The following is a 115343-nucleotide window of genomic DNA, read 5'->3' as shown; positions in this document are numbered from 1 at the left end:
GCATTGTCAGTGCGACGGCAGAATTCGGCCTGTTTGTCACGCTAAAAGACCTTTATGTCGATGGTATGGTACATGTCAGCCAGTTGGGTGATGACTTCTTTGTCTATGACCAAAGCAGTCAGAATCTGGTCGGCCAGAACCGCGGTCAGATCTTTGGATTAGGGGATGAAGTCAAGATCAAGGTTGCCGGTGTAAATCTAGAAGAGCGCAAGATTGATTTCGAACTGATCCAACAGCTCAGTCATGCCGGCCGTGCAGTCCGTGCCCGTGCACCGCGAGTAAGCGAGAAAAAACCTCTACCACGTCCTACTGCGACAGAAGAAGTGTTTGGCAGCAATGAGCGTGAGTCTAAATCCAACCTGAACGCTGATGGAGAACAACCCAGACGACGCAAAAAAGGCAAAGGAAAACCCAGCTCTTACAGCAACAAGCCTGCTAAATCATCTGCAGGAAAGTCTGAAGCAAAGGATAAAGGTAAAGTAAAGAAAAAGGCCAAGGTTAAAAAGAAAAAGTCCAATGCAAAAGCCAAGACTGAATAATCTGTGACAGTTTAAAAAGAGCGCTACGGCGCTCTTTTTTATTTATAATCAAAATATTACGAAATGAAAATTATAAAAATGGATACCATCACTACTTTTACTCTGAACATTTCTTTAATGGCTTTGCTTATGACTGAGGCCTTAAAGAGGCTTTAAATAATAATCCTATCACCATGAGAGTCACCTACTGGTATCAACACCCTTTAAACCTATGGAAAACTAAAATCACCAATATTTCCATCATCGATATAAATGAACTAGAAGGCTTACCCTCATCTGATAGTGAATTTATTGAATAACTTCAAAATATTAAATACAAAGCTAGAGAAAAAACTTTAACTGCCTTGATTTCTCTCACTAGAAGCCCTACATCTAAATTTAATACTGAAAATTAATTTGGCAGAAACGACATGATTTTAGAAAAGGCAACTTTGCCTGTTCCGCAATTTGATCAGATTACCCTAGAAGAACTTAAACAAAAGATTGAAAGCTGTATTGCTGAAGGTCAAAAATTCCTGAATGAACTTACCGAAACACCTGAATCAGCTCAGGAACAGCTTGCCATTTTGGAACATGTCGACACACTCGAAAATAATATGAGTGAGGCTTGGGGCATTCTTTCACATCTCAACGCCGTGAAAAACAATGCGGAAACACGTGATGTCTATCAGGCCTTATTACCCGGTCTAAGCGAATACTATACGCAACTCGGTCAACATACAGCGCTGTATCAGACTTATCAGCATATTCATGATGCACCCATCTTTAATGAACTCCCGGCCGCACAGCAAAGTGCCATCAAACTGGCCTTACGTGATTTCAAACTGTCTGGTGTGGCATTGGAAGGAGAAGCGAAAAAGCGCTTTGCGGAAATTTCTGCGCGCCTGTCCCAATTGTCTTCAGATTTTTCGAATCATGTATTGGATGCCACTCAAGCCTACTTCAGACCATTAAATGAAGATGAACTAGCGGGCTTATCGGCAAACAATATTGAACTGCTCAAACAGTATGGCAAGCAGCATGAACTGGATCAACCGGTGGCTACCCTGGATTTTCCATCCTATCTGGCAATCATGACCCATGCAGAAAATCGTCCTCTGCGTGAAGAGCTCTATAAGGCGTATGTGACGCGAGCATCAGATCAGTCTGGGCAGACCGAGTTTGACAATACTGCCTTGATCGAAGAAATTCTCAGTTTACGTCTGGAAATGGCGAAGCTGCTTGGTTTTAATAATTATGCGAAATTGTCCTTAGCCAGCAAAATGGCACCGAGTGTAGAGGCGGTAGATGAATTCCTGCGTGATCTGGCAGAACATGCCCGTGTACCGGCAGAGAAAGAAGTTAGTGAACTGAAAGCAATTGCTGCTGAAGATGGCATTAGTGACCTGCAACCCTGGGACAGCAGCTATTATTCTGAAAAGCTGAAAATGCAGCAATTTAACCTGTCACAGGAAGCACTTAAACCTTATTTCCCTGCGCCAAAAATCCTGCAAGGCCTGTTCAGTATTGTCAATCGCCTGTATGGGATACAGGTAATTGAACGTGATGCACCGGTTTGGCATCCGGATGCACATTATTTTGAACTGGAAGATCAAGGTCAGGTGATTGGCGGCTTCTATCTCGATCTGTATGCACGCCAGGGCAAACGTGGCGGTGCCTGGATGAGTGGCTTCCGTTCCCGTATGCAGACCAGTGACGGCCTGCAAAAGCCGATTTGCTATATGGTCGGTAACTTCACTCCTCCTGTCGGTAGTCGTCCTGCACTACTGAGCCATGATGAAGTGATTACCCTGTTCCATGAATTTGGTCATGGCCTGCATCATATGCTGACAGAGGTAGACAATATTGCGGTAGCTGGTACCCATGGCGTAGCCTGGGATGCGGTTGAGCTGCCAAGCCAGTTTATGGAGTTCTGGGCCTGGGATCAGGAAAGTCTGGATGTGCTCAGTGAACACATCGACACCCAAGAATCCCTACCGGCTGAATTGCTCAAAGCCCTACTCGATGCACGTTTTTTCCAGTCTGGCATGCAAACCCTGCGTCAGCTTGAATTTGCCCTGTTTGACCTGAGTATCCACCGTGCCAATCCAGCCTTAAATGCAGCGCAGGTTCAGGATACTTTGAATGAAATCCGCGAAAAGTATGCAGTTTTGCCGACCACTGACTATAACCGTTTCCAAAACAGCTTCAGTCATATTTTCGCCGGCGGTTATGCAGCGGGATATTATTCCTATAAATGGGCTGAAGTTTTGGCCAGTGATGCCTTCGACCGCTTTGAAGAAGAAGGGATTTTTAATACTGAAACTGGAAAGCAGTTTAGACAAAAAATTCTAGCAGTTGGCGGAAAAGATACAGCACTTGACGCATTTATCAATTTCCGTGGACGCGAGCCAAAAATAGATGCATTACTGCGTCATCAAGGTTGGACGAACGGCTCTAAAAACGCTTAAACTACGTTTTTAAGTTAATCACAGGGTAAGCATGATGACTCTCAAACGCCGTTTCATTGCAGGCGCAAAATGTCCTAAATGTCAGGCATTGGATCGGATCGTCATGCTGACCAATGGTGAAGCTGAATGGATTGAATGTATCGAATGTGGGTATGAAGAAAATCGTCCTACTCATATCGATGAACCTGAGTCACCTGAAGTTCCAGATGAAATTGGTGTGATTCAGTTTAAACCCCGTCAGCCAAAAAAATAATTTCGGGAACCTAAATGACTCCAGATCATCGACAAAATCCTAAACTTTTATGGGGAATAGTGAGCGGATTAATTGTTGTGATTATTGCTGTTTGGATAATTATACAATTCTTTCTCACACAAAATGAAACGTTGCCAACACATCAGGGTGACCTGATCAATGCACCGGCACCGCAGACCATTTCTGAAAATTCTGAAAAGGCTACCAAGCCAGAAGTAACAGATGCGCTTAGTTCTGACAATGTGCTAGTAGATGCTTCTATTATGACAGAAGAAGTTACCAGCAATGCCACCTTGGCCAAAGAGGAAATTGCCCGACTGGAAGATATTCAGCTGCAGCTTGATGAACAGGAAAAAAGCCTGAAGCAACAGCACAGTACTGCTGATGATCTGATTAAACTTAAAGAAGAACAAATCAAGTTACTCGAAGCACAACTGGCACAATAATCAGAATAGGTTGGGGTTTTTCAGCTAGAATATCGTCAGATCTTCTAGCTCAGTTGTTTGCATGTCCGCCCCAGCCACTCCGCATCTGCTCAAAGCCGTTCTGTTACTGACCTGCTCTGCCTTCCTGTTTTCAGTCATGGGCGTGTGCATCCGTTATGCCTCGGCAACGGTTGATAATGCCACCGTGGTTTTCTTTCGAAACTTTGTCGGGCTGTTTATTTTCTTGCCTTTCATTTTTAACAAGGGAATTGATTTTTTTAAGACTGAAAAACTGTGGATGCACACCTGGCGTGCAGTGGTCGGTCTGACTGCCATGTACGGCTTTTTTTATGCCATCGCGCACTTAAAACTCTCCAATGCCATGGTCTTCACCTACTCTTCCCCGATTTTTATTCCACTGATTGCCTGGCTATTTCTCAAGGAAAAAATTACCTTAAGCATGTTAGCCGCAGCTCTGATTGGTTTTATCGGGGTACTCTGTGTCGCCAAACCGGATTCTGGTTTATTCAACCTGATGTCAGCCATTGGTTTGGGTGCCAGCTTTCTGGCCGCGATGGCGTTTGTCACGGTTCGGGCACTGACCAAAACCGAGTCACCAGAAAAAATCGTGTTTTATTTCTGTTTTATTGGCACATTGATTTCCGTGATTCCGATGTTCTGGCTGTGGCGACCTTATACCCTGAAAGAACTCAGCTTTCTTGTCGCTGCCGGCCTTTTGGCCAATTTCAGTCAGCTCTTCATGTCCAATGCTTATAAACTGGCTCCGGCAGGACAGATTGGACCAGTCAACTATGTGGCAATTTTCTTTGCTGGCATGTGGGGCTTTCTGTTCTGGCATGAAGTTCCGGACCTATATAGTCTGATCGGGCTAGGTCTGATTTTCTGTGCCATTTTGCTGTGTAGTTCGATCCTGCAAAAGCGCCTGAATTCATCCAAAGTTTGATTAAAGAATTTAAATCAAATAAATAAAAAAGCACCCGTAGGTGCTTTTTTATTGCTTTTCTTTTATTGATACCAGCCGAACAACTTAAAGATATAAGGTACATAAGCAATGATCAGCATCGCAGGCAGCAACACAATCACCGGCAAAATCCAGCGTTCATAACGGTAATAGAAAGACAAGTGTCGTACTTCTGCATCGGCTTCAGCCACTTCGGCATCGCCAATCGACTGCCTGGCCAGTAAATGATTCAGTGCCACTGGCGGCGTCACATAACCCAGCTCGAAACCAATCAGGGTAATCATCCAGAAATGAACCGGATGAATGCCGTATTGATAAGCCACTGGAGCAACCGTTGCAGAGATCAGAATGACCGCTCCGAATGGATCCATGATCATCCCGACAAAAATCATCAAGCCGACAATCAGTGATATCACCAGAATGGTACTGCTGATATCAGTCGGAAAGGCTTCCATAATTTCCATACGTTCCAGCAAGCCACCAACACTCACTGAAAGTGCCATCAGGATCACCAGCGCACCAATATGTCCTACAGTTTCACTGGTAGAAATATGCATAGATTTCCAGAAACCGACATGACGCAAAATTTCAGTCGCTTTTGAACGCCGCACACCATGATCAACCACCAGTTCTTTGCCTGCTTGTTGGCTATGTTCAGCTTCACGATATTCTGCATTGGTCACGGCACCGGCTGTTGCCAGCTCAGGAGCCGATCTGGAGTTTAAAGTCGCGGTCAAGGTGTCATCCCAATGCCCCACTGCCGGTAGTGGCGCAGGTTCGTGGCGCAGCTTGTCGAACAGGACAATCATCAGCAGAATTACAGGCATCATCACAGGTGCAGTAAATTCATTCAGATCAGTCGACAAGGCATATTTATAGAATAGCCAGATCAGAATGAAAATCACGATATAAGGAATAACTGCAACGAAGGCACGCCCGGATTGAGGCGCAGCTACAGTAGGTGCAGCAATCCGGAATTTATTTTCTGCAACAAACAGGGAAATGACCAGAAACAAAGTAGAGCTGAGCAGGAAGACATAAATCCCGTAGTGATACAGCAAATCGGTGGTGACTTCTTTATTCAGTGAAGCCACGACGACGATCAGCAAACACGGGCGTAAGACTACGCCCAGTGAACCGGACATGGCTGTGGCCGCCAGTGCAAACTGACGGCGTCCACCCGCATTCCAGACTTCCTTATATATAATCGCAGCTGCGGCAATGACGAAAATCCCCGATGCTCCGGTATAGGCGGTCGGTAATGCAGCGGCCAGCAGAATTAACCAGGTCAGGGTTTCAGGTGCCAGATTCCATGGACGCAGAATATTCAGGAACATGTCTACAACACGGGTCTGTTTCAGCAACATACCAGCCCAGATAAACAAGGCCAGATTCAGGAAGATACTAGAAAATTCTACCAATTGACCGAGGTAAATCCCCTGTCCCATTGGATAGTCCATAAAGAACGTAAAGTTTATCCCGGTAGTAATGGCCATATAGGCATACAGCGGCACACTCAGAAAGGCCAGACCAAAATTACCACCCTCACGTGTCGGTTTCGGTGGTTTGATGACCTGATAAAGGCTAATTAGAGTGAGTGTGCTAAACAGAATCATCCACAGCCAGTAGATGTATTTCATTTCGCCCATCGGCACACCCGAATTCAACACAGACTGGTATTGGCTATAAGATGAGAATGCCAGAAAAGCATTAGCAACCAGCATGGCCACCGAATAGACTTTAAAGTCCATTCGGGTACTTGGACTGCGTAGGCCAATATGATGGGTTTTTAGGGTGGCACTGATTGCAGCGAAAACCACCATGATGACCAGAAGCAAAGCCCGGTTTTCAGTACCAAACTTGAATATGCCAAAGAAAGAGGTTTCAAATGTCCGATAAGCCCGAATACTTGGATGAGCTTCTACATACTGAATGGCTTTGTCATAAAACAGGTAAGATTCTTCACAGACCTGCTGTGCCTGTAATACCGCAGCACGGACATCCGCTTCCGAGCGCACGCCAAAGAAATCGGCATATTCATCGGCCGCATCGGCTTTCATCTGTTGCTGAACACGCTGATCGACATTGATATTACGTTCACATTGTGGGCGTGTCGGTTCAGCACGTAAAAATGAATATTGCATTCCGGTTGCCGGATCGCCGTAAATACGCTCGCCCATACGCAGCAACTGGCCGTGAATCATTTCCCCGGTGCCGATAATCAAAGTGAGCAAAAGTAAAACCAGCACGACAAAGGTCGAGATCCACTCTGTCCATATATAACGCAACAGACCTAATCCTGATCTGTTTTGATCATCATTTTGCATATGTTTTCCTATTATTGTTTTAGCGGCCTGTCGCTTGATCCAGATCGCTGATCTTGCCTTCTGCTCCCGAAAATTCCTTTTCAAAAGTCAGGATATTTATTCTATGTTTTGAATCTGCATGAAAACCGGCATAATAAAAATGACAATTTATATTTTCTTTTAGTTTTTTCTGCCAAGTAGCTGTCTATTCCTACACTTTAGCTATCCCTAAAATAATTGGTCACAATATAAATGACTGCCAGAATCACCCCCCAGATCACCCCCAGTAAATGTGCTTCTACCAGCACTGGACTACCAATGAGTTGGGCTGTTCCGGAATTACCAATGGTATTTTCCCAGACCAGTTTGGCCAAGATGAGAAACAGCACCAGCGCCGCAAATCCACGTTCCCGCTTATACTGCAAATGCATACAGGCTACGGCGACATACGCGCCATGCAATACGCCTGACAACCCTGCATATGCTTCAATATTCGGCAAGAAAAAATAAAAACTCAGACTGATCAAAGGTGACAAGATCAGTAAAATGGCGGAAAAATGCCAGATATTAACGCGTGGAAAAATAAAAGGAAGACAGATAAACGCAAGAATATTAAGGAAATAATGGGTCCAACCTACATGAACCCAGTGTGCCGTCCAGAGTCGCCAGAATTCACCAAGCAGACTCTCTCGCCAATAAATGAAATCGTCCTTGAAAATTTGCAGACAAGCACAAAGAGAGACAAAAGCCGCTAGAAAAATAATTTTTTGTCGAAAATGTTGCTCTAGCATCGGCCTATTGCCCTCCTTGCTTCTCTAGTTTTGACTTCACTCCTGAAGCTTATATGGTGCTGCTTACAAATCCGCGCTGAACAGCTCATCGAGTTCGGAAGAGCTGTCTGACTCATCCCAGAAACGTTGCATGCCATCATCGCCACTGCGTACACCGGTATTTTCTGTCCAATAGCGATCAGATATACCGCTGACCATAATTGCAGCCATACTGTCAATCAGCTTGAATTGTGGATTGACTGGCTTGTCTTCAGTACGGGCCTGAGCAAAAGTTTTAAGGGCATCGCGGACTTTGGCATCATCACCACTAGCCTGTGCGGCTACGGCATACAAGGCATGAGATAAACGTACACCTTTTTGCTCACCAATTTGTGTAGATTGTTTTAAGGTTTGGTAAGGGTCAGGTTTACCGTCCCCGGCGCCTGGCAACAAGGTCCAGATCACCGCACGAGTGGCATTCGGTGCACCCCAGAATTTCGCGTTATCCAGACAAACCATGCCTCGCTCGACCACGGCAGCAATATCTTTCGGTACATGCACTGCACCACCCGAGTTAATATCATTGGTCATGGCCTGCAAGCCACTGAGCATGCCCAGCAGATAAACGGTTTGCTCGATGTCACTGTTCATGCGCGGGCATTCTTCACCCAAGGCTTTTTGATATTTCTTTTCATAACGGCTTTGAAACAGCTGATAACCGGTATACTGACGCTGTGCTGCCAGTGCCGCCCAGCGCTTCTGCTCGATCCGGGCATCCTGGGCTTCTGCTACCTGATTGGTTTTTGAAGCACGTAAATAGCGCAACTCGGCTTCAAGTGCTTTTTGTTCAGCACAAATACCGGCAGCTGAATACATCAGTACAGCCACCCGGGTTGGATCTGCTCCCATTTCTTTGGTTGCCATAATGGCCGGCGTTAAAGAATTTCCTGAATTGCACACCATTTCAGCATCATCCATCGCTAAAATCGGTGGGACGATATGATTTTCGGTGAAACCCAGTGCCACATTGGCACCAGTTTTAATAACCTGAGAACATCCCGTCAAAACTGTAGTTGTTATTGCAATAGTCGCCATACCTTGGCATATTTTACGGACGCCTGACATTTTCCTGTCCTCTATAATTGTGATTATGTCCATCTTTCTGCTAAAGATATCAGAAGCATTTTGTGAATAAAAGAGTATTTACTCTAATTTAGACCAGACACTTTGCCATTAAATGACCACGCTGCAATTGACTGTATTTAGGAGAATCCCAAATTTTGGGCGAAAAAAAGTAGCATTGCGACGGTTCAGCACATGCTACTTATTAACTGTACAAACAGAGAAGTGGTTTAAACCCTGCTTGATTAAGATGAAAATTTATCCTTCAGCACCGTCCCGATTCGTCCAATTACCAGGGCCAAAACAATCGCTACAATCAGAAAAATCCACACTGGAAATTCCATCAGGGTCTCCCGTATTTGCTGTTGGTAGGCTCAATGTACAGGCTAAAAATAAAACACAGGGGATAAATTGTCAGACAATTCATCTAAGTCATGAATTAACCTTGATTTTTGTCTGACAACAAAAAGCCCGCAATAATCTAAGTATTTGTTTATTTTAAATTTTAATAAAATAATTAAAAAACATTTGTCTTACAATTAAATTAATTTAGTCAATACTTTTAAAGCTTTCCATTGCTTGAGTGGCAATTGATCACACCAGATCAGTAAAGGCCGAGCCTTGGCATGCTGGAAATACACCACAATATATGCCTGGTGATCAATGACATGACTAATAGACACCCGATGGGTTGGCATTGCTTTGGCAGTCAATGACCATTCACGGCCATCCAGATATTCAAACTGTTCAATTTGTGGCGTCTTGCGGTAAAACAGATGGTACACCAGCAGTCCTATGAGTGCGCACAGCAACCAGAGTGCAAACGGTAGTAACTGATAGAGCAAATACATTAACAGTGCAAAAATAAAAAGCTGAAACGCCAATGCACACAGACTGCGTTTCAGCTTGAAGCAGCGATTATCCATGAACGTAAAATTTAAGCTTCTTGATAAAATCTTTCAGTTCAGGACGCGGCGGCTCGGATACTTCCATAAACCAGTCCAGCAAATCCGGGTCTTCCTGCTCCACCAGCTCTGCAAACATCTGCTTTTCAAAAGGTTCAGCATTCAGATAGTAATTTTTGACGTAGAGATCAAAATAGACATCCAGTTCTTTTAAACCACGACGCGCACGGTAAATCACTTTGCGCTCTTCCAAGCTAATGTCATCAGTCATCGAATTTCCCCAATTCGTTATAAACCCGAATAGTTTACCTGAAGCATCAACTGAATTTCGAGGGATTTCATAGAAATGACCAAAAGCATCAGCAGATTTAGCTGATTTGAACATTCCGCTCATTGCCGCTGTTCCCAGCTTGACCTAAGTTAAAGTAAACCGATCAAAATAAGGAATAACAAGATGCAATCTGCAGCCATTCGCCCGCTTACTCCCATGCTGCCCCGCCAACTTTTTACTGCCGAGCATGAAGTTTTTCGCGAAACGGTACGCAAGTTTTATGAAAAGGAAGTTATTCCATATACCGAGCGTTTTGAAGATCAGCAACATGTAGATCGAGAGCTATGGAATAAAGCTGGTGAGCTTGGTTTACTCTGTGCGACCATGCCTGAAGAATATGGCGGCTCTGGTGTAGATCGGCTGTATAGCATGATCTTGATTGAAGAACAGGCCTATGCCGGAGACTCAGCCACCGGGTTTTCCCTGCATTCGGATATCGTCGCCAATTATCTGCTGAACTTTGGCAATGAAGCTCAAAAACAGCAATGGCTACCCCAAATGGCTTCCGGGGAAGTCGTCACCGCTATTGCGATGACCGAACCAGGCACGGGCTCTGACCTGCAAGCAGTGCGCACCTCGGCAGTACTGGATGGCGAAGACTATGTCATTAATGGTTCCAAGATCTTTATTACCAATGGCTATCTTTGCGATATGGCCATTGTGGTCTGTAAAACAGGTAATAGTGACAAAGGCTCGGCCAATCTCTCCTTGATGATGGTCGAAGCCGACCGGCCGGGATTTAGTAAAGGCAAGCCCTTAAATAAAATCGGTATGAAAGGCCAGGATACCTGCGAACTGTTTTTTGACAATGTTCGGGTTCCTAAAGAAAACCTGCTTGGTCTGGAAGGCATGGGCTTTATGATGCTGATGAAGGAACTGGCTTGGGAACGCCTGATTGTGGCGATTATCTGTCAGGCAGGTGCTGAAGCGGCTTTTGCCCACACAGTAAAATATACCAAGGAACGTCAGGCATTCGGCAAGAGCATCAGCCATTTCCAAAATACCCGTTTTAAACTGGCAGAACTGCGTACCGAGATCGATGTCTGCCGCGCTTATCTGGATCGCTGTATGCAGCTGCAACTCAAGCAGGAACTGGGTGTGGATGCCGCTGCTGCGGCCAAATACAAGATTTCAGAAATGTACAGCAAAGTCGTAGATGAATGTCTGCAACTGCATGGCGGCTATGGTTATATGCTGGAATATCCAATTGCCCGGGCTTATATCGATAACCGTGCCAACCGGATTTATGCGGGTACCAATGAAATCATGAAAGAACTCATCGCGCGCTCACTGTAAAACCGACGAATTAAAAAGGAGTCACTCAGGACTCCTTTTTCTGTACGCTAAAAATTCAAATTCAAGAAACTAGACGCGGCTTATGATTAAGTGCATTGCTCTTTTTCCTGAATTTCAGCACGCCATCTTCAAACGAAGCCTGTTTCAGTTCCTTACGGTCGGCGAGATAATTATTGCTGACTTTCCACGGAGCATGTTTACCCTGCTTTGGCATCACATTTGCTGCACGGGCAATATATCCCGATGTCAGACTGCCCATCACAGTATCATCCATCAGTTCTGTGGCATCGCCTGTTGCAATGACTTCATCAAAATGTTGTTGGTCCATATGGTTAAGCAAACGGCAAATATATTCTGCTGCAATGTCCACTTTAAGCGTCCAGGAAGCATTAATATAGCCAATAATCAGCGCCATATTCGGAAGGTCACTCACCATAACGCCTCTATACAGCATATGCTGCGAGGTATCGACAGGCTGACCATCCATCGTCGCCTGAATCCCGCCAAGAATTTGTATGTTCAGGCCAGTGGCAGAGACAATAATATCAGCATCCAGATGTTGACCCGATTTCAGCTGAATCCCGGTTTCGGTAAAAGTTTCTATCTGATCGGTTGTAACTGATGCCTGCCCTTCACGTAAGATTTTAAACAGGTCACCATCTGGCACTACACACAGACGCTGATCCCAAGGCTCATAATTCGGGGTAAAGTGTTTCATGTCCACTTTACCTTTCAGTTGAAATTTTACTGATTTAAGCAACAGCGTTTTTAACAATTTGGGTTGCTTTTGTGCCAGGGCATAAATTCCACGCTGCATACCAATGTTACGCGCCCGCGTCAGCTTATAAGCCAGATCTTCAGGCAGATATTTACGCATTTTTGAATATATAAAATCGACAGAAGGCACAGAGGCAATATAAGTCGGTGAACGCTGCAACATGGTCACATGACCTGCTCCACCTTTAGCCATGGCAGGCACCAAAGTAATCGCAGTGGCACCACTGCCAATGATGACCACTTTTTTGCCCTTATAGTTTAAATTTTCCGGCCAGTGCTGCGGATGAATGAATTCCCCCTTGAATGCCTGCTGATTTGGAAACTCCGGCTGGAAACCTTGGTCATAATTATAATAACCGGTACAACCTAGTACGAAGTTAGCGATCCAGATCTGCTTCTTGCCCTGCGCATCCAAAATCTCTACTGACCATTTGCAGGTGGCAGAATCATAATTGGCACTCAGCACCCGATGCTGGAAATGGATTTTTGGCTGAAGTTTAAACTCTTCTACCACTTCAGAGAGATAGCCTTTGATGGACGCTCCATCGGCAAGCACACTTTCCTTCTGCCAAGGCTTGAAATTAAAACCAAAAGTTGACATGTCAGAATCGGAACGGATACCCGGATATTTAAACAGATCCCAAGTTCCGCCAATACTCTCACGACGTTCAATAATATCAAAAGAGCGTTGTGGACAATGTTTAGAAAGATGCACTGCCAGACCAATCCCCGAGATCCCCGCACCCACAATTAAAATATCTACCTGCTTTTCCATATTGTTCTTTTACCTAAGCGATGCTATCGGTTTTAATTAAATCACAAAACTGACAATACACAATGTCAAGTTGATTAAAAAGCCACTATTTTTTTATCTTTTGAGGCCAAATCAATTATGCAGGATGTATAGGTAAACCAAATTCAGATTTATTCAAATAAAGTTTTCAGGCATTAAAAAAGGCCGGTTTATTCAACCGACCTTTTTGAACAACTTACGTTATTCTTCACGAAATTAGTTAACTTCGCGATCTACTAGCTCAACGTAAGCCATCGGTGCAGCATCACCTGCACGGAAGCCCGCTTTAAGAACACGTAGATAACCGCCGTTACGCTCTTTGTAACGAGGGCCAAGAACGGTAAATAATTTACCAACAGTTGCTGCTGAACGAGTACGAGCAAACGCCAAACGACGGTTTGCTACTGTATCGTTTTTAGCTAAAGTGATTAAAGGCTCAGCTACACGACGTAACTCTTTTGCTTTAGGCACAGTTGTTTTGATCAACTCGTGCTCGAACAAAGAGTTAGCCATATTTTGGAACATCGCTTTACGATGACTGCTTGTACGGCCTAATTTCACACCACTATTACGATGACGCATGGTGATAGTCCTACTTAATTAACGGCTACGATAGGCGAAACGATCGTCCATACGGAGACTAGCCGGTGGCCAGTTCTCTAAACGCATGCCGAGTTGTAAGCCTTTAGAAGCCAGAACATCTTTGATCTCAGTAAGCGATTTTTTACCCAAGTTAGGAGTTTTAAGCAACTCAACTTCGGTACGCTGTACAAGATCACCAATGTAGTAAATGTTTTCTGCTTTCAAACAGTTAGCAGAACGAACAGTTAGCTCTAGATCATCTACTGGGCGAAGCAAGATTGGGTCAACTTCTTCACGAGGTTCTTGAGCCACAGGTGCTTGATCTTTCTGAAGGTCAACAAAGATTGCAATTTGTTGTTGCAAGATTGTTGCCGCTTTGCGGATTGCTTCTTCAGGATCAACAGTACCATTGGTTTCAAGATCAATGATCAGTTTATCAAGGTCAGTACGTTGTTCCACACGCGCGTTTTCCACGGTATATGAAACACGTTTGATTGGGCTGTAAGAAGCATCTAACTGCAAGCGACCCACTGGGCGAGTTTCGCCTTCTGGGAAGCGTGAATCAGAAGTTTCGTAGCCACGGCCTTGAGCCACTTTCAGGCGCATTTTTAATGAGCCTGAGGCACTTAAAGTACCGATCAAATGTTCAGGGTTAACCACTTCAACATTATGAGGTAAACGAAGGTCAGCCGCAGTTACGTCGCCTGCACCTTGTTTCTCTAATGTTAAATAAGCTTCATTTTGATCGAACAGCTTAATCGACAATCCTTTTAGGTTCAGCAAGAGCTCGACGATGTCCTGCTGCAAGCCTTCCAAAGTACTGTACTCGTGCTCGACCCCTTCAATCTCAACTTCTACCACAGCTGCGCCAGGTAGAGAAGAAAGAAGAATGCGACGTAAAGCATTACCAAGAGTATGACCAAAGCCACGCTCTAATGGTTCTAGAATAACTTTTGCCGAGGTCCCGCTTGCCGCTTCGACCTTGATCGCTTGCGGAGTTAGAAACTCATTTGCAGTACGCGTCATATTGCTTCCTCAAGGATTATTTAGAATACAATTCTACAATCAAGCTTTCGTTGATTTCAGCAGGTAAATCAGAACGATCCGGTGCAGATTTGAACGTACCTTCTAATTTAGAATGGTCAATTTCCATCCAAGAAGGCAAGCCACGTTGAGTCGCCAATTCAATTGCGTTTTTAATACGTAATTGTTGTTTAGCGCCTTCGTGAACTGCGATCACATCACCCGCTTTAACTTGGATAGACGCAATGTTAACACGACGGCCATTCAAAGTGATGCTACGGTGAGATACTAACTGACGAGCTTCTGCACGAGTAGAACCGAAACCCATACGATAAACGACGTTATCAAGACGGCTTTCAAGTAGCTTCAACAGGTTTTCACCAGTTGCGCCTTTAACACGAGCAGCTTCTTTATAGTAGTTACTAAATTGACGCTCTAAAACACCGTACATGCGACGTACTTTTTGTTTTTCGCGTAATTGTAGTGAGTACTCAGATTGTTTACCACCACGAGCCCCGCCGTGCTGGCCAGGAGCTTTCGCATGTTTTTTAGTCTTAACATCAAACGGTTTAACGCCTGATTTAAGTTGCAGGTCTGTCCCTTCGCGACGAGAGAGTTTGCATTTTGGACCAATATAACGAGCCATGAATGTTTCTCCTTACACGCGACGTTTTTTAGGTGGACGGCAACCGTTGTGAGGAATTGGAGTCACATCGGTAATGCTATTAATTTTATAACCCACTGCACCTAAAGCACGAACCGCAGATTCACGACCAGGACCAGGACCTTTTACAAGGACGTCCAAGTTTTTCAAACCGTAGTCTAAAGCAGCTTTACCAGCAACTTCAGCAGCTACCTGAGCAGCAAACGGAGTTGATTTACGTGATCCACGGAAGCCTTGTCCACCTGAAGTGGCCCAAGCCAGTGCATTACCTTGACGATCGGTAATAGTCACAATGGTGTTATTAAAAGAAGCGTGAATGTGTGCGACACCTTCAGAGACGGTACGAGTGACCTTCTTGCGTGCGCGAGTATCTTTAGCCATCTTTTAGCTTCCAGAAATCTTATTTCTTAATAGGTTTGCGCGGACCTTTACGGGTACGTGCGTTAGTTTTGGTGCGTTGACCGCGGACAGGCAAGCTGCGACGATGACGAAGACCGCGGTAGCAGCCTAAATCCATTAAACGTTTAATGTTCATGGAAATTTCGCGACGTAAATCACCTTCGGTCGGAACCTTAGCAACTTCTGCACGAATCGCATCAAGCTGAGCGTCATCTAATTCACGGATCTTAGTAGTTGGAGCAATACCAGCAGCAGCTAAGATAGCTTTTGAAGTATGGCGGCCAATACCAAAGATATACGTTAGAGAGATAACAGCATGCTTGTTATCCGGAATGTTTACACCGGCAATACGAGCCATTCAATTTTCTCCAAAAAGGCAGTAGATAATCAACCGCCCCACAAAAATCTTGAGGGGCGGATAATAACCTAATTCGCCTACAGAAATCAACAGGTCTTAATCAGATTAACCTTGACGCTGCTTATGACGAGGTTCTGCGCTACAAATTACGCGGATAACCCCATTACGACGGATAACTTTACAGCTACCACAAATTTTTTTAACAGAAGCTTGTACTTTCATGATGAAACCTCAAGTGCGCTTATCCCTTAGGATGAGCAGTCGTTTTTCTCATTAACGTTTGATTATCGTACTGGTGCAAAGTGAGATGTGATTGCAGCTGAGCCATAAAGTCCATCACCACTACCACAACAATCAGCAAAGAAGTACCACCCAAATAGAATGGAATACCAAATGAACTTTGCAATATCATCGGCATCAAACAAATGACGGTGATATAAATCGCGCCAATAAACGTCAAACGATTGAGAATATGATCTAAGTAACGAGCAGTTTGCTCACCTGGACGTATACCAGGCACGTAAGCTCCGCTGCGTTTCAAGTTCTCTGACACTTCTTTAGGACTAAATACCAGTGCTGTATAGAAGTAACAGAAAAAGATAATTAACGCACCAAAGAGCACCAAATACAACGGCTGACCAGGCGACAACACCAATGCCAAATCTTGCAGGCTACGTTTAATAAATCCAGCATTTGGATCTGCACTGCCCACCCATTGACCTAAGCTCGCAGGGAACAAAAGCAATGAACTGGCAAAAATTGCCGGAATCACACCCGCCATATTAATTTTTAATGGCAAATGTGTCTGCTGTGCAGTAAATACACGACGACCCTGTTGTTTTTGAGCATAGTTCACCGGAATGCGACGTTGCGCTTTCTCGATAAATACGATCGCTGCCAAGACACCTAAAGACAGTAAACCAAAAATTACCAAGCCGATTAGGCTGGTCTGGCCATTATCTACAGATGACAATGATTGCATAATCAGATTAGGCAATCCTGCAACAATACCCGCAAAGATGATCATGGAAATACCATTTCCCACCCCACGTTCGGTAATCTGCTCACCTAACCACATCAAGAACATGGTCCCGGCAACCAGTGAGGTTACTGCAGGAACATAAAAAGCCAAACCAGTATTCAGGGTAATTCCCTGACTGATGAGGCCCGCACACATACCTATTGCCTGTACCAGCGCCAAGAATAAGGTGCCTTGTCGTGTGTATTGATTAATTTTACGTTTGCCTTGCTCGCCTTCTTTCTTTAAAGCTTCCAGCGAAGGAACCACCGTTGACATCAGCTGCACAATAATCGATGCAGAAATGTAAGGCATGATCCCCAAAGCAAGAATCGACATTCGTTCTAATGCCCCTCCAGAAAACATGTTAAACAAACCCAGGATCGTACCTGAGTTTGCATTAAACAAGTTTTCCAACGCAGCATTATTGATGCCTGGTACTGGAATATGCGCTCCTAGTCGAAACACCAACAACGCACCAATGAGAAACATCATTCGACGAATAATTTCACGGTATTTCACATGAAATGGTTGGCCTTTCATCATGTTGACATGACCTGAAGAACTAGGAGTCATAGACACTGGGGATTACTCCTCGACTTTGCCGCCAGCAGCTTCAACAGCAGCTTTAGCGCCTTTAGTCAATGCAACACCTTGAATAGTGAATGCACGAGTAATTTCACCAGAAAGTACGATACGAGCACGAGTCATGTCTTTACGTACAACGTTCGCAGCTTTTAAAGTTTCTAGAGACACGATGTCGCCTTCAACTTTAGCAAGCTCAGATAAACGTACTTCAGCAGTTTTCAAAGCCAATTGGCTAGTGAAGCCGAATTTAGGCAAACGACGATAAAGTGCTGTTTGACCGCCTTCGAAACCTGGACGAGTACCACCGCTCTTACGTGAGTTTTGACCCTTGACACCACGGCCACCGGTCTTACCAACGCCAGAACCAATACCACGGCCTAGACGAAGGTTGTCACGTTTAGCACCTTCTGCAGGTGCAATTGTATTTAAACGCAGAGTCATGGCTTATTCCTCTACACTAACCATATAGTAGACTTGGTTGATCATACCACGGTTAGAAGGTGTGTCTAACACTTCTACAGTATGACCAATACGACGCAGACCTAAACCTTGCAGGCTAAGCTTGTGATTTTTCAAGCGGTGCGATGCAGATTTAGTCTGGGTAACTTTAATCGTTTTCATGATTGATTACCCTTGAATTTGTTCTACTGAAAGACCACGTTTCGCAGCAACCTTTTCAGGAGTAGTCATATCACGCAAACCATTGAAAGTTGCGTTTACTACGTTAGCAGCGTTAGTAGAACCACGGCATTTAGTCAACACGTTACGTACGCCTACAGCTTCTAGAACTGCACGCATAGCGCCACCAGCAATTACACCTGTACCTTCAGAGGCAGGCTGCATGAATACGCGACTAGCGCCGTGACGTGCATGAATTGGATGCTGTAACGTACCATCAACAAGGTCAACAGTAATCATATTGCGACGAGCAGCTTCAAGTGCTTTAGAGATAGCAGCTGGAACTTCACGTGCTTTACCACGACCAAAACCTACGCGACCATTACCATCACCCACAACAGTTAATGCTGTGAAAGAGAAGATACGACCACCCTTAACAACTTTGGCTACACGATCAACGGCAACCAGCTTTTCAACAAGACCTTCGTTTTGTTCAACTTTAGCCATGATTAGAACTCCAAGCCGTTTTCACGAGCAGCATCAGCCAAGGCTTTGATACGACCATGATATTTAAAACCAGAACGGTCAAATGCAACTTTAGTAACACCAGCTGCTTTAGCGCGTTCTGCGATTAAAGCACCTACTTTTTGAGCTGCTTCAACGTTACCAGTTGTACCCGCACGTAGAGTAGCGTCTAAAGTAGAAGCTTGCGCTAATACTTTGCCACCATCTGCAGAGATAACTTGAGCATAGATGTGACGCGGAGTGCGGTTTACACACAAACGAGTCGCACCCAATGCACGGATGTGCAAGCGTGTGCTTTTCGCACGACGCAAACGGGATTGTTTCTTTTCGTTCATAAGAACCTCGCGCCTTATTTCTTCTTAGCTTCTTTACGAAGTACAACTTCGTCAGAATAACGAACACCTTTGCCTTTATATGGCTCTGGTGGACGGTAACCACGGATATCTGCAGCAACCTGTCCTAAAGCTGCTTTATCAGCAGATTTAAGAATGATTTCAGTTGCAGTTGGAGTTTCAGCAGTTACACCTGCAGGAAGTGCATAATCGATCGGGTGAGAGAAACCAAGGTTAAGATGAACAACGTCACCTTTAACCGCAGCTTTATAACCAACACCGATAAGCTGTAACTTACGTTCGAAACCTTCGCTCACACCTTTTACAAGGTTGTTAAGCACAGCGCGAGCAGTACCAGCTTGCATCCAAGCGTCTTTCGACTCTTCTACTGGAGCAATAGCTAATGTACCGTCTTCCTGTTTAAGCTCGACCAGCGCATGCAGGTTGAAAGACAATGTACCTTTAGTGCCTTTCACTTCGACCTGCCGGCCGTTCTGAGTAACTGTTACACCGTTAGGTACAGTTACTGGGGCTTTAGCCACACGAGACATGAGGAATCACCTATTAAGAAACAAAAGCAATAACTTCACCACCAACGCCTGCAGCACGTGCAGCGCGATCAGTCATGATGCCTTTGCTTGTAGAAACAATTGCAATACCTAAACCTTGCTTAACGCTTGGAAGTGCATCTTTACCGCGATACTGACGTAGACCTGGACGGCTTACGCGTTTCACAGTTTCAATAACTGGTTTGCCTTCGAAATACTTTAAAGTCAAAGTAAGAGTTGGTTTGCCTTCAGCATCCGCAACTTCTACGTTTGAAATATAACCTTCTTGTTGAAGTAAGTTAGCAATTGCTACTTTCAACTTAGAATTAGGCATAGAAACAGATTGTTTCTTCGCCATTTGTGCGTTACGAACACGTGTTAGCATGTCGGCAACGGTATCTTGCATACTCATCTATAGTGCTCCTTACCAGCTTGCCTTAACAACGCCAGGTACATCACCTTGCATTACTGTTTCACGTAATTTGTTACGGCTTAAACCGAACTTACGGAAGTAACCATGAGGACGACCAGTTAAACCACAACGGTTACGTAGACGTACTGGAGATGCATTACGTGGTAATGCTTGTAATTTCATCATCGCTTCGAAACGTTCTTCGTCTGATGCATTTACGTTTGCAATAACAGCTTTTAATTCAGCACGTTTTGCAGCGTATTTAGCAACAGTAGCTTCGCGTTTCAATTCGCGATTAATCATACCTTTCTTAGCCATATCGACCTCTTATTTGAACGGGAAGCCGAATGCACGCATAAGCGCACGGCCTTCGTCATCGGTGCGAGCAGTCGTAGTAATGGTAATATCCATACCACGAATACGATCAATCTTGTCAAAATCGATTTCAGGGAACATGATTTGTTCCTTAAGACCCATTGAGTAGTTACCACGACCGTCGAATGATTTCGCAGAGAAACCACGGAAGTCACGAATACGAGGGATCGCAATCGAGATCAAACGGTCCAAGAATTCGTACATGCGTTCGCCGCGTAAAGTAACTTTACAACCGATCGGCCAACCATCACGGATTTTAAAACCAGCGATTGATTTACGAGCTAACGTAAGTACTGGTTTTTGACCAGCGATAGCTTGCATATCTGAAAGAGCACCATCAAGGAGTTTTTTGTCAGCAGCAGCCGCGCCAACACCCATGTTGATCGTGATTTTAGTGATGCGAGGAATCTCCATCACATTCTTAACGCCCAATACCTCTTGTAACTGAGCTTTAAGTTCGTCATTGTAACGTGTTTTAAGTCTGGCCATGGCCTATATCAACCTATTACTTCGCTACCGCCACTGATTCACCATTTGATTTGAATACGCGAGTTTTCACGCCATCAATCACTTGGTAACCAACACGGTCAGCCTTTTGGGTTGTAGCATTAAAAACTGCCACGTTTGAAATATGAAGCGAAGCTTCCTGAGTTACAACGCTACCTTCAGCGCCTGTAGCACGGTTCGGCTTCTGATGCTTCTTCACCAAGTTAAGGCCTTCAACCTTAACACGGTCATTAGAAACAGACAGAACAGTACCCTGTTTGCCTTTTTCTTTACCTGCGATCACAATTACTTGATCGCCTTTTTTAATCTTAGCCATGATCGCCTCTTATAGAACTTCAGGAGCCAATGAAATAATTTTCATGAACTGTTCAGTACGAAGTTCACGAGTCACTGGTCCGAAAATACGAGTTGCAATCGGCGCTTTGTTGTTGTTCAAAATAACAGCAGCGTTATCGTCGAAACGAATCACTGAACCGTCTGCACGACGGATACCGAATTTTGTACGAACCACAACCGCATTCATCACGTCACCTTTTTTAACACGTGCGCGTGGAATTGCTTCTTTTACAGTAACTTTAATAATGTCGCCAACAGAAGCATAACGACGATGCGAGCCACCAAGTACTTTAATACATTGTACGCGGCGTGCACCACTGTTGTCTGCTACGTCGAGCATAGTTTCGGTCTGAATCATTGCCCTACTCCAAAACCGAGCAACACCGGTCGAAATTTCGAAAGGCTCAAAGAGTACTCGAAATTGACCGATGATGCAACAAGAACGTTAATTACTCAGCAGCTGCTTCAACAACTTCAACTAGAGTCCAAGACTTAGTTTTAGAAATTGGGCGGCTTTCTTTAATGGTTACAACATCACCAGCTTTCGCTGTGTTGTTCTCATCATGAGCATGTAATTTTGTTGAACGGCGGATTAATTTGCCATACAACGGGTGTTGAACTTGGCGTTCAATAAGCACAACGATAGATTTATCCATCTTGTCGCTTACAACTTTGCCAGTTAACGTGCGGACTGTTTTATCACTCATTGTCCGTTCCCCTGTTTTTCGGTAAGGAGGGTCTTAATACGAGCAATAGTCTGACGAGTAAGTGCAACTTCATGCGATTTACCCAATTGACCAGTTGCTTTCGCCATACGAAGACGGAATTGGTTAAGCTGTTGCTCATCAAGCAAAGCTGTCAACTCTTCTACCGACTTTTCACGTAGATCTTTAGTTTTCATTACATTACCGTCCGAGTCACGATAGCGGTTTTAAACGGAAGCTTAGCTGCTGCAAGCGTAAACGCTTCGCGAGCCAGTTCTTCGTTAACACCATCAATTTCGTACAAGACTTTACCTGGTTTGATTTGGCAAACCCAATATTCCACAGAACCTTTACCTTTACCCATACGCACTTCAAGAGGCTTAGAAGTAATCGGCTTGTCCGGGAATACACGGATAAAGATCTTACCACCACGCTTAATACGACGGCTAATTGTACGACGCGCTGCTTCAATTTGACGCGCAGTCATTTGACCACGTTCAACTGATTTAAGTGCAATAGTACCGAAAGATACTGTGCTACCGCGGTGTGCTAGACCAGTGTTACGGCCTTTCTGCACTTTACGGAATTTAGTACGCTTAGGTTGCAACATGGATTATTCTCCTTTTTCAGCAGAACGATCATTGCGACGACCACGACGCTCTTGACCTTCACCACGACCACGACCGCGTTTAGCTGGACGTTCTTCTGCTGGAGCTGGGTTCATGACTTGTTTCATGCCGCCCAAGATCTCACCACGGAAGATCCAAACTTTAACACCGATCGTACCGTAAGTAGTCTCAGCACGCATAGTCGCATAGTCGATATCTGCACGAAGCGTATGTAGAGGTACACGACCTTCACGATACCACTCAGTACGAGCAATCTCAGCACCACCTAAACGGCCTGAAACTTCTACTTTGATACCTTTAGCACCAGCACGCATGGTGTTTTGTACCGCACGCTTCATAGCACGACGGAACATTACACGTTTTTCCAATTGAGAAGCGATAGCTTCAGCAACTAGACGCGCGTCTAAGTCTGGACGATCAATTTCATTGATACTTACTTGCGCAGGAACACCCATGATAGATGTCAATTCGCGTTGTAGTTTCTCAATATCTTCGCCTTTTTTACCGATCACGATACCAGGACGCGCAGTGCTAATAGTTACTTTAGCAGCGCCTGTAGGGCGTTCGATAAGAATATTGCTGATCATCGCGTTTTTAAGTTTTTTAGTTAAAAACTCACGAACTTGAAGATCTTTAAGCAAGTATTCAGCGTATTGTTTCGGATTCGCATACCAGTTAGCGTTATGACGTTTCACAACACCTAGGCGGATACCGATTGGATGAACCTTCTGACCCATATCAAACCCCTACCTTAACGGTGATGTGACAAGTACGCTTAGTAATACGATCTGCACGGCCTTTAGCACGTGGCATAATACGTTTCAGGCTCATGCCTTCATCAACGTAGATCGTAGAAACTTTAAGATCGTCTACATCTAAACTGTTATTGTGTTCAGCGTTTGCAATTGCAGATTCCAACGCTTTCTTAACTAGAACTGCAGCTTTTTTGTTGCTGAAGTTAAGAATGTTAAGAGCGTGCGCAACAGATTTGCCGCGGATAAGATCTGCAACCAAACGAGCTTTTTGTGCCGAGATAGCGGCACCGCGTAATTTAGCAGTTACTTCCATCATAGCACCCATTAACGTTTAGATTTCTTGTCAACACCGTGACCGCGATAGGTACGAGTTGGTGCAAATTCACCAAGCTTGTGACCAACCATGTGTTCAGAAATGATCACAGGAACGTGGTTACGGCCATTGTGTACAGAAATTGTTAAACCAACAAAATCCGGTAGGATCATCGAACGACGCGACCAAGTTTTGATCGGCTTACGGTTATTAGCCGCGATAGCCGCTTCAACCTTAGCGAACAAGTGCGCATCGACGAATGGGCCTTTTTTCAGAGAACGAGGCATTGTCAGATTCCTTTACTTGTTACTTAACGCGACGGTCGCGAATAATCATCTTAGTCGTACGCTTATTGGTACGTGTTTTGTACCCTTTAGCTTTTTGACCCCATGGGCTTACAGGTTGAATACCTTTATTACGCCCTTCACCACCACCATGTGGATGGTCAACTGGGTTCATCGCCATACCACGAACGGTAGGACGAACACCACGCCAGCGTGATGCACCAGCTTTACCTAGTGAACGAAGGTTGCTTTCTGAGTTAGATACTTCACCTAACACAGCACGGCATTCAACGTGAATTTTACGCATCTCGCCTGAACGTAGACGAACGATAGCGTAAGAACCGTCACGACCCAACAGCTGAACTGAAGTACCAGCTGAACGAGCTAACTGCGCGCCTTTACCGATTTTAAGTTCGATGTTGTGAAGAGTAGAACCGATTGGCATGTTGCGAAGCGGCAAGCAGTTACCTGGACGAATTGGAGCATCGTTACCAGACTGTACTTTATCGCCAGCGCGAAGGCCTTTAGGAGCGATGATATAGCGACGCTCACCGTCAGCATACAATACAAGTGCAATGTGTGCAGTACGGTTAGGATCGTATTCGATACGCTCTACAGTTGCAGGAATACCATCTTTGTTACGTTTAAAGTCAACTAGACGGTAGTGCTGCTTGTGACCGCCACCAACGTGACGAGTCGTGATGTGACCGTTGTTGTTACGGCCGCCAGTACGTTTTTTAGCTTCTACCAACGGAGCGTATGGTGCGCCTTTGTGAAGGTGATTATGAACCACTTTCTCTACAAAGCGACGTCCTGGAGACGTTGGCTTACATTTTTGAATAGGCATAATTCTCGTCCTTATTCCGCTGTGCTTTCAGCGGTATCGCCCAAGTCAGCCATTTCTACATCTTGGCCAGCTTTCAGGGTGACGTATGCTTTTTTAACATCAGAACGACGTCCTAATGTTTTACCAAAGCGTTTAGACTTACCTTTAGTGATAGTCGTGTTAACTTTAACAACTTCCACACCAAAGAGTTGTTCCACTGCTTTTTTGATTTCAAGCTTGTTTGCATTTAATGCAACTTTAAACACTTGAACACCAGCAGTTTCACCTAAAACTTGTGCTTTTTCTGAGAATACAGGTCCTTGCAGGACTTGATAGATACGTTCGTTGTTCATCCGAGTTCTACCTCAATTTTCTTAGCAGCAGCTACAGACATAACAACTTTGTCGAACGCAATCAAGCTAACCGGATCGATTGCAGCAGCATCAACCACATCAACGTGTGGAAGGTTACGTGCAGCAAGATACAGGTTCTCATCAACAGCATCAGTAACGATCAATGCGCGAGTCGCATTCAAGTCGTTAAGTTTTGCAAGCAATTCTTTAGTTTTTGGAGCTGCAACAGCAAACTCTTCAACTAAAACTAGGCGATCTTGACGAACAAGCTCAGCCAGGATGCATTGCATAGCACCGCGGTACATTTTACGGTTTACTTTTTGAGACCAGTCTTGTGGACGAGCAGCAAAAGTTTTACCACCGCCAACCCAGATTGGGCTACGAATAGAACCAGCACGAGCGCGGCCAGTACCTTTTTGACGGAATGGTTTTTTACCACCGCCAGAAACGTCTGCACGTGATTTTTGAGCTTTAGAACCTTGACGACCACCAGCTAAGTAAGCTGTAACAACTTGGTGTACAAGAGCTTCATTAAATTCACGACCGAACGCAACTTCTGATAATTCAACAGCAGAGCCGGAAACAGTATTTAAATTCACGTTATTTCCCCTCAGGCCTTGATAGTAGGACGAACAGTTACGTCGCCACCAGTAGCACCAGGAACCGCGCCTTTAACAACAAGAACTGAACGCTCAGTGTCGATAGCAACGATTTCAAGACCCTGTGTAGTTACGCGTTCAGCACCTAAATGGCCAGCCATTTTTTTGCCTTTGAACACGCGACCAGGAGTCTGGTTTTGACCAGTAGAACCTAGAACACGGTGAGAAAGTGAGTTACCGTGAGTAGCGTCTTGAGTACGGAAGTTCCAACGCTTAACACCACCTTGGAAACCCTTACCTTTAGAAGTACCAGTTACGTCAACAACTTGACCAACCTGGAACATTTCAACGGTAAGCGTACCACCAACTTCACGACCTTCAAGCTCAGCTTCTGAAACACGGAATTCTTGAACCAGACGACCAGCAGCAACACCCGCTTTCGCGAAGTGACCTTTCTGAGCGTTAGTTACGCGAGATTCGCGACGTTCACCAGTAGTGATTTGAATCGCTTGATAACCATCAGTTTCAAGCGTTTTGATTTGAGTGATGCGGTTAGGATCAACCTCAATCACTGTAACAGGCACAGAAACACCAGCATCTGTAAAGATACGTGTCATACCGCACTTGCGACCGACTAAACCAATAGCCATGTGCATAAACCTCTAAAAAAGCGGCCTAATTAACTTAGAGTGTTAATTAACCCGAAAGCCTTAACCCAATGCGATCTGAACATCAACACCAGCTGCAAGATCTAACTTCATCAATGCATCTACAGTTTTGTCTGTAGGTTGAACGATGTCGATCAAACGCTTGTAAGTACGGATTTCGTACTGGTCACGCGCGTCTTTGTTTACGTGTGGTGATGTTAAAACGTTAAAACGTTCAATACGTGTAGGCATTGGAATTGGACCACACACTTGTGCGCCAGTACGTTTTGCGGTTTCTACGATTTCTTGAGCTGATTGATCGATCAGACGATGATCAAAAGACTTAAGACGGATACGAATTCTCTGGTTAGACATACCAGTAAACTCCAAGCCAAATATATAAAGAATCACTCTTGACGCATCTCACCCCACTTTAATGTGGGCAAGTGTCAAGAGCAGTGAATTATCACTAAGGTCATGATCGATGCCACGACTGTAACGATAGTTAACTACTTTATTCGCAGTTAACCCCCTTCCTATTGAAGGGTCGCTTATTATAGCCATTGTTTATTGCATAAGCAAATCTCTTTTATGGTTTTATCCAAGTTTTAAATTCATGACTTAAATAATGGCTTATTGATTGAATATCAGGCAGTTTTTGCTAGAACATATTCTATCGCACGGTTTAATATATGATTTCCTTCGATAAATTTCTGTTTTTGGGTTTTTTTTAGCTCAACCAAGTTTTGTACATATTTTCCTGAGAATTGCCCCAGTTCTTCCTCATTTTCCAAAAACAACTCGAGTGTTTCGGGTGTAATTTCTGGATGAAACTGGAAACCCAATACATTTCTGCCCAGTTGATACATCTGATTACGACAGGCTTCATTTTCTGCCAGATGGATTGCACCTTTAGGCAGTTCAAAAGTTTCATTATGCCATTGTAGAATATTGAACTGCTCCGGCAAGCTAAAACATGATTCCGGCAGATTGACTACCCTCTGCACCGTGGTCCATCCCAATTCCTGCTCTGGATTGCGGCTAACGCCTGCACCCAGGGCATTTGCAATCAACTGCCCGCCCAGGCACAGGCCAATTGCCGGTTTACCGTGTGAAAGATAGCGACGCAACCAGCGTTTTTCTATTTTTAACCAAGGGAAATTTGCTTCATCATTCACACTCATGGTTCCACCCATAATGATCAGCAAATCCACCTCTTCTACTGCAGGCAATGCCTCGATCTCCAGAGGTGGGTCTATAGGTAAAGCAAAAAATTCAGTCGCGGTAATTTGCGCCTGATGCTGCTTCAAAAACTCATAACAACTACCGAAACCTTCACCAGCAATATGCTGAAAATAATGCACTTTTAAATGCGACTTCATGCTCCTCAACCTATTTTTTTAGCTATATGGCTTTAGCTTTTGCAAAAATGAAGCCAAGTTTTTTCTACCCCTGCTGTTTTTAAACAATTCATAACGTAACTGGCAGTGAGTCACAGATTCTCTTAAGCTAGAGTAATATTTGATTACATTTGAGCGCATTCACGTGAAACAAGACTCTCAAACTCGCCTGATTCATGCACCACGAAAGGCCCCTCAATTAATTTCGAGCATTCAGCCTCCCCTCTATCGTGCATCGACCATAATTTTTAACAATACCGATGCCCTGTTTAATCGCCATTGGAGCGATGAGTATGATTATAGTTATGGCACGCATGGCACACCCACTACGTTTACTCTTGGCGACAATATCGCCCAACTCGAAGGTGGCTTGTATCATCTGCTCGCACCGAGCGGTTTATCTGCGATTAATCTGGTGAATTCCTGTTTTTTAAGCCAGGGGGATGAGGTTTGGGTAGCTGACAACATCTATGGCCCAAACATGGAACATTTACGCAATCTGGAGAAGCGTTATGGAATTACGGTTAAAGTCTATAATCCGATAGAGATTGAAACTTTTCAGCCTACAGATAACGCCAAACTGATCTGGCTCGAGGCTGCCGGCTCAGTGACCCTGGAATTCCCAGATTTGACCGGTTTGGTGAAAAAGGCGCAGGCGCATAATATGGTGACTGTACTGGATAATACCTGGGGTGCAGGTCTGGCTTTTAATGCCTTTGATTTTGGTCATGAACATTTAAGTGTAGATATTACGGTACATGCACTGACCAAATATCCAAGCGGTGGTGGCGACATCCTGATGGGCTCAGTGGTCACACGAGATAAAGTCTTGCATAACCAACTGTTCCGTGCGCATGCCCTTCAAGGCATTAGTGTTTCTGGGGATGATGTGGCTCAGGTACAACGCAGTCTGGCGTCTATGCAACTGCGCTATGAACATCAGTCACAAAGTTGTCTCACTATTTTGGACTGGCTTAAACAGCAAACTGAGCTTATACAGGTATTGCATCCTGCTGATTCTGACAGCGCAGGCCATCCATACTGGAAAGAAATTTGCAGGCAAGCGCATAGTGCCGGTCTGGTCAGTGTAATCTTTGACAGCAAATACACAATACAGGATATCCGGAATTTCTGTGACAGTTTAAGCCTGTTCAAGCTTGGCTTTAGCTGGGGTGGTCCTGTCAGTCTGGTCATGTTATATAACTTAAATGACATGCGCGTGCTGCAACATTCCCACCTAAAAGACGGCTTACTGGTGCGATTCTGTATTGGTCTGGAACACCCGAAAGACTTGATTCAGGATATCCAGCACGCCTTGGAACAAATGAAAAAACTTAAACATGAATAATAGAAAGATCTATGGATAGATCAGCTGTTATTGCTAAAACTATTCCAGATAGGATACCGACGATGTTCTGTAATCATCATTTGCCCAGCGACCTGGCTTGATTGCAGGCACCACCGGTATCGTAAAGCTCCCGTGTTTAAAAGTATTGGCAGAGAGTTTTTTGAATTGGTGTACCCATGCCAGTGCCGATCTGGGATAGATCTGATGCAAAAAAACCACTCCATTCGCCTTCCGATTTCTGCAATGAGCTTGCTAATGCTGGCATCTAAACAACCCAACAAGCTGAAGAACATACAGCCAAGCAAGGTAGAGAAATAACTTTAGATATTATCGGCACGTTGACCACAAGTGCTGCCTATAGTCTGGACAGAAGAAGAACGAAACAGAAAATTATCCAAGGTTTACTTAACCCCCTTTTCAGGCGCACATAACCCTCTATTTTCCGATCATTATCACACTTCTTATGGAATATTTTTATATTCCATAATTTTTATAGGGTTTTATGGAGTGACACTATTGTAAAGCTTTTTTAAAAGATGTAATTTAAATACATCTTTTAAAAACAACTGCAGACAGCTCCCATGAATCCACAACATATTGAACTTGTACAAGCGACTGTTCCTGTTTTACGTGAAAACGGCGTAGCACTTACTACATATTTCTATAACCGCATGCTGAACAACCATCCTGAGTTGAAAAACACCTTCAACATGGATCATCAAAGTACCGGTCGTCAACCACGTGCCCTGGCTGCGGCAGTCTTGGCCTATGCCGAGAACATCACCAACCCGGGTGTTTTGGCCAAAGCCATCGAACGTATTACCACCAAACATGTCAGTCTGGATATTCAGCCAGATCAATATGCGATTGTCGGTGAAAATCTGTTACATTCGATCAGCGAAGTTTTAGATGTACCCATGGACTCCGAGCTGATTGCAGCCTGGAAAGAAGCATATATGCAACTGGCTGACATCCTGATTGGTGTAGAAAAATCCAAATATGCCACTCTAGCTTCTGAAAATGGTGGCTGGGCCGGCTGGCGCGAATTTGAAGTGGCAGCAGTCAATGATACGGATGCAGGTAAAATCTTTACACTCAAAGCTAAAGATGGTGCAGCGATTGCAAGTGCGGACGCAGGTGAACATATTTCAGTACGAGTACAGGTGCCTGAACAGAACATTCGCCAGCCACAGCAGTTCAGCTTTGATCAGGCTCAAAGTGGACAATATCAGATTACTGTGAAAGCTGAAGAAAACCCAACCGCGTTTTCAGTGGCACAAACACTGATTGACCATTATCAGGTGGGTGATATCGTCGAAGTGTCTGCCCCGCTCAAGCTTTAATGTCAAAAACGGTTTAGACTAACATCAGATCCTGATTAAAAGCTCCATTCGTGGAGCTTTTAGCATTCAATTCTTTCATTTTCTAGCTGTTGAACTTATGCAACTCAATAAATTCACTGACTATGCGCTTCGAATCCTGATGTATGTCGCACAGCCACGTGACTTCCCCTATACCATTGCAGAACTAGCCGAGCGCCTACAGGTTTCGCAAAACCATGCCATGAAAATCGTGCACTTTATGGCAAAACAGGACTGGCTGATTACTACCCGTGGTAAAGGGGGTGGCATACGTTTAAATCCAGCCAGCCTGAACCTTCAACTAGGACAGATTGTGCGGATTCTGCAACACGACAGCAATGTGGTGGAATGCAATAATCCCCCCTGCGTATTACGTCCAACTTGCGGTTTGAAAGGTATTTTAGATACTGCAGTCGATCAGTTTTATCACAGTCTGGATCAATATACGCTTCAAGATGTTGTTCTACCCAAAGATGCACGCTTTAGTTCAAAGTCCCCGATCGGCCTGATTAATCTTTAAAGTCTTTCAGTTCACATCTTATGAGTTATTCTTGCGGCAATGTTCGCTTGCCTGTGCGACTTCCTTTATAATGCTTCTTTGTAGATCATTTATTGAAGTTGAGTTATGCACCACAGCAGAGGAAAATCCAAAAACAGTAAGACAGCTCATGCGCCTAAGCAAAAGATCAGCTACGAGAAAAAAGTTGATTCTGCCATTACTGAATATGCTGTGCGCTCACTCAACTGGCTACGTAAAGCCGAATTTTTAATGAGTGCGCCCAAACTTAGTCTTTGTGTAGAAGATACTGGCTATGAAATTGCTTTTGCTGGTCGCTCGAATGCAGGGAAATCCAGTGCGATTAATGCCCTGACCAACCAGAAACAGTTGGCACGCGCATCCAAAAAACCTGGCCGCACCCAGATGATCAATTTTTTTAGCCTGGGCAATCCAGATCAGCGTCTGGTCGACTTACCCGGTTATGGTTATGCAGCTGTACCTGAAAAAATGAAACTGGTCTGGCAAAAAGAACTGGAAAATTACCTGATTCATCGCCAGAGTTTACAAGGCCTGGTGCTGCTGATGGACATTCGCCATCCACTGCAACACTTCGATGTGATGATGCTGGAATGGGCCTATTCCCGCCAGTTGTTCGTACATGTCTTGTTAACCAAGTCAGATAAACTGAATCGTGGTCCTGCATCCAAAGCCTTGCAGGAAGTCAAAGCGGCATTGAAAAAGATGAAGCTGGATTTCTCGATTCAACTGTTCTCATCAATGAATAAACAGGGTCTGGAAGAACTGGCCAGCGTCATGGGTGGCCGTTTGAACTTTACTTTAGATCAAGCCTCTCAATATGATCTGGACAGCATTCCGGAAGCATCAATCCATGATTTCAATGAATCGGATGAACCCCTTGAAGAACTCGAGCTTAGTGAATCTGATTTGGAGCATGTTGCTGAAGTATCGATGCATGCTTTAAATGAAGCTGAAGAGCCGCTTGAACTGCTTGAGCAGGATCCATCTGAGCTTAAAGCAGCAGATGAACTGAATCAGAACAAGCATTCTGAAGATTAACCATCTCATCAGAATTGTCTGGGATCATTCTTGATTTATTAAAACTTCCCTTATAAAAAGCAGACCAATGGCCTGCTTTTTTTTATTTTTAAATGCTTTAGCAGTCTGCTGCTTGAAGATCGGGTTCACGTGTATATCGATCCACCACGACACTGATCATCATATCACCCTGAACATTCACGACTGTGCGTACAGTATCGAGCAAGCGGTCGATCGGTAACAAAATGGCTATCGCCTCGGCAGGCAAACCGACCGACTGCAAGACCATGATCATGGTCACCATACCGGCACTCGGAATTCCCGGCGCACCCAAGGATGCAATCATCGCCGTGGCACAGACCACCAACTGCTGTCCCAGACTGAGATCCAGCCCCATTAAGTTGGCGATAAACAAGGCTGCTGCCGCTTCATAGAGTGCCGTGCCATCCATATTTAACTGGGTACCCAGTGGAATCACAAAACCTGCAGTCTGGGGCCGTACCCCTAAATTTTCCTGTGCGCATTTCATCGACAAGGGCATGGTAGCCGAACTGGAACTGGTGGCAAATGCAGTAATCAGGGCGGCTCTAGTACCCTTAAAGAACGTGATGGGATCCATCTTGCCGAAAACCCACAGCAATAGAGGCAAGACCACAAGACCATGGAAAACTGTGGTACCTGTGACCACTGCAGCAAATTCAGCCAGACGACTCAGTACAGAAATATCTTCAGTAGCGATCAGCTTGGCAAGTAGTGCAAAAATTCCGAGCGGTGCCAATTTCATGATCCAGCCAATCATCAACATCATGATGTCAAAAAACTGGAGACTCAGTTTGCGTACGGTACGGAAGCTGTCTCCACCTGCCACTAGCGCCACACCGATAAACAAGGCGAAAATCACCACTGCCAAAACGTTGCCATCCGCAAAAGCTTTGAACGGATTGATCAGGGTATTCTGAATAAAATTGGTAAAGAAAGATGAAGGTGTCAGGGTATCCGGTGTTTGATGTTGCGCCATGGCATCCTGGAACATCAGTACATCAACACCCTTACCGACATTAAACAGATGGGCACAGGTCAGACCTAAAATGAGCGCCAATGAAGTGGTTGTCACACAGCACATCAGGGTGATTTTCCAGGTTCGACTCAACTGTCCACCGGCCTGCAGATTCGACACCCCGACCACGATTGAAGTAAAAATAAGAGGGATCAAAATCATTTTAAGCAGCCCAATGAAAAGACTGCTGGCAATTCCAACCCCGTACAGGCCGATATCAAAAAACGTGCTTTGTGGAAATGTCGTCAGCAGGAATCCAAACAGCACCCCCAGTACGGCGGCAATTAAAATTTGCGTATTTAAACTCATCTTTTCATGCATTTTTAATATTGATCTTAAGCCGCACTATGCCATGCGTGTTCTATAGAATCGAGTAGTATTTTATAAACAGGTCATGAAAACATGACATTAAATAGCCATTTATATGCTACTTAAAAAAACAAAAAAAAACGAATCTGAACATTCGGTTTGTTGAACAAGAATAACCATTATTGTGTTTCGATTTCACGCAAACGGATCAGGCCTTCCTGAGTCGTACTACAGACCAGTTCGCCATTTTGCCACATCCGGCCAAAGTTCAGGCCACGTGAACTGGCACTTTGAGTCGCATCCATATCATATAGCATCCATTCATCCACCCGAAACGGTCTATGGAAGTACATGGCATGGTCAATACTGGCACATTGCAAACTTGGTGAAAGATAACTCAGACCATGGGGGCGCAGTGCAGTCGTCATCAGAGTAAAGTCAGAATAGAAAGCGGCGATGGCCTGATGCAGGGAAATATCATCCACCTCTGTGGCAATCTGGCCGTGGGTACGGATATAGTGCGCATAAGAAGGTGCTTCAGGTTGCGGCTGGAACGGATTCTGCGGATTGACCGGACGAATCTCGACATGACGATCACGTGTAAAGGTGGCCCGTACATTTTCCGGAATAAACTCGATAATCTGCCGGGTAAGTTCTGCTTCATTTTTCAGGCTTTCTGCCGGTGGATACTCGGGCTCTGAAATCTGATAGTTCAGACCTTCTTCCTGTGGAGCGAAAGACACCATACACATAAAAATGGTACGGCCATGCTGAATGGCACGTACTTGACGGCTGACAAAGCTCTTGCCGTCACGGATACGGTCTACTTCATAGATAATCGGTGCGTTGACATCTCCGCCAAACAAAAAATAGGCATGTAATGAGTGAGCCGGACGGTCTGTGGTATAAGATGCGGCGCGTAATGCCTGCCCTAAAACCTGTCCACCGAACACACGCTTGCCCACCAGATTCCGGCTGATTCCCCGGAAAATGTTTTCTTCTAACTTTTCTAAGCTGAGCAGCTCGACCAGTTCCTGTGTTAAGGCATTCATAAGTAACCTACGTAATATTGGAGATATCCCAAAATGGAAAAACAGATTTAAACAATTGATCTGGAATATTCTGCCACAAAATCAGACTGAAACTCTAAAGATTGCATGACTGTTCTGTCATACTCATGTCATAAGTCACTAGGAAAAGCATCTACTTTCACGCTAAAATTGAACTACTTCTGTTGAAGTTGTTAAAAAAAGATATATCGTTTCATCTTAGAAACCCGCAAAATAAATCCCCTCAGAAGCCCTGTGGTTTTGGTCAGTAAAATTAGGAGCAGCTATGTCCAAGAATGGCTTTGGTCAAATGTATCGCAAGCTTTCAAGTAAGTTACTTGATCTTGTGGTTACCCCTCATGTTCTTGGGGAAGTACCAAGTGAAGTGACAGCACCTGAATCTGATCAGACTACAGCAGAATCGCAAAAGCTGGTCTGCTACGTTTTACAGAACCATTCACGTAGTAATGCCCTCGTGGTCGATGCAGAAACGCGCCGTTTAAAATTACCGGCTGCACTTGATCCCATGCAACTGGGTAACCACAAGGAAAAAGCATCGTTGCTGTTTTTGCAGCATCATGATGAAAACAACCTGTTGAGTTCTCCCCCGCATGCTTTTCCGCCACGTCTGTTACGCCTGATTGAGGTTCTGGAACAGCATCCTGAGCTGGATGTCGAACTGGTTCCGGTAACAGTACTTTGGGGACGCGAGCCTGAAAAAGAAGATTCCTGGTTTAAGCTGCTGTTTACCGATACCTGGTCTACACCGAGCCGGGTCAAGCAACTGGTCAATATCGGCCTGCATGGTCGCCAGTCTTATTTAGAGTTCCATGAACCGCAGTCTTTACGCGCATTGATTAACTTTGCCAAAGAGACGCATCCAAATTCCGCGCCGGCAACCTATATTGTCAGCACTTTAAATGATTATCTAGATGGTCAGCGTGAAGTCATTCTCGGGCCGGATCTGTCCGACCGCCGTAATGTGATGCATGGTCTGATCAAGTCACCAGATGTACAGGCGGCGATTCGCAATGACAGTATCCGTAGTAAAACCTCGATGCTGGAATCCGAACGTCGTGCCATCGGTTATCTGAACGAAATCGTTTCCGATTATTCTCATTCTACCGTACGTTTTGCCGACAAAGCCCTGACCCGCTTATGGACCCAGCTTTATGACGGCGTGGAAGTCCATAATTTCAGTACCGTGCGTGAACTGGCCAAGGATTATGAAATTGTCTATACCCCCTGTCACCGCAGTCATATTGACTATCTGTTATTGTCTTATGTGATCTATCGCCGTGGTTTGATGGTGCCTTACATCGCAGCGGGCGATAACCTGAATATGCCTTTTGTCGGCCAGATTTTACGCGGTGGCGGTGCTTTCTTTATTCGCCGTACCTTCCGCGGCAACGCGCTCTATACCACGGTCTTTAAGGAATATCTGTATAGCGTCCTGTCACGTAATACCCCGCTAGAATACTTTATTGAAGGTGGCCGTTCACGTACCGGTCGTTTGCTACCGCCAAAAACCGGGATGCTGGCAATGACCGTGCATGGTCATTTACGTGGCAAGTCCAAACCGATTGTATTTGTACCGACCTATATCGGCTATGAACGCCTAATGGAAGGTGGTACCTATGTCGGTGAAATGAGTGGTAAGCCAAAAGAAGCCGAGTCTATTTTTGGTATTTTGAAAACCCTGCGCAAGATTGAACGCATTTTTGGCAAGGTGCACCTGAACTTCGGTAAACCGGTATTTCTGGATGATATCCTGAAACAGCATGGTGCAGAAAATATCAAGATCGAAAAGAACGATGATCCGGTTCCACAAGCGGTTTCTGACGCGGTGAATAGCTCTGCACAGGCTATTCTGGAAAATATTAACAGTGCAGTCGTGATCAATCCGGTATCGTTATTATCTTTAATCTTGCTGGCCACGCCAAAACATACGCTGGATGAAGAAATCTGTATCAAACAGCTGGATACTTATCGCACCTTGCTCACCGCTCTGCCTTATGATGAACGCATGCAGGTTACACCGCTGTCAGGCAAAGAAATAATTGCCTATGCGATGAAGCTGAAACTGATCAAACGGGTGAAGCATGTACTGGGCGATATTATTGCGATTGAAGATAATCAGGCGGTTCTGCTGACCTATTTCCGTAATAATATTGTGCATACTTTTATATTGCCATCCCTGATTGCAGCCCTGACTGAACATAACGGCACCATCCGCCGTCATGATGTGGTCAATATCAGCAGCACCCTATATCCTTTCCTCAAAGCTGAGCTATTTTTAAAATGGCATGAAGATGAGATTCAGGATCAGGTCAATGCCCATATTGACAACCTGATTTCTTCAAAACTGATCACGCAAGATGGCGAAAACCTGATTGCACCTGCACCGAATACTGAAGCGCATCATCAGCTCGAAGTTCTGGCTGCCCCAGTGACCCAAAGTCTGGAACGTTATTACATGACTTTGGCACTGATTACCCAACGTGGTTCAGGCAATATTTCGACTCGCCAGGTGGAAGAGCTGAGCTATCTGGTTGGTCAGCGTCTGTCTGTATTGTATGAGTTCAATTCGCCTGAGTTCTTCGATAAAGCCCTGTTCCAGAGCTTTATTAAAGTATTAACCCAGAAAGGTTATCTGTGCACCAATGAAGACAATGCGATTGTCTTTGATGAACAGCTGGCCAATGTAGCGAAATATGCCGATCTGGTATTGGACGAAGTGAAATTGCAGATGCTGCATCACATTACCGCCTTTACCGATGAAGAACTTAAAGAAGCCCTGGATGCAGTTGCGGCTGAACAAGCCAAGAAACGTGCGAAGCGGAAAAAAAAGTAAGATTAAATAAAAAAGAGAGGCTAAGGCCTCTCTTTTTTATTTAAGAATTTATAAGAAGTGAAAACTGAGAAGCTAATGCCATTATTTAAATATAGCATTCCCTCTCCTGAGCGAGTTTTAAAGCACGGCTTTTAAAACGAAGCGCAAGTGAGGATTAGGGAGAGTTGGTTTTAGATAAAATCCTCCCCTAACCCCTCCTTTGAAAAGGAGGGGAATTCCTCCCTTTAAAAAGGGAAGTTAGGAAGGGTTATTTTTCCCCATCAACTCCAAATAATCCTCATAACAATCTGGATGCTCTAACTCAAATCCCATTTTTTGCATTCGGGTCGCATAAAGTTTCTTACCTGTCACCTGCTCACTTTCCACCTTAAGCAAAGGAAGCCCCATCTGCCGTTGGAACCATTGCAATATTTCATGCAATAATTTTGGATCATTGTTTGTCACAATATAAGACTTTTCAGGATGTTCCACGTGAATCATCTGTGCTAAGAAACGTGATAAATCTTCAATGTGAATCCGGTTGGACCAGTGCAGATTCGGATAACTCGTCATCGAGGCGGCCATTTTTTGCAGGCGTATTACTGAAGTACCGTAAATACCGCTCGGACGAATGATCGTACATTGCTCAGGATAAGCAGCGAAATAAGCCTGCTCCATCTGCTGCAAGATTTTGCCCTGAGCATCAATTGGGTGAATTTCGGTTTCGTCATCTACGATTCCACCGGAATTTTGACCACACACTCGTGTCGATGACACCACTACAATCCGTTTCACCGGATGCTGTTTCAAGGCAGCCACAATAGGTTGAACCGAATCCAGATAAGTCTGCTGATAACCTTCAACCGTACTTTGTTTTGGACTAAGTAATACATAGACCCAGTCAATTGGTGTAATTGCTGTTAAATCCAGTTGATGCACATCCTGAATCAGATGAGTTGCGAATGAATCTGTTTTGGGACTCTGGCTAATTGTGCTAATTTGATGACCTTGCTCAAATAGTTGTTTAGCCACACGTCGGGATGTTTTACCATAACCGATAAATAAAATATGCATTGAGCACCGAATCACAAATCTGGTTGAGGGGACATGGCTGCAGTCCATCAGTTACAAGGCGTTGGCAATGCCGCCGCCGCATTACTCGAAAAACTAAATATCTTCAATACTGATGATTTGCTTTTTCATCTACCACGTGACTATGAAGACCGTAGCACGATCATCCCCATGAATCAATTGAGCGTGGGACGCAGCTATCTGCTGGAAGGTATCGTTAAAGGCGTGGATTTTCCACCTGGCAAACGCAAATCCATGGCTGTGCTGCTAGATGATGATTTTGGCAAAGTCACTTTACGTTTTTATCATATTTATAAAGGCATTACCGACCGCTGCAAACTGGGTAACCGTTTAAGAATTTTTGGTGAAGTGCGGGTAGGTGCGCGCGGTCTGGAAATGTATCATCCCGAATTGCAAGTCATTACTGAGGACACACCTTTACCTCAAACCCAGCTCACGGCGATTTACCCTGCGACTGAAGGCCTGACCCAGCCAAAAATACGGGACTATATTCAGCAGGCCTTGGCTCAATACAGCGATCATCTGCCTGAATTGCTGCCAGCAAAATTTAGCAATGGTTATGCGCTGAAACAAGCACTGGAATATATCCATCACCCGCCAATCAATGCCAATATGCTGCAGCTCGCACAAGGCTCACATCCTGCACAGCAGCGCCTGATCTTTGAAGAGCTGGTAGCGCATCAGATCAGCCTATTGACACGTCGGGCCTTCATCCAGCAGGTCGAAGCGCCTTCATTTGCGCCAAGTCAGACCTATGCCAAACGATTACTGGCCAGTCTGGCTTTTGAAATGACCGGTGCGCAAAAACGTGTATCCAGAGAAATTGCACAGGATTTAAGAACCAATAAACCGATGTTGCGTCTGGTGCAAGGCGATGTCGGTGCCGGCAAAACTTTGGTTGCTGCTATAGCGGCCTGCCATGCCCTGGAAGAAGGCTGGCAAGTAGCATTAATGGCACCGACCGAGATTCTAGCCGAGCAGCATTATCTCAACTTTAAACGCTGGTTTGAACCTTTAGGCTTAAATGTAGCCTGGTTGTCCGGCAAGCAGAAAGGTAAAGCGCGCGCAGCAGCAGAACAGCTGATTCGGGACGGAAGTGCCCATCTGGTCATCGGGACTCATGCCCTGTTTCAGGAGAATGTCGAGTTTGCCAACCTGGGTCTGGTGATTATTGATGAACAGCACCGCTTTGGTGTGGATCAGCGCCTTGCACTCAGAAATAAAGGTCTGGATGGTATGTCACCGCATCAACTGGTGATGACTGCGACTCCAATTCCACGCACACTGGCTATGTCTGCCTATGGTGATCTGGATACCTCTGTGATTGACGAGCTGCCGCCGGGCCGTACCCCGATTCAGACCGTGACCATTCCATTAGACCGGCGCGAAGAAGTCTTGCAACGGATTGCCAGCAACTGTGGTGAAGGCAAGCAGGCATATTGGGTGTGTACACTGGTAGAACAGTCCGAAACTTTAGATGCCCAAGCCGCAGAAGCCACTTTCACTGAAATTCGCGAGCGCTTTCCTGCGCTGAATATCGGACTGGTACATGGCAAGATGAAAGCCGATGAAAAACAGGCGGTAATGCAGCAGTTTAAAAATAATGAATTACAGCTCCTGATTGCCACCACCGTGATAGAAGTCGGCGTCGATGTACCCAATGCCTCCATTATGGTGATTGAAAATGCTGAACGTCTGGGCTTATCTCAACTGCATCAGCTACGTGGTCGGGTCGGTCGTGGCGCCAAAGCCAGCTTCTGTGCCCTACTGTATAAACATCCGCTGTCGCAAAATGGTCAGGAACGTTTAAGAATCATGCGCGAAACCAATGATGGTTTCATGATTGCCGAGAAAGACCTGGAATTGCGTGGCCCAGGTGAACTGCTTGGAACCAAGCAGACTGGCGACATGAATTTCCGTGTGGCCAAACTGGAACGTGATGATCACCTGCTCAATCAGGCACATTATGTGGCCCAGCAGATGCTCAAGGATTATCCTGATCAGGCCGAAGCATTATTGCAACGCTGGCTACCGGAAGCACCGCGCTATGCCTATGTTTAAATTACTGCAACACGGAAAATCCTGGCTCACCCGCTTACAGCCCTGTCAGCTCTGCCTGACCGATTATCAGTCCATTCATTCAGTCTGTGAAGATTGCTGGCGACAATTACCCTGGGCACATCAAACCATTCAACGGCAGGAAATGCAATTCCAGATTGCCTGCGACTATGCCTATCCGATGGATCGTTTGATTCAACTGTTTAAATATGAACAGAAACTGCATTTGCAAAATTTACTGGCAGGTGCGCTGTTAAGTTTAGACCTGCCTAAAGTCAGTGCGATAGTACCGATGCCGATCTCGAATGAGCGTCTGGCCGAGCGCGGTTATAATCAATCTCTGGTACTGGCCAAACATGTGGCAAAACAGTTGAATGCACCCATCTGGCAACCTGTTCGACGACTAAAACAACACTCGCAAAAGGGCCTAAGCCGGCTGGAGCGAATTGAAGATATCCAGTCACAATTCCAGATCAGCACCATTTCCAAGCTGCGGTATCGTCGGGTGCTGATTATCGATGATGTCGTCACGACTGGCAGCTCGATCCGGGCACTCAGCCAAACACTTGAACAACTGGGTTGTCAAAAAATTTATGCGGCCTGTCTGGCCGGTGCGGGAATCTGAACATTTACGCCTGAGCAAGTAACTGTGACTTCACCCATGGAATGACAATTTCAGTGGTCAAGGGTGCCAGCAAGACCTGCTTTTCGTCCAGATCTATCCATTTCATTTCAGCAATTTCCGCTTCAATTTTTGGTGCCTGATCCAGTCTTACCCAATAGACATAACTCACCAGTTGATGATCAGGCTCATTGGCTGTTGCCGTTTCAAAACGTCCAATGAATTGCTGAATGTGTGCTTGGGCGCCAATTTCTTCCTGAATTTCACGTAACATCGTTGCTTCTGGTGCTTCATTTGGCTCCAGCTTGCCACCAACCTGCATAAAGCAGGACGTTCCTTTCTTGCGAACCACAAGCAGTTGCTGCGCTTCATTTAAAATAATGGCTGCAGCCACTGTAATTATCTTCATCTCTGGTTTATGACTTTATGCTAGGGGGCAGCTTATTTTACAAGATCGGTCTGATCGCTCCTACCCCATTTAGGCTCAGGTGGCTGATAAGTTTCGAATTGACGTAAAATTTCTTCCAGATCATCGCTGACAATTAAAGCATCACTAAAACGTGCCTTGGTAAATCCTTTCTCGGTGGTCATGTAGATAAATTTAAGCAAGTCATCGTAGAAACCATCAACATTTAGAAAAGCACAAGGCTTTTTATGAATTCCCAGTTGCGCCCAGGTCCACTGTTCAAAAATTTCTTCCAGCGTTCCCGCACCACCCGGAATGGCAATAAACCCTTGAGCCAGTTCTGACATTCGGGTTTTACGCTCATGCATATTCTCCACCACGAATAACTTGGTAATATGCGGATGTGCCAGTTCACGATTCACCAGTTGCCTCGGAATTACCCCAATCACCTTGCCACCGGCGGCCAAAGCACTATCAGCGATAATTCCCATCAAGCCAGAACGACCGCCCCCATATACCAGCGTCTGATGCCTGGCGGCCAAGGTCTGACCCACCTTTTTAGCGATCTGGGCATAAAGAGGATCCGAGCCTAGGGCTGAACCACAAAAAATTGCGATAGAATTCATTATTTCATCCTCTAATTGACGGTATATTGTACGTAATCGCTTCCAGCGCGTTTTTTCCAAAAATAACCACTTAATATCAGTGTTTTTATTCAATTCCTTGTCTAAAATACACCCATTCCAATTCACATACTGCGCTAGGGAGAAAAGACAGCATGCTTGAAGCCTTTTACGCCACAGAGCGCGGTAGTTTAGAAGATATCACGATTAATGGTGATTTCGACTTACATCCAGATTTAGTGTGGCTTGACCTGATTGCACCTTCACAAGAAGAGCAGCAATGGATTCTAGATGCCTATGGGCAAAACTTACCGACTTTAAAATCGCTAGAAGATATTTCCTCCAGTGCCCGATTTTACCGTGATGATGACGGAATTTTGCACATCAGCACATATTTCTTAACCAAAAATAAAAACTATCAGGTCGAGAACGAAAATGAAGATGAGTCCAGTATGCTGGCCACGGTACAGACTGTGGCATTTATTCTGCATAAGGATCGTCTGTTTACCTTGCGCGGTGAAAAGCTGGTGGCTTTTCGTGCCTTTCGTGCCCGGGCACGCCGCAATGATTATGACATCGATTATAAAGATCCGACCTGGATTTTATTGGGTCTGCTCGAAGCCAAGCTGGATGAACTGGCCGACATCCTGGAAGATGTCCATAAAGATTTAGAAAAATATTCAACCGAAGTATTGAATAACCGTCATCGTGAGCAAATTCTCGATCTGGATGACATGATTACCCGGCTGGCGCAACTGGAAGATATGCTGGGTAAAGCGCAACTCTGTCTGATCGATTTACGTCGTGTTTTGACCTTCTTGGCGCGTCCACGCGCTTTAGGGAGTCATATTTATGATGCAGATATCAGGGAGCTCAGTGAAGATGTCCGCTCTTTGGTGGAGCATGATGCCTTCCTGTTCCAGAAAGTGCGCTTCCTGCTCGATACTACATCAGGATTCATTAACACCGAACAGAACGATACCATTCGCCGCTTCTCTATTCTGCCAAGTATGCTTGCGCCACCGATGCTGATTGCCAGTATTTATGGGATGAATACCGATGTATTGCCCTTTGCTAAAGGCTCCATGAGTTTCATTATGGTCAGTATTATTTTGATCGGCTTTCTGATCGGACCATTAATTTACTTTAGATGGAAGAAATGGATTTGAGCGAGCTTTAAAGCACTACTTTTAAAGAGAAGCTCAAGAAATACATCTCATCTGATCCATGCCTATTTGAAAAGTAATAAAAAAGCACCTTTCGGTGCTTTTTTATTACTTCTACTGAATGATTTTTAGATCATCCTGGAGATGGCTGGCCTGAATGATATTCATCATCTTCGGTGGAACAGCTTTAAACTGCAGGCCTTGTGCTTGAGGCGTCTGACGCAGCCAGCGCACCAATACTGCCAGAGCCAAGGTACTGCCACTTTCAAGCCCGGCCAGATTAACTACCAGCGGAAACTTGTTCTGTGACTGAATCACACGCAGGCCCTCTAGGTAATAGTCCTGCGCATTGGCATAGTCAATGTTGCCTGACACCTGCAATTCCTGATCCTTGAATACAATCACGGCTCACCTATCTGGTTATTTCTTTTCAATTGCGGCTTCTGCATCTGGTTTAAAGTTGGCAATCGCTGTATCTATATTACCGCCATTACGTTTGACTGTCGCAGCAAACTGGTTACGGAACTGCAAACCTAGGTCAATACCAGATACGTTGATGTTACGGATTTTCCACTGTGAACCTTTATCCACCAACTGGAACGCTACCGGTATTTTCTCACCCTTGTTATTGAAGTCGATGGTCACCACAGGGTTTTTGCTGTTGCTGGCTTTGTATGGACGCATACTGTAAGTCTGATTGCTATATTTCGCAAATGCCGAACCATAGTTTTCAATCAGGGTTTCACGGAAATTCTTTTCAAACTGGGCACGCTGTGCTGGAGTACTTTGTTGCACATAAGTGCCCATGACTGTACGCACAAAAGCTTGTGAATCAATATATGGATCCAGATTTTGACGCACAATGGTTTTGACCAAGGCTGGATTACTCTGTAATTTGCTATGATCAGCCTGTAAACGTTTAACCAAATTATCCGCCACTTGTTTAATAAACTCAGGAGGCGTTTGGCTTGGAGCTGCAAACACTGTACCAGCAACCATGGTGGAAAGAATGCTTGCTGCAAGCGTTTGTTTTACTAAAGTCTTCACTGATATCTCCTCAATCTATTATTCAACGAATGCAGGTTCTGCATCGGTCGATCCTGAAACTGTCGCCTGTTCTGGGGCTGCTTCTTGACTATCCGAAGACTTACCGGCACCGCCAGTAATAAACTTCGTGACTAAATCTTCAATTTCCATGGTGCCTTGGGTATTAGCAATCTGATCACCGCGTTGCAAATAGTTCAGACCTCCACCTGGAATAATTTTCAGGTATTTTTCACCCAGCAATCCATTGGTTGCTACCATAATATAAGCATCTTCATCAATATTAGTGATGGATTTCATGTTAGCTAAGAGTTGTTTTTCCATGTCTTTTTGTTGTGCCGGAGTAGCCGCTGTATAGTCTGAACTATAACGCAACTCTTCCAGCGCATTTTGCTGAACCTGCTTTAGCTGTTCGGCATTAAACGAGGTCAACGAGCCATCCAGCGTCATATGTACGGTCGCCAGACGAGTGACAGGATCCAAGGTAATCTGGTCCACCTGTCCTACTTTTACACCACTTAATGCCACTTTGGCCCGTGGCTTGATCCCATTCACATTTTCAAAAGTTGCCGTCATTTCATAGCTGTCGGAAATATTGTTCCCAACCAGGCCACTGACTCGCATTGCCAGGAAAAATAAGGCAATACCAAACAAAATAACAAAAACACCAACGGCCAGCTCACTAGTACGTGATTTCATTAAACACCTCCGAACATGACCGCAGTCAACACAAAGTCAAAGCCTAAAACGCACAGTGAAGAATATACGACTGTACGGGTTGTAGAAGTTGCAATACCTTCCGAGGTCGGGACACAAGCATAACCTTGGTATACCGCAATCCAGGTACAAATTAATGCAAATACAAAACTTTTAATGATGGTGCCATTCAAGACATCTTTGTAGAATTGCACGCTGCTTTCCATGCCGCTCCAATACGCGCCTTCGTCGGCTCCCAGAAAGTCCACACCGACCATCTTACCGCCCATAATCCCGACTGCAGCAAAGATAACCGAAAGCATGGGCAAGCTGAAAATCCCTGCCCAAAGACGTGGCGAAATTACACGCTTTAATGGATCTACCCCAATCATTTCCATACTGGACAGTTGTTCAGTGGCTTTCATCAGGCCAATTTCTGCGGTCAAGGCTGAACCGGCACGTCCAGCAAACAGCAAAGCCGCAACTACTGGCGCCAGCTCACGCAGCAAAGTCAGTGCAACTGCTGTTCCCAGCATCGACTCACTGCCAAAGGTCGACAAGATGCTAAACATCTGCAAACCAAGAACGGCTCCAATAAACAGGCCAGACACCACAATAATCAGCAGGGACAACACCCCGACCCGGTACATCTGATAAACAAACAGTTTCACTCCAAGCCATGTCGGCATGGAAAATAAAATCTGCAACAGCATCAGGGTCGCGACCCCAATCCCCTGTACACGTTCAATAACGCGTCTACCTAATGCGGCAATTGCATTCATGAACGTACCTCATCACTTAAATAAGCCCGATGACTAAACTGATAATCCACCGGGCCTTCTACCGAACCGGTCAGGAATTGCTGTACAAAAGCAGACGGATGCGCCTTGAGTTCTGCCGGCGTACCTTCGCCCTGAATTTTGCCCTCTGCCACCACATAAATGTAGTCAGCAATGGATAGGGTTTCTGCGACATCATGCGAAACAATAATCGTGGTCAAGTCCAGTGCTTCACGCAAAGAGCGGATTAAACGGGTCAACACCCCCATCACAATCGGATCCTGCCCGGCAAAGGGTTCATCGTACATGATCAGCTCAGGATCCAGCGCGATTGCCCGGGCCAAAGCTACGCGTCGGTTCATACCGCCAGACAGTTCAGACGGCATCATCTGCTCTGCACCACGCAAACCAACTGATTCCAGTTTTAGTGCCACGATTTCTTTAATCAAATGCTCTGGCAGTTTGGTATGGGCACGAATTGGAAACGCGACATTTTCATACACACTCATATCGGTAAACAAAGCACCGCTCTGAAATAACATGCCCATACGTGCACGTGCTGAAAAAAGCTCGGAACGCGACATTGAGGCAATATCTTTGCCGTCCAACAAAACTTGGCCATGTTCCGGTGTCAGCTGTCCACCAATTAACCTTAATAAAGTGGTTTTACCGGTTCCGGATGGCCCCATGATGGCAGTAATCTGCCCACGACGAATATTCAAACTCACGTCGTCATAAATCACGCGCTCACCCCGCTTGAAGCTCAAATTCTTGACTTCAATCAGAGATTGACGAGTATCTCGCGCTGTTTGATTTTTCATAGCTGAGTTTATTCCTGCATTTTTTCAGCATGCATACTATAAAGGAACGACGTTCAAAATGTTAGCAGTTGAAAAAGATGGGTTAATATCATAATAAAATGACAATAATTGAATATTTCGGATTTTTTATAGAAAAAATATGTACTTAAGTTTAAGTCAAATAGCTTGCTTAATTAAAAAGACTGTATAAATAGTAGATAATATTACATAAAATCAAGGTCAATGCGATATATGGCATATACACCTCTATCAATTGAGATCGAACAGTTAAGCTTTTCATATCAATAATTATCATAACCCTGACTAAACATGAATTAGTAGACATTTTACGTTAAAAAGTAAAAAACTCAATGCATAAAAAAACCGGTATTTCTACCGGTTTTTTTATCTTCATCTAGCGACTGAATTAGTCGTTAAATTTGCGACGTGGACGATCTTCACCACCGAATGAACGTTCAGTACGTGGCTTGTCATCAAAGTTGCGACGAGCTGGACGATCACCAAAATCACGTTTTGGACGGTCATCACCGAATGAACGTGCTGGACGATCACCGAAACCACCTTCACGACGTGGAGCTGGACGATCACCAAAATCACGTTTTGGACGATCACCATAACCGCCTTCACGAGCTGGTTTGTAATCTACACGGTTACCACGGTTGTCATCATTAGAGCGAGGACGGTCACCAAAACTACCTTCACGACGTGGAGCTGGACGATCACCGAAGTCACGCTTTGGACGGTCATCAAATGAACGTTGTGGACGATCACCAAAGCCGCCTTCACGACGTGGAGCTGGACGATCACCGAAATCACGCTTCGGACGGTCATCAAACGAACGTTGTGGACGATCACCAAAACCGCCTTCACGACGTGGAGCTGGACGATCACCGAAGTCACGACGTGGACGATCTTCGCCACCGAACGCTGGACGTTCGCCACGAGGTTTGTCATCGAAGCTACGACGTGGACGATCATCACTGCCTTCACGACGTTTGAAATTGCTTTCACCTTCAAAACGACTACGACCACCGCCATCACGACCACGACCACCGCCGAAACCGCCACGACCACGACCACCGCCATCACGACCACGACCGCCGCCATCACGACTACCGCGTGCAGGAGGTGGAGATGGCTCAAGGCCTTCAATTTCAGATACGTTCAGACGCGCATCAAGGAAGTCTTCCAAAGCACGGATTTTACCGCGTTCACGGTAAGTCGCCAAAGTAATGGCTTTACCAGTACGACCCGCACGACCTGTACGACCGATACGGTGTACATAGTCTTCGTTCTTCATTGGAAGACCGAAGTTGATTACGTGTGAAATAGTTGGTACGTCAAGACCACGTGCCGCAACGTCAGTTGCAACCAAGATCTTCGCACGACCTTCACGAATGCTACGTAAACGACGGTTACGAACCGTTTGTGGCATAGCACCATGAAGCGCTACAACTGATAAACCTGCTTCAGCAAGCTCTTCAGCCAACATATCTGTGTCTTCTTGAGTTGACGCAAATACAACTGCTTGATCAACGTCTTCTTCGTTTAACCAGTGAGTCAGTAATTTTTTCTTGTGTTCGAAACCGTCAGTCCAATGCAAAGTCTGAGTAATATCAGTATTTGTAGAGTGACCTGTTTCGATCGAAATACGCATTGGATCATTCATCATGCGTTCAGCAAGTGTAATGATACGTGGTGCAAACGTCGCAGAGAACATAAGAGTCTGTTTGCGGTTTGCAGCCAACTCACCAATTGCTTCCAAGTCTTCAGAGAAGCCCAGGTCAAGCATACGGTCAGCTTCATCGACGATTAACGCGTCAACTTTATCCAATTTGATTTGACGACGATTCACCAAGTCAAGTAAACGACCTGGAGTTGCAACAACAACTTGCGCGCCTTTTAACTGTTGAATTTGCTTACCAAAAGGCATACCGCCCATGATTGCTGCAATACGAACACCTTTCATATGACGTACAAGCGCAATTGCGTCTTGACACACCTGTTGTGCCAATTCACGAGTCGGTGAAATCACCAAAATATTCGGTTGAGTAACCGCTTTCATACGGTCTTTAAACGGTACTAATGTATCTTGGTTTGCCAACGCATTTAACGTAGGCAGTAAGAATGCAGCAGTTTTACCAGAACCTGTTTGGCTTGATACAAGAAGGTCTTTACCTTCAAGTGCAGCTGGAATCGCTTGTTCTTGTACAGGAGTAGGAGTAGTAAAGCCTAAAGCGTCGAGAGCCTGGGTTAGAGATTCGTCGAGAGAAAAATCAGCAAAAGTTTTGCTCATAGAGAGTGTTCACCCTGAAGTGGGTGCTCCATTAAATAAATTACAATATGGACATCGGCAAAAAGCGGCACAGCAAATAGAGCTGAAAAAGTTAGGATTCAGCAGCGATCCGAATAACGACGATGTGGATATAACGCACGTATATGATTACGGCCGCAAACCTGAAGGAATCGCTTAAGCGATTGGGGCGCGAAGGATATGTCCTCTCTATGGACAGAACGCGCATACAATGATTAGAAGATAGTGTTCAGGTAAAGAACGGAAAATTAAGTGCGTGCCGAAATTATAGCAGAATATTCCACAATGTCATTAAGTTTTAAAACTAATTTTCTTTATTCATAAATTATGTATAATTTTCTTATACTTAAAGAATTATAAAAGTGTAGTTATTGGTCTAAAAAGTCAATTTTCTGTAATTCACCGGACATTTCCGATATCTAGTCAGTGTTAAAAATATAGACATTACCCGATTAAAAGAAGATAAGTATATAAAAAAGGCATCCCGAAGGATGCCTTTTAGAATATTAAATCTGCTTCATCTAAACCCGATTATTTTGCTGCTTCACCCCAAGCAGGAACAACTGCTTGCATTAAAGGCTTAAGCATTTTCATTGAACAAGCCAAAACTTGACCATTTTCCATAGAGTCGCTACCACCACGTGCATCAACTACAGTACCGCCTGCTTCTTTCACGATCAATTCACCCGCTGCGATATCCCAAGGTTTCAAACCAAGTTCAAAATAAGCGTCGAAACGACCGGCAGCCACATAAGCCAAATCCAATGCTGCAGAACCTGAACGGCGATATTGCGCACCAGCTTCAGTAACATTTAACAAAGACTGGAAATGATTCTTGGCATAAGACACAACTTCGCCATTACGTTTGGCACGATACGCATGACCAACAGCCATAAAGGTATTTTCCAGGCTGTCTTTGACATTCACACGAATACGGCGCTGGTTCATCATGGCACCACGACCACGACTGGCAGAGAATAGCTCATCTTTCACCGGGTCATAAATCACCCCGTGTTGAGTAATGCCTTTGTGCTGAACTGCGATAGAAATACAGAAATGCGGGAAACCGTTAATGAAGTTTAAAGTGCCATCTAGCGGATCGATCACCCAACACCAATCGGCGTCATGACCATTACCTTCCTGATAGCCAAATTCTTCACCAAGGAAACTGTGATTTTTATAGCTTTTACGTAGGGTATCGATGGTCAACTGCTCCAGATAACGATCTACACGCGTTACCGGACCATCAATTCCTTTTTCTTCGACTTGTAGATCGAGTTTATGACGATTCTGATGCGCTTTTAAAAGCTCTTGACCAACTAACTGAGCCGCACGCGCAGCCATCACCACCATAGGTTCCATTGAACACCCACTACAAATTTGAAGACACTGATAAAGAATAATGCATAAAAGCCCTAATATCTTAGCAAATATCGGGGCTTTTTTGGGAAAAATGTGTCTAAAATTTTTAAGAACTTATGACAAAACGCTTTGCCCTAAGCTGGACCAAGCCTGATTGATCGATTTTTCAATGCCTTGCGCATCTAGGCCAGCCTGTTGCAACATCTGGGTATGGGTCGCTTGCGCCATGAATGTATCATCCAGACCCAGATTCAGGATTGGTTTAACAATCTGTGCTTCTGCCAGATACTCATTCACTGCACTGCCCGCACCGCCCATCACCGCATGTTCTTCCACCGTGACAAACAGACTGGTCGTCAAGGCCAGATCGTCCAGCATTTGGGTATCTAGCGGTTTGACAAAACGCATGTTGATTACCCGCATGCCAATTTCATGTTTCATGGCAAATGCTTCAGCAGCGTCGACTGCAGCCTGTACCCGGCTACCAAATGCCAGCACAGAAATATATTCATCATACTGCCCGTTAAAACTGGCCACGATTTCCGACTGACCGATCGGAAACTCCATCATCTTTTGCTGGATCTCGACACCCAGTCCATTGCCACGTGGATAACGTACGGCTGCAGGTCCTGGATACAAATACGCGGTATGCAGCATTTGACGGCATTCATTTTCGTCTTTCGGCGCCATGATTACGATATTCGGGATAGTACGCATATAGGCATAATCATATGCACCGGCATGCGTCGGCCCATCTTCACCGACCAGACCGGCACGATCAATACCAAAAGTGACATCCAGATTCTGCAAGGCTACGTCGTGTACCAGCTGGTCATAACCGCGTTGCAGGAAAGTCGAGTAAATTGCAACCACCGGCTTCAAGCCTTCACAAGCCATACCGGCAGCCAAGGTAACTGCATGCTGTTCGGCAATCGCGACATCAAAGAAACGTTCCGGATATTCTTTGGCAAATTTGACCATGCCTGAGCCTTCGCACATCGCAGGTGTGATTGCGAGTAAACGTGCATCTTGTGCCGCTTCATCGCAAAGCCATTGTCCAAATACATCCGAATATTTCGGTGCAGTATTGCTGGCGGCAACAGCATTGAGTTTACTAATCGCGTGATATTTGATTTGATCTGATTCTGCCGGAGCAAAGCCTTTGCCTTTCTTGGTATAGATATGAATCAGGCGGGGGCCTTTACGTTTTTTCAGCGCATTAAAGACATGCACCAGCTGTTTGACATCGTGACCGTCATAAGGACCAAAATAATCAAAGCCAATGGCTTTAAACAGGTTGTCTGCTGCATCGGTTGCTGCACTGTGTAATCGCGAGTTATACAGCCACTCCGGATGCGGCTGTACATAAGCCTCTCCCTCTTCAGTCACGTTGATGAATTCACCACGCTCCCAAATTGCGGCTAAATGCTTGGCAAAACCACCAGTACTGCAAGAAATCGACATATCATTATCGTTCAGCACCACCATCAGATCAGCCTGATGTGCTACCGCATCATTCATGGCTTCAAAAGCCATACCTGCCGTCATGGCACCATCACCAATGATCGACACCACCTCACATGGCTTGTTTTGATAACGGCGCGCCAAGGCCATGCCAAGACCGGCAGAAATCGCAGTAGACGAGTGGCCTACCCCAAAAGTATCAAATTCAGATTCTTCACGTGCCGGAAAGGCTGCCAGACCATCTTTAGCACGAATGGTGGTGAGCTGTTCACGACGACCTGTCAATGCTTTATGCGGATAGGCTTGATGACCCACATCCCAGATCAGGCGGTCATGCGGCGTATTAAAGCAATAATGTAAGGCCACGGTGAGTTCAATTACACCAAGGTTGGCACCAAAATGTCCGCCACTTTGCCCGGCAGCATACAAAATGAATTGACGTAACTCATCTGCCACTTGTTCTAGCTGGCTTTGCTCGAGTGCACGCAGTTGCTCAGGATGATTGATCGCATCAAGCAACGGTGTTACAGGGCGTTGAGTTGGGATTTCTGTATACAGCATATTATGGCAAAGCCTTCTAAAGCCTGGCAAATCTAAAGCTAGGTCAATGGGGAGTACCCGATCATATAGCTGAATTGTAGCAGCTTCAATTCAGCTACGCTTCTAGCGATGCAATATTAAACAATGATCTCGTCGGGGTGAAAAAATCGCAGCCTACGATTATCCTGAATAATCTTACTATTTATCAACTATTATCGTTCGCTTTCTACAAAAAAGAAAATCTAATGCAGAATTTCGACTTTGCAATTCTACCAATGTTCAATCATTACGCTATACTTTAGCTAATTTCAGGATTTAACGGGTTCAGCTGTGCCAATCGAGTTTGTCGCAACGTCAAGATTACCTACCGCTCACGGTGAATTTAAAATTACTGTATTTCAAGATCCTAAGACCGGTGAAGAGCATGTCGCACTGTCTAAAGGACTTGAGGAAGTATCAGATGAACCTGTGGTGGTCCGTGTACATTCTGAATGTTTAACCGGTGATGCCTTTGCTTCACTCAAATGCGACTGTGGCCCACAATTACAAGCAACTTTAAAACTGATCAATGAATTGGGCCGCGGAGCTATTCTGTATTTGCGTCAGGAAGGGCGTGGCATTGGCCTGACCAATAAAATTCGTGCTTATGCCCTGCAGGATCAAGGCCATGACACCGTAGATGCCAACCTGATGCTGAACCTGCCGGCGGATGCACGCCAATATGATATGTGTAGCATTATGCTTGATCATTTACAGGTAAAATCGGTACGTCTCGTGACCAACAACCCTTCAAAAATAGAAGCCTTAAAAGCACAAGGCATTAATGTAGTCGATCGTGTTCCGCTAACAGTAGGCTTAAACCCGTTTAATGAACAATATCTTAAGACCAAACACGAACGCATGGCACATCTTTATAAAAAGGATGATTTTTAATATTTTTAACCCCTGTCCTACCTTATTTTAACTTAACTCCTCCCAACCTCTCTTTCTTAAAAATGGGGTTAGGGGGAGATTAAATCGTCATCGAGAAAATCCGACTTTCTGGCATCCGTCGCTTTAAACGCAAATCAAAAGCCATACAAATATTGCGTACAAATGGTTTCCCTTTCTCCAGAATCGTGACTGACGAGTCTGAAAATTGAATCAAACCATCCTGTGCCATTTCCTCAAGCTGTTCCACAACCTCATCAATTTCAGGAAAAAGCATCTCGGAATTTTCCCATGAGGTGCTAAAGCTGCACATCAAATTTAGAATATGTTGCCGGATGATCAGATCTTCCTGGTTTAAGACATGTCCTTTAAATACTGGAATTTCATTGCGCGCCAGGCATTCATAATATTCTTCAATGGTTTTCACATTCTGCGCAAAGCTGTACCAGCTATCACTGATTGAAGAAATCCCGAGTCCAATCATCACTTGGGTTTTAGAGGCTGTGTATCCCATAAAGTTGCGATGCAATGTTCCAGCTTGAAAAGACTGGTACATCGCATCTTTCTCCAAGGCAAAATGATCCATACCGATTTCATGATAACCATGCGCGAGTAACTTCTTTTTCCCCTCCTCATAACATCCGCGCTTAATTGCATCTTTGGGTACATCAGCATCTTTAAAACCGCGCTGACCATTGCCTTTAATCCAGGGCACATGTGCATAGCTATATAAAGCCAGACGGTCCGGCAAGAGCGAATTGGTTTGCTCAATAGTATTTAAGACATCTTCCAGACTCTGAAATGGCAGACCAAACACCAGATCGTGAGAAATCGATTCATAGCCAATTTCTCTTGCCCATGCGGTTACCTGTTTAACATTTTCATACGGCTGAATCCGGTGAATCGCCTTTTGCACGGTTTCATTATAATCCTGTACCCCATAACTGACCCGACGAAAGCCAAGATCATACAATCCCTGCAAATGCTCACGTGTAGTATTGTTAGGATGGCCTTCAAAACTGAATTCATGTACAGGTGCTACGTCTGCTTTGGCCAGAATGCCTTGAAGCAATTGAGCCAGATGCGCCATTGAAAAAAATGTCGGTGTTCCCCCGCCCAAATGAATCTCTTTAATCATGGGCTTTTCTTGTAATAGCTCACAATATAAATCCCATTCTTTCAGCACTGCCTGAATATAAGGCTGTTCAACCTCATGGCGTTTGGTCACGCGCTTATGACACCCGCAGAAGGTACACAGGCTTTCGCAAAATGGTAAATGGATATACAGACTAATGCCTTCGTTTTGGTTGGATTCCGCAAAAGACTTTTTTAGCGTTTGCTTCCATTGTTCCAGGGAGAAATTCTGCTCTTCCCAATACGGAACCGTGGGATAACTGGTATAGCGCGGTCCGGGAACATTATATTTTTGAATCAGGGAATTGACCTGTACCGACATGACACTCACCTTTACCATCGAAAAATGCTCAAGCCAATGAGCGCTTGCAAGTTATTGTGCTGAGCTTGAAAAAAGAATTCAACCTAGCCCTTTGGTCGGATTTAATGGTGCATTCTGTTTATGAATAGTGGAATGTAAGGTCTGGGCTGATGAATTGCATCACCAAATAGACCTTAATCTTTGACTGATTTTATGCTTTGATGTAATTAGTTTTTTATTTCCCTACGAGGGCTCTGATGCAGCATCCTACATCTACGGATATTCAACGCGTTCGTGAATTTCTCCTCGACTTGCAGGCACGGATTTGTGCGGCACTGGAGCAACAGGAACGTGCTGGCGGCGGTACGGCCGAATTTATTATTGATGACTGGGAGCGTCCAGAAGGTGGTGGCGGCCGTTCACGTGTTCTGCAAAACGGCACAGTCATTGAAAAAGGTGGGGTAATGTTCTCCCACATCAACATTTCCAAACTGCCCGCTTCTGCGACTGAACGCCATCCCAATATTGCCGGTGCCAAAGCGCAAGCAATGGGAGTATCACTAGTCATCCATCCCAAAAACCCGAATGTGCCCACCTCACATGCCAACGTGCGTTTATTTGTCGCAGAAAAAGAAGGTCAGGATCCGATCTGGTGGTTTGGTGGCGGTTTTGACCTGACCCCGTTTTATCCGAATGATGAAGATGTACTGTCTTGGCATCAAACGGCGCATGATCTGTGTGCTCCATTTGGTGCAGAAGTTTATCCTGAACATAAACAATGGTGTGATCACTATTTTTACCTGAAACATCGTGACGAGCAGCGCGGTGTGGGCGGCTTGTTTTTTGATGACCTGAATCAATGGGATTTTGAAACCTGTTTCCAGTATATGCAGGCTGTAGGCAATGGTTATCTGGAAGCCATTCTGCCAATTTTCCAGCGCAATCAGGATAAACCCTATACCGAAGCACAACGCGAATTCCAGTTATACCGTCGTGGTCGTTATGTAGAGTACAATCTGGTTTATGACCGCGGCACCCTGTTTGGTTTACAGACTGGCGGCCGGATTGAATCGATTCTGGTCAGCCTGCCCCCGCTTACCGGATGGTCATATCGCCCTGAATGGGATGAAGGCTCACCCGAAAAACGCTTAACAGATTATTACCTGAAACCACACGACTGGTTAACAGAATTAAAATCCCAAGCAATGAAATGATACAAACAGCCCTCAAATGGAGGGCTTTTTTAATGGATAGTTCCTCTATACTGTTGCATAGAAATATCTGATTTGATCGCAGCACCCTATCGCTACATCGATCACCTTCTATTTGATGTTTAGTGAGAAATAAAAATGCATAATCTTCAATTAAATCTACCTATATTGGCCTTTTGGCTTTTCCTTGCTCTCGCCATCAGTGCGATGAGTACCGCACTTTTGAGTCACAACCTGATTCTGGATGGCGCAGCTATTCTGGTGAGTATTCTGACTGGGGTTGGAGTCGTTTTTAGTATGGCGCTGATATTTGCGGAACATATTATGGAGATTTGCAGTTCCTAACATCCTGACAACCTAGCAGTAATTAAAGATTGCGCAGGCTTTAGTCCCTGCGCTTTTTCACGTATATTGATGGCCATTTCCGCACATGGACATTGTGAAATGAGCAAACAATTTGCCGTGATTGGTAACCCGATTGAACAGTCACGTTCTCCAGAATTGCATCACGCCTTTGCTGCTAAAACTGGTGTCGACCTGAGTTACACCAAGCGTCTGGCTCCACTGGATGGCTTTGAAGCCAATATTCAGGACTTCTTTAGTCAGGGTGGTAGTGGCCTGAATGTTACTGTCCCCTTCAAAGAGCAGGCTTTTATTCAATGTCAGGTGTTGAGTGAGCGGGCCAAAATTGCCAAAGCCGTGAATACCCTCTGGATGGAAAATGGTGTCCTGCATGGCGACAATACTGATGGTCAGGGCCTGGTCGAGGCGATCCGTGCTTTAGACTGGCCACTGGACAATACAGCTATCTTAATTATTGGTGCAGGCGGTGCCACGCGTGGCGTGATTTATCCTCTGGCGCAGGCGGGTGCGAAAAAAATCGTGATTGCCAATCGCACCTTGGCACGCGCGAAACAGCTGGTTGCTGATATTCAGAATGCCGTACCGCAAATCGAATTACAGGCAATTTCTCTGGATAATCTTAGCGGTGAATTTGATCTGGTGATTAACGCGACTTCTGCAAGCCTCAGCGGTGATACCCTTATTCTACCGGAAACGTTACAGTTTAAGAGGGCCTATGAAATGGCCTATGGTAAACCCTCTTCCTTTCTGGATCAGGCCAAGGCGCGCGGTGTTCCCACGTCAGAAGGCTTTGGAATGCTGGTCGGTCAGGCGATTGAATCTTTTTACATCTGGAATGGCATCAAGCCGGACTTAAAAGAGTTTCTTTAAAAGCCCTATCTATCCAATGAGTTCAGTTCGGGTTGTAACTATAGCCCGCAACTGAATTTCCTCTAACCGTCCAGAAGCTGAGACACCATGGATTGGTTCTAGTGACATTTTAGAAGCCGGCCTGTTTTAACTTAAATTTGAGCACAATTCATACAAAAGTATACTGGACATATCACCTTTTAATTTATTAAAGTCCAATGTGATAACAAGTTTTCAATCTTCCTGCAATATCTATACTAGTCAATAAAATTAACCGAGTTAATTGACTGGAATTAAAAATCGATTCGCTTTTCTGACATTTTTATTCACTGAATTCATCAATGTTTTTTTATCTCCAATGTGAATAATCAAAGAATCGATACAGATAATCCAAAACTATTTCAATCAGGATTAAACGCATGCCAGCATATAAAGCCCCTTTACACGACATTCGCTTCCTTATGAATGAAGTGCTTGACTACCCTGCGCACTACCAGAATTTGTCGAATGGTGAATATGCCGATGCCGACACAGTAGATATGATCTTAGAAGGTGCGGCAGATTTTTGTGAAAATGTACTGTCACCTTTGAACCAAAGCGGTGATGAAGAAGGCTGTCATTTTGAAAATGGCGAAGTAAAAACACCGAAAGGCTTTAAGGAAGCTTACGAACAGTTCGTACAAGGTGGCTGGCAAGGTCTGTCTTATCCTGAAGAGTTTGGTGGCCAAAACCTGCCAATGTCTTTAAACCTGATTAAATCAGAAATGATGGGTACTGCGAACTGGTCATTCCAAATGTATCCGGGTTTAAGTGTGGGCTGTATCAACACTATTATCCAGTATGGTACCGATGAGCAGAAAAACACGTATCTGCCTCACCTGGTTGCTGGAACTTGGGCAGGTACCATGTGTCTGACTGAGCCACAATGTGGTACGGATCTGGGTCAGGTTAAAACCAAGGCAGAGCCGAAAGAAGATGGCACTTATGCGATTTCAGGGACTAAGATTTTTATTTCCGCAGGTGAGCACGACCTCACGGAAAATATCGTACATATCGTACTGGCACGCCTTCCGGATGCACCGCAAGGCACCAAAGGGATTTCCCTGTTTATCGTACCGAAATTTATTGCTGCTGCAGATGGTGGGATCGGCGAACGCAATCCAGTGAACTGTGGCTCGATAGAACACAAAATGGGGATTCGCGCTTCAGCAACGGCTGTACTGAATTTCGACAATGCGACTGGCTACCTGATTGGTGAACCAAATAAAGGCCTGCATGCCATGTTTACCTTTATGAACACGGCACGTATTGGTACTGCAATTCAGGGCATCTGCCATGCTGAATTGTCATTCCAGGGTGCTTTGCCTTATGCCAAAGAGCGTATGTCAATGCGTGCCCTGTCTGGCAAAAAAGATCCAGAAAAAGTAGCGGATGCAATTATTCATCATGCCGATGTACGCCGCATGCTGTTGACGCAAAAAGCCGTTGCTGAAGGTGGCCGTGCCATGATTTATCATGCAGCACAAATTGCCGATAATATGAATGATGCTTTGCTGCGTGGCGATACCGCTGCTTTTGAACAGCATGATGATCATCTTGGTTTCTACACCCCTATCCTGAAAGGCTTCTTGACCGAAATGGGCTATGAAGCATCAAATCATGGTATGCAAGTCTTTGGTGGACATGGCTATATCAAAGAATGGGGCATGGAACAGATCGTACGTGACTCACGTATCTCTACCCTGTACGAAGGTACTACAGGTGTTCAGGCACTGGATCTGATCGGCCGTAAAGTGCTGTTGACCTCGAAAGGCAAAGTGATTCGTGATTACACTGCTGAAATTCTGAAATTCTGCGGTCAGCATGCGCGCAATAAATACATGCGCCGTTTCGCCTGGGATTTAACCAAGCTCTGTGCACAGTGGAATGCCTTAACCGTGCGTATTATGCTGGCAGCACGTAAGGACCGCGACATCGTGTCTTCTGCGTCAGTCGATTTCCTGATGTTCTCCGGTTATGTGATGATGGCCTACTTCTGGGCACAGCAAGCTGCAGTCGCTTCAGCCAAACTGGCATCTGGTGATGGTGCGGAAGTTCCAGAATTCTATAAAGCAAAAATCAAAACTGCTGATTTCTACTTTGAACGTATTCTGCCACGTACCCAAGGTCATGCAGAAGCGATGGTGAATCCGTCTAAAACAATGACGGCACTCGCGCCAGAACACTTTAGCTTCGATTACTAAGCTGTAAATTGTCTCAAAAAGAGCGTTTCGGCGCTCTTTTTATTGACTCAAATATCTTTCTTTTAGCTTAAAAAACCTTTCTGGATATAAAATATACAAATTTAATTTTATATTTTTCAACACCCTAATAAATTAGCCAAATAAAACGCTTGTATATCTCAAAATAAGCGGTATGATAACCCCAACTAGAAAAATTCTTGTTTTGGTTAGTCTTCTTTTAAGTATCGCAGTTTTAGTCATAAACCTTCGTATTACAGATCAAAAAGCTCCATCCTTTTTATTTTTCAAAGTTACAGTTAGTCATCTGAAATTTTGGCTATAAATTCATACGATTCAATAGGTTATATTATGTCTAATACAGTTAACGGTACAGTAAAATGGTTCAACGAAACTAAAGGTTTCGGTTTCATTCAACAAGAATCAGGTCCAGACGTTTTTGCTCATTTCAGCGAAATCACTGGTTCAGGTTTCAAAACTTTAGTTGAAGGCCAAAAGGTTTCTTTCAGCGTAGCTCAAGGTCAAAAAGGCCCTACAGCTGTAAATATCGTTGCTCTATAATTTAGAAGCAAGATATTGAAAAAAAGCACTCTTAGAGTGCTTTTTTTGTGCCTGAGATTTTTAAAGTCTGCTCTGCTCTTCTCACAGATTACATCGAATATCTAAAAACAGATAACCTCTAGACTATAAGAAATTCCCGGGTAAATCTGCGCAATAAAAAAACCCTCATATAAATTTATGAGAGTTTTTCCAACAATGAGCAGCAAATTAAAATCAGTTAAAGAAATTTTTCTAATACCGAATTTAAAAAGATATGCCCCTGCTCGGTACATGAAAGCCGGTCTTGATCATCGACCATTAATTTTCTGTCACGCAAAGAACTGAGTAACTCATTCAAGCGATCCAGACCTAAACCGGTACGTTCGGCATAGATTTTGGCTTCCACACCCTGATTTAAACGTAACGCATTCATCATAAATTCAAAAGGCAAGTCGGCATCTTCAATGCGCTTAAACTGCAGATGTTCGGCAGGTACTTTGGCTAAGTAGTCCTTTGGTAAACGGGTTTTTTGGAACCGATATACACCATCTGGCTGAGTGACTTTGCCATGTGCTCCTGCACCAATCGCCAGATAGTCACCAAACTGCCAGTAATTCAGATTATGCGCTGAAGGCAATTCTTTACGCCAAGCCGAAACTTCATAGTTGATAAAACCCTGAGCTTTTAAGTAGAGTTCACCCTGCTCCTGAATATCTTCCAATACTTCATCTACAGGCAAAATCGGTTGAGTCCGGAAAAATACCGTATTTGGTTCAATCGTCAGCTGATACCAGGAAATATGCGTAGCACCCTGTTCTACCGCCAGTTTTAAATCATGTAAAGCCTGTTCTAAAGTCTGTTCCGGTAAACCATGCATCAAGTCGACATTAATCCGCTCAAATCCTGCTTCACGTGCCAGCCCAATAGCAGAAATCGCATCTTCATTGCTGTGAATCCGTCCTAAACGCTTGAGATGAGCGGTATTAAAACTCTGCACCCCAATCGACAAACGATTAATGCCGGCCTGCAAATAACCGGCAAACGGATCATGTTCGACCGTGCCGGGGTTGGCTTCCAGCGTAATCTCACAGCCTTCGGCAAAGGGAATAATGGCTTTGAGCTGATCAAATAACCATTGATAGCCTGGGGCAGAAATCAGTGACGGCGTCCCCCCACCAATAAAGACACTGTGAATCTGCCGGCCTTGGGCAAAATCGACCTGAGTTTTAAAGTCTTCCACCAGTGCTCGTAAATATTCCTGTTCCAATTCCAGTGATAGCTGACCATCCGGAACCGCATGCGAATTGAAGTCACAATAAGGACATTTGCGCACACACCAAGGCATATGAATATATAAGGACAAAGGGACAGCAGCAGGATTCAATTCAGCCAAAGAACTACTCAAAAACGATTACAAGATATAGCGGAATTTTAACATGACTCGGCGGCAACACTGCTAAAATTAAATTTGATCGTGTGATATGTCTAAAAATTTAAATAGAATTAGTCAGTTAAAATTATGAAAATATCTTCTCAACTTATTATTTTACTTCCTTTGGTTTTTGCAATCGGTGTTTTATTGACACTCCAGACTGCAATTAATACACAACTGAAAGAATATTTATATTCTCCTATTCAAGCTGCATTTTTTTCCTTTTTGATTGGTACAATAGTGCTCGCCGTAATCGTACTTTTTCAGTCCAATCCCAAACCCGGTTTACAGGAATTGATGAGTGTTCCCTGGTATTTATGGCTAGGGGGAATCGTGGGTGTATACGCGATTAGTATGAGCATTTATGCAGCACCCAAACTTGGCTTTCTGGTTCTTAGCGGTCTCATTATTTTTGGTCAGATGGTAATGTCGATGCTGGTCGATCATCTGGGATTATTGGGTAATGAAAAAATGCCGGTTAACTGGCAACGTCTTTTAGGCGGCGTGGTAATTTTTATTGGTGTGCTTCTCACTTTACAACGCTAAACCTTCTATTTAAGCACATGATCACGATGAGTAATTTTTGTGTCGAATGTTTCACCAATTACAACCTTTAGTTTTGAATTAAAAAAACTTTTTCATCTGATGCTGCCTATTCTGGTGACCCAATTTTCTCAGGCTGGTCTGGGCCTGATTGATACCATTATGGCCGGTCACCTGTCTGCTACCGATCTTGCCGCGATTGCCGTCGGAGTAGGACTCTGGATTCCGGTGATGCTGCTATTTAGTGGCATTATGATTGCCACGACGCCTTTGGTTGCCGAAGCTAACGGCGCACGTACACCTGAAAAAATTGCCACCATTGCACGTCAATCGCTTTGGGTTGCCCTGATTCTTGGGGTAATTGCCGGCCTGATTTTACAAGTTTTGCCAGCCCTTTTACCTCTCTTGGGCGTACCGGAAAGCTTGCAGCCTAAAGCCAGTTTATTCCTGCATGCGATTGGTTTTGGTATGCCTGCGGTAACCATGTATGCAGCCTTACGCGGCTACTCAGAAGCGATTGGAAATCCTCGCCCGGTCACCGTGATTAGTTTATTGGCCCTGGTTTTGCTGGTTCCGCTGAACTATATCTTTATGTATGGTATTGGTCCTGTTCCGGCCCTAGGCAGTGCAGGCTGTGGGTTTGCCACAGCGATTTTGCAGTGGTTAATGCTCATGACTCTGGCACTGTATATCTTTAAAAACAGAGCCTATCAGCGTACTCAGCCTTTTACTCACTGGGAAAAAATAAACCCGGAATGGGTGAAGCGTATTCTGCAACTGGGTTTTCCAATTGGATTGGCGATCTTCTTTGAGGTCAGTATTTTCAGTACAGCAGCAATTGTGCTGAGTCCTTTGGGAGAGACCATTGTCGCTGCCCATCAGATTGCTATTTCCGTCACTTCACAACTGTTCATGATTCCCATGTCACTGGCGATTGCCCTGACCATTCGGGTTGGCACCTACTATGGTGAACAGAACTGGCAAGCCATGCGAAAAGTGCAATATCTTGGCCTGATCACTGCCACTATTCTGGCGATCCTGACCATGATTCTGCTTTGGGTTTTCCGCAATGAAATTGTGGCACTCTACACTTCAGATCTGATCGTAAGCCAAATTGCGGTGTATCTGATTCTGTTTGCTATTGCCTATCAGCTGATGGATGCCTGGCAGATCAGTGCAGCAGGTTGTCTGCGTGGCATGCAGGATACCAAGGGGCCGATGTGGATTACCATGCTGGCTTACTGGGTCATCGCCTTTCCGGTTGGGGTATATTTATCCCGCTTTACCGAGATGGGCGCCGCCGGTGTTTGGGTTGGCCTGATCGTGGGTTTAAGTGTTGCCTGTGTTTTATTGCTGGCACGACTCTATAGCAATAACAGACGTTTAAGCTTAAAAGTGTAAAAACTTAGCGACTTTCAAGCAATCTTAAATATTGGGTAGGTGACATGGATGTCACCGTTGAACTGTGATACAGGGAAGTAGCATCAGATCAACGAGATGGTTTTGTTACTTTTGCCATGACAAAAGTAGGAGCTACACCTATGTGACAGCATAAAAATAAAAGATGAGAGCATAGCCTTGAGCATTCTAATTTCGATGTAGAAGTTAAGAATTAGCTCCCAAAGCCTCCTTCAATCCTTCTGGAATCTCTGATTCATCCGCTACATCTTTGGTCACCACCTGCCCCACAATCACATCCGTACCATTAAAAGTCATGGTGGGTGGACCATATAACTCATAACCTTCATTTAAGGCACGGGTCACCCGCGCACAAAAATGCACATCATCCTTCCCAGTAAAATATCGATAGACTTTCATTGAATTTTCTTCATTACAGCAATCTGTTTATTCTAAGCTTTTAGCCATAAAACAACATTCAGAATTAATACTCAGCCTTATCTAAAACGATGATGGATTCCGGCATATTCTTTTAGTTTAGCCAAGGAGATAAAGATAAATCTTTATCAAATCAAAGATGATGCATTAAACATGGAGAAGCAGAAGGAAATCACAACATAACCTCTACAATTAAATCTAGGCAATTGAACCGTTGTCACCTATGATCAAATACATCCATTCATTATTGGTTTCAAGGAATCTCGCATGGCAAAAACGGCTAGTACACCCGGTCGTCGCTTTATGAAACTTGCCGGAATGACCGCAAGTATTGCAGGTAAAACCCTCTCCAATTCCATTAAAAATTTAACTGCCGATGAAGAGCAGAAAAATACTGCGCGCAGCAAACTGTTTCAGGATATTGGGGTACAGATTGCAGATACCTTGGGAGAGATGAAAGGCGCAGTCATGAAAGTTGGCCAGATTGCCTCGCAATATAAAGACGTTTTCCCGCCCGAAGTCGCCAAAGCCATTGCCAAGTTACAACGTCAGGCACCACCCATGCCATTTAAAGAAATTCAGGCACAGGTAGAAAAAGAACTGGGTAAACCCTTAGCACAGCTTTTCCAGCACTTTGATGAACAGCCATTTGCTGCAGCCTCGATTGGTCAGGTACATAAAGCGATCCTGCCAGATGGCCAGCAAGTTGTGGTCAAAGTGCAGTATCCTGGGGTAGATGAAGCCTGCGAAAGTGACCTGAAACAAGTCCGTCTGGCACTGCGCATGATGGGCGTGTTAAAGATTGACCGTAAACTTCAGGATCAGCTGTTTAAGGAAATTCAGCAGAGTCTGGACAATGAGCTGAACTATGAAATCGAAGCACAGAATCTGGAAATCGCCCGGACTTTCCATGAATCTCTGGACAGTAAAATTATAATTCCGAAAGTGTTTCATGAGTACTCTTCACGGCATATTCTGACTTTGAGCCAGGAGCTTGGGGAAAGTATTGAAACCGCTAGCACTTGGCCACTCGAGACCCGAAATGCTTTGGGACGCCGTTTATTCCGTGCCATTGGTCAGGAAATTTTCTATCTGAAACGCTTTCACTGCGACCCGCATCCCGGCAATTTCGCCTTCCGTGAAGATGGCTCTGTAATTGTTTATGATTATGGTGGCGTCAAGACCTTGTCGACTGAAGTGGTTGAACATTTCAAAGAGCTGATCCATGCCGCACGCAAGAAGAATATTCCCGTAATCGAACAACAACTGGATGCACTGCATTCTTTGACTGAAACCGGAAAATTCCCAACAGAATTGTATGAACAATGGCTGGAAGTACTCATGCGTCCTTTAGTCACCCACTATGATTTCGCCGAAAACTCAGCGCATCATGATGGTATGGAACTGCTGAAACCTTCCTTAAAATACTGGGATGTGTTTAAACCTTCTCCAGATACCTTAATGGTGAACCGGACGATTTCAGGGCAGTACTGGAACCTGATTCATCTTAAAGTAAATGATGATTTAAGTGATGTATTTGAAGAGCTCGTACCCAGTCGCAGTTAAATAGAGACGACTGGCTTACGCGTTGTAACCCTAAATTACTTGAAAGCGTAAATGTTACATTATAACATTTGATCAATAATCAAGAGGAATTTAGATATGCGTTCAGATATCCACCCTGAGTATCGTGAAGTGTTGTTCCATGATACCAATGCCGATGCCTATTTTGTGATTGGCAGTACCATGAACTCCAGCCAGACTAAAGAATATCAAGGTAAAACATATCCTTATGTAACACTAGATATTTCAAGCGCTTCTCATCCTTTCTATACGGGTGAGCAACGTCAGACCAGCAATGAAGGTCGTGTGGCAAGCTTCAACAAACGTTTTGGCCGCTTTAAACGTGGTTAAAAATGAAAACCGTCGATTATCTCAATCTTCGAATCGTGGTTTATGTCAGGAAATAACCTCCAGTTTCCTGACTTTTTTATGTCCGTTTTAACTGTGCGATAGCATCCATGACGTTAAATAAAAGCCCAGCGCCAGAACCATAATGCCGATGATTAAGCTGGATAATGCATATAATACCGCTAGGCCCATAGCCCCTTGCTTGAATAGCAAAAAGCTTTCCAGACCGAAACTGGAAAATGTAGTAAAACCACCGAGAATTCCCACCATTAAAAACAGACGAGCTTCCTGTTGAAGGATTGGATATTTTTGGCTACAGGCAAAAAAAATCCCCGCACATAAACAGCCTAGAATATTGATCCACCAGGTGGGCCAAGGAAACTGCATTTGTGGTTTAAACAGCCAAAGTCCTGCTGCATAACGCAGACTGGCACCGACTGCCCCACCCATTGCCACCCAAAGCCAGCCCATATTTTTTCCTATCTATTTATTGATCAAGTTTATCTTATCCAAATTTTTAAACTCAACATGGATAATTTTCACTATTATCTTGAACGGAAAATCAATCAAATACCATGGAACTTCGCAAGAAAATTGCTATATTTATCGCATCGAATTTTCATGAATGATACAGGAAAAACAGCATGGCACAGGATTTATTGGCCCAGTTAGTGGCAGGCGAAGCAAAATTTGCAGATGTGATTGCATATATTGACTCGCGTTATATGCATACACCGACTGCATTTAAAAATGGCCAGCAAACTAATGCGGCTACGGAAAACCAAGGCAGCGCCAAAGTCTTTTCTTTTGCACAACTCAATGGTCTGGATCAGGCACAGACCTTAAGCCTGTTTGCTGAGCATTATGCTGCTGTACTGGCGACGCCAGAGTTGACCGATCATCAGAATATCCGCCAGTTTATGCTTAATGGTTGGGATGGAATTGCCTTTGAAGGTCAGGCCCTAATTGCAAAATAAGTCTTCAACAGATAAAAAACCGTTCATAGGAACGGTTTTTTTAGGCATCTCAGCAGTATGCTGGATGTCTGTTTAGCTCTTACCAACTTTTTCAATCCACTGAATGGAACTGACGCGGAAAACTTCACAAGCGCCATCCCCCGTATCGGTCGGGGTTAAAGAAGATGTCCAGACCAGATCTTTATCCCGAACTTCAACCAGCTCCCCTTGCATACGCACCAGATCGCCACGCTTCACCTTTTTGATTGCCTTGGCAATTTCAGGATTGGCGGGAATGATATGCATATTGGACACCATCTGCTTGGCTTGTTCTACAGGCACCGGCACCCGATCCATTTTCCAGTTCAGATAACGGTCATATTGATTCACGGTGATATGCCGGGCAATTTCAGGCTCAGCAAATAACCCCCAACTGACTGCATAATCAATCGGAGAGAATTTGGCTTGCGGATCAGAACTATAAACCTTAGAACCCAAAATACGGAAATCACCTTTAAAAGGCTGCAAGACCGAAATTGACTGACCTTTGACCACAGGAGGCAAACCTTTGGCAATATTATGCTCAACAGAACTGTAGCCAGAAATAGGCAGTAACAGGCTGGCGAGCAAAGCATAATGTTTAAAGTGTTTGAACATAATTTTTAATCTAATCCTAATCAAGTTGCTTAAACGTTTTAAGGATATCTTCTTTGATCTTACGTATTTTTTAATGAATAAACAGTTGAACTTGGTAACAAACTGAACAAATTTGGTCAGCTCGGGATATGCCGATTATTTTATTTTCGGTTAAGCTAGAACAAATTCTCATCTCATTAAAATGGCCCGGATGCTGTATAAAATTTATCAACAACATATCTTTCCACATCTTTTAAATCAGGTCATGCAAACCCCGGCTTTGATGGACTTACGCCGCGAATTGCTCTTGGGGGTGTCAAATGAAGTGCTGGAAATTGGTTTCGGTACCGGGCTGAATCTGCCGTTTTATCAACTGGTTGACAAGCTATATGCGTTGGAACCGAATGCTGATATTTTCAAACTGGCAGAAACGCGGATTCAGCAGGCTGCGTTTCCGGTTGAGCATATTCAGGCCAGCGCAGAAAATTTGCCTTTTGCAGCGAATAGCCTGCAACATGTGGTTTCAACCTGGACACTTTGCAGTATTCCAGATCTCGAACAGAGCTTAAAGGAAATTTATCGGGTGCTACAGCCGGGTGGTACTTTACATGTAGTCGAACATGTGCTGAATCGGCAAAATTTAAATATCCAGTGCCTGCAACATTTACTTACTCCTATTCAAAAGAAAGTCGCAGATGGCTGTCATCTGAACCGCGATATTGAAAATGCCTTGCTGGAAACCGGTTTTGAAATAGAAAGCTTGAATTATATTGATGCGGCAGGTCTACCCCAGATTGGTCAGCATATGCTGTTGGCTCGACTGCGTAAGTCAAAAGACTAACTCCCTCTGATCTTTTTAGTGATGTTGAATCTGAGTCACTCGCAGTAACTGGCAATGGCCACGATATTTAGAACCTGTACCCACCGTAAATTCTTGTCCAGTCGTGCCTGAATGAACGGTAACCAGATCACCACTAAGAGTAATTTTCTGTCCTGGTTTTAACCGGCGAATCTGATCGGCAATTTTTTCAGTGGCAGCAATCAGACTGAAATGCTGTACATGCGTATTGATGAAGTTATGATCCGCCTCGCTGATTTGTCCTTCAACCTGATAACAGCGTTTTACTTCATCAAACTCCAATGTTGCCTGCATGGCTGGCAGCGGCTGAGTCAGCAACAGCACATCAATATTGCTGAGATAGGCCAGATCATTAAAACTCCCCACCACAGGACTCGCCTGATGCAGAACCCGACGGGTGGGTTTTACAAAGCGCTGATCATGCACAATATAGATTTCTGAAATATGCTTGACCGGTTCTACTTTAAAATTTTTAAGTACGCCTTTTTCTTGCAGATGTGGAATAGCACGAAAAAACTCATTCCAGACCCAAAGTCCAAGTATAAACAGCAGTGCAGTGATCAGTAGTTTTTGCATAGTTTTTTATTCTGCATGAGGTTTGGATTAATCCTCAAAATCAATCCGAACAGTTTCAAAACGTACCCGTCCTTCCTGAATCGATCGGGCAATGGCTTGCTGGCCTTTGGTCAGACGTGCACCTCCACTTTTAATATCAATCAAGACGACTTCAATATCTTCGGCTGCGCCTTCCCCGTCACGAAAATCGCTATAGCCGTCAAAGACCACATAATCTACCGGATCGCCCAGAAACTTAGCATCACTCGGCAGATATTGAAATTCCGGCATGATCGGTGCGAGCTGTTCAGCCATTTTGCCTTTGAGAACGGCACGGCTAGTATTTACACTGCGCTTTTGCGCGGCAATGAGGGATTGCTGATGCTCCAGTTCCAGCTCGGCGATATACTGCTCATATTCGGCCTTGATCCGTCCGTTGCGTGTCTGACTTAAAATAATAGTGGTCAATACCACCCCGATACATGCGCCAATCAGCATGGCCATCCATATGGACATTCAATCTTCCTAATTTACTTGATTTTTATAACATCGCATTCGACTGAAGTTGAGGATATCGGCCATTTGCATACTTGAAAAGAATGATATGCTAGGCTGGAACAGAATAAAATCACCTTGAGTCATGAAAACAATTTTAGTTGCGAATCAGAAAGGCGGTTGTGGTAAGACCATGACAGCCATTAGTTTGGCGTCAGCACTCGCACAAAAGGGTTATACGGTGGCATTGGCCGATGCCGACAACCAGAAATCCACATTGCAATGGCTTAAGCACCGCCCGGAACAGGCGGCACCTATTCAAAGTCTGGACTGGCGCAATAGCAAATCCATTGGTGATGCTCCCAAGCAGATCGAATACCTGATTATTGATGCACCAGGTGCTTTAAGTGACGATCATGCGGAACAGCTGGTTAGCGAAGCACATGCGATTATCATCCCGATCCAGCCTTCTTTTTTTGACATCGATTCAACCCGCCGTTTTCTCAAACATTTACAGGACATCAAACGAATCCGCAAAGGCAAGGTCGAAATTTTGCTTCTGGCCAATCGCACCAAAGCAAATGCAGCCAGCAATCAGGATATACAACAATTTTTTGACAAAATCGACCAACAGCCGGTGGCCTGGATTTCGGAGCGCGCCCCTTATAGCCGTTTGGCGATGGAAGGTCTTTCAGTCTTTGATAAACAACAGAAAATTTACCGGGAGCTGCAGGATCAATGGCAACCGGTACTAAATGCGATTATTGATGATCCAAGTCAATGGTTTTGAGTCAATAGACTGAATCAGGCTGCAGCTCTTGGAAAATAATCACGCTACTTGGCAATGCAGCATTTTCGATCGCTTTTTTTTCAGTTAATATGCCTGAACACGACCTAAAAAATGAGTCATTAAATTCAGTGCAACAATACGCGCCTATATTACAAAAAGTCTTATTATTTGGATTGTTCTTTATCCTGATTTTTTTGAGTTTTCATATACTCAAGTATTTCATCATTCCTGTAGTTTGGGCGGCAATTATTGCCTATATGACTTGGCCCCTGTATCAATCAGTGTTACGTATGTGTGGCAATCGCCCAACACTGAGTGCGACCCTGATGATTCTGGCCGTGATTCTGGTATTTGGTCTTCCGTTTATTTTTGCTATTTTCATGTTGCAGCATGAAGGCCGTAACCTGTACATGGAATTGCAGCGACAGGTCTTTTCCGGTCATTTGAATGTACCTGATTTTATTCGTGGACTTCCGATTGTCGGCAAGGAGATCAGCCGGACCTTAAATGAAATCAATACTGATCCGCAGAGTATTGCGCTGTCGGTATCGACCTGGATTCAAGGGCATCTGAATTATGGCAAAGTAGTACTGAACGAAGTCAGCAAAAATATATTTAAATTATGTTTTGCCATACTTTCGCTGTTTTTCTTCTACCGTGATGGTCAGACCATTTTAAATCAGGTGCGTAAAGCCTTTGAAATGGTGGTCGGACCACGTGTGCATCATTATTTTTCTACTATCTCTGCCACTACCCGAGCGGTGGTCTATGGGGTCGGTTTAACTGCAATTGCCCAGGCTCTGCTGGCAGGTATGAGTTATTTTGTTGCAGGTGTTCCAAATCCGATGGTTTTAACCATTGTGACCTTTATTTTTGCCCTGATTCCTTTCGGTCCACCTCTTGCCTATAGTTCGGTCGCACTGTGGCTGTTTTCGCAAGGACAAACCATTGAAGCTATTGGAGTCATGGTTTGGGGTGTCTGTGTGGTCAGTACCGCCGATAACGTCATTCGTCCCCTGGTAATTTCTGGTGCAACGCAGATTCCTTTCCTGCTGATCATGTTTGGAGTGCTGGGCGGTATTGCCAGCTTCGGTCTGGTGGGGGTATTTATTGGCCCGGTGATTCTGGCTGTACTCCTGGCTATCTGGCGTGAATGGTTACATGAAAGTAATATAAATGAACCATTAATGATGCCTAAAGCGACCCTGGCACATGAGATTGATCCGGAAACAAAAGAGACACCACCCAAAGCACCTTGAAGCATATATTTAATCGACTTAAACAAAACAAAACATTTAAGTACTGATTTTATATAGAGCTTCTGGTCTTGCTCTGTTTAAATGATTTCACCAAACAGAATAAAGATCAGGATGCCAGAATCATGTCTTCATTGTTTAAAATTACGACACTTTGCGCATTAAGCGCAGCACTTTTTACCGGTTGTGCCTCAACCTCTCCATCAAACGAAGTGGTCAGAGCAGTGACTGTAAATGCAGTAACTGCTCAAGGTGTAGGCCAAGAGATTGGTACCGTATTACTCAGTGACAGCCCAGCTGGTCTGGTCATTCGCACCAACCTGAAACAGCTTCCTGCAGGTGAGCGCGGTTTCCATATTCATGAAAATGGATCATGTGCACCTGCAATGAAAGATGGCAAGATGGGTGCAGCACTGGCAGCAGGTAGCCATTACAATCCGAATCAGGCACCACATCACGGTACGCCAACAACCGGTCACTTAGGTGATTTACCAGCATTGAAAGTTAATACTGATGGAACTGCGCGTGTCACCCTGCTTGCACCACGCCTGAAACTGGCTGATGTTCAGGGTCGTGCCATTATGGTTCATGCTGGTGGCGACAACTATTCCGACAACCCATTACCCTTGGGTGGCGGCGGTGAACGTATTGCCTGTGGTGTGATCTGAATACCCTCATGCCAATGACCAAATAGAGAAAACGGGCAGCATGCTCGTTTTTTCATGGATTTTTCTTTTATTTTGGCGTCTAAATTGCATTCAGAACTTTGCGTTTTTACTTTCCGGATCCTGTCCTTGTGAATGCTGCCCGACCTGCGACTGCTACTTTTGTTAAAATTATAAAACCTGTCCTGCTGCCCTTTCAGTCCAGTGCGCTGATGACTTATTGCCTGCAGATCCTGCTGGTGTTTTTAGGTACTACTTTCGGTCTGAAATTTCTGGGTTATGAGTTCTTGATCGTTCCAGTAACTTTAGGGGCAATTGCCACTGCGCTGACTGATTTTGATGACCGGCTAAGCCTGCGTTTGCGCAACCTGTTACTGGTCATCATTCTGTTTTTTAGTGTCAGCAGCATTCTGGAATTTCTTGCTCCGCATAAACTCTGGTTTGCATTATGGCTATCGCTATCGAGTGCGCTGTTTATTCTAATGGGTGCCTTAGGCCAACGTTATGCTACAATTTCATTTGGCACCATTTTACTGTCAATCTATACCATGTTCGGCCTGGGCGAATATCAGCACTGGTATGAACAGCCACTTTATTTTGTCATTGGGGCGCTATGGTACGGCCTGACGTCTATTCTATTTTTTCTGCTGCGTCCTACCTTACAGGTTCAGGAAAATCTCGCACAAAGCTTGCAGCACATGTCGGATTTACTGCTGAGTAAAGCCAAACTGTTTGATCCGGACCAGCATCCGAATGTTGAAAACCTGCTCTATGAGTTGTCCCTTAAAAATACTTTAGTCATTCAGAGTTTTAACCGCAGCAAAGATTCGCTATTGACCCGGCTCAAAGCTTCGCGTGCCAATCGCAATACCATTTACTGGCTGAATCTGTATTTTCTGATGCAGGATATTCATGAACAGGCCACAGCCAATTATCTGCATTATGAACAGATCGAACAGCATTTTAGCCGCACTGACCTGATTTTCCGGATTCAGAAAAATATCCGTCTGCAAGCCCTTGCCTGTCAGCATCTGGCAGGCTGTGTGCTGCGCAATGAAAAATTTTATCTGTCTGCAGATGATGAACTGGCATTAAAACATTTACAGGAATCGATGCAGGACTGGATTACCCAACACCCACAGAATATTGAAGTTAAAAATTTACAGCTTATTCTGGCCAATCTGCTGAGTGTACATGAGCAGTTACAACACCTGCATGATCAACAGGCACTGTATAAGCCACGCTATCAGCAGCATTTTGATGACCTGAGCCTGTTTGATGATGATATTCGCGATAGAACAGATCTCTGGCTGAAACTCAAACCGCACTTGAGTCCGCAATCGGCACTCTTTCGGCATGCGGTGCGGATTGCCATTGTGTTTCTAGTCGGCTATGCCATTTCATTATTGCCCTTTGCGAAAAATGGCTACTGGATTTTACTGACCAGCCTGTTTGTCTGTCAGATCAGTTATTTTGCCACCAAAAGCCGGCTCAAATTGCGGACCCTAGGAACATTATTGGGGGTCATGCTGGGCGTTCCCATTCTGTATTTTGTGCCAAGTGTCGAAGGTCAGTTACTCCTGACAGTAATTTTTGGTGTCGGTTTTTTCTATCTACGTTCCAAAAAATATGCCATGGCCACTCTCATGGCGACCTTGATGGTACTCCTGATTTTTAACCTGAAAGGAGCCGGTTATGCCATTATTTTACCGCGTATCATTGATACCCTCATAGGCTGTCTGATTGCCTGGATGGCAGTAAGCTGGATCTGGCCTGACTGGGATTTTCGTAATATTTCCAGCAATATTAAAAAATCATCGCTTGCTACGCTGGACTATTTTGCTGCAGTGGTCGAGCAATATCGAAACGGTAAAGATAACAGTATTGCTTACCGGACTGCACGACGTCTGGCTCACAATGCACAGATTGATTTATCCAGCATGATTTCAAGCCTGAGTACAGAACCGAATCCAGATCCACAACTGGTTAAAAGTGCCTTTCGCTATCTGGTCTATAGTCATAGCCAGCTCAGTTATATTGCAGCATTGGGGAGTCACCGTGAGCAGGTTACCGATGCACAAATTTTGGATTTAATGCGCTGGTGTCAGCAAACCTTAACTGGGGTATTGCTGCAACAACAGCCTTTAGATACCTACAACATTGATCATAAACTGGCAGAAATTCACCGCTTAAGTACACAGGAAAACCTGTCAGCACATCTGCTTTTGGTGCTGAAACAGATCAGTTTATTGCTGGAAATCTTACCGGAATTACTAAAATTACGTCATGAATTACTAGTTGCCGAGATTAAATAACCAACTGCTTTACTTGGTTATAACTTATTAAAAATATTGAATATATCTTTATTATTAAGATTCAATATTCAGGTGATATTCGGTACACTCAAAACTAATTCAGTTAAATCAATATGTATTATGAACATCAAAACTTTGCGTCTGGTCGGTTTGCTTGAAGGGATTTCATTCCTGCTGCTGTTATTTATCGCGATGCCAGTGAAATATATGATGGATAATCCGATTCTGGTCAAATATGTCGGCATGAGCCATGGGGTACTGTTTGTGCTATTTCTGGTGGTTTTATTTGCGGTATGTGAAAAACAGAAATGGTCTCTCAGCATGTTTGTGATGGGTTTAATCGCTTCGATTCTGCCTTTCGGTCCATTCCTGTTTGATATGAAACTGAAGAAACTAGAGCTACCGGTAGCGGAAGAAGCTTGATTGCTCTCTCTAACTCTCTCCCACAGGGAGAGAGGACCTTCAATATCTATCTATTCTTCATTATTAATTCTAAAAACCATTAAATTTAATGAAAATTCCCTCTCCTGAGCAGGTTTTAAAGCACCGCTTTTAAAACGGAGCACAAGTGAGGGTTAGAGAGAGGTAAATTTTTTAGAAAATAATCTTTAAGCAAAAAATAAATTTTAAAAAATCAAAACTCCCCACGCTCCTGTCTTTCCAGCATTAACTGTTTGAGTTGCATGCATGGCAAAGTAAACCAGAGTGCAATCAGAATCAAAGAGGCAGCACAGTAGGCCCAGATATCGTAAGTTTCATATGCAATTCTTACTGCTTCAATGACCACAAAAAAGCTGAGCATCAGGATAATGGAAACCGTCGCGGCCACCGTGCCTTTGGACACTTCTGAAGACATCAGTGCAAAACGGTACAGTACCGAAAAACTTACACCCTCACCTAGACTGATACAAGTGGTGCCGATAATCAGACAATGAACAAAATACTCTGGAATCAATAAACCCAGCATCAATAAACCGGCACCCAACAGCATCAGTGGCAGACCCAATAATACGGTTTTACCCAGCGGCATTTTATCGATAATTTTCAGCAGAATCAGATTACCTGCAATCAGGCCGCCCAAGACTGGAAACTGCGCCAGACCATATTGCACACTACTGAATCCAAATTGCTCGACCAGAATCACCGGTGACAAGGCAATCCATAACATCAAAGGCAAACTTACCAAAGGCAAGGCTACAGTCATGATCACAAAGCGTTTATTTTTTAGAACCTGTTTAAAGTCATCCAGAATATAGCTGACCGGCTGTCTGGGAATACTGACGTTCAGGTTTGGCATTTTAGCTTTCAGGCCGAACCAGCTCAGAAATGAAAGAAATGCGATCCCGATAAAACCCCAATGCCAGGAGATGTGATCAATCATAAAGGCACCCAGCACTGGTCCTAGCAAGGGTGCCAGCAAAGACACATTGGCCATCAGTGCCATGACTTTGATGGCATCACGTTCTTCAAAGCTTTCCTGAATGGCGGCATAACCTACAGCGGTAATAAAGGACAGGCCAAAGCCCTGTAAAAAGCGCAGAAATAAGAAACTTTCGATATTGGGTGTTAATAAAATAGCCAGACAGCTGATGGTAAAAAATGCCACACCACCAAGCAGTACCGTTTTACGTCCAAGACGATCGGACAAAGGTCCCAGAATCGCTGCGACAAATGCCCCACCCAACAGGAAAAAGGACATGGAGGATGGTGCCCATGAACTACTCACGCCAAAATCACGGGTAATCGCCAGCATGGCCGGCTGAATCAGGTCATTACAGATATAGACGGAGAATTCAAACAAGACCAGTGCCAGCGGGAACATGAGTGTGGCACGGGTCAGTTTTTGGGTCTGGATATTTTGCATGGGAGTTTTTATTGTCAGTCTGCCGGATGAAGCAGAATGAGCTTTATCTAAAATAGAAAGCAGGAATTTTAGCAGATGAGATATTCAAACGCTCTGAATAAATATAATTGATCGTAGAGATAATCTTCCAAAACAAAAAAGCGCATCACTTAGATACGCTTTTAACCAAAATCTGTCTAAAGATCAAACACTATTATGGACAGACCGCTTTCTGGAAAGTTTTGGTATTTGCCCCACGCATGCAACGATAGGACCTGTCAGTATTATCCAGCTTCCAGCTCCCGTTTTTACGGCTAAAATAGTAAATGGTCTGGACTGAACGCACTGAATCGTCCTTTAAACGGGTTTCAGTTACTTTGACCTGCCCAATGGTAGGTGTCTCCGCCTTATTGAAGAACTGGCGCAATTCAACCGTCGCCAGTTCCTTACGCAAATCCGGTCTCAGTTTCAAAACCTGTTCCAAGGGCGTATCTGAAGATGACTGTACTTTTGCAATGACCTGTTGCGTGGTGGTACAACCCGACCCCATCACACCGAAAGCTAAAGTTATGACTGCCAATATCCGTAACATATTGTTTAACCCCAAATTGTCATTATTATTCCACCACATCATGCCGAGCTTTTGAATCGAAGACTATTTAGACTCTGTAACTGTATTTACACAGCAATAAAAAAGCGCACCTTTCGATGCGCTTTTTTTTAATTTCGAACAATTAAAGATCGAAAAGTTTACCCGGGTTCATGATGCCCTTTGGATCAAAGACTTTTTTCAGGGCTTTCATATATTCAATCTCTTCCGCAGAACGCGAATATTCAAGATATGGCTTCTTGGTCATACCTACACCATGTTCCGCAGAAATTGAACCGTCATATTTTTTCACAGTATCAAAGACATACTTGTTCACGACCTGACATTTGGCAAAGAATTCATCTTTGCTTAAGTTTTCAGGTTTCAGGATATTCAAGTGCAGGTTACCGTCACCAATATGACCGAACCAGCAGATTTCAAAATCAGGATAGTTCTCGCTCACAATCGCATCGATTTCTTTAATGAATGCAGGAACGTGCGTGATCAGAACTGAAATGTCATTTTTATATGGAATGAACGGCGCAATAGATTCTGAAATATCTTCGCGTAAACGCCATAAGCTTTCTACTTGATCAAGGCTTTGGCTCATCACGCCGTCCAGTACCCAGCCCTGTTCCATACAGTGCTCGAAGATTTCCATCGCCTTGTCCATAATCGGTTCAAACGGCGCTTCAAACTCAAGCAACACGTAGAATGGACATTCGGTTTCAAATGGACGCTGTACATGGCCATTGGCCAAGACTTTTTGCATCGCCAGTTCACCAAAGAACTCGAATGCGGTTAAATCAATTTTCGCCTGGAAGGCATGCAATAACGGCATGATTGCATCAAAATCAGGTACACCCAGAACCATCACTTGCAGGTCTTGTGGTTGACGCTCTAATTTAATTTCAGCTTCAGTTACTAGACCCAGCGTGCCTTCACCACCGATGAATAAGTGTTGAAGTGCGTAACCGGTTGCATTCTTGATCATGCCCTTGTTCAAGCGAAGGATGTCACCTTTACCGGTTACCACAGTCAGGCCGAGTACCCAGTTACGGGTCATGCCGTATTTAATTACTTTAATGCCGCCAGCATTGGTCCCGATATTTCCGCCGATTTGTGATGAACCTGCTGAAGCAAAGTCAACAGGATAGTACATGCCCTGTTCTTCAGCATAGTTCTGCAACTGTTCAGTCACCACACCTGCCTGCACGCGTACCATACGGTCTGCCGGGAAAAATTCCAGAATCTGGTTCATCTTGTCCATGCTCACCACGATCTCGCCGTTGGCTGCAACTGCACCTGCGGAAAGACCGGTACGGCCACCCGATGGTGTCACTGCAACATTGAACTGGTTGGCCAGTTTTACGATGTCTTGGACCTGTTCCGTTGAGGATGGAAAAACAACGACTGACGGGTTTGGATCAAAGTGCTTGGTATGATCGCGACCCCAATTCTGGAGGCTATCCGTATCGGTTTTAATACGGTTTTCACCCACAATTGCAGTCAATTGGGTCAATAACTCAGGGGTTAAAGCGACTGGAGCATTCATCGTTTGCAGACCTAGCATGATTTAAACAAGAAAGACTTCGCTGGTTCATTTGCACATTTTTTATGCATAAAAACATGGATACAAATCAGGCGAAACATGCTGATTAAAGCACCAAAAATGGGAGCTTAAACAGCATGGCGCAATATTATAAGCTATTTTTTGGCGTTTCCCTGAAAAAATGACAATTTTGATAATATACCTTTGAAAATGATGGTTTAATTCAACCAGTTCTATCATTTTCACTACTATCACTTGCAAAAATAGCTGATATTGTAGCCATCAAGGAAATGTATAACCGCCCCATTCCTGTGCTATCATACCGCGACTAAATTTGGCCTTTGTAGCGGAGCCGTAATGAGCCAACATCTTTCTCTACCTAAAGATAAAATCCGTTTTCTATTGCTAGAAGGCGTTCACCAGAACGCAATCGATACATTGAATGCAGCTGGATATACCAACATCGACTATCGCAAAACAGCGCTCGAAGGCGAAGCACTGAAAGAAGCGATTAAAGATGCACACTTTGTCGGTATTCGTTCCCGTACTCAATTGACTGAAGAAGTATTTGAAGCCGCGAACAAACTGATTGCAGTAGGCTGCTTCTGTATCGGTACCAATCAGGTCAATCTTGATGCTGCAATGCGTCGCGGTATTCCGGTATTTAATGCACCGTATTCAAATACACGTTCAGTTGCTGAACTGGTATTGGCAGAAACTATTCTTCTTCTGCGCCGTGTACCTGAAAAATCAACAGATACACATGCAGGTGGCTGGAACAAATCGGCTGTCGGTTCATTCGAAACACGTGGTAAAACTTTAGGTATCGTAGGTTACGGTTCAATCGGTTCACAACTTTCTGTACTGGCTGAAAGTCTGGGCATGAAAGTAATCTATTATGATGCGGTGACCAAATTACCTTTAGGTAATGCACGTCAAGTCGGCTCTATGGGCGAATTACTTGCCAATGCAGACGTGGTTACTCTACACGTTCCGGATCTGCCATCTACCCGTAATTTCTTTGGCAAAGAACAGTTTGCGCAAATGAAAGAAGGTTCAATCTTCCTGAATGCGGCACGTGGTACATGTGTCGTAATTGAAGATCTGGCAGATGCGATCAAGTCTGGTCACATTGCAGGTGCTGCCGTAGACGTCTTCCCGAAAGAGCCAAAAGCAAATGGTGAAGAATTCGTTTCTCCACTACGTAACCTGCCAAACGTGATTCTGACTCCACACGTGGGTGGTTCTACCATGGAAGCTCAGGCGAACATCGGTCTGGAAGTGGCTGAGAAATTTGTTGCTTACTCAGATAAAGGCATGACTCTTTCTGCTGTGAACTTCCCGGAAATTGCGCTTCCATTGACTGAGGGCAAACACCGTCTTCTTCACATCCACAAAAACATTCCAGGCGTCTTGTCCAAGATCAACAACCTGTTTGCTGAACACGGCATCAACATTTCTGGTCAGTCTCTGATGACTAAAGGCGATGTGGGTTACCTGGTCATGGATGTCGATGCGACTGCATCTCAGGAAGCACTGGAAACGCTTCACAACGTTGAGGGCACAATTCGCGTACGCGTATTGTTCTAATTCAGATTTTAAAAAAGCCACAGTCTTCGAGCTGTGGCTTTTTTTATTGCTTCAAGGTTTTTAGGTTTAAGCCTGATCCAGCGTTTGCTGCGCTCCCGCTCTTCGAGTCATCGAAACAAATTTAGTCATGCCAAATTTTAAAATTGCACCAGTGGTGCAAGCGCCGCTGATTTTGCTAATCGCCATGATCAGTATGCAAAGTAGTGGTTCCTTTGCCAAGTATCTGTTCGACCAGTTTCCCATTCTGACCGTTTCAGCCATGCGCCTGCTCATCGGTGCATTGATTTTGGCACTGATTTTTAAAATCTGGCAAATTAACTTCAAACAGGTGAAATGGTCAGCGATTATCAGCTATGGGCTAGCTCTGGCTGGTATGAATATGCTGTTCTATCTGGCGATTGATCGCCTGCCTCTCGGAATTGCAGTTTCTTTTGAATTTATTGGCCCCTTAAGTGTTGCCCTGTTCCACGCCCGGCAAAAGTTTGACTTTGTCTGGGTTGGAATGGCAATTCTGGGACTGGTGCTGCTGTTTCCTTTTAATCAGGCCACGCAACAGCTTGATCCGATCGGAATTCTATTTGCCTTGGGTGCAGGTGCCTGCTGGGCACTGTATATCGTCGCTGGACAGAAGCCTTCTGGGGTTTCCGGCAATCATACGGTGTGTCTGGGCATGTTTTTCGGCATGCTGGTACTGATGCCAATTGCACTCTTTACAGGAATGCCAGCACATACTTTTGAACCGATGAGCTTGCTGTATTTTGTCGCTTTGGCTGTGCTGGCCAGTGCCCTGCCTTTTACGCTGGAAATGGTTGCCCTGCGAAATTTAACTGCCTTGAGTTTTGGGACCTTGATGAGTCTGGAACCTGCAGTTGCAGCGCTTTCCGGTTTCGTATTCCTGGGTGAAACCTTATTATGGACCCAATGGCTGGCACTGGCTACCATTATTAGCGCTTCAATTGGCTGCACGGTCACGACTCAAAGACAAAAAACCTGAATAAAAATAAAGGCGCTAGAGCGCCTTTATTTAAGATAGCTGTATTAAAATGATTTTAACGTGGTGTGGCGTCTTTAATAGCCGTATTCAGTGCATTGGCTGCTGCAACATTGTAGCCATCACAAGCAGAAGCGAGCTGATCATAACTGTATTCTGTCCATTTGATCATTAAAGAGCTTGCATCTTCTGCCTTTAATCTGTCCAAGGCAACCTGTCTTGATTGGGCAATATAATCGTCATGATCAATATGTTCCCCATGTTCCGAGAAGGCACTATCATAAATTCCTCCCTGATATTCGATCGCACCGAAATATTTGTAATATTGCTTGGCAGCATCTTTATATTCTGCCTTTTTATATTTCAAGCCAGCCATGGTGCCATCTAGAATAGTTTTTGCCATCTCCTGGACAGAGGCTTGTGCCTGCCATTCAGCCAGTGTGGTATAGCGAGTTTTTTCTACCGGGTTAAATTCAATATATTCTTCTTCAGGGTGTTCAGCCAGAAGACGGAAACATTTAGACCCATTCGGGAACTTGCGGGCCTTCTGCAAATCAATAAAATTGGTCGCAAAGGCATTATAATACTTGCGGTCAGCTGCTGTGGCGCTATCACTGTTAAACAAGGTTCTGGTCTCAGTATCCTCATACATTTTCACCCCAGCAATATTGGTACGCTCAGTTAATGCTTTGCCTGACAGATCGTACCATGCTATGTGACGATGATTACTGATGTTGTTCTCCGGTATGGTTACAGGACGGCTCTTGAATTGAGTTGTCGTATTTTCCAGTACTTTTTCCAGCTTGTAACCTAAGGCTGTACGGTTCTGATCTGCAGGGAATACACCTTTGTCTGTGACATAAGTCGGAAAGACCATGTCATCTTCAACATCATATTCAGTATCCACGGCACTGTTATCATCCGCATATAATATGCCGTCAGTAATTTTATTTTTATGACTGGCCAATAGAAGTTTTTTCGACTCCATCTCTGGGGCTTCAGCATTCGGCAGGTTGAACTGGTAGTTATAGAATTCCGAAACCGTGTCTGATGCGCCATCACCCGGAGTAGGATTATTCGGATTACTAGGATTGGTCGGAGCCGGTGGGCTAGGAGCTGGTGTATTATTATCAGAATTATCAGAGCCTCCACATGCTGCAAGCATACAGCTTAAAATGGCGCAGGAAAGTATTCTTAATTTCATTATTATCTACCTTATTATTTTCATTGTTATTTTAATGCCATCCCGAATCGGGATCTAAGACATTTTAATAAATATAAAAATAAGATCAAATTAAAAATTGATTAATTTGTAATCACACCTCAGCTCGCTTCAATTTTGAAAAGCTGATCCTCATGGATTTGATCAAGCCAAAAACCCGGATGGATTGAGTCCAGATATTACTGGACCCTGATAAAATATTGCTCTGCCCTACTCATCAAAAATTAACCATTTTGCTATAATCCCGCTTTCTTCCATGTCCCGATTACACCTTTCTGGTGTAAGTAACTCCCATGCCAAACGCCCAACTCCTTGCTGTGTTGTACATGGTTTTATCCATGACCTCGTACCAGATCAGTGCATCCTTCGCCAAGCAACTTTTTCTGGTCCTTGACCCTATCACAGTGACCATTTTAAGACTCTGTTTTGCAGCGATCATTGTCGGCGTGATGTTTCATTCCTGGAAAATCATTCAGCGTTTGCCTTTTTTGAAATGGCGGGATTTACTCTGCTATAGCGCCGCTTTAGGCGTAATGAATATCCTGTTCTATATGTCGCTGGGCAAACTCCCCCAAGGGATTGCGGTAGGGCTAGAATTTATTGGTCCGCTCGGCTTGGCTCTTATTTCGATTCAAAACCGCAAAGATTATGTCTGGGTAATGCTGGCAATGCTGGGTATTGTACTGATGGTGCCATGGGGACAGGCCAATAGCAGTAATTTCGACCTGCTCGGCGCCGCCTGTGCTTTAGGTGCGGGTTTATGCTGGGCATTGTATATTTTCTTTGGCCAACGTGTGGTGCAGCAAAATATCGGCATGCATGCACTGACTATTGCGATCAGTATTTCAGCCTTATGCCTGTTACCGATCGGACTGTATAACAATGCTCCTGCCTTGATAGACACCCAGTACTGGGGCAAGGCAATTAGCATTGCTGTACTGGCAACAGCCATTCCTTATGCTCTGGATTTAAAGGCACTTCAGCATTTGAATAAAACCAGCTATGGTACCTTGTCCAGCCTGTCTCCGGCTTTGGCCGCACTGGCCGGTTTTGTACTATTAGGCGAAAAAATTACGCTTCTTCAGACCGTGGCACTGATCTGTATCATGCTGGCATCAGTCGGCGTGACGGTACGTGCCGCCCGTCAAGGATCGGCAGAAAAGAATACCTAAAAGGCTTATTGGAATTTGAAAAACTAATTAAATATTCTATCCATTCTGTGTTTTTACTTGCTTTGAAAGAAAAATATAGAAGGCATAAAAAAGATGGTACTACTGCCATCTTTTTTATTTATTCGACTTGAATTTAAAGCTTAGCTTTGTACCAGCATATCTTTTTTCATGTCTTTATAACGCTGGTATTCATTCTGGTACTGCACTGCTAAAGCAGTCTTCTGCTTTTCATCCAGAATTTTACCGGCCTGCTGGAAGAAACCATGTTCCTCTTCTTTTAAGTGATGATGCACCTTTTCGGAAAGTTTTTTGGCCATGGCAATCCAGCCCGGATTACTCAATTCAGTTGCAGTTAATTCCTCGATCATTTCATCCATTTCATGATGTTCGGCCAAGGCATGGCGGGTAATATTCAGGCCCGAATCAGTCATCATCAAGGGAATATAAAAATAACGGTCTTCCGCAGCTTCATGGGCAAATAATTCATTTTTCAGTTGCTTAAACAGCTCGCGGCGTTCTGGTGTATCCCCGGAAGTCTGTAATAGTTTTTCTGCAAGATCACGCTGAATCTCATGACTCTCTCTTAATGCTTCAAAAATAGTCGTCATTCCGATATTTCTCCAATTGTTTTATTTTTCATATCATTGATTCTAGAAGATTTTCAGAACAGTTTTAGACGCAGTTTATACAGTGATTTGTTAAGAAATTTTAATATCGAGAATGATTTACATCGGGTTTAGATCTAAAAAAACATCTGGTATGCCATCCGGAAAATCAGCAGACTGACCAGAATCAGGAATAAAATCCGGATAAAGCCACTGCCATATTTAAATGCCAAACGCACCCCGACCAAGGAACCACAAATATTGGCTACCGCCATCATTGCCCCGATCATAAACAGCACATTGCCACTGGGAATAAAAAAGCTTAAGGCGGCCAGGTTGGTGGTGAAATTGGCAATTTTCGATAAGGCCGACGCATGCAGGAAGTCGACGCTTAAATAGCGAATAAAAAAGAAAATAAAGAAACTGCCGGTGCCTGGACCAAAGATACCATCATAAAAGCCTATCGCCAGACTGCCCAAAGCGGCCAGAATCAACATTTTCCGATTCAGTTTTTGTTCGGTATGCACCTGGCCAAACTGTTTTTTCATTAAGGTATAGATTGCGATCACGATCAACATGACCAGCACAAAAGGCTTAAGAATCTCGACTGGAATTAGCGTAACGCTGGCTGCACCAATAAAAGAACTGATAAAACTACACAGTGCAATCACGCCCAAGAGCAACCAGGGCAGTTTTACCTGACGCAGATAGGAAAATGCCGCAGAAGCGGTGCCACAAATGGACGCGAGTTTATTGGTGCCAAAGACCGTAGCAGGCTGTAAATGCGGTAAACTCCCCATAATTGCCGGGATCTGGATCAGACCACCACCGCCCACGGCAGCATCAATCGCCCCTGCAAAAAATGCAAAGACAACCAGACTGATGATGATCTCAATTTCCATATATTGACTCGATTAGAGGTTCAGGACGCGTTTGGGTACCAGACGTTTTTTGTCGGTAATTTCTGCCAGCCCCAGACATTTCTCGCCATCAAAAACCAGCACCTGTTCAGCTGCTTCATGTTCAATATTGCTTTCCATGCCGCGGCTAAAATATTCTGCACGACCTTCGGGTACCTGAACTTTTGGAAAATGATCAACCGGTGCATAGGCCGGCAACAACAGTGCATCACGCTCTGCTTCGCTCAGGCTTTCCAGATATTCGATGGTATAATTTGGGATCAAATCAAAATGACCGGTCTTAATGCGATGCAGATAAGTCAGATGGCCATAAGTTCCCAGCGCTTTGGCAATATCTTCACCCAATACCCGGATATAAGTGCCTTTAGAGCAGGTAATATCCAGCGTGATACTGTTCTCCGTAAAGGATAAAAGTTCAATCGCTAAAATGGTAATCGGACGTGCTTCACGCTCAATCTCGATACCTTTGCGCGCCAGTTCGTATAAAGGACGGCCTTCTTTTTTCAAGGCAGAATACATCGGCGGTACTTGCTGGATATCCCCGATAAACTGTGCGAATGTGTCCTGAATCAAGGCTTCCGAGAGTTCAGGAACCGCTTTTTCCAGAAGCACCTCGCCTTCCACATCACCCGTGGTGGTGCTATGTCCCAAAAATACGGTCGTCTGATAACGCTTGACCGAATCTAATAAATAATGCGAAAACTTGGTCGCCTCCCCCAAACACACGGGCAATAAACCGGATGCCAGCGGATCCAGCGCACCGGTATGGCCGGCTTTTTGTGCACGGTACAACCAGCGGACTCTTTGCAATGCGGCATTAGAGCTGATACCCAAAGGCTTGTTAAGCAGGAAGACACCACTAAGATGACGACGCTGAATTTTAGGAGATGATGCTTTCATGGCAAAAAATCAGACATTTTATAAATTGGCGCCATGGTAAAACCCTGCGAGAGGATTTACAACTTTTCTATAGTCTCTAATGATTTTTATGGCATATTGAGCCGGCTTGAATATCTAAAAGCTTGAACATCTAAAAATAATGAAATAACGAGAAAATAGGTGCATAGGATATGCAGAAATATAAAATATGGATCATTCTGGCGTTGCTGGTGTTGTGCATCCTCACGCTGATCTTATGGCTGTCCCCAAAAGAAAATACCCAGGCGGATACCGGGACAAAAACGCCTGTAACCGAAACTCAGGCAGAGCAAACCGCACTCTTGGTCAATGGCCCTGCCAATGCAGCTTTCCCAAGTGCCAGCCAGCAAGATACCGAAATTAATTGTCAGATGCAGCTAGACGCCAGCAACCGTCTGATTGTGAATGAACAGACCCGCAACTGTTTTGAATATTTTATTACCCAGTTCGGTGAAAAAAATCTGCAGCAGATCCAACAGGATTTTAAAGCCTATATTCGCCAGAATCATAAAGAGCCTGCACTCTCGCAAATTCTGGATTTATGGGATCGTTATATCCAGTACCGTCAGGGCTTGGGCCAGCTCACTGCACCGGCCGGGCTAAATCAGGAAGATCCTGCCTATTATCGCAGTATCTATAACAGTACCCAGAATTTGCGCCAACAATACTTTTCCAAGTATGAAATTGAGGGCTTGTTCGGCACAGAAGATGCCTATCATGAATATACCCTGGACCGGATGAGCGTACTGGCAGACAAAAGCTTAACGGAGACTGAAAAAGCGCAAAAGCTCAAAGCACTGTTTCAGCAGCTCCCGCAGGACTGGCAGGAAAATCTGGAACAACTGAATAAACTGGAAGATCTGCGCAAACTCACCGCAGATATTAAAGCCCGTGGCGGTTCCCGTGATGAAATCCGGCAGATGCGGATTAATCTGGTCGGCCCTGAAGCAACACAACGACTAGAGCAACTGGATGTAGAACGCAGCGACTGGAAAAACCGGGTGACGGGCTATTTAGATGAACGAGATCAGATTACTCAGTCCGGCATGTCCGATACAGCAAAAAAGCAAGCCATTGCCCAGCTGCGTAGCAAGCATTTCAATACACCGCAAGAACAGCTACGGGCAGAAACCTTTGAACAGGTCCATGATCAAGGGGCCAAGTTACTCTTCGCGGATTAAATCCAAAAGCCATCACCTGTTGATGGCTTTTTTATGACCTCAATATTTAAGACTTAATTGTTGTGCTAAAAACAACTCCTAAGAGTTGTTTCCAAATATTTCTAATTACACAAAATAACCCGCACGAGCTTTTTGTATTTCAGCCACTTGCAATTTAAATACATGTGTAAATAAAACATATGCTTACAATGTAAAAACCTCCTGTCCTGCATGTCCTGAAATGACATGGTTTAAACGCTTTGAAATGAAAAAATACCTCTTTTTAAAAAGAAAATTTGCTCAGCCACTGAAGGCCAGAACTGTATTTTCATCTTCTGATTTTGTGGCTTGCAGCACTTTATACAAAGCAATGATTGCTTGAATAACGATAAAATTAAAAAGGGACAGTTATGCGTACTTTTAGTAAGACAGCACAGTTTATGACTGTAGCTTTAATAACAACGCTGGGATTCAGCTTTTCTGCACAGACCCAGGCCGCAGCGAGTGCAACCCAAGTCATCGAAAAGAGCAGATCCGACTATGCCAAGACCAAATATCCGATCCTGATGGTGCATGGCTGGTTAGGCTGGTCACGTATTGGCACCGATAGTATCGGGCTGGATTACTGGTATCAGATTCTGCCAGATATGGCTCGTAATGGTTCAACCGTGTTTGCTGCACAATTATCACCGGCAAATACAACGATGCATCGCGGGGAACAACTGATCCATCAGGTTGAAGAGGTTCTGGCAATTACCGGCAAGCAAAAACTGAACTTGATTGGCCATTCCCATGGCGGACCAACAGTGCTGTATGTTGCAGCGACCCAGCCGCAGTATATTGCGTCTATCACTGGCGTTGCAGGAACCTACCATGGCTCCAAAGTGGCAGATGATATTCAGAATAATCGCCTGACCCGTACCGCCTTTAACATTTTAGGTGATTATATTATTGGTCCATTGATTGCGCTGGGCCAGTTTAAACCTGAACTGGAAATTGATTTTGATGCTTCCATGAAATCCCTGACCCAGACCGGTTCAAATACTTTTAATGCCACCGTGGCGCAGCAGGTGGTCAAAGATGGTGTATTGGCCTCCACAGAAAACTGCAATAAAAATTTAAAGCAGAAAGACAGTAAAGGAATCCATTATTATTCATGGACAGGTGTAGCCCAAGCCACCAATGCCTTGGATATTGATACGATTCTGATGCAGCTCGGCCCTTTATCTTATGGCAGTAAAGACAATGATGGCATGGTGTCACGCTGTAGTGCATTTATGGGCAAGGTCATTCATGACCAGTACAAACTCAATCATACGGACCTGGCCAACATGATGTTTGGTCTGAAGGGTATGTTTGCACCCGATCCGGTCGCCCTCTATCGCCAGCATGCCAACCGGCTCAAATTAGAAGGTTTATAACCCCAGAGTGCCTATATTTCAGCTGAGATATAGGCTTTTTTCTGATTATTTTTTATTTGACCTATCCGTGATCGGGAAGCTGCAATGAAAAAAATAATATCGTACTTAAGCTTTTTGCTATTGGTTTCCCTATTAACTGGTCCTGTGCAAGCCGCGGCATTACAGCAATATAAAAGCAATTTTGTCCTCTCAAGTTATGCCAGGACAAAATATCCGATGGTCTTTGTGCATGGTTTTGGTCTGGGTTTTAACCAGATTGGAACGGAGAGCATCGGTCTGGATTACTGGTATCAGATTCCCCAAGACCTGAGCCGGCATGGTGCACGGGTATTTTCTGCTGAATTGTCTGCTGTTGCATCCAATGAACTGCGTGGCGAACAGCTCTTGATGCAAATTGATGAAGTACTGGCACTGACAGGTCAGAAGAAAGTCAATCTGATTGGGCATAGCCAAGGTGGCCCAACGATTCAATATATCGAGGGCGTTGCACCGCATAAAGCCGCTTCTTTAACCGCCATTGCAGGCGCCATGCAAGGCACACCGGTTTTTGTCAATGCCAGCCAGACACCTCTGCTTGAACCTTTTATTCATGCCATCGGGACAATTCTGGGCTATAGCATGAATCTTGCTACAGGCAACCAGTATCCGGTCAGTATGATCGAGGCTCTACACGCCATGAATCCAGAGGCGATTCAGGCTTTCAATATGAAATATGGTTCCGCTGCTATTCCCCGAAACTGTCAGTCTCAGGGCAGCAAACTTACACCCAATGGAATTTACCACTATTCCTGGATGGGTAACCGGCAGGCGACCAATTCCTTGGATGCGATTGAATCTCCAGTCGTGACGTTAGGTAACAGTTTTCTGAAAGGAGAAGCCAATGATGGTGCCCTGCCACTGTGTAGCGGACGCTATGGCCAGATCATCCGTCAGGACTATGCCCATAACCATTTTGATGAAGTAAACCAGTTTTTTGGCATTTTGGGTCCTTTCGTGCAGGATCCGGTCGCCCTGTATCGCCAACATGCCAACCGGCTCAAGCTGCAAGGCTTATAAATCGCTCATCTTTATAAATAGATCATCTTTATTAATTAAAAAAACTTAGGAAACTGAGTCCCTGCTACAGAGGGGAACTTTAGGCAACCGGATGAGGATCATCCCGTTAAAACAACAAACGTGAGGAAAATATAATGAAATTCGGAATATTAATCACCGGCCTGCTGCTGGCAGGTACATGTCTCAGCACCCAGGCATCCACCCAGGCCAGTCAGGTCACAGCAAAAGCCAGTTCACAATATGCCAAGACCCAATATCCGATTGTTTTTGCACATGGTATGGCGGGTTTCATCCGGATCGGTACTGACCAGTTTGGACTGGATTACTGGTATCAGATTTTACCGGATCTGGCGCGTAATGGCGGTAATGTCTGGGCAACACGTGTCTCGCCTTTTAACTCATCGGAAATTCGTGGTGAGCAACTTTTAGAGCAAGTAAATGAAATTCTGGCCATTACCGGTGCAAAGAAAGTCAATCTGATCGGTCATTCGCATGGTGGCCCGACCATTCGTTATGTCGCAGGTGCGGGGAATGGAATAGTTGCTTCCCTGACTTCCGTCGGTGCTCCACATAAGGGCTCCCCGGTTGCAGACCTGATCCTGCAAGCAGAAGGTACACCGATACAAGGGCCTTTAGTGGGTGGCATCAACCTGGTGTCTAAGGCCATCACCTGGGCACAAGGGTTAGACCCGAACAGTTTCCCGCATGATTCTCTGGCTGGTGGTCGCAGCCTGACCCTGGCAGGATCTGCGCAATTCAATCAGAAATATCCACTGGGTATGCCGACTACCACCTGTGGTGAAGGTGCATATCAACAAAAAGGTATCTACAACTATTCATTCACAGGTGTAGGCCAAGTTACCAACCCGCTCGATCCTGATTCAGCACTCAAAGTTACAGCCCTGCTCATTGATGGCGGCAAGGAAAATGATGGTCTGGTCTCCCGCTGTAGTGCCAAATTCGGTAAAACCATTCGGGATAACTACAACTGGAACCACCTGGACGAAGTGAACCAGTTACTCGGGTTAAAAAATGTCTTTGCTCCAGACCCAGTCGATGTTTATCGCCAGCATGCCAACCGCTTAAAACTGCAAGGTTTATAGAGCTACACAAGCCTCTATTCATCCAGAGGCTTTTTCCATCTTATTTTTCGCTAAATTTTTTCTTAAAATTTACTTGTTAATCATGATTAAACTGCATATAAAATATTCATCAAATATAAAAAGAACTGTGAAATAAAATAAATGCAGATACGTTCTATAGAAATCAAAAACAGATTTAAAAGAATCTGCCCCTGTTGCAAACGAAAAGTGATTAATCCTTTTCAATTTAAAAAATATGAGCCTTATTATTGCCCCTCTTGTCATCGACATATTATCGCAAATGTATGGATCAGTATTTTACTGGCTATCACACAATGTTTTATTTGCATTCAACTTTTTAATGCAGGATTCCAGTCTTGGGGATATTTTGTATTATTCCTGATGTTTCTGCATAAAATTTTCTTGGATATTTTGGATGCCATGATCTTGCCTTTGCAGGAACATTTCGAATAAATCTAAATAAAAATCAGGCACAAAAAAATGCGCCCAAAGGCGCATTTTTTTCACTCGTATAAAGCTTAAAATTAAGCTTTAGTTTTACGAGCTGGTAATTTTTCACGAATACGTGCAGCTTTACCAGACAATTCACGTAGGTAGTAAAGTTTAGCACGACGAACGTCACCACGACGTTTCACTTCGATACCAGCAACGATTGGAGAGTGAGTTTGGAATACACGCTCAACGCCAACACCGCTAGAAATTTTACGTACTGTGAACGCAGAGTTCAAACCACGGTTTTTCTTAGCAATTACAACGCCTTCGAACGCCTGTAAACGCTCACGCTCGCCTTCTTTTACTTTAACTTGAACAATAACTGTATCACCTGGTGCAAAAGCAGGGATGTCTTGTTTCAATTGTGCGTTTTCAATTACTTGAACTAAAGGATGCTTACCGCTCATGGGGTATCTCCAATATGTGCGAGTCAGAAGAGGTCTGATCATCGCTGGGTATAGAGGCTAAAGCGCATACACCCGATTATCTTTCCCTTTATAGTTGACCATCTCAACCATAAAGAGCCTATTAAAGAATACTTAAATGAATTTTAAGTACTTACTCGAAGATAGAAATGATTACTCATCAATATCTTACAAATCTTTTAGCCATTTTTTCTGCTGCTTGGTCAGTTCGACTTTTTCCACCAACTCTGGGCGGCGTTCAAGTGTACGCTGATATCGCTGCAAAAACCGCCATTTTTCAATATTGGCATGATGCCCGGATTTTAATATCTCAGGTACATCCAATCCTTCAAAATGATCTGGCTTGGTATATTGTGGGCAGTCCAATAGACCATCCACAAATGAGTCTTGCACGTGAGATTGTTCATCAGACATCGCACCCGGAAGCCTCCGGATAATACTGTCCAATAAAACCATCGCAGGCAGTTCACCACCCGATAAGACGTAATCTCCAATTGACCATTCCTGATCAACATATTTCTGGATCAAACGTTCATCGACGCCCTCATAACGTCCGCACAGTACAATGATTCCGTCATATTTGACAAAATTTTGTACCGCAGTTTCATTTAAGGTCTTTCCTTGGGGTGACATATACACCACAGGAACATGAACTGCACCTGCTTGCGTTGCAAGCTCTTTGGCATGCTGGATTGCTTTTGCCAGAGGCTCAGCCATCATCACCATACCCGGACCACCACCAAATGGACGTTCATCCACCCGTTTATAGTTGCCCGTCGCATAATCGCGAGGATTGATGCAATGAATTTGCATCAATTCACGTTTTGCTGCGCGCCCGCTAATACCATAGGCTGTAATCGCTTCAAACATTTCAGGAAAAAGCGTAATGACTGCAAAAAACATCGCAGACTCCCTTATTTCCGAAAAATTCTTAGTAGTCTACGCCCCAATTGACGTAGATACGACCAGCTTCAAGATCAACGCGTTGCACCACATCTTTATGCCATGGAATCATTCGCTCTTCGCCATCGACGCTATCGGCAGTTGCGCGAACTACCATCACATCGTTAGCACCTGTTTCAAACAGCTCAAAAATTTGACCGAGATTGACTTCTTGTTCTTCATCATCCAGACCTAACACCGTTAGACCTTTTAAATCAGACCAATAGTACTCATCTACGCCAGCTTGAGGCAGTTGCGACTTAGATATCCAGACATTGGAACCAACCAGTTCATCTGCGCCAGTGCGATCACTCACACCTTTCAGCGAAACAACCAGGCCTTTACCATGCGGTTTCCAACGTTTTACATCGACAATTTGCCAACCGGCTTTGGTCTCAATGTACCAAGGCAGATAGTCAAATATGTTGCTCATGGGTTCTGTATTGGAGTAGACCCAGAGCCACCCATTTAATCCATATGCTGAACGTAACTGTCCAATCTGAATACGATCTTCGGGAACATTCTGTGTTGGTGTCATGGGCAAGCTACTACCTAATTTATATAAAAATTATGCAGCAACTGCAGCTTTCTTAGCTTGAGCAGCTAAAGAAGCAACACGATCAGAAGGTTGAGCACCTTGAGAAACCCAGTGAGCAAAACGATCAGCATCTAAACGAAGTTTTTCTGCTTTACCTTGAGCTGTAGGGTTGAAGAAACCGATACGTTCGATGAAACGACCGTCACGTGCATTACGGCTATCAGTCACAATGATTTGATAGAACGGACGTTTTTTAGCACCACCGCGTGCAAGACGAATAACAACCATGATAGAACCTTATAGTTTTTACGGATTATCCTTGTACCGACCATCGATACAGCTCAAACCCCTTTCATAGAGGGCAGTATTTTACTTGAACTTTGCCCTGAATGAAAGATCAAAAAGTGTTTGGCTACAATTTTGGGTTTGGATCTTACTTATCTGTCCAGCTATAACAAGGGCCAGTTGCATAAGCTGCATTTTTATACCAGCACTTCTCTTCAGTATTATTGAGAGTCAAGTCCCCATCGTCCGCCTGGCTTCCTGTAGGAATTGCTTTTAATAGCCATGTTTGTTCGTTTGGACTGGCCCCGGTTATAAAAGAAACATTATTTCGATCTGTTAATTCAATGGTATATGTTGGTGTCCCTGTTAAGGGGAAAGCAGCACTACCGATATCAGAAATCTCCAAACCTGAAAATGATTTATTTACCAATTTATAACTTTCTAATTTATGTGCAAGCTCAACTAAATATGCCTGCGCTTCTACTCTTTTTGTCCGTTTTACATATTGCTGGTAACTCGGATATGCAATTGCTGCCAATATAGCGATAATAGCAACTACGATCATTAATTCAATCAAAGTAAAACCTTTCACTCTTCTTAAATCTTCTTTGAATTTTTTCATTTTTACATCCTTTTAACAACTTGTGCTTGAAACTGTTAAAAGCGTAGTTGTACTGCAATTTACCCCTCTGGATGTCATCAAAAAGGATTTAGAAGCTCTTAATGCACTACTCTTCGTTTGGCTTGGCATGCCTATCATTTTCCAGCCTTGTCCTGCCGTAGAATCCTGTAAACTTTTACTAGTATCATTAATATCTACAATAATGATTTGATAGTTGTAATCTGTAGAACTACTACCATAAGGCAAATTAATAACGCCTTCTTGCCCTGTAACTTGGTTCTCTGGGATATATCCTGCAAAACTTAGCTGTTTTCCTTTATAGCTTTCTAAACGCTGACTAATTTTCAACATTTCAGACTCTGCCTGAGATTGGTAAGAGCGTGCAATATATTGCTGATAGCTAGGCATCGCAATCATTGCAAAGATTGCAACAATTACGACGACAACCATTAACTCTATCAAAGTAAATCCCTTATAGAAACCTTGATTCATCTATTCTCTCCTTACCACTCAAACCAGCGTGTTGGTTTAATAGTTCGTTTTTGAGAATATTCTGGTAACTCTGAAGTACCTTCAGGCGTACAATTCCCTACACATGTTTCACTAGTAGGTTTAACAGGCCCAATCAGACGAGACGCACGATCTTTACCTGTGACCTTACCTAAGGTAGGACCTACAATACCTTGGTAGGATTTATTTACATATGCTGCACAATCTGCATAAGGTGTACAAATACGATGAATAGTAGAAAGTCCTTTTACACCACCACCACACTGATTTGAGCCTGTAGCAGATAAACTAGCATTAGGGTCATAGACATTGACATAAAGATCACCCGCAATTAACTGGGATTCCTCCATTGATTTAGCAACATTACCGGTACCTGTATTAGCGAGTTGCAGCATCCAACCACGTAATGTTCCATTTGGCGTCATTGCTTTTCGGAATTTATCATCCTCGCCCGTGCCACCTTCACCCCATTCAATACTGGTTTGTATGACACCTAATTTACCGCGCTCAGCCAAATTCTCGGCTGTCGCTTCTGCCTGAAAACCACTATAAGTTGATTTTTCCAAACCTGTCAGGGCTGCGTCATAATCCAAGATGCCGTACACACTATTTGGTGCATTTTCAGCTTCTAACGGGTAACTACGATTCCCTGATCCAGCTGTTACCAGAACCGCAAGTTTGCCACTGTCGGTATTAAATACAGCCGTTGTCAGACGCTCATAGAACCGTGGTGTAAAAGTATTCGTTGCCAGATGTGCAATTCGTTTGGTTCGCACAATAACATCAGCACTTGCACTTGATAAGAACTGAGCATTGTTATTTAAATCGACACGGAAGATCTGACCACCCAAATCCGCAAAATAAATCATATCTGCCAGACCATCTGCATTATAATCACGTACTACTGGCTGACCTACGACGCTGTATTTCACTTCAACACTTTGGTCATTTGTACTATCAACCACTGCTGAAGCATTATTCGAGCTGACACGCGCAATTAATGTACCTGAGTCCGCTTCCACGATATAAAGTGCATTTCCTTTTGTTGCTACAGTTGGTTCTACAAATGCATCAGCTGGCTTTTCATAGATATCTGCATCATAGCCACCACCAAATATCAGCACTCGTTTCCGTTTACCTTTAACCAAAATTTCCGTTACTGTAGGTTTAGCCCAAATTTGCCCCATACGTTCAAAACCAGCATCACTTGGGGTGCTATGGAACAATAATTTAGGTGAACTTGGGTTTTCAATATTTAAGCCGTACAGGGCTTCCCCCCCCATACGCAAACCACCATAAATATTTAGTCGTGTTGCCTTATAGGAAGTCGTGGTTGTATCGTCTATTGTTTCAGTCGTAACTTTATAAGCACTATCAAGTGCCCAAGGTGCATCAACACCGTAGGCTAAACCATTTTCACTTTTAGCATCTGGATTAGCCAATGTTTCAGTCTGATTGCGTAAAATTTCCTCCGGCACAAATACTGATTTTTCCTCACCAGTTCCTGCATCTACAATATGTAATCCGCCTTCAAAAGAACCATAAACAACATATTCATCACGCTTATCTGTCCCTGTTCCATCTGCTTTAATCATTGCGGACTTCGTTACCATGAGTGGCGTAGAGTGCACAACTCCGCCCAGGAAGCGGTAAGGTACATTAGGTTTATTGTATTCGCGCAGGATATCTGAAGTAATCGCCAAGTTAGCTGGCAGATATGCTGTTTTATATCCAAGGTAATTTAATAAAGCATAACGCTGTTCAGCTGTTATATTTTCTGACAAAGCCTCAGGTTCATCATCACCTGCAGAATAATCTGTTGCCAGACTTTCTTTAGTAACTGCTTTAGCTATCTGTTTAATACCAGTTTCATTTTCAGAAAAATCAACAATAAATAAATTACGTTGACTTGAATCCTTACTAAATTCGCCATCAATATCCATCAAAGAGGTTACCGGAATATTATTTAAAGCCCCCCCACTGAGTGCTGATGAATGGTCATCTGAAGTAAGTGCATTTGACCATAAGTCTTTTGCACTCTTATTAATCGACTGTGAAGTAGCTGATTCTGTATATATCGCATTCCCTGATGCATCTTTCAAAGTACCATCTTCAATTTTGTATTTCTTTAAATTTCCAATCCAGGTACGAACAGTAGCTGCATCTGTCGGTACAATCATTGGGAAAAAGCCTTCACCCATCATTTGTGTTTGATCTAAAGGATCACGAGGCACTGAAATCGTTCCCATACTGGATGGCTCAAAAGAAGCTCCGACTTTGTCAACAAAGTCAATAATACTGTCTGAGATATCAGATGAGTTTACTGCATAATAGAAACCGCCTTTTCCATATTCATCACTTCCCCATTTACAGGCATTATAGGTATCTCGACCTAAATCATTATCTTTATTAGGAATACCTTCACAGTTATATACACCCTCATCACTTCGTGGGACACCTGCAAAAGAACTTCCAAAACCAACAACTGCTGTTTTAATTGACTTCCCTAATGGATTCTTTGTTGCATCTGCCAGTTTTTGTGCAAACAGACCAATATACTCCCAACTGCCTGTCTCACCATCAAATAAATTAGATTTAAACTTAGGAGAGATTAACTTTGTAGCATTATTGTATTCATCATCGGTAATATGATAAGTCGAATTATCTAAAGCTTCATTCATAACTGTTTTTGCCATCACCGGCAAAGAAGAGTTCGGTGCACCATCAGTAAGGAAGTAGATACCATTCCCTTCACAGCTGCTAACCGTTCCTCCTCTTATGTATTTATTATCCGCAGCTTTTGTTGCTGGCTCAGAATAGCGGTATCCACCTAGAGTATTATTTGTATGAGCAGTACGGGTTTCCTGCAATGCGAAAGGGTTAGTACGATATGCGACTAGACCTCGGATCACGTTCCCTTCAGTATTCTTTCCACACTTAGGATTCCTATTATTATCCCATGACCCACCATTTTTCTCGCATTTATTTTTATCATTACCATCAACTTTAAAATAATCTTTCACCTTGTTCTCATAAGAGTAAACAATCCCCCCCATGGTCTCGAGATCCATGGGTTCATGATTGACTTTCATCCAACCATCCAGTCTCCAACCTTCAGGTAACTTGGAGTAAATCTCCCAAGTACTATTCATATCTCCAACTTTGGCTTTAAGTTCAGACGCCGTAACTCTTGCCCACCCTGTAGCAGCAGATGCATCAGGTTTATAAACAAGTGTTCCACTTGTAATAGTTTTATTTGTGCGATCATAGTCAGGCCAAGCACTTGGGCATTGTTTAACGTCACCTAAATTATTACTAACTCGTCCAGCACCTAAACTTGCACAGATAAAATAGGCTTGCCCATCTTCATCTTTATACTGTTTCACCATATATCCATCATAGATATACTGCACACTAGATAAACCAAAAATCGTGGCATTATATCCAGTGCCAGTTCCCATCATGGCAGCAGCTGCTTCAGCATATGCTTGAGCAGTAGGTGTACCACTTGATGGTCTTAAAATATCCGGGAATTTAGTACTGGAGAATTTTAAGTTAGCATTAGAATCGCCTTTACCATCCGTTGTACTATCCACAGATTGAAATTCAGCAATTTTTTGTGCTAAGGCCAAACGTTTAGCATTATCTAATTTACCTACAGGAATCAATATACGGCCAGAATGACTGTCTGTTAATTTATTATCAGACTTACCCACTAGCAATGGAGTTTTAGATGAAAAATGCCCTAATCCAATACTGGTTTCATCTGGCAAACCACCTTCATCTTCGAGTTTAGCCAGTAACTGAATAATTGCATCTTTTAGACGAGATAATCGGTCATATTCAGCAACTCCACCTTTAGTACAACCACGCATATAATAATCAACGGCAGTACCACCAATAGTAACTGTTTTTTTAATTGCAGTTTTGCCATCAGCACCTTCTAAATTATAAGCCCATTCCCATATATTACTGCCTTCATTGACTTGAATACGCTTACATAATGGAGTATCAACATCCCCAGGGCTGCCATAGGTGTTATTCTTTGGAAGCACAAGTGAGCTAATCCCCATACTGCCTGAAGTATCTAGCATTAATAAAATGCTGGCATTCCCCTTAACATTCGATTTATAAATACTTAAATCACTTGCATGTAAAGTTGTAGTTGCTGGCAGGAATATTGCTGGAAGCATTGCCATCATATAAACTAAAGGTTTTAGTTTCATCATATTTCCCCTTATTCCGCCACCGGACTTCTTGTTTCTGCCAAATTCACGATATATTCTGAAACTTGGGTATTTACCGGTACGCCTAAATTATTTAAACACTCATGCACCGTTTGTACTTTGACTTGACCTTCCGTAGTTATTTCCATATTTTTTAATGTTTTTTCATCCATCATGCGTTGTTGTAAGCAATCTTGCATATCATCAATATCTACAGAGGGTGCAAGTGCAGGTGCCAATGAGGTCACAGTGACACGTACGCGTTTTGTTTCAATATTGACATCTTTTAAATCAGTTTTTTTTGTCGTCAAAGCAAACCGTCCTAACTCAACTGTCGGATCATCTGGATTTACTACAGCGACCTGTGTAACCAGAGCTTTTCGACTAATGGAGAACATTGTTGTGGGATCACATGTCGCATCATAACTACCAGATTCAACACTTGTAGCTGCCTCAATATCATCTTTCGCTTTGCGTGTAATAATTCGGAAATCTCGCAGGCTAAAAAACACACTGTCTGTAAGTTCATCATCACTATCTATTTCTGTAGGCTTAAAACAAAACTGGAGTTCTTTACCTTGATTGCCATCCAGTAAAACTTGACCTATTGGAGTAGTTGAGAAACCTACCTGTTCATTGTCATTAAAATGTTTTTCAAGATGATCCAGTGCCACATCCGTTGTCTGCATGAGCATCGTTTGCACTTGAGCATTAGTTGCTAATTTCAAATTTAGAATACTATGGCGCATTGCATACAAACCAATCACACTAATCAACACCAAGAGAATTAAAACTACAATCAGCGTCGAACCACGCTCATAAAGATATTTTTTCATTCAATAATATCCCCCAAACCACCATTGCGTAGTGCCACAGTAGTGCTATATACATGACGCATGTATTTGTCTTTCGGCGCTTCCAGATCTTTATCAAGCACCTGAAAATTATAAATTTTATTATTCTGAACAATTTCACTTGATTTTGCTAACCATGCTAAATCAACGCCTATGATGGCAGGCTTTGTTTCTACTATATCCTTATAAGCATCTAAACTCATTGTTGCAGTAGACTGATCCGAGTTACGCACTTTAAGCATGACCCGCATAAAATCCACATTCGGGGCAATCATCTGTTCATTATTTACCGTGACAGAAATAAGATCAGGTGTGCCTCCTTCTGGAGTTGGAACTATTTCTCTGTGAAAAAATGTGGCACTTTTACAATATAAATCAGTTTCTATTTTCCCAGCTCCACGTCTCTTCAGATAATATTTCTCAATGACATACTCTCCACGTTCAGAGTTAAAGCCCTCTTCATCAATTGAAGTCACAGGACCATCAATATTTTCGCCTGTGCATGTCACCATATCGACTGGGGCTTGATACATGATGACTAATTGATCACTTCCAAAACCAGTATTAAAACCAGCATCTTGACTATTTTCTTCTGAAACATAATCAGCTGCAGTAATGTTTAAACCCTGTAAATTGTTTTCATCCAGAACAATCCCCCCATACAAAGTTTCATCATTCATTGCCCCGGCATTACCATGGTTAGCTAGACGAATATTTTTAGTAACAGCATTTAGACTAAATACACCAGTATCCTGAACTGAAGATGCAGCCTGTTGAATTTTATAATTAATCTGACCACTAATTACCAATTGCACCGCTACTGCGACTAAGATTAAGCCTAAGGTAATTGCAATGAGCAACTCAATTAAAGTAAAGCCTTTTTCTCTAGGTTGCATTAATAAGCCTCCAAAACTAAACAATCAGAGTTACTTATATATTTACCATTTGAATTTAAACATTCATTGGTCTCACTAGCACCTGCAACCTCTGCCTCTGTTTCATTCCATGCTGCAATTAAGCAGACACGATTTTGATTTGCTGATGTGTTTGGACAATCCGCCACACCTAACGTAATATTTTTAGTTTGTGCAAATTGCTGTTGTTCATATAAATCTGCTAAGGCTTGATGATCGCTGATACAAGATGAATCTAAAGTACACTCTATTTTTGTTGTCGGAATGGCTTGACTGTAATCCCCTGCACTATTTAAACGAATTTTCTCAGCCAAGCCATGTAAAATAACTAAAGCATCAGATCGTTTAATTGCCTCTTCTGTAGCGACCGTTGCTCGAACCTGTAACGCAACAAACCCCAATATAGCGATAGAAAGAATGACTATTGCAACTAAAACTTCCATCATTCCAACACCATACTGTGTCTTCATAGGTTTGCTTAGCATGAAGTCACCCCCTCTACAGTTACCGTGCCTGGTATAGAAACACTCAACTTAATAGCTTGTTTACTATTACAGAGCGTTATACTTTGTGCTGTTGTCAATTTTCCTTGTCTATTAAATACAAAATTGTCTGTACTAGTGGATGCAAACTCAAGCGTGTCTGCAACTGGGAGCAAAATAACACTTTCATTTTTTTTCTCAGATACAAGACTTGAATAACCTAAAATATTTCCCCCACAATCATCAGCAGTGATTGCAGTCCCACTAGCATCTATATCAGGACAAATAACAACTTCTGTTTGTAGTAACTGCGCACGACTTCGTGCTTCCATGATTCCTACTTTCATGTCAGTAACTGCTTTCTTTAATCTATGGTTATCTATCAAATCTCCAAAAGAAGGGGCAGCCATTGTCGAGATAATTGCTAAAACAGCAAGTGTGATCATCAGCTCAATTAAAGTGAATCCTTTATTTTTCTGCATACTCTCCCCCAGGCAAAACTTTGACCCAGTTAAAATAATACGCATTAAAGTTACAAAACCTACACAGAGCAGATAAAAGGCATAAAAAAACAGATAACTGTCATTTCCCAGTTATCTGCTTATTTTTAAATAAGAAACAGAATGTTAAACAGTTAACACTCTAAGCCTGTGTTACAGGAATACGTAACTCTTTGGGTAGGCTAAAGGTAATATTCTCTTCCCTTCCATCCAGCTCTTTAGGCGCTTTTGCCCCCCAATCCTGTAAACGTTGAATGACTTGTTTAATCAGGATTTCAGGTGCAGATGCGCCTGCAGTTACGCCAATTTGAGAGCTATTTTCAAACCATTCTTGTTTGAGTTCATCAGCATTATCGACTAGGTAAGCTGCTTTCCCCATACGTTCCGCCAGCTCACGTAAACGGTTTGAATTAGACGAGTTTGGTGAGCCTACTACCAGAACCACATCACAACGTTCAGCCAGATCGCGCACTGCATCCTGACGGTTCTGCGTAGCGTAGCAAATATCGTCTTTACGTGGACCTTGAATCAGCGGAAATTTCTGGCGAAGGGCATCAATCACTTTCGCTGTATCGTCAATTGATAAAGTGGTTTGCGTGACAAATGCTACTTTTTCAGGATTTCGCACAGTTAAAGCAGCAACGTCTTCTTCGTCTTCTACTAAATAGATATCACCGCCATTTTTCTTGTCATATTGGCCCATGGTGCCTTCAACTTCTGGGTGTCCCTCATGCCCAATCAGAATGGCTTCCACTCCTTCGCGTGCATATTTCGTCACTTCAATATGTACTTTAGTGACCAACGGGCAAGTCGCGTCAAAAACTTTTAAACCACGGTGTTCAGCCTCAAGCTGTACGGCTTTTGAAACACCATGTGCACTAAAAATCACGATATTATCGTCAGGCACTTCATCCAGTTCATCAACAAAAATTGCACCACGCTGGCGTAAGTCATCGACCACAAATTTGTTGTGCACCACTTCATGACGCACATAAATTGGTGGGTTAAAGCATTCTAGGGCACGGTTCACGATCGCAATGGCACGATCCACACCAGCACAGAAACCACGCGGGTTGGCTAAAACAATTTCCATAGAATCCTCAATACTCACACCATTTTTAGTGGTTCAATTGAAATAAATGTAAACAATCGGCTGACAACTATTTAGTTTAAAGCCGCTCTACTCTAAAATAGAGAAGATATTTTATCATATCAGGAAAAATATCATGTCGGGTCTCTTGTTTGTCGTTTCTGCAGCGTCTGGAACAGGCAAAACATCCCTTGTTAAAGCCCTACTTGAGCGTGTCAACAATCTTCACGTTTCTGTTTCACATACTACACGTGGTCAACGACCTGGCGAACTCGATGGCGTGCATTATCACTTCTCTACCAAAGAAGATTTTTTAAATCTGGTCAATGAAGGTGGTTTTATCGAATACGCTGAAGTATTTGGTAATTACTATGGTACCGCGCAGGCCACGGTGAAAGAACAGTTGGCTAAAGGCCATGATGTACTGCTGGAAATTGACTGGCAGGGTGCACAGCAGGTCCGTCGACTTTTTCCTGAATCCAAACAAATTTTTATCTTGCCGCCAAGCCAGTTTGATTTGCGGGAACGCTTGTCTAACCGGGGGACTGATACCGTTGATGTGATTGAACATCGCCTGAGCTGTGCAGTAGAAGATATGCAGCAATATAGCAACTTTGACTATATCATTATCAATGATGACTTCAATAAGGCGCTGCATGACCTTGAAGCAGTGATTATTGCCAATCGTCTGGTGCTTAGCCAACAAGCCAACCGTCATGAAAAGCTGATTCAGAAACTGATCACGCCGACTGAGCAATGATTAAAACTTGAGTCTATAGACAAAGCCTTTTATACTGTGCAGTCTGTTAAAATTTATTATTCAAACGAGAATTCTTATGGCACGCGTCACCGTTGAAGATTGTTTAGACCATGTAGACAACCGCTTTGAGCTTGTACTAGTGGCAAGCAAGCGTGCGCGTCAATTGGCGCGTCAAGGCATTGAACCAACTGTAGAATGGGACAATGACAAACCGACTGTTGTTGCTTTACGTGAAATCGCTGCAGGTCATGTATCAAAAGATATTTTGAAACAACGTGATCAAGACTATCAGACATCAAGTCTGGATCTAGCACTTTCTGCAAACAATCTGAACTTAGACGGTTTTTCTTTCCAATAAGAGATCGTCAATCAAAAAGCCTAGTTTAAAACTAGGCTTTTTTTGTTATGTGACTTTTATATTTATACTAGAACGGTTATAACATAAGGGTTAGCTCATGCAAACTGCTAGAGATTTTCTACTTTTTATAGTAAAAATTAATCAGCTCTGTACTTTGCATTTCATTAGAGCTTTCACGGTTTAATTTGTAAAAAATTCAGTTTTAAAGGTGTTTTATGCCAGGCCCACAGGTCAGTCAAGCCAAGCAACAGCTAAAGATCATTATCGACGCGTATTTAAGTGAAAACGACGTTGAACGTGTGCTTGCGGCCTGTGATTATGCAGATATCGCCCATGACGGTATTATTCGCAAAAGTGGCGAACCTTATATTCTGCATCCGATTGCGGTCAGTTGCATTTTGGCACATATGCGTCTGGATACTGAAACCTTAATGGCTGCCCTGCTGCATGACGTGATTGAAGATACTGAGTTCAGTAAAGATGATATTGCTGAAAAATTCGGCAACACGGTCGCAGAACTGGTCGATGGCGTGACCAAACTGAGTCACTCCAGCGATAAAGAATATAATAAAGCAGCTTCTTTCCGGAAAATTCTGCAAGCGACCTTACAGGATCCGCGTGTCATTATTGTGAAACTGGCTGACCGCTATCACAACATGACCACCCTAGAAGCACTACGCCCCGACAAACGTGCCCGTATTGCCCGGGAAACCTTTGAAATTTTTGTTCCGATGGCACGTATTGTCGGCATGAATGAAATGGCCGACAACCTGGAGCATTTGTGCTATCAGAATCTTGATCTGGATATGTACAACAATGTTCAGACTGCCCTGCAGGAAACCAAGCCGAAACGCTGTGAATATCAGGCCAAATGGGAAAAAAACCTGACCGAACTGCTGCAGAAAAATGGTATTCAAGGCCGCATTAAAAAGAAAAATAACAATATCGAGTTACTTCGTCACTTTGTTAAAAATGACATTGATCTGCAAGAATTGACGCATAGCCATGCTTTTGAAATTATCTTACAGAGCATTGCCGATTGTGATCGTCTTGCAGAGATTCTGACCCAAAGCTTTAAGATTCAAAGCTATGAAGACCATATCCGTCGCCCCTTACCCGGTGGCAACCAGTCCCTGATGATGCGCCTGAAAGGCGAAAAAACCACTTTGTCTTTAACCATTCAAACCGAACTGATGCGTAAAGCCGCACGTTTCGGTGTAGTACTAGGTGAAAATGCTCCACAAGCCTGTCGCTCTGCGATTCAGGCGTCAATGCAGAATCTCAATGTATTGGTCGATGGTGAATGTGCCAAAACCACTTTCAGTGAATTACTGGACTATTTGCATCAGGAAAAAATCTGGGTCTATACCCCGCATGGGCACCTGCATGAATTACCACAAGGTGCTACAGCAGTTGATTTTGCTTATGCCGCCAGTTTGTTCCTTGGCAACCATGCGGTGGGCGCTAAAATCAATAATGAAACCAAACCGCTGTCAACGCCATTGGCTAGTGGTCAGGTGGTTGAAATCATTACTGATGTACTCGCGACACCCAATCCCGACTGGCTCAGTTTTATCAATACTCAAAAAGCCCGCCGCGCAATCCAGAATATCTTGCGCGATCAGGATCTGGACGAGCAGCGTCTGGTGGGACAGCAGGCACTGAATCGTGCATTAAAACTGTTTCATCGCTCGATTCAGGATCTGACCGAGGCTGACTGGAAAAACCTGCTGGAATGGCGTCACATTGCCAGTAAAGAGCAACTTTTTGAACAGATTGCGGTCGGTGATTTATTACCGCAACTGGTGGCCAATCATTTGTTTGCCCAGGACCAGCATCAGAATGTTGCGAGTTCGGGCCGCTTGATTCAGGGTACGGAAGGGGTTGATGTTAAATATGCACATTGCTGCAATCCGGTACTTGGCGATCCGATTCAAGGTCATTTGACCCGTCGTGGCCTGATTGTGCACCGCTCACGCTGTCATAACCTGCTGCATGAACAGCATCAGCATCCTGAAAACATCATGCCATTGCAATGGACTGCCGATGATCTGGACGATATCAGCTTTACCGCCTATCTCTGTATTGACCTGGCGATGGATGATGAACAGATCTCTGACCTGATCTATCAATGCCGTAAAGCACATTCCGGTGTAGAAATGGTCCGCTCTCAAGATAACCAGACCTACGTCAATATCGTAGTCCATAACCGCAAACAGATTGCACAGATCATCCGTGACCTGCGCATGTATTTCGGTTTTCCCCGAATTACCCGTCTGTCCCAACCCGTCATTCTGAGTGAAGCGTCTAAAGCGAGTTAATCATTTAAAACGATAATGCTTTTGTCAGCCGAAACGATCGAATATGATGTATGTTGATGATAAAGGAGAAATTAATGTCCCGCCAAGTAATCCATACTGAAAATGCCCCTGCTGCGATTGGCACCTATTCGCAAGCCATTTTAGTCGGTGATACCCTCTATCTATCTGGTCAAATTGGCTTGGATCCTTATAGTATGGAACTGGTTGAAGGCATTGAGGCTCAGATTCGTCGCGTATTTGACAATTTAAAGGCTGTTTGTGAAGCAGCGGGTGGCTCATTGGCAGACATCGCCAAACTGAATATTTTCCTGACGGATTTATCGCACTTCCAGCTGGTGAATCAAATTATGGGCGAATATTTTGCCCAGCCTTATCCAGCCCGTGCAGCCTTAGGCGTTGCCAGTTTACCTAAAGATGCTTTGGTTGAAATGGATGGCATTGTCATCATTAATCAATGATTTATATCATTAATTAAGTAACCAGATTTCAAGACTCTGTTTTAAATTATTCACTTATTTTGTGCGGAAATCCGGATAACACTCGGATTTCCGTTCAGATCATCTTCTTTTATCTAAATCACCAATTATTATAAAAAAGATTTCAAATGATTTTTATTGACAAACGATAACAATTATCAATAATATTACTTATCTTATTTAATCACTGTGGTTGTGTCCTATGTACGTTTGTTTATGCCGTGGCATTACAGATCAAGACATTAAAGATGCTATTGCAAATGGCGCTGAAAGTTATCGTGATGTGCGCGATATGCTGGACTTGGGTACATGCTGTGGCCGCTGTGCGCCAGAAGCCCGTATGATCATCAGTGATGAAGTATCACAAATTGCAGCCCGCCTGGGAGTGGCTGCCTGAACTATAAACACAATCATAAATCAATGGTCTTCGATCATTCCTCCTCCCCCGCCTCTGACTCTGGCGGGTTTTTATTGCCATTTATCTGAGTCTGGATGGATTCGATTGCGATTTTCATTTGCTGTTCCATAAATTACTCGCCATTGGCCACTGACTTGCTTTACTATCAAAGTTAAAACGCTTTCTTAGAAAGATAAAACAGATTTAAATGGAGTGATGTAATGAAAGGCAATCGTGATGTGATTAATCAGCTCAATCAGGTGTTGTATCACCACCTAACCGCGATTAACCAGTATTTCTTGCATTCGCGCATGTTTAATGACTGGGGCATTGAGAAACTAGGCTCGGCAGAATATAAAGAATCCATCGTTCAGATGAAGCATGCCGATAAAATTATTGAACGTATTTTATTTTTGGAAGGTTTGCCGAATTTGCAGAATCTGGGCAAACTGTATATCGGCCAGCATACTCAAGAAGTACTGCATTGTGATGTACGCAAAGTGAAGGAAAATATCGAAGCTATCCAGAAAGCAGTCGCGCTGGCTGAAACCCAAATGGATTATGTAACGCGTGATCTGGTTCAGGAAATCCTAGAGAAAGAAGAAAACTATCTGGACTGGACCACAACACAAATTGATTTGATCGAAAGTATTGGTATCGAAAACTATATCCAAAGCCAGCTCTAATATTCGATTCAAAATAAAAAAGCCAGCATCTGCTGTAATTCTGATTAGTTAAAGAATTTAGAAATAGACTCTTTAACTTTTTAGTAGTTCACGACGGAGTCTTAACGGTTTAAATCAAATATTTGCAAATCATTTGTTACTTTGGTTTCGCCCAAAGTAACCAAAGGCATTTGTCATCCGCAAAACTCGTCAGCCACCATCCACTAGTAAATTTGTCGCAGAAACAATCATTTTTTAATGCAGTCCTGCCTCAAACAGTTGCGGATGACTTTTCCACCTATCAAATATAATCCTGAATTTAAAAAAGAAAATTCCAGTCAATTGCTTAACTGAATAGCATTACAGCATCTGCTGGCTTTTTTGTATTTAGCGAGACATATCCTGCGTTAATTCTTCATAACTCATTTCAGTTTTCTGAATAGTCTTTAGGCGTTGCAGCTGATGCCTGGCCTCAGCCTCGTAGCCATTAAATGCTAAGAGTTTGGCATATTTGATCAGGTTATATTTGGTTGGATAACTCAAGACCATTTGTTCACCTTCCTGAATCTGTTCAGCAGACGCTTTTCTATAAGGATTCAGACGAATCCAGGCAATGCGATGATTAAACTCAGTCAGCAGATAAATCGGTTTTTCATTGATGATTTTTTCCGGCTGCTTTTCATAACGAATACTTTGTCCAAGTTTTGGTACTGCAACATCATAGTCCCGATAAATCACAACCAATAAAAGCAACCCGACAGCGAAAATGAATTTCATGCCGATTGATGGCATAACCACTGTTTTAATTTTTGGATTTTGTGCCAGAACCGTACCCAGAATAAAACCTACTGGCAACAGGAAATAGGCATAATGCTGTGGAAACTCAAACATGGCATGCGTGACAAATGCCCCGATCATCAAAATTCCAATGACAGATTCAGGTGTGTTAACCCATCGTTGTAACTGATAGCCCAAATAACCAAAATAGGCCAGAAATGGCAGACCGATGATCAGTCCATTCCAGAGTAAAAAGTCCAGAATAAAATTATGTGCACTACGAATCCAGACCGGACCTTGTACCGTATCACTAATCGAGACAAAAGCGACACTGGTCTGATACCAGCCATAGCCAAACCATGGCTGCGCCTGAATCGCGGCAATCATTTGCTGCCAGATTGCGAGGCGTGACATATCGCCGGTGGCACGCGCTACTATATCCCGGCTTTGAACTACGTCCGTATCCATTGCCTGTGCAGCAAGCTGACTGAGTAATGGAAAAGCCACAATACATGCAATAAAGAAGGCGAACCAAGCAGTGCTGTAATACCATTTCAGGCGAATAATACCTTTATACTGATAGAAAGCTAAATACAGCATGATGGCGATCGCAGCGACCCAGGCAGTACGTGACTGACTTAACGCCACTCCCATGACAATCACAGCAGCGCAGGCAAATAGCCACTTGGTCTGGATTTTTTTCTTTTCATAAAGATAGAGACAGCTCATTAATGCCATGACTAAAAAAGTCGCCATATTGTTCGGCTGAGCAAAGTTGGCATAAGGCCGCTGATTACCGCTGATATTCACCATACCCGGCAAAGTCGCGTCCAAGTTAGTCCATTGGCAAAGTGCGATAATGCCTGTGACTGTACCTGAAGCTAAAAATACATAACTCAGATTAGCGAAAGTTTCTTCTCGGTTATAGTTTCCTGTTGAAAGGTTATAACCCAAAACACTGGCCAGCCAAAAGCTAAAGACGAAAATAAAGCCCATCATGGCAGTGCTAAAGAAAAAGACCTGTCCTGCTAGCAACTGAATTAAAGGAACACATGCCAGTAATAATAAAGGCAAAGTTACCTTAGGAAGACTTAACCGATCTTTTAGGAACATTGCAATCAAGGCAAATAATGCAAAAAATGCGTATAGCTCACCTGTATAGGTTACCCATGGGCGGTAATGGACAGGCATGAGCCAAGCGAGCGAGATTAAGATAGCTGCGATAAGGGCGAGCGTAGATTTCATCTGGTATTACATAATTAAAATGTATTCCAATTATACAAAATTCTAAGTTACCTTCCGCATACTAAATATTCATTCTTTTAAAAATAGTAAATGGCAAATGACGAATGATCAGCATAATGATTCGCCATATTTTTGGCGCGTAAATCGTGCTTTTTCCACGCTGCATTCCCGTCACAATTTGTTGAGCAACATCTTCGACTCTCGCAAGCTTCTTGCCTTGTGCAATCAAATGCTTGGTCATTTCTGACTGTGTGGGACCGGGTTTAATCAAAGAAACCGTGACAGCGGACTTTTCTAATGCAGCGCGGTGCTGCAAACCTTCTGTATAGGTGGCAATGAACGCTTTACTTGCTCCATATAAATAATTGGCATTGCGTCCACGATCTCCTGCGACCGAACCAATTACGCCAATTTTTCCAGCCCCTTGCTGGTGCATATACGTATATATTTCAGATAACAGCCCCGCCATACTGGTCATGTTGACATTGACCATGGTTGTCAGCTCGTCTAAATGAATTGCGCTTTCATCCTGAAACATCGTCCCCTGTGCCAATAGCACCTGATCTACTTTTTGAGCAAAGCATTGCGCTATGGTTAAACGTAACAAGGCCAAATCATCAAAGGCAACAGCATGATTGTCGATGTGGACTTTAGGGTAACGAATTGAAAAATCTTGGGTAAACAAGGCTAATTTTTCAGGATTGCGTGCGATACATATAAAACGCTGTACGTCCCCTGTTTGTGCCCACACATGCATACATGCTTGAGCGATGGAGGATGTTGCACCAACAATTAAAATGGTTTGCATGTTTTTAATATCCAAATAAACGTTTTGACATATCCGATGAAATGGCAGGATCTCGATAATTTTTAAATGCTTCTGCATGAGGATACGTCGCGAAAAACAGATCACGACTCATCCGTGCATCTTTGGCCAAATATAAGCGGCCCTTGGCTTGCGCTACGATTTGGTCAAGTTGCTTAAACAATGTAAGGGTCTTCTGTCCTAAATTTGGAAAATCCAAAGCCAACGTCAGTCCCTGCATTGGAAAACTCAACATCCCCTCACTGGCAAGGTCGCCAAAGGATTTCAATACCACCAAAAATGACCCCTGCTGTGCGGCATAAATCAGCTCTAACATGTCCTCAATGGCGTCTTGGGCAGATTGCATGGGAATGACATATTGATATTGATAAAACCCTTTTTGCCCATACAGCACATTCCAATTCTCGATGGCATCTAAAGGATATTGAAATTGGTAAAGGTGCTGCTGGATTACGCGAGGTGTTTTATTGACTTGATAATACAGATGATTAAATGCCTTTAAACTCAATGTATTAATACACGAGATTGCCGGCGTAAATGGAATTTTTTTGGTCTTGTTGTTTAAAGGTGTTGGATGCGTGTTCGACTCCGATCGAGTTTGATGATTGGCACGCATAAAGATGCCTCTGACGTTTTTTCCACTTAAGCAATCAATCCAAGACACCGTGTATTCCCAAGGCTCGGATTGTTTGGCAAGCGCGATAAATTCAGCAACACCGCGAAAATTTAGATATTCCACATCGAGCAGGACGGATTGTAAGGCCAATAATTGTATTTTGACCCGTAAAATCAGCCCTGTTAAACCAATGCCGCCTAAGGTTGCAAAAAATAATGCGGCGTTCTCATATCGTGAACAGTGAATGACGTTCAGATCGGAACGTAACAGCTCCAACGAGATAACATGATGCCCGAAGTTACCACGGACATGATGATTTTTGCCGTGGATATCATTGGCAATGGCACCGCCTACACTAATCAGTTGAGTGCCCGGTGTAACAGGCAACATCCAACCTTGAGGAATAAAGGTATCTTGAATATCCTTTAACAAAACCCCAGACTCACACTCTAAAATACCTGTGGCCGGATCAAAAGCATGAAAATATCGATAATGGTCTGTCAGAATGGTTTGCCCATCTGAAGCCACATTCCATAAGTCACTTTATATCGACACGTATCAAACCATTGAATTATATTATTTTATTTATTAATTCATCTTGTCCATATGGACATGCTTTTTGATAGACAAAATTTTGAGTTTTGTCCATATCAGAAAATGGCTTTTGTTGAGTGCGATAGCATGAATTTTATGAAGCAAACTAATCGTGAGATATTTTAAAATTTTGTTAAGCTCAAACTGAATAAAAAATCCAGACTCATTTATAGGTTAACTTCTGTATTTCTCCTTTAGGCTGAAGACTCTCACGTCGTGTATGATTCAGAACAATACACCTAGTCGCTTCGTTATCACCAAACTACATGGACACAACTTTTACAGCTGCACGAGGTATTCGTTCGGGTATTTTGAAGTCTTTAAGCCGTTTCATTCTATTACTCACCCATATATGAAATATTCCGTATACAACAGCACTTTCAATTTCAAATTATTTTCACCCCCCCACAAGCAACCACTACCAAACCAATATAGTTTTCTGCTCGCTTAACTGCTAATAATTTAACTTTTCACAGTACAAGCAATTTTTATATTTACATTTCTCAAAATCAACAAAACTGACATTTTTTGTCACTTAGTTACATAAATTTACTTATATGTATACTAAGATTTTTAATATATTGAACAATGTATTGATTTAACAAGAAATAATTGAGTAATATACTTTGGCACACTTTGTGCAATTTATAAATTAGCTTACAAAGCTTATAACTAAATTAACAACATTTGTGGAGAATGTTATGAATACAATGCAGAAGGGCTTCACGCTCATCGAACTTATGATTGTAGTCGCTATTATTGGTATTCTTGCTGCGATTGCGATTCCTGCATATCAAAACTATATCGCACGTTCTCAAGCATCAGAAGCTTTAAGTTTGCTTGGTGGTTTAAAAACACCATTAATTGACATTACAGGTTCTGCTGGATTAACTCAGGCATGTAGTACAAAAGACCAAGAAACAAAAAAAGAAACTGTTGAGGGTGTAGAAAAGACAACAGTAATAGCAGCAGGCGCTTTAAATAAATCAAATGGCTATACAACTAGTGGTAAATATGTTGAAAAAATTGAAGCTGCCGCTTCTGGAACCGATTCTTGTAAATTAACTGCTACCTTCAAGGCTAAAGGTAATGGTCTAAATGACAAAATTGCAGGTGGAAAAATTGCATTTACTTATACAGTTGCCTCAGGTGATTGGACTTGTACATCTGATTTAGATCCATCAGTACGACCTTCTTCATGTGGTTCACCTCTATAAATAATTTTATACAAAAAACGCATCTAACTTAGATGCGTTTTTGTTTTAGCTCAAAATTTTCTAATAACAACGAATTTACCTTTTCCAACAGTTTTTCATAATCCTCTTTTAGCTGCTCATAATCACTTTTCACCGCTTTGGTCTTAGTTTTAGCTTGCTCAATCCGTTGTGCAGGCGAAGGTACATTTTGCCCCGTAGCCTGTGCAGCTTGCTCAATTGCCTCAATTAATGCAGCATGACGGCTCTTCTTAATCGAGCCTCGTTTACGTCCAGCTTCCATTGCAACCGTATCGTTATTAATGGCAGAGCCTTTCGGTAGAATAATCGGTTTGTTGGCTTTTAATCGCTCCAAAGCAGCATAATATTCACTGAGTACACTCATGTTTTAAACCTCAATATTAATCGTTTTAATTCTTTGAATCATTTTGTTTAAAGCCATAATGTCATTGTCTATCTGCCCATATAACAAACTACCTTGCGCTTCTACGTCACGCATTCGTTTTAGTCGTTGCACCGCTTTTTGCATCTTTTCCGCACTCTCAGCATCAAACACTGCATGGGCACAACTCAAACAGCTCGTAATTGCAGTAAATGAAATTTTTTCGCAAGAATCAGGATTAGTACAAGCACCAAACAGGCTAGTCTTGCAAGCAATTTCCCCTTTTTTCATACGCTTGATGGTTTCATCACGATTCGGAAATACTGTGAGTAATTGCTCGCGGTCTTTTTGCAGCTGCAAATAGGTTCCTGCCCCACCGAGCAAACGACTAGCACTATTAATTACACCATCTTCAAATTGCGCATAAGAATGAACAAGCCGTTGATATTCAAGCTCTTGAAGAAACTCTTTTTGACTGTCACTCACTAAAATATTCGGTGCAAATACCGCATTGTTTCGGTAATATAAAGTCATTGCTTCGGTTAAATGCTTAAATTGGACCGACAAAGCGCCTAGTCCGATCATGCCTGAACGTGCGCCATAAACTGCAAGCGAACGTCTAAATTGATGGGTACAGATATTCCAATATTGACCAATTTGACAGTCCTTTTCTTCACGCCAGTTGCGAAAACCATCAAAAGCTTCAAGCTCGGCGATATCACTTTCTGTGATTTTCAACCCATCTCCAAGCAAGACAGAAATACGGCTTAAATACTGATTAAAATTGGTCTGTGTTCGGGTCGGAGCACCCTCAAAATTAGAGATAAAATCCGTTTCATGCTCAATATTTCGATTATTTTTATGCCTATGTTTTTGTGAATATAAAGTTGGAAATAATGGGTATTCAGCAGGATTAGATATATCATAGTGAGGATTGAGTAAGGCGTAGATTTCACCAATACTTTGTGCTGCATGTACCCCAAACTGGATATCCTCAAATGTGATCCAATAGGTGGATTTATTACCACCCCCGTGTAACTTGGAGGTATAACCCATAATGACATGTATAATATGTTCATTACTTTGAACCGTTTGATAGCAATCAGAAGACAGCTGATTCACTTCATTATCTCGCATGCCTGTAAACAAATGAATCCAAAGTTTGGCCATACCTTGAATCAGTGTCATATAACGGGTGAGGTTGGCATGTTTTTGAATCTGATTATTTTCAAACAGTGCCGTTAAACCGAGTAAATCTCGAGCATCAGCAAAACTTACCGCATTTTTTTCACGCTTAAATTCTGTCGGCATCAAAGCAAAATTTGCATCCTGCTGCTTGCGCTGAAACCATTTCAGAAGTGCTGATGCATTTTGATTAAATTCATTCAATTTATCTGCTAAAGCATTAATTAAGGCTATATAAAGCCGTGAAGGAACAACTTTGGTTTGTGGGCCTACTTTGCCTGACTGCAACCTGAGTTGAGCAGCCAACTTTGCTAAATGCTCTATTGGCTTATATGTACTAAACGCAGGAATGAGCAATGGGTATTGCTGTTGTAAAGCAAAACAATCAGTTAAAAATGCTTTAATGTGAATGGCTTTTTGATAGCTCACACCAACATAAGCATCATTTACTTTTGACATATAAGCAACATCGCTAAATAACTGCTGCAATGTACAGCCATTTTTATATGCAATTGCTGCAAACTGGCGTAAAACCGTATGCCGCTGTTCGATACTTTTAATAATCGACTTACCAGATTTTATATAAAGCAAAGCAAAACTGATTTTTTTCATTTCTGCCCGAATTTGACAGTAAAGAAAGTCATTTTCTCGGGCATTTTCAAGCCAACTATCAAAATTCAGGCGACAATCACACTTCGGTAAATATGGAGAAAGATCCCACACATTATCTGAATACACTGACAATATCTCACCGCTCTTCATTCGCGATAATACAAAAGTATTTGGAACAGTCAGTTGATTATTCTGTAGATTGTACTCATCAGGTAAAAACTGCTCAGCAATACCCAATGAATATAGATATGAATTAAATGAACTCATGATATCCACCCCAGATCAACTAAAAGTTCAAAATGATTTAGCCAATAGGCATCTAAATCACCGCTTTCAACTTCTTCCTGAATCGAAAAAATACGATCACGTAAATTTTCATAAGTATCTGATAAATCGTTGAGTACTTCGTCAATTCGGTGTAAAACCACACCGAACTGTGACTCCCATTTAATCAAATCCGTGGCTTTTTGCTTAACGTAGCTGAGCAGGCTTTTCAGTGATAAAAGCTTGCGTACATCTTCATCGTCAGCGTGGACTGCATAGTGTTGGCAGAACAGGCAATGTTCAAATTGCTGACAATTGGGTGTAGGGGCTTGTTCAGTAAACCCAATAGCTTTTTCAGGCTGTGGATGGATAGAGGCACATGCACCGACAGGTAAGATCTGAGTATCTACAGTCACATCAATAGTTTGCACAGCAATACGTTCAATAGTTCGAGTTTGTGCTACTGCAACTTCTCGCAGCTCATGGCTTTGTTGCACAAAGCTATTCTTGAGGGCTTCTTTAGCAATATAATTTCCAGATGAAGAAGCCTGCACCTAAAACTTACCGTA

124 protein-coding genes and 3 pseudogenes (1 of these 127 running past the window's edge) are annotated in these 115343 nt (G+C 43.6%); 46 read left to right on the top strand and 81 right to left on the bottom strand.

The window, feature by feature from the left end; genetic code table 11:
• From rnr to H9629_RS09395, 5 genes are all read left to right on the top strand, one after another.
• Window positions 1-539: the end of a ribonuclease R gene (gene rnr / locus H9629_RS09415; RefSeq protein WP_064094505.1), read on the top strand. It extends 1909 nt beyond the left edge of the window; the window shows 539 of its 2448 coding nt (coding positions 1910-2448); its start codon lies off the left edge, out of view; its stop codon occupies window positions 537-539.
• A gap of 410 nt (window positions 540-949) precedes the next feature.
• Window positions 950-2989 (top strand): M3 family metallopeptidase, encoded by a 2040-nt coding sequence (locus H9629_RS09410; protein WP_064102412.1) that lies wholly within the window; start codon window positions 950-952, stop codon window positions 2987-2989.
• Between the two features lie 34 nt (window positions 2990-3023).
• On the top strand, window positions 3024-3242 hold the full coding sequence (locus H9629_RS09405; protein ID WP_438112979.1) for a YheV family putative zinc ribbon protein: 219 nt from the start codon (window positions 3024-3026) through the stop codon (window positions 3240-3242).
• Between the two features lie 14 nt (window positions 3243-3256).
• Window positions 3257-3688 (top strand): hypothetical protein, encoded by a 432-nt coding sequence (locus H9629_RS09400; RefSeq protein WP_064102411.1) that lies wholly within the window; start codon window positions 3257-3259, stop codon window positions 3686-3688.
• 61 nt (window positions 3689-3749) lie between these two features.
• Entirely contained in the window at window positions 3750-4631 is an 882-nt protein-coding gene (locus H9629_RS09395) for a DMT family transporter (protein ID WP_144723656.1), read from the top strand.
• A gap of 62 nt (window positions 4632-4693) precedes the next feature.
• On the opposite strand, the gene H9629_RS09390 is transcribed toward H9629_RS09395, so the two are convergent.
• The 5 genes from H9629_RS09390 to H9629_RS09370 form a co-directional block, all read right to left on the bottom strand.
• Window positions 4694-6976 carry a TRAP transporter large permease subunit gene (locus H9629_RS09390; protein WP_191730982.1) on the bottom strand — a complete coding sequence of 761 codons (2283 nt, stop codon included), beginning with the start codon at window positions 6974-6976 and terminating at the stop codon, window positions 4694-4696.
• Window positions 6977-7173: 197 nt separating this feature from the next.
• Window positions 7174-7746: a rhombosortase gene (gene rrtA / locus H9629_RS09385; protein ID WP_191730981.1), complete on the bottom strand. Its 573-nt coding sequence runs from the start codon at window positions 7744-7746 to the stop codon at window positions 7174-7176.
• Between the two features lie 63 nt (window positions 7747-7809).
• The gene (locus H9629_RS09380; protein ID WP_064094512.1) at window positions 7810-8850 is read right to left on the bottom strand and encodes a hypothetical protein; all 1041 of its coding nucleotides are present in this window, start codon (window positions 8848-8850) and stop codon (window positions 7810-7812) included.
• A gap of 536 nt (window positions 8851-9386) precedes the next feature.
• Window positions 9387-9773 (bottom strand): hypothetical protein, encoded by a 387-nt coding sequence (locus H9629_RS09375; RefSeq protein WP_191730980.1) that lies wholly within the window; start codon window positions 9771-9773, stop codon window positions 9387-9389.
• Window positions 9766-10023 carry an FAD assembly factor SdhE gene (locus H9629_RS09370; protein WP_225215769.1) on the bottom strand — a complete coding sequence of 86 codons (258 nt, stop codon included), beginning with the start codon at window positions 10021-10023 and terminating at the stop codon, window positions 9766-9768. Before H9629_RS09370 ends, H9629_RS09375 begins: the two co-directional genes overlap by 8 nt.
• Before the next feature lie 183 nt (window positions 10024-10206).
• Between H9629_RS09370 and H9629_RS09365 the strand changes: the two genes are divergently transcribed.
• Entirely contained in the window at window positions 10207-11379 is a 1173-nt protein-coding gene (locus tag H9629_RS09365) for an acyl-CoA dehydrogenase family protein (RefSeq protein WP_064102407.1), read from the top strand.
• 61 nt (window positions 11380-11440) lie between these two features.
• On the opposite strand, the gene H9629_RS09360 is transcribed toward H9629_RS09365, so the two are convergent.
• The 30 genes and pseudogenes from H9629_RS09360 to H9629_RS09215 all read right to left on the bottom strand — a co-directional run bounded on the left by H9629_RS09360 (window position 11441) and on the right by H9629_RS09215 (window position 27726).
• On the bottom strand, window positions 11441-12931 hold the full coding sequence (locus tag H9629_RS09360) for a flavin-containing monooxygenase (protein WP_064094515.1): 1491 nt from the start codon (window positions 12929-12931) through the stop codon (window positions 11441-11443).
• A 234-nt stretch (window positions 12932-13165) separates the two neighbouring features.
• Window positions 13166-13531 carry a 50S ribosomal protein L17 gene (gene rplQ / locus H9629_RS09355; RefSeq protein WP_004281488.1) on the bottom strand — a complete coding sequence of 122 codons (366 nt, stop codon included), beginning with the start codon at window positions 13529-13531 and terminating at the stop codon, window positions 13166-13168.
• A gap of 18 nt (window positions 13532-13549) precedes the next feature.
• Complete coding sequence (locus tag H9629_RS09350; RefSeq protein WP_004281489.1) at window positions 13550-14557, bottom strand: DNA-directed RNA polymerase subunit alpha; 1008 nt, start codon at window positions 14555-14557, stop codon at window positions 13550-13552.
• A gap of 16 nt (window positions 14558-14573) precedes the next feature.
• Complete coding sequence (rpsD, locus tag H9629_RS09345) at window positions 14574-15200, bottom strand: 30S ribosomal protein S4 (RefSeq protein ID WP_064094516.1); 627 nt, start codon at window positions 15198-15200, stop codon at window positions 14574-14576.
• Window positions 15201-15212: 12 nt separating this feature from the next.
• Entirely contained in the window at window positions 15213-15599 is a 387-nt protein-coding gene (rpsK, locus tag H9629_RS09340; RefSeq protein WP_004281491.1) for a 30S ribosomal protein S11, read from the bottom strand.
• Between the two features lie 19 nt (window positions 15600-15618).
• Window positions 15619-15975, bottom strand: a complete 357-nt coding sequence (gene rpsM, locus H9629_RS09335; protein ID WP_004281492.1) for a 30S ribosomal protein S13 — start codon at window positions 15973-15975, stop codon at window positions 15619-15621.
• A 105-nt stretch (window positions 15976-16080) separates the two neighbouring features.
• On the bottom strand, window positions 16081-16197 hold the full coding sequence (rpmJ, locus tag H9629_RS09330) for a 50S ribosomal protein L36 (RefSeq protein WP_000867907.1): 117 nt from the start codon (window positions 16195-16197) through the stop codon (window positions 16081-16083).
• 19 nt (window positions 16198-16216) lie between these two features.
• Complete coding sequence (gene secY, locus H9629_RS09325) at window positions 16217-17536, bottom strand: preprotein translocase subunit SecY (RefSeq protein WP_171254898.1); 1320 nt, start codon at window positions 17534-17536, stop codon at window positions 16217-16219.
• Window positions 17537-17581: 45 nt separating this feature from the next.
• On the bottom strand, window positions 17582-18022 hold the full coding sequence (gene rplO, locus H9629_RS09320; protein WP_064094518.1) for a 50S ribosomal protein L15: 441 nt from the start codon (window positions 18020-18022) through the stop codon (window positions 17582-17584).
• Window positions 18023-18025: 3 nt separating this feature from the next.
• Entirely contained in the window at window positions 18026-18202 is a 177-nt protein-coding gene (rpmD, locus tag H9629_RS09315) for a 50S ribosomal protein L30 (protein ID WP_004281495.1), read from the bottom strand.
• Window positions 18203-18208: 6 nt separating this feature from the next.
• On the bottom strand, window positions 18209-18706 hold the full coding sequence (rpsE, locus tag H9629_RS09310) for a 30S ribosomal protein S5 (protein WP_004281496.1): 498 nt from the start codon (window positions 18704-18706) through the stop codon (window positions 18209-18211).
• Window positions 18707-18708: 2 nt separating this feature from the next.
• A complete protein-coding gene (gene rplR, locus H9629_RS09305; RefSeq protein WP_004281497.1) occupies window positions 18709-19059 on the bottom strand; it encodes a 50S ribosomal protein L18 in 351 nt (116 codons plus the stop codon).
• A gap of 14 nt (window positions 19060-19073) precedes the next feature.
• Window positions 19074-19607, bottom strand: a complete 534-nt coding sequence (gene rplF / locus H9629_RS09300) for a 50S ribosomal protein L6 (protein WP_064094519.1) — start codon at window positions 19605-19607, stop codon at window positions 19074-19076.
• A 13-nt stretch (window positions 19608-19620) separates the two neighbouring features.
• Window positions 19621-20016, bottom strand: coding sequence for a 30S ribosomal protein S8 (rpsH, locus tag H9629_RS09295; RefSeq protein ID WP_064094520.1), 396 nt, complete (start codon window positions 20014-20016; stop codon window positions 19621-19623).
• Between the two features lie 12 nt (window positions 20017-20028).
• A complete protein-coding gene (rpsN, locus tag H9629_RS09290; RefSeq protein WP_004732275.1) occupies window positions 20029-20334 on the bottom strand; it encodes a 30S ribosomal protein S14 in 306 nt (101 codons plus the stop codon).
• 9 nt (window positions 20335-20343) lie between these two features.
• Window positions 20344-20880 carry a 50S ribosomal protein L5 gene (rplE, locus tag H9629_RS09285; protein ID WP_004645057.1) on the bottom strand — a complete coding sequence of 179 codons (537 nt, stop codon included), beginning with the start codon at window positions 20878-20880 and terminating at the stop codon, window positions 20344-20346.
• A 16-nt stretch (window positions 20881-20896) separates the two neighbouring features.
• A complete protein-coding gene (gene rplX / locus H9629_RS09280) occupies window positions 20897-21214 on the bottom strand; it encodes a 50S ribosomal protein L24 (protein WP_004281502.1) in 318 nt (105 codons plus the stop codon).
• Window positions 21215-21223: 9 nt separating this feature from the next.
• On the bottom strand, window positions 21224-21592 hold the full coding sequence (gene rplN / locus H9629_RS09275) for a 50S ribosomal protein L14 (protein WP_004281503.1): 369 nt from the start codon (window positions 21590-21592) through the stop codon (window positions 21224-21226).
• A 91-nt stretch (window positions 21593-21683) separates the two neighbouring features.
• On the bottom strand, window positions 21684-21941 hold the full coding sequence (gene rpsQ / locus H9629_RS09270; RefSeq protein ID WP_004281504.1) for a 30S ribosomal protein S17: 258 nt from the start codon (window positions 21939-21941) through the stop codon (window positions 21684-21686).
• Entirely contained in the window at window positions 21938-22135 is a 198-nt protein-coding gene (gene rpmC, locus H9629_RS09265; RefSeq protein WP_004281505.1) for a 50S ribosomal protein L29, read from the bottom strand. The genes rpsQ and rpmC overlap by 4 nt, the downstream gene beginning before the upstream one ends.
• Window positions 22135-22548 (bottom strand): 50S ribosomal protein L16, encoded by a 414-nt coding sequence (rplP, locus tag H9629_RS09260; protein WP_004281506.1) that lies wholly within the window; start codon window positions 22546-22548, stop codon window positions 22135-22137. Before rplP ends, rpmC begins: the two co-directional genes overlap by 1 nt.
• Window positions 22488-23304 (bottom strand): annotated as a pseudogene (rpsC, locus tag H9629_RS09255) (30S ribosomal protein S3). The gene rplP and the pseudogene rpsC overlap by 61 nt, the downstream one beginning before the upstream one ends.
• A gap of 1 nt (window position 23305) precedes the next feature.
• Window positions 23306-23635 carry a 50S ribosomal protein L22 gene (gene rplV, locus H9629_RS09250; RefSeq protein WP_001982638.1) on the bottom strand — a complete coding sequence of 110 codons (330 nt, stop codon included), beginning with the start codon at window positions 23633-23635 and terminating at the stop codon, window positions 23306-23308.
• A gap of 11 nt (window positions 23636-23646) precedes the next feature.
• Window positions 23647-23922 (bottom strand): 30S ribosomal protein S19, encoded by a 276-nt coding sequence (rpsS, locus tag H9629_RS09245; protein ID WP_004673001.1) that lies wholly within the window; start codon window positions 23920-23922, stop codon window positions 23647-23649.
• 19 nt (window positions 23923-23941) lie between these two features.
• Complete coding sequence (gene rplB / locus H9629_RS09240) at window positions 23942-24766, bottom strand: 50S ribosomal protein L2 (protein WP_064094522.1); 825 nt, start codon at window positions 24764-24766, stop codon at window positions 23942-23944.
• Between the two features lie 11 nt (window positions 24767-24777).
• Entirely contained in the window at window positions 24778-25098 is a 321-nt protein-coding gene (rplW, locus tag H9629_RS09235; RefSeq protein WP_004281510.1) for a 50S ribosomal protein L23, read from the bottom strand.
• The gene (gene rplD / locus H9629_RS09230) at window positions 25095-25697 is read right to left on the bottom strand and encodes a 50S ribosomal protein L4 (RefSeq protein WP_035265093.1); all 603 of its coding nucleotides are present in this window, start codon (window positions 25695-25697) and stop codon (window positions 25095-25097) included. Before rplD ends, rplW begins: the two co-directional genes overlap by 4 nt.
• An 11-nt stretch (window positions 25698-25708) precedes the next feature.
• Window positions 25709-26347: a 50S ribosomal protein L3 gene (gene rplC, locus H9629_RS09225; protein WP_064094523.1), complete on the bottom strand. Its 639-nt coding sequence runs from the start codon at window positions 26345-26347 to the stop codon at window positions 25709-25711.
• Between the two features lie 60 nt (window positions 26348-26407).
• Window positions 26408-26719 (bottom strand): 30S ribosomal protein S10, encoded by a 312-nt coding sequence (gene rpsJ / locus H9629_RS09220; RefSeq protein ID WP_000070912.1) that lies wholly within the window; start codon window positions 26717-26719, stop codon window positions 26408-26410.
• Window positions 26720-26991: 272 nt separating this feature from the next.
• The gene (locus H9629_RS09215; protein WP_144723650.1) at window positions 26992-27726 is read right to left on the bottom strand and encodes a type 1 glutamine amidotransferase; all 735 of its coding nucleotides are present in this window, start codon (window positions 27724-27726) and stop codon (window positions 26992-26994) included.
• A 163-nt stretch (window positions 27727-27889) separates the two neighbouring features.
• Here H9629_RS09215 and H9629_RS09210 point away from each other — a divergent pair, with 163 nt between their 5' ends.
• Window positions 27890-29092, top strand: coding sequence for a PLP-dependent transferase (locus H9629_RS09210; RefSeq protein ID WP_064095161.1), 1203 nt, complete (start codon window positions 27890-27892; stop codon window positions 29090-29092).
• A 136-nt stretch (window positions 29093-29228) separates the two neighbouring features.
• On the opposite strand, the gene H9629_RS15475 is transcribed toward H9629_RS09210, so the two are convergent.
• Complete coding sequence (locus H9629_RS15475) at window positions 29229-29357, bottom strand: hypothetical protein (protein WP_263600639.1); 129 nt, start codon at window positions 29355-29357, stop codon at window positions 29229-29231.
• Window positions 29358-29673: 316 nt separating this feature from the next.
• On the opposite strand from H9629_RS15475, the gene H9629_RS09205 reads away from it, so the two are divergent.
• The 3 genes and pseudogenes from H9629_RS09205 to yihA form a co-directional block, all read left to right on the top strand.
• Entirely contained in the window at window positions 29674-30435 is a 762-nt protein-coding gene (locus H9629_RS09205) for a globin domain-containing protein (RefSeq protein ID WP_064094526.1), read from the top strand.
• 97 nt (window positions 30436-30532) lie between these two features.
• A complete protein-coding gene (locus tag H9629_RS09200; protein ID WP_064094527.1) occupies window positions 30533-30973 on the top strand; it encodes an RrF2 family transcriptional regulator in 441 nt (146 codons plus the stop codon).
• 105 nt (window positions 30974-31078) lie between these two features.
• Window positions 31079-31855: pseudogene (gene yihA, locus H9629_RS09195) on the top strand (ribosome biogenesis GTP-binding protein YihA/YsxC); the annotation flags it as partial.
• A 271-nt stretch (window positions 31856-32126) separates the two neighbouring features.
• Here yihA and H9629_RS09190 read toward each other — a convergent pair.
• Both H9629_RS09190 and H9629_RS09185 read right to left on the bottom strand, forming a co-directional pair.
• Window positions 32127-33374 carry a dicarboxylate/amino acid:cation symporter gene (locus H9629_RS09190; RefSeq protein ID WP_064102404.1) on the bottom strand — a complete coding sequence of 416 codons (1248 nt, stop codon included), beginning with the start codon at window positions 33372-33374 and terminating at the stop codon, window positions 32127-32129.
• A 179-nt stretch (window positions 33375-33553) separates the two neighbouring features.
• Complete coding sequence (locus H9629_RS09185) at window positions 33554-34426, bottom strand: acyl-CoA thioesterase (protein ID WP_064094530.1); 873 nt, start codon at window positions 34424-34426, stop codon at window positions 33554-33556.
• A gap of 283 nt (window positions 34427-34709) precedes the next feature.
• Here H9629_RS09185 and plsB point away from each other — a divergent pair, with 283 nt between their 5' ends.
• Entirely contained in the window at window positions 34710-37277 is a 2568-nt protein-coding gene (gene plsB, locus H9629_RS09180) for a glycerol-3-phosphate 1-O-acyltransferase PlsB (protein ID WP_191730979.1), read from the top strand.
• Window positions 37278-37514: 237 nt separating this feature from the next.
• On the opposite strand, the gene H9629_RS09175 is transcribed toward plsB, so the two are convergent.
• Entirely contained in the window at window positions 37515-38330 is an 816-nt protein-coding gene (locus H9629_RS09175; RefSeq protein WP_064094532.1) for an NAD(P)H-binding protein, read from the bottom strand.
• Between the two features lie 33 nt (window positions 38331-38363).
• Between H9629_RS09175 and recG the strand changes: the two genes are divergently transcribed.
• Complete coding sequence (gene recG / locus H9629_RS09170) at window positions 38364-40409, top strand: ATP-dependent DNA helicase RecG (RefSeq protein WP_191730978.1); 2046 nt, start codon at window positions 38364-38366, stop codon at window positions 40407-40409.
• Window positions 40396-41031 (top strand): ComF family protein, encoded by a 636-nt coding sequence (locus H9629_RS09165; protein WP_064094534.1) that lies wholly within the window; start codon window positions 40396-40398, stop codon window positions 41029-41031. The genes recG and H9629_RS09165 overlap by 14 nt, the downstream gene beginning before the upstream one ends.
• 4 nt (window positions 41032-41035) lie before the next feature.
• On the opposite strand, the gene H9629_RS09160 is transcribed toward H9629_RS09165, so the two are convergent.
• Together H9629_RS09160 and H9629_RS09155 are read right to left on the bottom strand one after the other, a co-directional pair.
• Complete coding sequence (locus tag H9629_RS09160; RefSeq protein WP_064094535.1) at window positions 41036-41437, bottom strand: NUDIX hydrolase; 402 nt, start codon at window positions 41435-41437, stop codon at window positions 41036-41038.
• 32 nt (window positions 41438-41469) lie between these two features.
• Window positions 41470-42060, bottom strand: coding sequence for an LOG family protein (locus H9629_RS09155; RefSeq protein WP_064094536.1), 591 nt, complete (start codon window positions 42058-42060; stop codon window positions 41470-41472).
• Window positions 42061-42212: 152 nt separating this feature from the next.
• Between H9629_RS09155 and H9629_RS09150 the strand changes: the two genes are divergently transcribed.
• On the top strand, window positions 42213-43226 hold the full coding sequence (locus H9629_RS09150) for a magnesium and cobalt transport protein CorA (protein ID WP_064094537.1): 1014 nt from the start codon (window positions 42213-42215) through the stop codon (window positions 43224-43226).
• Window positions 43227-43337: 111 nt separating this feature from the next.
• Here H9629_RS09150 and H9629_RS09145 read toward each other — a convergent pair whose 3' ends face one another.
• The 6 genes from H9629_RS09145 to H9629_RS09120 form a co-directional block, all read right to left on the bottom strand.
• Window positions 43338-43628, bottom strand: coding sequence for an STAS domain-containing protein (locus tag H9629_RS09145; RefSeq protein ID WP_191730977.1), 291 nt, complete (start codon window positions 43626-43628; stop codon window positions 43338-43340).
• Window positions 43629-43643: 15 nt separating this feature from the next.
• Window positions 43644-44270 carry an MlaC/ttg2D family ABC transporter substrate-binding protein gene (locus tag H9629_RS09140; RefSeq protein ID WP_064094539.1) on the bottom strand — a complete coding sequence of 209 codons (627 nt, stop codon included), beginning with the start codon at window positions 44268-44270 and terminating at the stop codon, window positions 43644-43646.
• Window positions 44271-44288: 18 nt separating this feature from the next.
• Window positions 44289-44966, bottom strand: coding sequence for an outer membrane lipid asymmetry maintenance protein MlaD (gene mlaD / locus H9629_RS09135; RefSeq protein WP_064094540.1), 678 nt, complete (start codon window positions 44964-44966; stop codon window positions 44289-44291).
• The gene (gene mlaE / locus H9629_RS09130; protein ID WP_005248230.1) at window positions 44966-45745 is read right to left on the bottom strand and encodes a lipid asymmetry maintenance ABC transporter permease subunit MlaE; all 780 of its coding nucleotides are present in this window, start codon (window positions 45743-45745) and stop codon (window positions 44966-44968) included. Before mlaE ends, mlaD begins: the two co-directional genes overlap by 1 nt.
• On the bottom strand, window positions 45742-46563 hold the full coding sequence (locus tag H9629_RS09125; protein WP_064094541.1) for an ABC transporter ATP-binding protein: 822 nt from the start codon (window positions 46561-46563) through the stop codon (window positions 45742-45744). Before H9629_RS09125 ends, mlaE begins: the two co-directional genes overlap by 4 nt.
• Window positions 46564-46969: 406 nt before the next feature.
• Window positions 46970-48859, bottom strand: a complete 1890-nt coding sequence (locus H9629_RS09120; protein WP_064094542.1) for a DEAD/DEAH box helicase — start codon at window positions 48857-48859, stop codon at window positions 46970-46972.
• On the opposite strand from H9629_RS09120, the gene H9629_RS09115 reads away from it, so the two are divergent.
• Complete coding sequence (locus H9629_RS09115; protein ID WP_016806781.1) at window positions 48852-49037, top strand: hypothetical protein; 186 nt, start codon at window positions 48852-48854, stop codon at window positions 49035-49037. The genes H9629_RS09120 and H9629_RS09115 overlap by 8 nt on opposite strands.
• Before the next feature lie 371 nt (window positions 49038-49408).
• Here the strand turns inward: H9629_RS09115 and H9629_RS09110 are convergent, their stop codons facing one another.
• Together H9629_RS09110 and dxs are read right to left on the bottom strand one after the other, a co-directional pair.
• The gene (locus H9629_RS09110; RefSeq protein ID WP_034608351.1) at window positions 49409-50239 is read right to left on the bottom strand and encodes an inositol monophosphatase family protein; all 831 of its coding nucleotides are present in this window, start codon (window positions 50237-50239) and stop codon (window positions 49409-49411) included.
• Between the two features lie 114 nt (window positions 50240-50353).
• On the bottom strand, window positions 50354-52264 hold the full coding sequence (dxs, locus tag H9629_RS09105) for a 1-deoxy-D-xylulose-5-phosphate synthase (protein ID WP_064094543.1): 1911 nt from the start codon (window positions 52262-52264) through the stop codon (window positions 50354-50356).
• Window positions 52265-52573: 309 nt separating this feature from the next.
• On the opposite strand from dxs, the gene ribA reads away from it, so the two are divergent.
• Window positions 52574-53176 (top strand): GTP cyclohydrolase II, encoded by a 603-nt coding sequence (gene ribA, locus H9629_RS09100; RefSeq protein ID WP_191730976.1) that lies wholly within the window; start codon window positions 52574-52576, stop codon window positions 53174-53176.
• A gap of 79 nt (window positions 53177-53255) precedes the next feature.
• On the opposite strand, the gene hemN is transcribed toward ribA, so the two are convergent.
• Complete coding sequence (gene hemN, locus H9629_RS09095) at window positions 53256-54629, bottom strand: oxygen-independent coproporphyrinogen III oxidase (RefSeq protein ID WP_191730986.1); 1374 nt, start codon at window positions 54627-54629, stop codon at window positions 53256-53258.
• Window positions 54630-54865: 236 nt separating this feature from the next.
• Between hemN and hemF the strand changes: the two genes are divergently transcribed.
• From hemF to H9629_RS09070, 5 genes are all read left to right on the top strand, one after another.
• Entirely contained in the window at window positions 54866-55822 is a 957-nt protein-coding gene (gene hemF / locus H9629_RS09090; protein WP_191730975.1) for an oxygen-dependent coproporphyrinogen oxidase, read from the top strand.
• 135 nt (window positions 55823-55957) lie between these two features.
• Window positions 55958-56164 carry a hypothetical protein gene (locus H9629_RS09085; protein WP_191730974.1) on the top strand — a complete coding sequence of 69 codons (207 nt, stop codon included), beginning with the start codon at window positions 55958-55960 and terminating at the stop codon, window positions 56162-56164.
• Window positions 56165-56263: 99 nt separating this feature from the next.
• Entirely contained in the window at window positions 56264-57052 is a 789-nt protein-coding gene (gene aroE, locus H9629_RS09080; protein WP_064095163.1) for a shikimate dehydrogenase, read from the top strand.
• Between the two features lie 398 nt (window positions 57053-57450).
• Entirely contained in the window at window positions 57451-59274 is a 1824-nt protein-coding gene (locus H9629_RS09075; RefSeq protein ID WP_191730973.1) for an acyl-CoA dehydrogenase C-terminal domain-containing protein, read from the top strand.
• Between the two features lie 348 nt (window positions 59275-59622).
• The gene (locus H9629_RS09070) at window positions 59623-59832 is read left to right on the top strand and encodes a cold-shock protein (RefSeq protein WP_004281542.1); all 210 of its coding nucleotides are present in this window, start codon (window positions 59623-59625) and stop codon (window positions 59830-59832) included.
• A gap of 217 nt (window positions 59833-60049) precedes the next feature.
• On the opposite strand, the gene hemW is transcribed toward H9629_RS09070, so the two are convergent.
• Complete coding sequence (gene hemW, locus H9629_RS09065; RefSeq protein WP_191730972.1) at window positions 60050-61204, bottom strand: radical SAM family heme chaperone HemW; 1155 nt, start codon at window positions 61202-61204, stop codon at window positions 60050-60052.
• Between the two features lie 126 nt (window positions 61205-61330).
• On the opposite strand from hemW, the gene H9629_RS09060 reads away from it, so the two are divergent.
• Complete coding sequence (locus H9629_RS09060) at window positions 61331-61789, top strand: DMT family transporter (protein ID WP_005249857.1); 459 nt, start codon at window positions 61331-61333, stop codon at window positions 61787-61789.
• Between the two features lie 39 nt (window positions 61790-61828).
• On the top strand, window positions 61829-63187 hold the full coding sequence (locus tag H9629_RS09055) for an MATE family efflux transporter (protein WP_064094549.1): 1359 nt from the start codon (window positions 61829-61831) through the stop codon (window positions 63185-63187).
• A 204-nt stretch (window positions 63188-63391) separates the two neighbouring features.
• On the opposite strand, the gene H9629_RS09050 is transcribed toward H9629_RS09055, so the two are convergent.
• Window positions 63392-63604 (bottom strand): DUF1737 domain-containing protein, encoded by a 213-nt coding sequence (locus H9629_RS09050; protein ID WP_064094550.1) that lies wholly within the window; start codon window positions 63602-63604, stop codon window positions 63392-63394.
• Window positions 63605-63889: 285 nt separating this feature from the next.
• On the opposite strand from H9629_RS09050, the gene H9629_RS09045 reads away from it, so the two are divergent.
• Together H9629_RS09045 and H9629_RS09040 are read left to right on the top strand one after the other, a co-directional pair.
• Complete coding sequence (locus tag H9629_RS09045) at window positions 63890-65188, top strand: ABC1 kinase family protein (RefSeq protein ID WP_064094551.1); 1299 nt, start codon at window positions 63890-63892, stop codon at window positions 65186-65188.
• A 96-nt stretch (window positions 65189-65284) separates the two neighbouring features.
• Window positions 65285-65536, top strand: coding sequence for a type B 50S ribosomal protein L31 (locus H9629_RS09040; RefSeq protein WP_004732342.1), 252 nt, complete (start codon window positions 65285-65287; stop codon window positions 65534-65536).
• 87 nt (window positions 65537-65623) lie between these two features.
• Here the strand turns inward: H9629_RS09040 and crcB are convergent, their stop codons facing one another.
• A complete protein-coding gene (gene crcB, locus H9629_RS09035; protein ID WP_064094552.1) occupies window positions 65624-66004 on the bottom strand; it encodes a fluoride efflux transporter CrcB in 381 nt (126 codons plus the stop codon).
• 173 nt (window positions 66005-66177) lie between these two features.
• Between crcB and H9629_RS09030 the strand changes: the two genes are divergently transcribed.
• The gene (locus H9629_RS09030; RefSeq protein ID WP_191730971.1) at window positions 66178-66510 is read left to right on the top strand and encodes a HopJ type III effector protein; all 333 of its coding nucleotides are present in this window, start codon (window positions 66178-66180) and stop codon (window positions 66508-66510) included.
• A 72-nt stretch (window positions 66511-66582) separates the two neighbouring features.
• On the opposite strand, the gene H9629_RS09025 is transcribed toward H9629_RS09030, so the two are convergent.
• Entirely contained in the window at window positions 66583-67146 is a 564-nt protein-coding gene (locus H9629_RS09025; RefSeq protein WP_191730970.1) for a hypothetical protein, read from the bottom strand.
• A gap of 190 nt (window positions 67147-67336) precedes the next feature.
• Between H9629_RS09025 and H9629_RS09020 the strand changes: the two genes are divergently transcribed.
• Window positions 67337-67966, top strand: a complete 630-nt coding sequence (locus H9629_RS09020) for a class I SAM-dependent methyltransferase (RefSeq protein ID WP_064095164.1) — start codon at window positions 67337-67339, stop codon at window positions 67964-67966.
• Window positions 67967-67981: 15 nt separating this feature from the next.
• On the opposite strand, the gene H9629_RS09015 is transcribed toward H9629_RS09020, so the two are convergent.
• Complete coding sequence (locus tag H9629_RS09015; RefSeq protein WP_064094555.1) at window positions 67982-68560, bottom strand: hypothetical protein; 579 nt, start codon at window positions 68558-68560, stop codon at window positions 67982-67984.
• 27 nt (window positions 68561-68587) lie between these two features.
• Entirely contained in the window at window positions 68588-69055 is a 468-nt protein-coding gene (locus H9629_RS09010; RefSeq protein WP_064094556.1) for a Holliday junction resolvase-like protein, read from the bottom strand.
• Between the two features lie 124 nt (window positions 69056-69179).
• On the opposite strand from H9629_RS09010, the gene H9629_RS09005 reads away from it, so the two are divergent.
• From H9629_RS09005 to H9629_RS08985, 5 genes are all read left to right on the top strand, one after another.
• The gene (locus tag H9629_RS09005) at window positions 69180-69824 is read left to right on the top strand and encodes a ParA family protein (protein WP_191730969.1); all 645 of its coding nucleotides are present in this window, start codon (window positions 69180-69182) and stop codon (window positions 69822-69824) included.
• A gap of 89 nt (window positions 69825-69913) precedes the next feature.
• Window positions 69914-71083 carry an AI-2E family transporter gene (locus H9629_RS09000; protein ID WP_191730968.1) on the top strand — a complete coding sequence of 390 codons (1170 nt, stop codon included), beginning with the start codon at window positions 69914-69916 and terminating at the stop codon, window positions 71081-71083.
• A 122-nt stretch (window positions 71084-71205) separates the two neighbouring features.
• On the top strand, window positions 71206-71748 hold the full coding sequence (gene sodC / locus H9629_RS08995; protein WP_191730967.1) for a superoxide dismutase family protein: 543 nt from the start codon (window positions 71206-71208) through the stop codon (window positions 71746-71748).
• Window positions 71749-71876: 128 nt separating this feature from the next.
• Window positions 71877-74060, top strand: coding sequence for a YccS family putative transporter (gene yccS / locus H9629_RS08990; protein ID WP_191730966.1), 2184 nt, complete (start codon window positions 71877-71879; stop codon window positions 74058-74060).
• Between the two features lie 120 nt (window positions 74061-74180).
• A complete protein-coding gene (locus H9629_RS08985; RefSeq protein WP_191730965.1) occupies window positions 74181-74483 on the top strand; it encodes a DUF3817 domain-containing protein in 303 nt (100 codons plus the stop codon).
• Between the two features lie 211 nt (window positions 74484-74694).
• Here the strand turns inward: H9629_RS08985 and craA are convergent, their stop codons facing one another.
• The 3 genes from craA to H9629_RS08970 form a co-directional block, all read right to left on the bottom strand.
• Entirely contained in the window at window positions 74695-75924 is a 1230-nt protein-coding gene (craA, locus tag H9629_RS08980; RefSeq protein WP_191730964.1) for a chloramphenicol efflux MFS transporter CraA, read from the bottom strand.
• A 193-nt stretch (window positions 75925-76117) separates the two neighbouring features.
• Entirely contained in the window at window positions 76118-76495 is a 378-nt protein-coding gene (locus H9629_RS08975) for a hypothetical protein (RefSeq protein WP_144723635.1), read from the bottom strand.
• 142 nt (window positions 76496-76637) lie between these two features.
• Window positions 76638-78047, bottom strand: a complete 1410-nt coding sequence (locus tag H9629_RS08970; RefSeq protein WP_064102426.1) for an FAD-binding oxidoreductase — start codon at window positions 78045-78047, stop codon at window positions 76638-76640.
• A 354-nt stretch (window positions 78048-78401) separates the two neighbouring features.
• Between H9629_RS08970 and serA the strand changes: the two genes are divergently transcribed.
• Both serA and H9629_RS08960 read left to right on the top strand, forming a co-directional pair.
• Window positions 78402-79634: a phosphoglycerate dehydrogenase gene (serA, locus tag H9629_RS08965; RefSeq protein ID WP_064094563.1), complete on the top strand. Its 1233-nt coding sequence runs from the start codon at window positions 78402-78404 to the stop codon at window positions 79632-79634.
• Between the two features lie 127 nt (window positions 79635-79761).
• The gene (locus tag H9629_RS08960; protein ID WP_191730963.1) at window positions 79762-80628 is read left to right on the top strand and encodes an EamA family transporter; all 867 of its coding nucleotides are present in this window, start codon (window positions 79762-79764) and stop codon (window positions 80626-80628) included.
• Window positions 80629-80683: 55 nt separating this feature from the next.
• Here the strand turns inward: H9629_RS08960 and H9629_RS08955 are convergent, their stop codons facing one another.
• Window positions 80684-81829, bottom strand: coding sequence for a hypothetical protein (locus H9629_RS08955; RefSeq protein WP_191730962.1), 1146 nt, complete (start codon window positions 81827-81829; stop codon window positions 80684-80686).
• A gap of 311 nt (window positions 81830-82140) precedes the next feature.
• Here H9629_RS08955 and H9629_RS08950 point away from each other — a divergent pair, with 311 nt between their 5' ends.
• Window positions 82141-83019, top strand: coding sequence for an EamA family transporter (locus tag H9629_RS08950; protein ID WP_191730961.1), 879 nt, complete (start codon window positions 82141-82143; stop codon window positions 83017-83019).
• Between the two features lie 140 nt (window positions 83020-83159).
• On the opposite strand, the gene H9629_RS08945 is transcribed toward H9629_RS08950, so the two are convergent.
• The 3 genes from H9629_RS08945 to truB form a co-directional block, all read right to left on the bottom strand.
• Window positions 83160-83627: a hemerythrin domain-containing protein gene (locus tag H9629_RS08945; RefSeq protein ID WP_005248295.1), complete on the bottom strand. Its 468-nt coding sequence runs from the start codon at window positions 83625-83627 to the stop codon at window positions 83160-83162.
• A gap of 134 nt (window positions 83628-83761) precedes the next feature.
• Window positions 83762-84526, bottom strand: a complete 765-nt coding sequence (locus tag H9629_RS08940; RefSeq protein ID WP_191730960.1) for a sulfite exporter TauE/SafE family protein — start codon at window positions 84524-84526, stop codon at window positions 83762-83764.
• Between the two features lie 12 nt (window positions 84527-84538).
• Window positions 84539-85444, bottom strand: a complete 906-nt coding sequence (gene truB, locus H9629_RS08935) for a tRNA pseudouridine(55) synthase TruB (RefSeq protein ID WP_191730959.1) — start codon at window positions 85442-85444, stop codon at window positions 84539-84541.
• A 170-nt stretch (window positions 85445-85614) separates the two neighbouring features.
• On the opposite strand from truB, the gene H9629_RS08930 reads away from it, so the two are divergent.
• The 4 genes from H9629_RS08930 (at window position 85615) to H9629_RS08915 (ending at window position 90202) form a co-directional block, all read left to right on the top strand.
• The gene (locus tag H9629_RS08930) at window positions 85615-86643 is read left to right on the top strand and encodes a lipase secretion chaperone (protein ID WP_191730958.1); all 1029 of its coding nucleotides are present in this window, start codon (window positions 85615-85617) and stop codon (window positions 86641-86643) included.
• 389 nt (window positions 86644-87032) lie between these two features.
• A complete protein-coding gene (locus tag H9629_RS08925) occupies window positions 87033-88043 on the top strand; it encodes an esterase/lipase family protein (RefSeq protein WP_191730957.1) in 1011 nt (336 codons plus the stop codon).
• 84 nt (window positions 88044-88127) lie between these two features.
• A complete protein-coding gene (locus tag H9629_RS08920) occupies window positions 88128-89099 on the top strand; it encodes an esterase/lipase family protein (RefSeq protein WP_191730956.1) in 972 nt (323 codons plus the stop codon).
• Window positions 89100-89233: 134 nt separating this feature from the next.
• Complete coding sequence (locus tag H9629_RS08915; RefSeq protein WP_064094572.1) at window positions 89234-90202, top strand: esterase/lipase family protein; 969 nt, start codon at window positions 89234-89236, stop codon at window positions 90200-90202.
• 524 nt (window positions 90203-90726) lie between these two features.
• Here H9629_RS08915 and rplS read toward each other — a convergent pair.
• The 12 genes from rplS to ispH all read right to left on the bottom strand — a co-directional run bounded on the left by rplS (window position 90727) and on the right by ispH (window position 102085).
• Window positions 90727-91101, bottom strand: coding sequence for a 50S ribosomal protein L19 (gene rplS, locus H9629_RS08910; RefSeq protein ID WP_005101283.1), 375 nt, complete (start codon window positions 91099-91101; stop codon window positions 90727-90729).
• Window positions 91102-91287: 186 nt separating this feature from the next.
• Window positions 91288-92022, bottom strand: a complete 735-nt coding sequence (trmD, locus tag H9629_RS08905; protein WP_191730955.1) for a tRNA (guanosine(37)-N1)-methyltransferase TrmD — start codon at window positions 92020-92022, stop codon at window positions 91288-91290.
• Between the two features lie 28 nt (window positions 92023-92050).
• The gene (rimM, locus tag H9629_RS08900) at window positions 92051-92599 is read right to left on the bottom strand and encodes a ribosome maturation factor RimM (RefSeq protein WP_191730954.1); all 549 of its coding nucleotides are present in this window, start codon (window positions 92597-92599) and stop codon (window positions 92051-92053) included.
• A gap of 30 nt (window positions 92600-92629) precedes the next feature.
• A complete protein-coding gene (gene rpsP / locus H9629_RS08895) occupies window positions 92630-92887 on the bottom strand; it encodes a 30S ribosomal protein S16 (protein WP_004281198.1) in 258 nt (85 codons plus the stop codon).
• Window positions 92888-93032: 145 nt separating this feature from the next.
• On the bottom strand, window positions 93033-93506 hold the full coding sequence (locus H9629_RS08890) for a type IV pilin protein (protein ID WP_191730953.1): 474 nt from the start codon (window positions 93504-93506) through the stop codon (window positions 93033-93035).
• A gap of 12 nt (window positions 93507-93518) precedes the next feature.
• Window positions 93519-93998 (bottom strand): type IV pilin protein, encoded by a 480-nt coding sequence (locus H9629_RS08885; protein WP_191730952.1) that lies wholly within the window; start codon window positions 93996-93998, stop codon window positions 93519-93521.
• An 11-nt stretch (window positions 93999-94009) separates the two neighbouring features.
• Window positions 94010-98245, bottom strand: coding sequence for a pilus assembly protein (locus H9629_RS08880; RefSeq protein ID WP_225215768.1), 4236 nt, complete (start codon window positions 98243-98245; stop codon window positions 94010-94012).
• An 8-nt stretch (window positions 98246-98253) separates the two neighbouring features.
• Window positions 98254-99078 (bottom strand): PilX N-terminal domain-containing pilus assembly protein, encoded by an 825-nt coding sequence (locus H9629_RS08875; protein ID WP_191730951.1) that lies wholly within the window; start codon window positions 99076-99078, stop codon window positions 98254-98256.
• Window positions 99075-99992, bottom strand: coding sequence for a PilW family protein (locus H9629_RS08870; protein ID WP_191730950.1), 918 nt, complete (start codon window positions 99990-99992; stop codon window positions 99075-99077). Before H9629_RS08870 ends, H9629_RS08875 begins: the two co-directional genes overlap by 4 nt.
• A complete protein-coding gene (pilV, locus tag H9629_RS08865; protein WP_191730949.1) occupies window positions 99992-100495 on the bottom strand; it encodes a type IV pilus modification protein PilV in 504 nt (167 codons plus the stop codon). The genes H9629_RS08870 and pilV overlap by 1 nt, the downstream gene beginning before the upstream one ends.
• Window positions 100489-100974 (bottom strand): GspH/FimT family pseudopilin, encoded by a 486-nt coding sequence (locus H9629_RS08860; protein ID WP_225215767.1) that lies wholly within the window; start codon window positions 100972-100974, stop codon window positions 100489-100491. Before H9629_RS08860 ends, pilV begins: the two co-directional genes overlap by 7 nt.
• A gap of 160 nt (window positions 100975-101134) precedes the next feature.
• Window positions 101135-102085 (bottom strand): 4-hydroxy-3-methylbut-2-enyl diphosphate reductase, encoded by a 951-nt coding sequence (gene ispH, locus H9629_RS08855; protein WP_191730947.1) that lies wholly within the window; start codon window positions 102083-102085, stop codon window positions 101135-101137.
• Window positions 102086-102218: 133 nt separating this feature from the next.
• On the opposite strand from ispH, the gene gmk reads away from it, so the two are divergent.
• The 6 genes from gmk (at window position 102219) to bfr (ending at window position 107080) form a co-directional block, all read left to right on the top strand.
• The gene (gmk, locus tag H9629_RS08850) at window positions 102219-102842 is read left to right on the top strand and encodes a guanylate kinase (RefSeq protein ID WP_064094584.1); all 624 of its coding nucleotides are present in this window, start codon (window positions 102219-102221) and stop codon (window positions 102840-102842) included.
• A gap of 76 nt (window positions 102843-102918) precedes the next feature.
• Entirely contained in the window at window positions 102919-103200 is a 282-nt protein-coding gene (rpoZ, locus tag H9629_RS08845) for a DNA-directed RNA polymerase subunit omega (RefSeq protein WP_004650579.1), read from the top strand.
• Window positions 103201-103415: 215 nt separating this feature from the next.
• Window positions 103416-105521: a RelA/SpoT family protein gene (locus H9629_RS08840; RefSeq protein WP_064094585.1), complete on the top strand. Its 2106-nt coding sequence runs from the start codon at window positions 103416-103418 to the stop codon at window positions 105519-105521.
• 74 nt (window positions 105522-105595) lie between these two features.
• Window positions 105596-105979: a RidA family protein gene (locus H9629_RS08835; protein ID WP_004644973.1), complete on the top strand. Its 384-nt coding sequence runs from the start codon at window positions 105596-105598 to the stop codon at window positions 105977-105979.
• A 220-nt stretch (window positions 105980-106199) separates the two neighbouring features.
• Window positions 106200-106394 (top strand): bacterioferritin-associated ferredoxin, encoded by a 195-nt coding sequence (locus H9629_RS08830; protein ID WP_064094586.1) that lies wholly within the window; start codon window positions 106200-106202, stop codon window positions 106392-106394.
• Between the two features lie 221 nt (window positions 106395-106615).
• Window positions 106616-107080 (top strand): heteropolymeric bacterioferritin subunit Bfr, encoded by a 465-nt coding sequence (gene bfr / locus H9629_RS08825; RefSeq protein ID WP_005101322.1) that lies wholly within the window; start codon window positions 106616-106618, stop codon window positions 107078-107080.
• A 366-nt stretch (window positions 107081-107446) separates the two neighbouring features.
• Here the strand turns inward: bfr and H9629_RS08820 are convergent, their stop codons facing one another.
• The 3 genes from H9629_RS08820 to H9629_RS08810 all read right to left on the bottom strand — a co-directional run bounded on the left by H9629_RS08820 (window position 107447) and on the right by H9629_RS08810 (window position 111051).
• Complete coding sequence (locus H9629_RS08820) at window positions 107447-109081, bottom strand: PglL family O-oligosaccharyltransferase (RefSeq protein ID WP_191730946.1); 1635 nt, start codon at window positions 109079-109081, stop codon at window positions 107447-107449.
• 61 nt (window positions 109082-109142) lie between these two features.
• Window positions 109143-109889, bottom strand: a complete 747-nt coding sequence (locus tag H9629_RS08815) for an SDR family NAD(P)-dependent oxidoreductase (RefSeq protein ID WP_191730945.1) — start codon at window positions 109887-109889, stop codon at window positions 109143-109145.
• Window positions 109890-109893: 4 nt separating this feature from the next.
• Window positions 109894-111051, bottom strand: a complete 1158-nt coding sequence (locus H9629_RS08810; RefSeq protein ID WP_191730944.1) for an FAD-binding protein — start codon at window positions 111049-111051, stop codon at window positions 109894-109896.
• A 767-nt stretch (window positions 111052-111818) separates the two neighbouring features.
• Here H9629_RS08810 and H9629_RS08805 point away from each other — a divergent pair.
• Window positions 111819-112334, top strand: coding sequence for a pilin (locus H9629_RS08805; RefSeq protein WP_191730943.1), 516 nt, complete (start codon window positions 111819-111821; stop codon window positions 112332-112334).
• Window positions 112335-112362: 28 nt separating this feature from the next.
• Here the strand turns inward: H9629_RS08805 and H9629_RS08800 are convergent, their stop codons facing one another.
• The 3 genes and pseudogenes from H9629_RS08800 to H9629_RS08790 all read right to left on the bottom strand — a co-directional run.
• Window positions 112363-112716, bottom strand: coding sequence for a hypothetical protein (locus tag H9629_RS08800; RefSeq protein ID WP_191730942.1), 354 nt, complete (start codon window positions 112714-112716; stop codon window positions 112363-112365).
• Between the two features lie 3 nt (window positions 112717-112719).
• Window positions 112720-114777 (bottom strand): hypothetical protein, encoded by a 2058-nt coding sequence (locus H9629_RS08795; RefSeq protein ID WP_191730941.1) that lies wholly within the window; start codon window positions 114775-114777, stop codon window positions 112720-112722.
• Window positions 114774-115259: pseudogene (locus H9629_RS08790) on the bottom strand (hypothetical protein); the annotation flags it as partial. The gene H9629_RS08795 and the pseudogene H9629_RS08790, both read right to left, overlap by 4 nt.
• Between the last annotated feature and the right edge of the window lie 84 nt (window positions 115260-115343).

It is taken from the genome of Acinetobacter pecorum, assembly GCF_014837015.1.
GTDB classification, from domain to species: domain Bacteria; phylum Pseudomonadota; class Gammaproteobacteria; order Pseudomonadales; family Moraxellaceae; genus Acinetobacter; species Acinetobacter pecorum.
Note: the sequence above shows the minus strand (reverse complement) of the source record. Positions and strands in the feature narration are given on the sequence as shown.

Excerpts from the sequence above, each read along its gene's own strand:
- trmD (WP_191730955.1), bottom strand. The coding sequence starts at position 92,022 with ATGTTTTTTGCAGTCATTACGCTTTTTCCTGAAATGTTTGAAGCGATT.
- H9629_RS09175 (WP_064094532.1), bottom strand. The coding sequence starts at position 38,330 with ATGCATATTTTATTTATCGGTTATGGTAAAACATCCCGACGTGTGGCT.
- rplS (WP_005101283.1), bottom strand. The coding sequence starts at position 91,101 with ATGAGCGGTAAGCATCCTTTAGTTCAAGTAATTGAAAACGCACAATTG.
- H9629_RS09110 (WP_034608351.1), bottom strand. The coding sequence starts at position 50,239 with ATGGAACCTATGGTGGTGATGGCTGCGCGTGCGGCTCAGTTAGTTGGT.
- H9629_RS08985 (WP_191730965.1), top strand. The coding sequence starts at position 74,181 with ATGAACATCAAAACTTTGCGTCTGGTCGGTTTGCTTGAAGGGATTTCA.
- H9629_RS09350 (WP_004281489.1), bottom strand. The coding sequence starts at position 14,557 with ATGACGCGTACTGCAAATGAGTTTCTAACTCCGCAAGCGATCAAGGTC.
- rplF (WP_064094519.1), bottom strand. The coding sequence starts at position 19,607 with ATGTCTCGTGTGGCTAAAGCCCCAGTAACTGTACCTAACGGTGTAACA.
- H9629_RS09390 (WP_191730982.1), bottom strand. The coding sequence starts at position 6,976 with ATGCAAAATGATGATCAAAACAGATCAGGATTAGGTCTGTTGCGTTAT.
- H9629_RS09040 (WP_004732342.1), top strand. The coding sequence starts at position 65,285 with ATGCGTTCAGATATCCACCCTGAGTATCGTGAAGTGTTGTTCCATGAT.
- H9629_RS09085 (WP_191730974.1), top strand. The coding sequence starts at position 55,958 with ATGCATAATCTTCAATTAAATCTACCTATATTGGCCTTTTGGCTTTTC.
- H9629_RS08960 (WP_191730963.1), top strand. The coding sequence starts at position 79,762 with ATGCCAAATTTTAAAATTGCACCAGTGGTGCAAGCGCCGCTGATTTTG.
- H9629_RS08835 (WP_004644973.1), top strand. The coding sequence starts at position 105,596 with ATGTCCCGCCAAGTAATCCATACTGAAAATGCCCCTGCTGCGATTGGC.
- H9629_RS09360 (WP_064094515.1), bottom strand. The coding sequence starts at position 12,931 with ATGGAAAAGCAGGTAGATATTTTAATTGTGGGTGCGGGGATCTCGGGG.
- recG (WP_191730978.1), top strand. The coding sequence starts at position 38,364 with ATGGCTGCAGTCCATCAGTTACAAGGCGTTGGCAATGCCGCCGCCGCA.
- H9629_RS08970 (WP_064102426.1), bottom strand. The coding sequence starts at position 78,047 with ATGAATGCTCCAGTCGCTTTAACCCCTGAGTTATTGACCCAATTGACT.
- H9629_RS08860 (WP_225215767.1), bottom strand. The coding sequence starts at position 100,974 with ATGCAGAAAAATAAAGGATTCACTTTAATTGAGCTGATGATCACACTT.
- H9629_RS09045 (WP_064094551.1), top strand. The coding sequence starts at position 63,890 with ATGGCAAAAACGGCTAGTACACCCGGTCGTCGCTTTATGAAACTTGCC.
- H9629_RS08940 (WP_191730960.1), bottom strand. The coding sequence starts at position 84,526 with ATGGAAATTGAGATCATCATCAGTCTGGTTGTCTTTGCATTTTTTGCA.
- rplQ (WP_004281488.1), bottom strand. The coding sequence starts at position 13,531 with ATGCGTCATCGTAATAGTGGTGTGAAATTAGGCCGTACAAGCAGTCAT.
- rplV (WP_001982638.1), bottom strand. The coding sequence starts at position 23,635 with ATGGAAGTAACTGCTAAATTACGCGGTGCCGCTATCTCGGCACAAAAA.
- H9629_RS09160 (WP_064094535.1), bottom strand. The coding sequence starts at position 41,437 with ATGAAGATAATTACAGTGGCTGCAGCCATTATTTTAAATGAAGCGCAG.
- rpsS (WP_004673001.1), bottom strand. The coding sequence starts at position 23,922 with ATGCCTCGTTCTCTGAAAAAAGGCCCATTCGTCGATGCGCACTTGTTC.
- H9629_RS09395 (WP_144723656.1), top strand. The coding sequence starts at position 3,750 with ATGTCCGCCCCAGCCACTCCGCATCTGCTCAAAGCCGTTCTGTTACTG.
- bfr (WP_005101322.1), top strand. The coding sequence starts at position 106,616 with ATGAAAGGCAATCGTGATGTGATTAATCAGCTCAATCAGGTGTTGTAT.
- H9629_RS09005 (WP_191730969.1), top strand. The coding sequence starts at position 69,180 with ATGAAAACAATTTTAGTTGCGAATCAGAAAGGCGGTTGTGGTAAGACC.
- H9629_RS09060 (WP_005249857.1), top strand. The coding sequence starts at position 61,331 with ATGAAAATATCTTCTCAACTTATTATTTTACTTCCTTTGGTTTTTGCA.
- rplN (WP_004281503.1), bottom strand. The coding sequence starts at position 21,592 with ATGATTCAGACCGAAACTATGCTCGACGTAGCAGACAACAGTGGTGCA.
- H9629_RS08925 (WP_191730957.1), top strand. The coding sequence starts at position 87,033 with ATGCGTACTTTTAGTAAGACAGCACAGTTTATGACTGTAGCTTTAATA.
- H9629_RS08950 (WP_191730961.1), top strand. The coding sequence starts at position 82,141 with ATGCCAAACGCCCAACTCCTTGCTGTGTTGTACATGGTTTTATCCATG.
- H9629_RS09015 (WP_064094555.1), bottom strand. The coding sequence starts at position 68,560 with ATGCAAAAACTACTGATCACTGCACTGCTGTTTATACTTGGACTTTGG.
- rpsP (WP_004281198.1), bottom strand. The coding sequence starts at position 92,887 with ATGGTTGTTATTCGTCTTGCACGCGGTGGTGCTAAAAAACGTCCGTTC.
- H9629_RS08915 (WP_064094572.1), top strand. The coding sequence starts at position 89,234 with ATGAAATTCGGAATATTAATCACCGGCCTGCTGCTGGCAGGTACATGT.
- H9629_RS09150 (WP_064094537.1), top strand. The coding sequence starts at position 42,213 with ATGCTTGAAGCCTTTTACGCCACAGAGCGCGGTAGTTTAGAAGATATC.
- H9629_RS09375 (WP_191730980.1), bottom strand. The coding sequence starts at position 9,773 with ATGGATAATCGCTGCTTCAAGCTGAAACGCAGTCTGTGTGCATTGGCG.
- rplB (WP_064094522.1), bottom strand. The coding sequence starts at position 24,766 with ATGCCTATTCAAAAATGTAAGCCAACGTCTCCAGGACGTCGCTTTGTA.
- rimM (WP_191730954.1), bottom strand. The coding sequence starts at position 92,599 with ATGACACCAACACAGAATGTTCCCGAAGATCGTATTCAGATTGGACAG.
- rpmC (WP_004281505.1), bottom strand. The coding sequence starts at position 22,135 with ATGAAAACTAAAGATCTACGTGAAAAGTCGGTAGAAGAGTTGACAGCT.
- H9629_RS09050 (WP_064094550.1), bottom strand. The coding sequence starts at position 63,604 with ATGAAAGTCTATCGATATTTTACTGGGAAGGATGATGTGCATTTTTGT.
- craA (WP_191730964.1), bottom strand. The coding sequence starts at position 75,924 with ATGCAAAATATCCAGACCCAAAAACTGACCCGTGCCACACTCATGTTC.
- plsB (WP_191730979.1), top strand. The coding sequence starts at position 34,710 with ATGTCCAAGAATGGCTTTGGTCAAATGTATCGCAAGCTTTCAAGTAAG.
- H9629_RS15475 (WP_263600639.1), bottom strand. The coding sequence starts at position 29,357 with ATGCCAGCATTAGCAAGCTCATTGCAGAAATCGGAAGGCGAATGGAGT.
- H9629_RS08930 (WP_191730958.1), top strand. The coding sequence starts at position 85,615 with ATGCAGAAATATAAAATATGGATCATTCTGGCGTTGCTGGTGTTGTGC.
- H9629_RS08840 (WP_064094585.1), top strand. The coding sequence starts at position 103,416 with ATGCCAGGCCCACAGGTCAGTCAAGCCAAGCAACAGCTAAAGATCATT.
- rpsH (WP_064094520.1), bottom strand. The coding sequence starts at position 20,016 with ATGAGTATGCAAGATACCGTTGCCGACATGCTAACACGTGTTCGTAAC.
- rpsJ (WP_000070912.1), bottom strand. The coding sequence starts at position 26,719 with ATGTCTAACCAGAGAATTCGTATCCGTCTTAAGTCTTTTGATCATCGT.
- H9629_RS08880 (WP_225215768.1), bottom strand. The coding sequence starts at position 98,245 with ATGATGAAACTAAAACCTTTAGTTTATATGATGGCAATGCTTCCAGCA.
- H9629_RS09010 (WP_064094556.1), bottom strand. The coding sequence starts at position 69,055 with ATGTCCATATGGATGGCCATGCTGATTGGCGCATGTATCGGGGTGGTA.
- hemN (WP_191730986.1), bottom strand. The coding sequence starts at position 54,629 with ATGTCGGTACAGGTCAATTCCCTGATTCAAAAATATAATGTTCCCGGA.
- H9629_RS08885 (WP_191730952.1), bottom strand. The coding sequence starts at position 93,998 with ATGAATCAAGGTTTCTATAAGGGATTTACTTTGATAGAGTTAATGGTT.
- H9629_RS09400 (WP_064102411.1), top strand. The coding sequence starts at position 3,257 with ATGACTCCAGATCATCGACAAAATCCTAAACTTTTATGGGGAATAGTG.
- rpsQ (WP_004281504.1), bottom strand. The coding sequence starts at position 21,941 with ATGAGTGATAAAACAGTCCGCACGTTAACTGGCAAAGTTGTAAGCGAC.
- H9629_RS09020 (WP_064095164.1), top strand. The coding sequence starts at position 67,337 with ATGCTGTATAAAATTTATCAACAACATATCTTTCCACATCTTTTAAAT.
- H9629_RS08890 (WP_191730953.1), bottom strand. The coding sequence starts at position 93,506 with ATGAAAAAATTCAAAGAAGATTTAAGAAGAGTGAAAGGTTTTACTTTG.
- dxs (WP_064094543.1), bottom strand. The coding sequence starts at position 52,264 with ATGCTGTATACAGAAATCCCAACTCAACGCCCTGTAACACCGTTGCTT.
- H9629_RS08805 (WP_191730943.1), top strand. The coding sequence starts at position 111,819 with ATGAATACAATGCAGAAGGGCTTCACGCTCATCGAACTTATGATTGTA.
- H9629_RS09030 (WP_191730971.1), top strand. The coding sequence starts at position 66,178 with ATGGCACAGGATTTATTGGCCCAGTTAGTGGCAGGCGAAGCAAAATTT.
- H9629_RS08815 (WP_191730945.1), bottom strand. The coding sequence starts at position 109,889 with ATGCAAACCATTTTAATTGTTGGTGCAACATCCTCCATCGCTCAAGCA.
- mlaD (WP_064094540.1), bottom strand. The coding sequence starts at position 44,966 with ATGAAATCACGTACTAGTGAGCTGGCCGTTGGTGTTTTTGTTATTTTG.
- rpmD (WP_004281495.1), bottom strand. The coding sequence starts at position 18,202 with ATGAAAACGATTAAAGTTACCCAGACTAAATCTGCATCGCACCGCTTG.
- H9629_RS08800 (WP_191730942.1), bottom strand. The coding sequence starts at position 112,716 with ATGAGTGTACTCAGTGAATATTATGCTGCTTTGGAGCGATTAAAAGCC.
- ispH (WP_191730947.1), bottom strand. The coding sequence starts at position 102,085 with ATGGAAATTGTTTTAGCCAACCCGCGTGGTTTCTGTGCTGGTGTGGAT.
- rplC (WP_064094523.1), bottom strand. The coding sequence starts at position 26,347 with ATGGCTATTGGTTTAGTCGGTCGCAAGTGCGGTATGACACGTATCTTT.
- hemF (WP_191730975.1), top strand. The coding sequence starts at position 54,866 with ATGCAGCATCCTACATCTACGGATATTCAACGCGTTCGTGAATTTCTC.
- truB (WP_191730959.1), bottom strand. The coding sequence starts at position 85,444 with ATGAAAGCATCATCTCCTAAAATTCAGCGTCGTCATCTTAGTGGTGTC.
- H9629_RS09025 (WP_191730970.1), bottom strand. The coding sequence starts at position 67,146 with ATGTTCAAACACTTTAAACATTATGCTTTGCTCGCCAGCCTGTTACTG.
- pilV (WP_191730949.1), bottom strand. The coding sequence starts at position 100,495 with ATGCTAAGCAAACCTATGAAGACACAGTATGGTGTTGGAATGATGGAA.
- aroE (WP_064095163.1), top strand. The coding sequence starts at position 56,264 with ATGAGCAAACAATTTGCCGTGATTGGTAACCCGATTGAACAGTCACGT.
- H9629_RS09410 (WP_064102412.1), top strand. The coding sequence starts at position 950 with ATGATTTTAGAAAAGGCAACTTTGCCTGTTCCGCAATTTGATCAGATT.
- H9629_RS09120 (WP_064094542.1), bottom strand. The coding sequence starts at position 48,859 with ATGAGCAAAACTTTTGCTGATTTTTCTCTCGACGAATCTCTAACCCAG.
- H9629_RS08820 (WP_191730946.1), bottom strand. The coding sequence starts at position 109,081 with ATGAAATCTACGCTCGCCCTTATCGCAGCTATCTTAATCTCGCTCGCT.
- H9629_RS08870 (WP_191730950.1), bottom strand. The coding sequence starts at position 99,992 with ATGCAACCTAGAGAAAAAGGCTTTACTTTAATTGAGTTGCTCATTGCA.
- H9629_RS09205 (WP_064094526.1), top strand. The coding sequence starts at position 29,674 with ATGAATCCACAACATATTGAACTTGTACAAGCGACTGTTCCTGTTTTA.
- H9629_RS09190 (WP_064102404.1), bottom strand. The coding sequence starts at position 33,374 with ATGAGTTTAAATACGCAAATTTTAATTGCCGCCGTACTGGGGGTGCTG.
- gmk (WP_064094584.1), top strand. The coding sequence starts at position 102,219 with ATGTCGGGTCTCTTGTTTGTCGTTTCTGCAGCGTCTGGAACAGGCAAA.
- H9629_RS09075 (WP_191730973.1), top strand. The coding sequence starts at position 57,451 with ATGCCAGCATATAAAGCCCCTTTACACGACATTCGCTTCCTTATGAAT.
- H9629_RS09185 (WP_064094530.1), bottom strand. The coding sequence starts at position 34,426 with ATGAATGCCTTAACACAGGAACTGGTCGAGCTGCTCAGCTTAGAAAAG.
- H9629_RS09405 (WP_438112979.1), top strand. The coding sequence starts at position 3,024 with ATGACTCTCAAACGCCGTTTCATTGCAGGCGCAAAATGTCCTAAATGT.
- rpsE (WP_004281496.1), bottom strand. The coding sequence starts at position 18,706 with ATGGCTAAAGTTGAACAAAACGAAGGTCTTGTTGAAAAGCTGGTTGCC.
- H9629_RS08945 (WP_005248295.1), bottom strand. The coding sequence starts at position 83,627 with ATGACGACTATTTTTGAAGCATTAAGAGAGAGTCATGAGATTCAGCGT.
- H9629_RS09155 (WP_064094536.1), bottom strand. The coding sequence starts at position 42,060 with ATGAATTCTATCGCAATTTTTTGTGGTTCAGCCCTAGGCTCGGATCCT.
- rplW (WP_004281510.1), bottom strand. The coding sequence starts at position 25,098 with ATGAACAACGAACGTATCTATCAAGTCCTGCAAGGACCTGTATTCTCA.
- sodC (WP_191730967.1), top strand. The coding sequence starts at position 71,206 with ATGTCTTCATTGTTTAAAATTACGACACTTTGCGCATTAAGCGCAGCA.
- crcB (WP_064094552.1), bottom strand. The coding sequence starts at position 66,004 with ATGGGCTGGCTTTGGGTGGCAATGGGTGGGGCAGTCGGTGCCAGTCTG.
- H9629_RS08795 (WP_191730941.1), bottom strand. The coding sequence starts at position 114,777 with ATGAGTTCATTTAATTCATATCTATATTCATTGGGTATTGCTGAGCAG.
- rpsD (WP_064094516.1), bottom strand. The coding sequence starts at position 15,200 with ATGGCTCGTTATATTGGTCCAAAATGCAAACTCTCTCGTCGCGAAGGG.
- rpmJ (WP_000867907.1), bottom strand. The coding sequence starts at position 16,197 with ATGAAAGTACAAGCTTCTGTTAAAAAAATTTGTGGTAGCTGTAAAGTT.
- serA (WP_064094563.1), top strand. The coding sequence starts at position 78,402 with ATGAGCCAACATCTTTCTCTACCTAAAGATAAAATCCGTTTTCTATTG.
- rpsM (WP_004281492.1), bottom strand. The coding sequence starts at position 15,975 with ATGGCTCGTATTGCCGGTGTAAACATTCCGGATAACAAGCATGCTGTT.
- secY (WP_171254898.1), bottom strand. The coding sequence starts at position 17,536 with ATGAAAGGCCAACCATTTCATGTGAAATACCGTGAAATTATTCGTCGA.
- H9629_RS09070 (WP_004281542.1), top strand. The coding sequence starts at position 59,623 with ATGTCTAATACAGTTAACGGTACAGTAAAATGGTTCAACGAAACTAAA.
- rpoZ (WP_004650579.1), top strand. The coding sequence starts at position 102,919 with ATGGCACGCGTCACCGTTGAAGATTGTTTAGACCATGTAGACAACCGC.
- H9629_RS09365 (WP_064102407.1), top strand. The coding sequence starts at position 10,207 with ATGCAATCTGCAGCCATTCGCCCGCTTACTCCCATGCTGCCCCGCCAA.
- H9629_RS08920 (WP_191730956.1), top strand. The coding sequence starts at position 88,128 with ATGAAAAAAATAATATCGTACTTAAGCTTTTTGCTATTGGTTTCCCTA.
- H9629_RS09165 (WP_064094534.1), top strand. The coding sequence starts at position 40,396 with ATGCCTATGTTTAAATTACTGCAACACGGAAAATCCTGGCTCACCCGC.
- mlaE (WP_005248230.1), bottom strand. The coding sequence starts at position 45,745 with ATGAATGCAATTGCCGCATTAGGTAGACGCGTTATTGAACGTGTACAG.
- rplX (WP_004281502.1), bottom strand. The coding sequence starts at position 21,214 with ATGGCTAAGATTAAAAAAGGCGATCAAGTAATTGTGATCGCAGGTAAA.
- H9629_RS08975 (WP_144723635.1), bottom strand. The coding sequence starts at position 76,495 with ATGTTACGGATATTGGCAGTCATAACTTTAGCTTTCGGTGTGATGGGG.
- H9629_RS09125 (WP_064094541.1), bottom strand. The coding sequence starts at position 46,563 with ATGAAAAATCAAACAGCGCGAGATACTCGTCAATCTCTGATTGAAGTC.
- H9629_RS08875 (WP_191730951.1), bottom strand. The coding sequence starts at position 99,078 with ATGAAAAAATATCTTTATGAGCGTGGTTCGACGCTGATTGTAGTTTTA.
- H9629_RS08830 (WP_064094586.1), top strand. The coding sequence starts at position 106,200 with ATGTACGTTTGTTTATGCCGTGGCATTACAGATCAAGACATTAAAGAT.
- rpsK (WP_004281491.1), bottom strand. The coding sequence starts at position 15,599 with ATGGCTAAAGATACTCGCGCACGCAAGAAGGTCACTCGTACCGTCTCT.
- rpsN (WP_004732275.1), bottom strand. The coding sequence starts at position 20,334 with ATGGCTAAGAAAGGTATGATTAATCGCGAATTGAAACGCGAAGCTACT.
- H9629_RS09380 (WP_064094512.1), bottom strand. The coding sequence starts at position 8,850 with ATGTCAGGCGTCCGTAAAATATGCCAAGGTATGGCGACTATTGCAATA.
- H9629_RS09215 (WP_144723650.1), bottom strand. The coding sequence starts at position 27,726 with ATGAAGTCGCATTTAAAAGTGCATTATTTTCAGCATATTGCTGGTGAA.
- rplO (WP_064094518.1), bottom strand. The coding sequence starts at position 18,022 with ATGACTCTGCGTTTAAATACAATTGCACCTGCAGAAGGTGCTAAACGT.
- H9629_RS09370 (WP_225215769.1), bottom strand. The coding sequence starts at position 10,023 with ATGACTGATGACATTAGCTTGGAAGAGCGCAAAGTGATTTACCGTGCG.
- H9629_RS09200 (WP_064094527.1), top strand. The coding sequence starts at position 30,533 with ATGCAACTCAATAAATTCACTGACTATGCGCTTCGAATCCTGATGTAT.
- rplE (WP_004645057.1), bottom strand. The coding sequence starts at position 20,880 with ATGGCCAGACTTAAAACACGTTACAATGACGAACTTAAAGCTCAGTTA.
- H9629_RS08955 (WP_191730962.1), bottom strand. The coding sequence starts at position 81,829 with ATGAAATTAAGAATACTTTCCTGCGCCATTTTAAGCTGTATGCTTGCA.
- rrtA (WP_191730981.1), bottom strand. The coding sequence starts at position 7,746 with ATGCTAGAGCAACATTTTCGACAAAAAATTATTTTTCTAGCGGCTTTT.
- rplR (WP_004281497.1), bottom strand. The coding sequence starts at position 19,059 with ATGAACGAAAAGAAACAATCCCGTTTGCGTCGTGCGAAAAGCACACGC.
- H9629_RS09000 (WP_191730968.1), top strand. The coding sequence starts at position 69,914 with ATGCCTGAACACGACCTAAAAAATGAGTCATTAAATTCAGTGCAACAA.
- rplP (WP_004281506.1), bottom strand. The coding sequence starts at position 22,548 with ATGTTGCAACCTAAGCGTACTAAATTCCGTAAAGTGCAGAAAGGCCGT.